Genomic DNA, 105,215 nt, shown 5'->3' with positions numbered 1-105,215 from the left:
GTCCTGCCCAAGATCCTGCGCCTGCCCACCAGCGCCTGGATCAACAAGCCCGCCGAACCCGAACCCGAACCCCGCCTGACACCAGTCGGTTAACACCCGCTGGCCTCAATCCCTTGACACTTACCGCCCGACCTTTCGGTCAGAATTCGAACCCGCTTCGTGGGGGTAACACTGTGTCCGAGGGGACTCGACCCCCTCCACAGTGCACACCTGCATGAACCAGGTGAACATGACCTTGATTGAAGCGAACCACGTCGCGGTCGTCAACCCACTGGTTCGGCAGCCTGTCTCGTTACAGGGAGACGACCTCGACCAGGTCTTCCAGACCGCGGAAGTCGTCTGGATTGAGGGTGTAGAGCTTGGCCTCGTGGGCGTGGGCGGTTGCTGCAATCATGAGATCCAGGACGCGACCGCGCGGCTGCCGACCGATGTCGACCACCCGGGCGGCCAGGCGTCCGTAGCTCTCGGCCACTGCGTCGTCGACCGGCAACGGATCGAACCGTCGCTGCAACACGGTCATCCGAGACAGACGTTGAGCCCGAGCGTCTGAGGTCTTGGCGACCAAGATCCCGAACTGCAGTTCGGCCATGCTGACCACACTGATCGCGAGTCTTCCAGGGATCGGCTCGAGGCCCTCGGCGATCAGGACGCTGGTGTCCAGGATCCCGCGTTCCACTACTTCTCCCAGGGGTCGATCAAGGACTGGTCGACAAGATCGCGATCAGCAGGCCAGTCGGCGTCCACGGGACGATTGAAGACATCCGCCACCTGTTCCCAGGTCACCCAGGACTTGGACCCGCTCAGCGGGCCGAGTACGGCCGCCGGCCGACCGGCCACGGTGACGGTGACCTGCTCGCCGCTCTCGGCGCGTCGTACCAGGTCGCTGGCGTTCTGGCGAAGATCACGCAGCCCAATTTCCTCCATCCGGCCAATGTAGCACTTGTGCTACCCGCATCTTGTTCATCACACTCACGCCACTTGAGGGTGGAGGCTGTCGCGTCCGTCGGTCATGCACAATGCACCATAAATGGCAATTCCCGGGCTTCATCCCATAGGCTCCAGGGATTCGGTGAGGTCTTAACTCCTGGGACGGGTACAACCACCGTGACACACGAGCAGGGCACCTCACGCTGGAGCTCTCACATTTCTCCGCGCTGTCAGCCGATCCCCGAGCACAGTCAGGCGTTCTCGCGATTCCACTGTCAGGATCGCGTTCGAATTCTCCCGAGCGCGCTTCACCAGGTTGATTGCCGTCTCACGCAGTGGTTCGGGCAGTGCCTGGGGTGAGTTCACAATGAGGTGACTCAGGGCCGGCTCGATCTGCTCGGCCGTCCAGACCACCGCCCGATCGGCGTCCCCATTGGCGATCTGCTCCAACGTAATGGGAGCGGCCAGCACCGCCACTGCATGAGCAACAGCACTGTCCCAGGCTCGTGCCCGCGCTGCCTGTTCGCGAGCGGGGCAGGCCTCTGCCATTCGAGCGGCAATGCTGGCTGCGGCCTGATGGGCGTCGCGGGCCGCCGCATGTTTTGCAGGCAGGGACGCCGGCTCGTTCTGCGCAACCGCTTCCCGGACTTCGATCACGGCCTCGAAAATCCTTAGCGCATGACGTAGATCGGCGATTGGCCCTCGATCAGCCAAGTAGGCCGCATAATTTGCGAGGTGGAAGATCTGCGCGCCGTTCAGCGAGTCCAGGTGAGAGCCCGGCATCGGGGGCATGCTTCGAGCGCTGAGTGCCTGTCTCCAGCCGCGGGCCAACGCCCGGTCAAGACCTGGGGGTTTCGATGACGCCGGATCATGGATCTTGGCCAGCGCCACGGTGGCGATCTCCAGCAAGTAGCTGGCTGCACCAGGGTCTATGTTCCCAGCTTCATAAGCGTGCCAAGCACTCTGCTGCGCTTGCAAGACTTCCGTCATCGCCGCCTGCATCTCAGCTGCAGGACGTTCGCGAGATCTGACGTTGTCCCATAGCCTCAGGTAGGCGGAGTAGCAGCTGACGAGAACCACAGCAGGGTCATGCTTATGTGGCCCGGACCAGTATTCCTTGGCGATGAGGGCTACGAAAGAACGGGTCCGTTCACGCAGCTGGGGTGCTTTAGAACCTGAGTCGCTCACGTATCTGAGGTAATTCACGGCCACGTGGACGGCAACCAGATGGGCGCGTGCTCTGTGGTCGGGCAGCCCGGCTGGAGGACTGGGCCATTCGTCCAGCGATTGGGCGTCTTGCAGCTCGACCTGGCCGCTGATGTCTCCTTGGCCTAGCGCCTCGGCCACGAATGGCGCCACCATGGCCCCGACGCGCTGGTAGCTGTGGGCGGTGCGGTGCCCTTTCTCGTCCTCGACCACCCACACCATGCCTGACCCGGGTCTCCCCATCTGCAGCAGTCGTCGGCACCAGGCCGCGGCGATGTCTTCCCCCCGTTCCGGGCCGATGCCAGCGAGCCCGGCCAGATTGAGCTGTTGAAGGGTGTCATCGATCAGGGCCAGACATTGGGGTTGCCAGGCGCTGTCCTGACCGGTGACGCCAGACGCCCCGATCTCGGAACGGGCGGCTGTGGCGCCGAGGTTTCCAAGCCCTACCTGGTTGCCCCACCTAACTGTCAGGGACCGTTGCACAGCACGTGCCTGTAGCGCCGCGATGACCAGGGCTGGTTGACCGCGGAAGACTTCTAGGGTCAGACCGGCCCAGATCGCCAACCTGAGCCGCGGACTGGCCGAGGTCTGGTTGATGCTGGCACAGACCGCGCCAACGGCCTGCGTCGAGTCCCTCAGTAGTCGATTGGCGCCGGCAAGCACCACCGCGGCCTTTGTGTGGGGCCCGAACCGATTCAGTGTCGCGTTGGCCAGGGAACCCAACGGTGCTGCACCACCTGGGACGACCACCCCTCGCCCATTCCACATCCAGCCTTGCGCATCGTCTTCGTGCCCTGAACCTGCCCCGGGCGCCGGGGCTTCACCGTCCTCAGGTGATTCGAGCGACGCCGAGCGTTCCGGGAGGGGGGCTCCTCGCGCGACCTCCGTCAGCGTCAAGGTCGAAAAGTCGCAGACCCAGGTTCGATCGAACGGGTTTTGAGCCCAGACGACTCCAAAGAGAGGGGCTACCTTGCGAGCGATTCTGACAGAGACGATCTCAGAACGCGGATACTCCCCTTCCGGGACGACCGCGGGCAGCGTGTTCACAGCCGGAACCGTAGCCCACTAACTCGTCACGGGAAGGCTACTTTCTCGTAGATTTCCTGTTGATAGAAAAAATTCTGCGAATTTGTCGAGCGGTGCACGCGGCCAGACCTGCGGTTTCCATGCTTCTGATCAGGGCCATCGTGAATTTCACAACGCTGGCAAGAGCTGGCCCTGCACTACCGCTGCCCCCTCTAGGAAAGGTTGGCGCTCCTGGGGACCGTCGGTCGGGGCTAGCATCATTCCCGCAAGCTTGCCCCTCGGGGCCGACCGGCGTCATGTCCGCTGCTGCTGTTTCTCTGGTTCGTGTCTCACTGATTCGCCAGCCTGGGGGTGGCGGTTCCTCAGTCCTGAGAAGTTCAAGTTGTGGGCCTCTGCGCCTGGTCGTCAGGTCCCGGGCGAGCCTCGAACGTGCTGGTTGCTGGACGCCGGGCCGGGCGTCCAGTGCCGCCGAACGAGAGCAATCAACTGTCTGAGCTGGTTCCGGGAAGAAATCGGGACCAGGACGTCGTGGGGCCACCAGCACCTGTCATGACGAATCTTCTTTCACCAGTGATGTTCAGGGAGGACTCTTGTCCGGCATCAGCGCCCAAGAAGCTCGGGTACAGACTCGCAAGCTCATCGACTTCCTGGTCGAGATCACCGAGTCGGCCGAGCGCAATCCCGAACTGGACATCCTTCAGGCGGACAGGCAGGAATGGCGCCTGTGGTGGCTAGAAGACATGCCGCCTGGCGGTCCCAACGTCGATCTGGCCTGCGTGTCAGGCACTCTCCTGAGAATGCTTCCTCCTGCTCGACCGCTCGCCCCGCCACCACCGGCGGCCGTGGCCACATGGCTGGACCCAACCGTCGACCGCGAGGTCCCGGCCCAGGAGCCGCGCCTGTTGGAGCAGGCATCCACTCAAGTCGCGCAGTTGGGAACCGATTCCGGGTCGCAGGCGTCCCCGACATCAATTCCTGGGTCAGTGGTCCGGCAGTTCGAGCGGTGGCTCGTCAGCTGGCAGGAGTGGGCGCAACATCGCCGGCAGGCCGAACAACTGCAACCGTTGTACGACTACTTGGCGGATGTCTGTGCGCAGATCGAGCAGCGCGACAACGACTACGAACTCGTTCTGTGTCGCGGTCTGGTGCGCTGGCAGGCCCCCGACGGAACCGTCGTGCGGCGCCATCTGGTGACCGAGCAGCTTCTGCCGACGGTGAACAGCAAGAGCGCCGAAGTCGTCCTGGACTCGGCGAACGGGTCGCGCCGGTACGAGGACTCGCAGGTATTCGGGACCTTTGAGTCCTACCAGCACGACCGCGGATCACAAGCACGTCAAACAGTCGAGCAGGGCTTCCAGGACACGTTACCCGGCCCCCAGATCATCCGACACCTGGGTGACTGGGTAGGCCAGTGCCTCCTGACCGGGGTACGCGCTGCCACGACGGGTGCCGAGCGGATCGAGCCCGGAACCACGGTAGAGGTCAGCGACTCTCCCGCGCTCATCTTGCGTCCCCGCAGCAAAGCAGCGCTGGCTGAAGCCTATAAGAAGATTTCTCGGCAACTCAGGGATGACGAATGCCCGGTTCCTGTTGCTATGAGCCAGCTGATCACCGACACCGACGCCCACCAGCGTCAGGAATGGGTGCTCGCCCAGGGTGGTACCAGCGGAGATGTTCTGGGTCAGGATCCCCGGTTCCCTTTAGCCGCGAACGAGCAGCAGGAACAGGTGATGGATCTGCTGCGCCGAGAAACTGGCGTCGTGGTTCAGGGCCCGCCCGGCACCGGCAAGACGCATACGATCGCCAACCTGGTCTCGGCGCTGTTGGCCCGTGGCCAGCGTGTCCTGGTCACCAGTGAGAAGGATCAGGCCCTGCGCGTCCTGCGGGACAAGATCCCCCAAGAGCTTCGGCACCTGTGCGTCTTGCTGGCCGGTGGCGGTCGCAGCGCCGCCGAGGAACTCGAGCAGGGTCTGGACGCCCTCTGCGCGGCCATCGCCACCAACGATGCTGCCTCCCTCGAACAACGCGCCCAGGCTCTGGCCGCCGAACGCCTCGCTGCCCGCCAAGCAGCAGCCGACCTGAACGAGAGGATCGGGCGACTCCGCGAATCAGAGCACCACCGGCACCCACCGGTCATCTCCTGGTACAGCTCCACCAGCTACGCAGGAACCCTCTCGGACATCGTCCGCGAAGTACGCCAGCACGAGAGCCAGTACAACTGGCTACCACCCCTCAGTGAGGCTGCCACTACAGCTGAGTCCTTCAGCAGGTCCGCGGTGCGACCACCGTTACCCACCGAGGACATGCTGCACCTGCACCAACTCCTGCTCACCGACTCTCCCCAGCGCCATCAACGGCTCAGCCAGCACCTTCCGCCCGCCTCCCAGATTCCCGACCCTGGCCCCCTCGCGCAATGGATCGACACCGAAACCCGTTCCCGCGAGATGGCTCACAGATCCCAGACAGACCACAGCCGACAGCTGACCGCTCTCTCGGAATCCGATCTGACAAGAGTAAACACCTTGTCACGCGATATCTCGCATACCTTGCAGCAACTCGGCTACGCCCACGACGACGGCGTCACCACCAGCAACGAGACGAGAGGGAGCACCGACGCCAGTGCCGTTCTCGAGCCAGGAACCGCGCCGTCATGGGCCTGCACTGCCGTGGATGAACTACTCGCCGGCCGCGGCAAGGGCCTGTGGGGCACCCTCCTGGGCGTGAGGGAAGAAGCGCCTCGCCTGCAGGAGCAACTGCGCCAGCACGGCGTCGATTATGTAGTAGACGTCGCACCGATCGCGGCGAACGAACTGGGCGTAGCCCGCGGCGCCCTGGACACCGGCCGAGAGTTCGCCGCGTACGTTCGCGGTGGCGGCAAGTTCCGCTCGGCCAAATGGTTGCAATCCCGGCAGCAGAGCCAGGCGAGCGACTTCCTGTCCATGGTCAAGGTCAATGGAAAGACCCCCACCACGCAGGAATTCCTGGACGCGGCCGTGCAGCGGATGGAGGCAGAAGTCGCTGCCCTGCAGCTAACTGAGAAATGGGCCGACTGCGGAGTTGACATTCCCTGCACCCCCAGCGCTCAGCGCCTATCCGATCTCGTGGACAAGTCCGACCAACTGAACCTCATTCACACCATCACGCAGCTTCATGGCCGGCTCACGACTCTCCTTGAGCCCGTCGGGCTCTCGGCCATGGTCCGCAGCGTCACCGGGATGACACAGGTCAGCGCCGCCGCGACCGCCGCCCAGCAACATCTGCAGCACCAACAACTCAAGAACCGCATCGATGCCCTGACCAGCTCCCTGAGGCGCACGGACCCAACCGTCACCTGTCCCGAGGTTGCTGACCTGCTCACCGCCGTACGCGAGCGCGACATGCCCACATACATCGACGCGCTGGCCCGTCTGGAACAGGCCCGTGCTGAACAATCGGCGGCCGTTCACCTGGCCGATCTGAAAGCACGCCTGCAGCGGTCGCACCCGTCTGCCCTGTCCCTGATCGAGGAAACAGCGAGCCACCCGGCGTGGCCCGGGCGGCTAAAACACATCCGAGACGCCTGGGCATGGCGCCAGGCCGAGGCCTTCATCCTGAGCCAGCGCACAGCGCAGGAAGAGCGTGACCTGCAGGACGAATACCTCATCGTCGAGGAGCACATCCAGAACCTCACCGCGCAACTGGCCGCCACCGAGGCCATGTCCCACACCCTTGCCCGGATGAGCGACGAGCACGCCCGTGCCCTGCGGACCTACCAGGAGCACATGATCCATAGCAGCGGCGACGGGCAGCGCGTACGAACCTTCCAGCGGGCCGCCCGCGCTGCAATGGACAAGGCCAAGACCGCAGTCCCGGCCTGGGTCGTCCCCCTGCCCAAACTCCTGGCCAACCTTCCCGTGGAACGCAACTCCTTCGACGTCGTCATCGTCGACGAAGCCAGCCAGGCCGGCATGGAACAGCTTTACCTGCTGTGGCTCGCCCCGCGCGTCATCGTGGTCGGCGACAACAAGCAGTGCACACCTTCCGACACCCGCCTGGGAGGACACAAACGCATCTTCCAGCAGTTGCCCCGATTCCTGGACGGCGTGGATAGCGACATCCAGAACCTCTTTACCCCCAAGACCAATCTCTACGGTCTTCTGTCGGCGCGCTCCGGCAAGGACAATGTCGTACGACTGCGAGAGCACTTCCGCTGCGTTCCGGAGATCATCAACTGGTCCTCCAAGCAGTTCTACGAGCTCAACGGAACGCCCGGCCTGATCCCATTGCGCGAACGCCGAGCAGGGGACCTCCCACCCCTCATCGTCCACAAAGTCGAGGACGCGGTCCTCGAGGGGCGCCGCACCGCCGTGCACAACACCGTCGAGGCCCGGCACATCGCCGAACAGTTGCGTGCCTGCATCGACGACACCGCTTACCACGGAAAGACATTCGGAATCGTCGTCCTACTCGCGAGCCGCGGCCACATGAACTGCATCGACCGTGAACTCCGCAAGATCCTGTCCTCCGAGGAAATGCAACAACGCAAGGTCCGGGTCGGGCAGGCCTCCGACTTCCAGGGCGACGAACGTGACGTAATCTTCCTGTCCATGGTCGTTACTGGCCAGCCCCAGGCCCAGCGAGCCCTCATGTACCGGCAATCCATCAACGTTGCTGCCACGCGCGCCCGCGAGCAACTACGGCTCTTCACCAGCGTGGAACTCGGTGACCTGAAACCCGGTGACCTGCGAGGAAACCTGATGAGCTACATGATGGATCCACCGTCCGTGTACGGCCCCTCTCCTACCCTCGACGCCGTCAGCGCCACCCGCCCCACCACGCCCTTCGAATCGCTCCTGGAGCAGCGTGTCTTCCGCGAGATCAAGACTCGCGGCTTCCATGTCGTCCCGCAGTACAAGGTCGGCACCCGCACCCTTGACCTCGTCGTCACCGGCGACGGAGCCCGGGTCGGCGTTGAATGTGACGGCTACCGGTTCCACACCAGCACCACCCAGATCGCCTCCGACGCCCGCCGCGACCGCGAACTGGCCCGCATGCACTGGGACATCATCCGCGTACGCGAAAGCGAGTTCGAGTTCGACCGCGAACACGAAATGGCCCCCGTCTGGAAAGCACTTGAAGCCCGCGGCATCCAGCCAACCGTCAACGATCCAGAGGTAGCAACCCGCACATGGGCGCCCATCGAACTGCCCGACGAGGACGAGGATGACGACGAATGAACACGACGATCCCAACCGAAATGCAACTCGACCCGAACATTCTCGAGGCAGTCGCCGACGTCATCTGCGGTGACGACACCTCGCCCTACTACCGCAGCGGTCCAAAGATCTCCCGCCTCTTCAGCAGCGCCGGCTGGAAGTGGGCTGGCACGGTCGAAGGCGGCCGTCGAGCCTGGGTCATAGAACAGCTCCACGACCGCAGAGCAAACCCTGAGGACATGCAGCGGCTGATCCTGCGCCTGGCCGATCCACGCGAGTACCTCGATGACACCCCGGCCCTCGACGCGACCATTCATGACCTCAACGAACTGCTCGCCCTCGAGGGGATCGAGATCCACTTCACCGAAGCCGGACCCGCGCTACGTACCAAAAGCCGAACCAAGAACCGCCTTACCGAAACAGCTCCCGCGAGACTAGACGTCGATCTAAGCCTCGTCGTGCACGACCAGAAATTCGGCGAACAACTCAACCTACGCCTGCAGGAAGCACGCACCTGCTGGGACCAAGGCGCAAACCTAGCCGCAATCATCATGCTGGGCAGCCTTCTCGAGGGAGTCCTGTACGACTACGCACGCAGCCACATCCCCAACTGGGACAACGACACCCTTCATCGACTGATCGAGCTCGCGGGCAAGAATGGGTGGATCTCCCGCGACGTAGTCGACTACGCGCACGTACTGCGCGACCACCGGAACCTGATACACCCGCGCAAACAACAGAGCGACGGTCACAAACCCAACGGCGACACGGTCCGAATCGCATGGAACGTCGTCGTAGCCGCGCTCAATGACCTTGCACTTACCAACTCGTCGCAAGCCCCTCTATCGTCACAGCCATCCTCATCGCAAACTGCCTGATCTGATCTATGAGGGCCCGGGGTTGCGATTCCCCCGGGCTACTCGGCACCCTAAGCCGAAGTCCGCGCCGACGACGATGGCCTTCGGCGTCCGGAGACACCGAGCCACTGAGCAGGTGCCACTAGGGGGTGCTGATCTCGATGAGGCTGCCGTTTCGGCCATCTTGACTGAACGGACGCGGTCGAACTCATTCTGTGTAGATGGCTTTCCCCGAACAGCAGGTCCTCTTTGATCTTCCGGCGGCGACCCCGGCCGGTGGATGGCTGATGGGTGGCGCGGAGAACGCCAGACCCGAATCAGATCGAGCTGATCAGGAAACAGGATCCGGCGCAGGGCTGAGGTTCGCTTTGTATGGGCGAGTGTCGACGCGAGAGTTCCAGGACCCACGGACATCGCTGGGATGGCAGCGCGAGAGCGCCCAGGATCTGATCCAGCCTCACGGGCGGATCGTGAGAGAGTTCTTTGACGTCGGGTGCTCCCGTCGTCTGCCCTGGTCGCATCGACCCCAAGCCCGTCAACTCCTGCAGAAGCTCGACCTACCCGACCGTGGAGGCATCGACGCGATCGTGGTCGGGGAGGCCGAGCGAGCCTTCTGTGCTGGGCAGCTGACCGCCATGATCCCGTTGTTCGCACGCCTCGGTATCCGAGTCTGGCTTCCCGAGTTCGACGGCCCCTTCGACCCCGACGACACCACCCACCGCGTCCTCGCCCTCCAACTGGGCGCCCAGGCCCGACGCGAAGTCCTTCGAACACGCTTTCGAACGCTGGCCGCAATGCGGTCCCAAGTTCGCGAACAGGGCCGGTATCTGGGCGGACGCCCGCCCTACGGATACTGCCTGGTCGACGACGGCGAGCACCCCAACAAAGCTCATGCCCGCTGGGGCCGGCGAATCCAACGCCTGGATCCCGATCCCCGCACCGCTGGGCACGTGCGGTGGATCTTCGCCGAGAGACTGAAGTCCCGTAGCGTCGCCGGGATCGCCCGCGAACTCAACGAGACCGGGATCGCCTGCCCATCCGGCGCCGACGTCAACCGCAACCAGCATCGTCACGGTGACGTCTGGACCGAACCGACCGTCGCCTCGATCCTGGCCAATCCCCGCTACACCGGCTACCAGGTCTGGAACCGACAACCCACGGATCACACGAGCGTCCCCGCGCCGGCCCCGTCCTCCGGCGGGCCGTCAGGTCACGAGCATGAGTACGGCCGGTTACCGATTCAGCGATGGGGCTCAGCTAATGACTGGGTCGTCTCGCGCGTCCCCAGCCACCCAGCCCTGGTCAGCACCGAGGAGTTCATCGCCGTCCAGGCCATCCACGCACGCCGCCCAGACCGGCACGGGAACCGGCGAACGTACCTCCTGGCCAGCCTGCTGAAGTGCGGACTGTGCGGGCGCAGACTGGACTCGCACTGGGTCAACAACCGCCCCGGCTACCGCTGCCGACATGGCCGGCGCACCAGCACGCACTCAACCGGGTGGCCGTACCTGTATGTCCGGGAAGACGAAGTCCTCGCACTGCTCCAGCAGGATCCCGACCTCAGCCAAGCGAACCCGACGGAGAAGGCGCTCGTCACCGCCCTCCGAGATCACCACGTGGTGATCGACTGCACCGTCCAGGACGGCCGACTCTCCATCGCCAAAACAGAAAACGGGCCCAGATTCTGACCTTCCAGTCAGAAACCGAACCCGCTTCATGGGGTAGCCATGTGTCCGAGGGGGACTCTACCACACGAGCGTTACATCCCTGTATCAAACGAGGATGCATGTCCATTATTGAAGCGATCCGGACCTGCTCCGTCAAGCCCGCACACGAGGTCCCTAGTGGCAACGGAGGGAGTCCGAAGACGGTGCGCGTGCGTGTGTTGCGCGTCACGTGAAGGCGTCGAAGCGCGGCGAGCGCGAGCAGCGCTGCAGACCAGCTGAGAAAGCGGGATCCATCTATAGGAGAGCGCATGGGCCTCCGCGCTCCGGTACGGCGAGCGTGGTCGTGAGATGAATGGGTTGCGAGGGCGTGGCGCGCTCACATGAGCGCGGTCTGCGGAGTCCTAGACCCCACCGAGATCCACTTCGACGGCGAACGGCGCCGTCACTTTCACGACCCCGGTGAACACCTGGTCATCACGGTACCGACCGCTAGCCGCATCAAGAACGTACGTGAACACCACCGGCGCCCCGGTTGGAACCTGCTCAAGCCGCCAGTAGAACTGGATGCCAGCCCTCGCGTACTGATCGGCTTTGACGATCCGGTCCGTGGTCTCCGATCCCGGTGACACCACCTCAACAACCAACAGCACATGCTCAGGGCGAGTAGGGCTGACATCAAGCACCTCGGTCCGGTAGACCGTGACGTCCGGACGACGGTTGTTCAGCGGGGCATCCTGCAAGCGCACATCAAAGTCGGTGTCGGCATTCCAGGCAGGCCCACCGGCAGCATCCAGAGCGTTGGCCAGCACCCGAGCCAAGCGACTGTGGCGCTTGGTGGCACTCGGGCTCACCAGCGCCATCCCGTCCACGATCTCGATGCCCGCGCATTGCTCCGGCGTCCACATCGCGTACTGATCAGCCGTGATGGGCTCATACATCCAGGCCGGCACAACCCTCTCCCCGCTCATGCCCACCTCCTGAGCTCGACCAGCCACCACCGGCAAGGTACCGCGACCGCCAGCCCATCAAGCAGTCCCCCACTGCCCACCAGCGCCCGAAAAACACCTAACCGCTAACAACCTATTTTTTGCGGACACTCTGGGTGGTTCACACCGGCATCAGCTTCTTGAAGAGGTCGACATTATGGGCAGCGCCTACAAGGCTTGTTGACCTGACCGACCATTTGGGATCGCCATCTGACATGTGTGCTTGATCCCACCGTTGGACCCTGAAACCGTGTGGGCCATGGCACAGAGGATGACGTACCGAGCCGAGCCATTTGAGCACGTTGTGATGGCTGATGGTGTCGTGGTTGTGGCGGTCGACGCTGAGGGGCGCGTGGCTCTGGTCCGGCAAAACCTGCCGCTTCACGGCGAGGCGGTGTCCGTTCCCGGCGGGATGATCGAACCTGGTGAGAGCCCGCTGGAGGCGGCCCGGAGGGAGCTGGGCGAGGAGACAGGAGTTGTCGCTGAGGCACTCAGTCCTCTTGGCGTGTTCGCACCTATGCCGCGTTCGACGCAGCGTCTGCACGTTTTTGAGGCATCCGGTTTGACCGTGGGCGATCCGCAGCTAACCCAAGAGGAGGTCGAGCAGGCCATGGTCGTGGAGTGGTGGCCAGTGGAGAAGGCTGTCGAGGCGGTCTGGGACGGGCTCGTGCAGCTATCTGGTTCAGCGCTGGCATTGCTGGCCTATAGCGCCCGCAGGCCTTCTCTCACGGCGTGAGTAGTTGTGCGAAGGGAACTTTCAGGACGGTCGGATGGGCGATTCCGTGTCCGGTGAATCCGTCCTCGCCGAATGCCTCGCCGTGATCACTGGTGAGAATGACCAGCCAGTCGCCGGTCTCAGGTAGGGCATCCAGGAGCCGGCCCAGGTGCAGGTCGACGTAGGACAGGGCGGCGATCTGGGCTTCGACACTGTCGGGCCCGTGCCCCGCTGGTAGGTAGTGGCCGAGCGGCACGTGCGTGGCCGAGATGTTCAGAAACATGAAGACCGGGCGGTCGTGGTGTTCCTGTGCCAGGGCGAGGACCTTGTCGACTTGGTGGCGTGTCGAGTCTGGCTCGGTACTGCCGTACAGGGGCTGCCAAAATGCCTGGTCGAACATTCTCGGCAGGACGCTGCCGAGCGGTGTTTCGCTGGAGAAGTAGGTGACACCGCCGATGCACAAGGTGAGATAGCCGAGGGCACGAAGCCCGCTGAGCAAGTCAGCGGCAGGCAGGACGAGGGTCGTCGGGTGAACAGGCTTTCCTGCGGGCGGCTGGCACTCCCACAACCGCGGTGGCTGCTCAGGCGTATAGAGCTTGGGCAGGAACCCGGCAAACAGTGCTTGGTGGGCGGGGAAAGTGAAGGTGCCCGGCGTCCGTCGCTCCTCCCATCGCTCAGTGGACAGGAAGCCGACGATCCTGGGGGTCAAGCCACGGCGGGACGCTTCCGCAGCGGCATCAAAGCGCAGAGAGTCCATCGTGACGAGAAGGATGTTTCGCCGTTCGCGGCCGATGATGTCGACGCCGCTGATCATGGGTGCTCCGTTCGGTTCGAGGTTGCGGGGAGCAGGTCGGGTCGCTGTTCGATGCGGCCTTTGAAGGCCGTGTCGACAGGCCGAGGCGTCCGGTCGGCGGCGATCAGGTCCCGGATAGGTCCCAGCCCCGATTCCATGGTGATCGCGGCGCCGGAGGGGTCGATGAGCTGGATGGTGATCTGACGGTCGACCGTGGTCATGAGGACGCCCGGAGCGGCGAGTGCCATTGCAGCGTGGATGAGTTCGGGCATGGCTCCGGGGGCGACGATGGAGACGACAGCGGCGTTGGGGTGGACGTTGATGGCGCCTTGTGCGAACGCGCGGGCGTAGTTGTGGGCCAGCGGTGTTCCGTCGTGGACGAGCGCCACGGCGCGGGTGTTGGCGGTCAGGACGAGGCAGGCCCCGATCCACCAGGCGAGTCCGGTGTGCACCTGGTCGGCATGCGGAGTGTCGACGGGACCGTAGTCGGTGCCGTGTACGCGGTCGTGGGCGAACACGGTGGTCAGGTCAACAGGCCGCAACACGACGGGTTTCCAGCAGTAGGGCAATCTGCTCGGTCAGTTCTTCGGGGGTATGCCCGTCGGTGGTGATGGTGACCGCGGTGGGGTCCTCGGCCGCCAAGCGCCGGTAATAGTCCATCACCGTGGTCAGAAGACCGGGCCGGCGTACGAGGAGTCGATCCTGCGGGGTTCGATCGGGGCGGCTGTGGAAGCGCCGCAGTAGTTCCTCCTCGCTGGTTTCGAGGTAGATGGTCAGGTCGGGGACGGGCAGGTAGCGCAGGAACGGTGCGAACATCTCGCGCACGGTGTTCAGGTCCAGGCTGTTCACGGCGGTGTGGTTGGCGATCACGCTGTTCACCCACCGGTCGGTGACCATGGGGGCGCTGGCCAGTGTGTGCCGGACGGTGTCGCCGGCGTCTAGGGCTCCGGCGAGGTAGAACGCCCATTGGGTCAGGGTTCCGCCGTGGTCGTTGACGTACCCGGACATGGTGCTGAGAGGTTTCGGGAGCATGTGCAGGTAGGAGGCGTCGAGGCGTCCGGTCAGCAGGTTGGTGATGGTGGACTTCCCGGAACCGCTGATTCCCTCGACGGCCAGGAACGGAGCGACCCGGCTCGTGATGGGCGGCTGGTAGCAGCTGGGCAATTCGACCATCACAGCGTCCCTTCCGTGAAGTCGGCGATGTGCTGGGCGACTGCTGCTGCAACCATCGAGCTGGTGTTGGGCTGCCCCAGGACCGGGCGCAGGTCCAGTCGGAGGTCTTCACGCAGCAGACAGGGCATCAGCCCGGCGGCGTGGTCCAGTCGTAGGGCCCAGAACCCCTCGGTGCAGGCCTGCCGCTGTGGGCAGGTACCGCACTGTCCGACGTGATGGCGACCGAGCGATCGGTGAATGACCTCGATCTCGATTCCGTCGATGGTGAAGACGCGGCGGCCCTGGCCGACCCCAGCGACCTCCACCCGTTCATCGCTCGTCATGCCCCGCAGGGCGCTCAGCAGGTCATCGGCTGCGACCGCGTTCCCCTGGCCGGAGGCGTTGAAGTCGGTGCCGACCAGCTCGATGAACTGGACCGGCAGGCGCCTGGTCAGGGCGTACTCCAGCATGGCGGGGACCTCGTGCTGGTTTGCAGCCTGGATGAGGCAGTTGAGCTCGACCTGCTCGAAGTTGTCCCGGGCGGCCTCGATGCCGTCAAGGACCCGGGAGACCGGCAGACGGGTGTAGGCAATCTCCTGGAACGTCTCGTCGCTGAAGTAATGCAAGGAGACCTTGACCTTGTCGATCACGCTCTCGGCCAGCCAGGGAAGGTTGTGCCGCACGTGCAGCCCGTTGGTGATCAGTGAGAAGGTCCGGTCGGGACGGGTGTGGCTGCGCAACCCGGTGAGGACGGGGCGGGACAACGGCGAGATCAAAGGCTCACCCCCGGTGAAGTACACCCGGTTCAGGCCGGCGTCCATCAGGGAGACGATCATCGCCAGGTACTCGTCAGCGCCCAAGGCGCGTTCGCGCTGGTGTGCGTTCGGGTCCTTACGAGCGTCGCCGGGCGGAACATCGCCCTCGTTGTGGCAAAACCAGCAGGCGATCGAACATTTGGGCCCGAAAGACACGCGGAGCTGGCCTCGGAGGGCGGCGAAGTTCGACAGGGCTGTCAGGTCGGGGTCGCCCGCCAGGGGCGTGGGTTCCGGCACGGCGTAGAGCGTGTTCATGATGTCTCCCGGCACAGTTCGTGATGGCAGGGCACACCCCCGGCGAGGATGCTGTGAACGTGACGATCGCCGCACCCCGGCCTCCGGCCAGCGGCGCAAGCCGAACGGGCCACGAAGTGGACACATCAAGTTGACCTCTGCTCCACGGAGCGCGACAGTCTGATCGAGCGGACATTTCACCGGACGTTTCGCATCGACGCTGTTCGGTGACACCGGTTCGTGTTACGCGGCTGCGTGCGGTGATTGGAAGGAGTGGGATGCTCGCCAACCTCAGGAAGGCGGCTGGCTACACCCAGGAAGGGTTCGTTCGCGAGTTCGCCGCGTGTGCCCGCCGACTCGGCGAGGATGCCGGCGTCAGCGTTCGCCAGCTTCGTCGGTGGGAGAAACCAAATCCCCCGCTCCCGCACCCAGGTCAGCAGCGCGTCTTGGAAGCTCTGCTCGGAGTACCCCTGGAAGAGATGGGCTTTACGGTCCCCCCAACTCGGCACGCTGGTCCGAGCAGTACCTCCAGGCCTGGGATTGCACGGCGCGCGTTCCTGGCTGACCTCGGTGGTGTGGCAGCCGCCTCGATCCTGCCGGAGAGTCGTCGGGTCGGTATGAGCGACGTGCACGCTCTGCGCGCTCGTATCGACGGGCTGTACCAAATCGATCACGGCTCCGGAGGTGGCACAGCTCTCACGCAGGGATACACCATCCTCGCCGAAGTCGAGCGCTGTCTGGCAGAGGGGCGGGCTATTGAACCTGTCGCCCTCCGCCTCCAGGCTATGACCGCCGAATTACGCTGTCATATAGGCTGGTTCGCGCATGACGCCCAACGCCCGGGAGAAGCCCGGATTTGTATCCTGGAGGCCATGGCCACCTCTCGCATGATTGGCGACACGAACCTGGAAATACGCGGGCTGGCCACCATGTGCCTGCTTGGGATCGACCAGCACCGCGGCTGGGAAGCGCGATCGGCCGCCGCAGCAGCCCGCGAAATTGCCACCACGCATGCTGGTCCCCGAGTGAAAATGGTTCTGGCCCTGCGCCAGTCCAGCGCCGCCCTGGCTTCGCAAGATCCCGCAGCATCCCGGCGCGCCATGTCCGAAGCCATCTCCCTGCGTGACAAGGCCGCCAGCGAAACTGACCCGCCCCGGTGGGTTCGCTTCGCAGACCCCGTTGAACTCGACTACGCGACGGGGATGCACTATCTGCGCACCGGCCAGCCGTCAGCGGCTGTGCCGTTCCTGCGTGCGGCGGTTGACGGACTCGCCGCCAGCTACGCGCGCAACACCGCCCTGTACCGCGCACGCCTGGCGAACGTCCTTCTCATGGTCGGCGAAGTGGACGAAGCTTGTCGCATGATGACCCAGGTCCTCGACGACGCCCAGAGTCTGACGTCCGAGCGGCTGACTGCCCGGGTTGCAACCTTCGAAGAGAAGGCCCGAAGCATGGATTCCTCGCACACCAAAGAATTCCTTGTCTTGGCCGGCGCGCGGCGGAGGCAATCATGACCGATTTCGAAACAGCTGTCGGACAGGAGGCGGGCAGGCTGCGCAGCGAGCTGACCGCGGTCTACCAAGCAGCTTTCAGGCTCCCTCCCTACGACAAGACCGAAGCCGACGTCGAAGCGAACTTCGCCAGGTTCGACCGGCAGATCACCCGGCCCGGCTTCCGGGCCGTCCTCACCCACGCTGACGACGGGACACCGACGGGCATGGCCTACGGGCACACCCTCTCGGCGAGCACCGGATGGTGGAAGACAATGACCGATCCGGTCGACGAGGAGACAACCCGGGAGGACGGCGCTCGCACCTTCGGCCTGTTCGAGTTGGCCGTGCATCCCGAACACCAGCGCCAAGGCCTCGCCACTGCCATCCACCACGCACTCATCAACGATCTCACTCACGAAAGAGTCATCCTCAACGCCCGACCCGATGCCACAGCCGCGATGTCCGCATACGCCTCGTGGGGATACCGGAAGATCGGACAGAACATTCCCTGGGACGGCGCCGCACCGCATGTCGTGCTGCTACTCGAACTGCCATCGGGCCCTTGACCAGACTGCCGGAGAGCCCGTGAAGCGGTCGCGATCGTATCGGTGCGCCGTTCGTCAGAGTTGCGGCACGATCTCCGGATGGACAGTTCTGGTTCCGCCCGAGACCTCGCACGCGATCCTGACCACGAGACGCGGATGATTAGTCAACTCTCCGAGCTGGTGAGCTGTGAGTCATCTTCCGATGACCTTCTCGGGCTCCAACGATGCGCTGAACTGCTTGGCACCTGGTTCGAAGAGCCGCTCGGGCGTCAGGCGATCCGCCCCACGGATGGCGTGCCGCACCTGCTGTGGCCAGGACGCGACGACGGGGTTCTCTTGCTGGGCCACTTCGACACGGTCTGGCCGGCCGGAACACTGGTTGACTGGCCTTTCGCCGTAGAGGCGGGCGTGGCCCGGGGGCCGGGAGTATTCGATATGAAGGCCGGCATCGTGCAGATGCTCGCTGCCGTGTCGACCCTGGCGGACCCGGGCGCTGTGACAGTCCTCCTGACCGGGGACGAGGAGGTTGGGTCTCCGACGTCACGGGCGGTCATCGAGCGGGAGGCCCTGCGGGCGCAGGCCGTGTTGGTGTGCGAGCCCAGCGCTGATGGTGCGGCGGTCAAGATCGCCCGCAAGGGCATCGCTGATTACGAGCTGAGAGTTCGTGGCCGGGCGGCTCATGCCGGACTGGAGCCGGAGCTGGGCGTGAACGCCACCGTGGAGATCGCTCATCAGATCCTCGCGGCCCAGGCGCTGGCCGACCCGGAGCAGGGAACATCGGTGACTCCGACCATCGTCACGGGTGGGACCACCACGAACAGCGTTCCGGAGAGCGCGTTCGTGCGCCTGGATGTCCGGTCCTGGACCCGCGCCGAGCTCGACCGGGCTGATGCTGGCTTACGTGCCCTGACCGCCCGTCTACCCGGCGCTGAGGTCAGTGTCATGGGAGGTGTCAACCGATATCCGTTCGAACGCGAGGTCGCGATGGAGTTGATGCGGGCGGCCCACGATGTCTCACGTTCGCTGGGCGTAGACCCGGTGGAGGCGGTTCGTTCCGGTGGCGCTTCCGATGGCAACTTCACCGCTGCGCTCGGGGTACCCACGCTGGACGGGCTGGGAGCAGTCGGAGCCCATCCGCACTCCCGCTCGGAGTGGGTCGATACCACCGCGATGCCCCATCAGGCAGCAGTTCTCGCCGGCCTGATCGAACGGATCATCACCAACGGCCTGCCCGAGTCCAGTGCATGAGTGAGCTGAAGGTCGCGGCCAGCGCCTTCCAGCCACATGAGATGAGGGCCGTCAGCCGCAGGGCCCCTCACCGATCAGATTTGCCCCGATAATGTCCTGATGCGTCTTCTTCTGCTCGGCGGGACCTGGTTCCTTGGCCGCACCCTGGCAGAGCTGGCGGTGGAGGCCGGGTGGGAGGTCACCTGCTTCAACCGCGGCAAGACCGGCCGGGACGTGCCCGGCACCCATTCCATCCGGGGTGACCGCACCAGCCAGGCGGACCTGGACCGGCTGGCTGCGGGCGGTCCCTGGGACGCGGTGGTAGACACCAGCGTGTACGAGCCACCCGATGCCCTGGCCATGGCCACAGCGCTGAAGGACACCGTCGGTACCTATGTGCTGACCTCCACGGTCTCGGCCTACCGCGACTGGCCGGCTCAGCCGGTCAGCGAGATCTCAGCGCTGTGGCCCTCTCGGCCCGATGCCCGCGAGAGCGACTCGGACCTCGCGGCGATTCCGGAGCCTCACGCGTACGGGACGTTGAAGGCCGGCTGCGAACAAGCCGTCCGGGAGGTGTTCGCCGACCGATCACTCATCCTGCGCCCCGGAGTGGTCCTCGGGCCCCATGAATATGTGGGACGGCTGTCGGCATTGCTGCGGCGCGCTGAGCGAGGCGGCCCCATGCTGGCCGCAGGAGACCCGACCCAGCCCATTCAGCCCCTCGACGTGCGGGACCTGGCCAACTTCCTGATCAGGCTGCTCAGAGCCGAGAACCTCGGGACGTTCAACGTCACCGCGCCGCCGGGGCACTCGACGTACGGATCTTTGCTGGAAGCCTGCACGCGGGCCACTGGTGGCGGTGCTTCCCTGGTCTGGGCTGACTCGCTCTGGCTGCAGGAGCAGGGGGTGCGGCAGTGGACGGAGATGCCGCTGTGGAGAACACCGGCCGGGACCTGGGCCGTGGACTCAACGCGGGCGGTAGAGGCAGGATTGACCTGCCGACCGCTGCCCGAGACCGTCGAGGACACCTGGCAGTCTCTGCACCAGGAACCTTTGGTGGCTCACACCCGCCAGGGTGAACACGGGATGCAGCCGGAACGGGAGGCACAGCTGTTGAGGCTCTGGTACAACCAGGAACCGTCATCGATCTGAAAGGGCAGCGCGCCGCGGGTATGCGAAGCGCGCGTCGGGTAGGAGCTGGCGGTCAGCTGGTGGGAAGTGCCCGCCAGCGGGCTTCGTCGTTGAAGACCTCGACCCGGTCTCGTAGCTCCGAAGCTGCGGGGTCGGTACGCCAGGACTGCTCGGCCAGGAGCCGACCGACGCCGCCCAGGCGGTCGGTCAAGCTGTGCCGACGCTGCGGTACCGGGATGTCCCACACCTCGGTCAGGGCCTCGGTGGCTGCGTCGAGGTCGTTCAGCCGCAGATTTGCGGCCGCGAGATTGACGCGCACATGATCCACACCCCCGGCTACCGGTTCGCTGGCGTTCTGCGCCAGTGATGCCCGGGCCCGGGCCGCTGCGGCGGCGGAATCTCCCATGGCCAGCAGCGCGGTGCTGATACACCCGTCGTGGCGGGAGGCCTCCCAGCCGAATTCGCCGCCGACCTCGTTGTGAAGGTCATCGTCCTGAGGGCCGGTAAGGGCTTCATCTGCTTGGCTCACCGCCTGCAGCGCCTCGCTGGGGTCTCCGCCCAGCTGTGAGAGGGCGCGCGCCTCGATGGCTTTGAGGCGTGCTAGTGCGGTACCGGCGGGAGCGCCGTCAAGACCGGCCGAGACGTGAATCAGGGCCTGCCGAGGTCGGCCGGTCCAGAACTGCACGAGCGCCTGAGTGCCCCGGGCCCAGGACCGCAGGCCCGGGTGATCGACGAGTTCGGCGTACACGTTGGCGGCCCGGGACTGCTCCTCGGCCGCGTCCCAGGCGGTTAGGTCGAACGATGCGCTGGCCATCAGCCCGCACAATTGGCCGGCGGCCAGGTACAGGTCCGCGGTCTGGACAGGCCGACGCGTGCGGTCCAGGAGCGAGTAGGTGGCATCGCGGGCTCGTCTGGCCTCGGCCAGCAGGAGCAGCGGAGGGATGGTCGTGAAATCTCTGGCCAGTCGCCGGACTTCGGCCTGAACCTGCTCGATGCTGGAGGGACTGACTGCGCCGCCAGCCGCGCTGGCGTGCTCCGTTGATTCGTGCGCCGCCATGAGGGCGATCAACTCCATACTCGGGGACGTACGCGTACTGGTGTTGCCACCTAACCCTCCCTGATACAGGGCGTCATTGGCTGCGATCGCAACGGTGGGACTGCTCACCTCGTCGCGTCCCAGGCCGTCCATGAGATGGGGCGCAGCCACCTCAGCCGTCGGTGAACCCAAGAGCGTGGCCAGGGGCGAACCCCAGACCTGGGCCGCGACTCGTCGCGCAGCAGGGCGTGCGTTGGTTACTTCTCCGGCCATCCATCGCTGGAATTGGCGGGGAGAAAGAGTGACACGTTCTTGTAGCTCTTGCGCGACCTGGTCGAAATGGGCGCACCACTCGTCATTGGTCCGGTCCCCGTCCCGAACCAATCTCTCCAGCAATGTCCTCGGCGCCGGCCGATCAATCACGACTCACTCCCCGACTGCTTCGACGTGATCACCCAAAACTAACCCGCCCTCCTGTCCTTGGCCCAGCAAAGATGCAGGTAGAGCGCCTAATGACGCAGAAATGTCGCCCTAACGTCGTGGTAGCGGCGTTCGCAGGCCGTAGCTGCGACCGTCCCCGGCAGGTCAGGCTGACGTCGGGCAATGCAGGCAATCGCGACGGCCAGCCCACCGAGGACGCCGGCGAATTCCGAAGCGCTTGAAGGGATGTGAATCCAGGTGGCCCATCTCTGTAACGGGACCCTGATCGTTGAAGCCGTCACCACATCCGGGCGGGCCGCAGCCGTCTACTTCCGGCCAGCGCCCAGAACCGTTCAGATCTGGTACGCCGAGCGATGCATGGCCGAGCTGGAAAAAGCCGACCTCTTCCGACTGCTCAGGTCGCCAGGACAGCGGTTGCTCGTCAGCCGCGTCGAGCTGCGCAGCGAGTCACCAGCTCTGGTGTCGATCACCCTGGACGACGTACACGACTGGGAGCTGTCCCCGGCTGAGGCCGCCGCATTGTCGGCGTTCGCCGACCACTTGGTGACGGCATGATCGGTCACGCAGATTCCAGGGTACTTCCGGCCCCTAGCGGCGCAACCAAACGGCCTACGATGCGCGAGATCTCGACTGCCACGGGGGCAGCCGAGCTCAACGCTCACCCGTCGAAAGCCAAAGCGGAACCTGAACCGGAGCCCGGATCCAGGGCGTCCGGACGATCGGGATCACCCCCGGTCCTGACGGCACAAGAGCTGCACCGTGAACTCCGTACGCGGGGCCTGCAGATCGCGGCCGTGACGGGCGGTGCGGATCGTCCCGATCAATTGACCGTGTACCTGCACGGCACCGCCGGACAGTGGCTGCACGGCCGCGCCCACCAAGTCATCGCTCAGGTGCCGGGCGTCGTGGTGCTGCCCGCGACGTCCTGCCCGACGATCCTTGCGGTCTGGACGGGCATCAACCTGCAGTCCTTGATCCGGGCCCTGATGGCGCGGGCACGTGCACAGCAGCTGGAAGAACCCGGCGCCCCAGCAGTCGCTGATCGGCTGGCTCCAGCGCACGCGCCTCCCTAGGCCCCGGCCATCGCCAGGCCGCGAGCAAGGCGCGCGCCCCTAGATCGGCGCCGGGATGGGTGACAGTCACCCGCCGACACCCTCCACCCGTCCCGGCGTCTGAACTCCCGCTGGCGGTCGCACGACGGTCCATCCGTCGGGCCGTCAGCGGGTCACCAACTGCAAGAGGCCGAACCACGGTCACCGTGATCGGCTGAGTCTTCCTGCCGATGAGTGCGCCTGCTCTGGCGGATGCTTCGGCGTGATCCGTTTCGTTCATGAGATCTGCTGACTGGCGCATTCGTTTGCCGTGACCTGGGTTCAAGCGCGCCCCAAGACCGTGACCGCGTGGCAGCACAAGGCTCATGACGCAACACCTGCCGGTCTGGGATCCGCCTGTGGCTCCACAGTATTCGACGGCGGGACCTGTAAGTAGGCCGCAGTTGGCACGTTATGGCGACGAATCGTGAAAGTCGATCAAGGAGGCTCGATGCACGGGAATCTCACGCAGCGCGAAGTAGCAGCGCTGGGAGAAACGCTGAACCTGGCCGATGGCCATGCCTTCCGGGCGTGGACCGACCAGGAAAACGCTCTGGTCGACCGGCTGCCGTCGTTGTTCCGGCAGGACGACCGGCTGCGGCTGAACGACATCACCGAAACCTATTTTGAGACGTTCTTCGGACTCTCGGGCCAGACACTCGATCGGCAGGCCGGTGCGAGGTTCCCCTGTTTCACGGCATCGTCGGGAATTGAGCTGATCGCTAACCACCTGCGTCTGGCGGGTAAGTCGGTCACGCTGATCGAGCCGTGCTTCGACAATCTCAAGGACATCCTGCGCCGCCATCAGGTTCCCTTGACGCCGTTGCCTGATGACGTGCTCCAGGGGGATGCGCAGGCGCTGGAGGAGCGCTTGGACTCGATCGATACGGACGTTCTGTTCCTGGTCAGCCCGAACAACCCGACTGGGACCACGGTCTCGGAGGCCACGCTGATCCAGATCCTGAATTTCTGCTCCCGGCGCGGCGTGATGCTGATCCTGGACACCTGCTTCCGGTTCTACCAGCCCGACGCCGATGTCTATGACCAGTACAAGCTCCTGATCGATGCTGACATCGACTGGATCGTCATCGAGGACACCGGCAAGACGTGGCCCACCCTGGAGATCAAGGCCCCGTTTCTTTCGGTCAGCCGGCGCCTGGCCGCGGATATCGACCACATCAACTCCGACTTCCTGCTGCACGTGTCTCCCTTCGCGTTGCGGCTGCTGACCGGGTTCCTGGAGCTGTCGGGTGCCGATGACCGCGACGCGGTCCGGGGCCTCGTGCGGCACAACCGTGGCCTGCTGCGCGAGGCCTTGGCCTCGACGTTCCTGACACCCGTCGAGCAGCCGTTCATGAGTGTGTCCTGGCTGCGTATCGACCCTGAGCTGCGCGGCGAGCTGACCGGCCAGGACGTCACCCAGGACCTGGCCCAACAGGGCATCCATGTCCTGCCGGGCAACGACTTCTTCTGGTCCGACGAACGCCTGGGCGATCCCTACGTGCGCGTCGCTCTGGTGCGCGACACCTCGACCTTCACGCAAGCTGCCGACGTCATCCGGCACGTATGTGCGCGTGACCAGCGCATCCGGCAGCGGTCTGCGTGAGCGTCAGCAGGGGCCGCAGCCTGACCGCGGACGTGGAACCGTACGCGCACGTGCGTCTGGAGGACGATGTCCGCGAGTCGCTGCAGAACCTGCGCGCTCACCGTCCAACGCTCCAGCAGCGCATCCAGATGATCGAGCACAGCGCCCGGGTCGGGGTAGAAGTCTCGTTCCTCGGGTTCCCCGCGGCCTCCGCGCTAGAGGCAAGCCACTGCCAGCAACTGGTCACGCACCTAGCCAGCGCCGCCTTGCCGGTGCAGCCGGTACTCATGGCCCGCGCCCTGATCGCCGATCTGCGGGCAGTCCTGGAGATCCAGCAACGAACCGGTACCGCGGTCACCGCGGACCTATTCATCAGCACCAGCCCGATCCGGCAAGCCGTCGAAGGCTGGGACCTTCGGGACATGCTCCAGCGCATCCAGGCCGTGGCTGCACAAGCCGAACGGGAGGACCTGGCCTTCCGGATCGCGTTCGAGGACTCCACCCGCACCCCGCCAGCTGATCTGAGCGTCTGCGTCCAGGCGGCCCTGGACTGCGGGGCCCGCACCATCGTCCTGAACGACACCGCCGGCGCTTGCCTGCCCACACTCGCCCGCGAGCACGTCGAGTTCGTGGCCGACACGATCCGCGCCGCCGGGCACACACTGACCTGCGACACCCCCACCGACCACTCCACCATCACATCGAGCGGTACCAGGGCAGTGCCCGCCCGCCGAAGCGAGCCCAGCGGCGAAATCGAGCTGGCCTGGCACGGTCACAATGACATGGGCCTGGCCCTGGCCAACTCCCTGGCCGCCGCCGAAGGAGGCGCCCGGCTGATCAGCGGCACGTTCCTGGGGATCGGGGAAAGGGCCGGCAACCTGGCCCTTGAACAGATCATTGTCCTTCTGGACAACCAGCGCTCGCCTGCCACCGTAAGCACCGAAGGCACCGATCGGGTCGACGAGAACCCGCGATACGACCTGAAGGCGCTGCCAGCGATGTGCGAACTCGTCTCGCAGAGCCTGCAGATTGAGATACCCCGGCACCAGCCAATTGTCGGCCAGGACGTGTTCTCCACCGCTACAGGCACACACGCCGCGGCCGTCGTGAAAGCAGGCCGCCTGGGACCACAGGCGCAGGACGAGATCTACTCAGCGGTGCCCGCACAGGCCCTGGGGCGCCACCAGCAGTTGCTGATCAACGCCAACAGCGGTCGCGCGGGGATCGCTCAGGTCCTGCGGGAACTCGGGCTGCCCTACGACGAGGCGACCATCAGCGCTGTCCTGGCCAGGACTCAGACCCAGTCAGGACTTCTGTCCGCCGACGACCTGAGCCAGGTCACGGCAGCCGTTCCGATCCCCTGAGCGCTCGGTTTGCAAGGAACCAGGAACTGGGCACAGCACCAGCGCCCGGTCGGACCTGAAGGAACCCGCGTCAGCCCTCATGAGAACGAAAGTCAATCCAGGTCAGTGCAGGTCGGTCCCGGATCGTTCGGTGCGTGCCGGCCTGCCTGACACCCAGGAAGGAGTCAGAGATGAAACTGCCCGCAGCCCGGGGCCCGATCAGCCAGGAGCTGTTCGAGGCGCTGCCGGGGACGGTGGGGCGTCTGCCTGCCGGTCTCACCGACCTCGTCAGGAGCGACCCGGAGCCCGATGCTCGCGTGTCGGAGGACATCCAGATCTGCCTGTTCGTCTGCTACGGCCTGCACTACGACGGCTTCGACGACGTGGACGAGCACTGGGAATGGGACCCGGCTCTCCTGGCCGTGCGTGCTGCACTGGAAGTGGCCTTCGAAGACGCCCTGCTGAGCAGCGTGACCGCGCCAACGCCCGCAACCATCCGCAGAGGACCGCCAGCTCCGCCAGTCGGCGAGAGGGGGGCGCTATCCGCGAGTGATCTGCCGGTGCATCTGCTGGAGATGGCTTCCCCGGCTCATGGTTCGGCGATGGATGCGTTCGCTCACAAGACGGCAAGCATCGAACAGTTTCGTGAACTGGTGACCCACCGCTCCATCAAGAACCTGCGCGAGGGTGACCAGCACACCTGGGCGATCCCGCGCATCACCGGCCGCGCCAAGAGCGCACTGATCACCATCCAGGCCGACGAGTACGGCGGAGGGCGGCCCGGGTGGACCCACGCCGAGCTGTACGCGCAGATGATGCGCGGACTGGACCTGGACCCGACCTACGGCGCGTACATCAACCAGATCCCAGCCGTGTCCGTCGCTGCGGTGAACATCATGTCCCTGTACGGCCTGCACCGGCGCTGGCGAGCGGCACTGCTGGGCAACCTGGCGGTCATCGAGATCGGCTCCTCGATCGCCAACCGCCGCTACAGCGAGGGCCTGGCCCGGGTGGGTGCCAGCGCCGCGGCCCGGGCCTTCTACGACGAGCACATCGAGGCCGACGCCGTCCACGAGCAGATCGCCGCCCATGACATGTGCGGCGCCCTGGCCCAGGAACACCCCGAGCAGCTGGAGACGATCCTGTTCGGCGCCACCAGCACGATGAGCCTGCGCAGCCTGTACGGCACCGCCGTCCTCCAAGCATTCACGCAGGGTCGCACCTCCCTGCTCGCCACCACCACCGCAGCATGAGCGAAAACCCCCCACCGGAGCCAGACGTGAGCATCACCGTCTACCCCGGTGGCCCCCTCATCGTCCGCGGAGCATTTACCCTCCAGAATGCTGACCTGGAGCCGATCGATCCACGGCGTCAGGTCGTGGCCCTGTGCCGATGCGGTCTGTCTCGCCGAAAGCCGTTGTGCGACGGCACTCACGCGCTCAGCCCACCTGAGGCGAACCGCACCTGAATCATCGCCAAGGCGTCAGATGCACCCGCCCGCGCCCCGCCGGCACTGGGCGTCAGCACCCTCTCGAACCTCAGTTTGTCCGCACCGAGCGGCACCCACGAACGTCGGAGGCAGCTATGACCCTGATTCACACACCCCCACTCGCGCGGTCTCTCACCCAGGACGACGGCGCCGTCGTCGTGGCCTGGGCCGACGGCCGGCGCAGCGTCTTTCACCACTTCTGGTTGCGCGATAACTGCGCCTGCGCCACGTGCGGACCGCACGACAGCGGCGCCCGACTGCAGCGCCTGCTCGATATCCCGGCTGAGATCGCCCCGGCCAGCGCGAGCCTGGAGGCGGGCACGCTGCGGATCGTCTGGAACGACCCGCACGCCCACGTGTCCATCTACGAGGGGACCTGGCTGCGCGATCACGCGTACAGCCCCGAGTCCCTGCGCCAGGTCCGCCGCCACCCTAAGACCCTGTGGGATGCGACCCTCCCGCAGTGGCCGGGCGTCGAGTGGGACGACGTGCTGAACAGCGAACAGGCCCGCTGCGACCTGCACTCCCACGTCGAGGAGTACGGATTCGTTCTGGTGCGTGGCCTGGGCACCGACCTGGACACCATCGAGACTCTTGCCAATCAGACCGGTTACATCCGTGAGACGCACTATGGGCGTTTCTTCGACCTGATCACCCGCGCCAAGCCCGTCATCGTGGCTGACCTGGCCGGCCCTCTCCTGCCGCACACTGACGAGGCCTACCGGGGCGTGCCGACCGGGATCAACATGTTCCACTGCATCCGCCCCAGCGAAGACGGCGGAGGAGACACCCAACTGGTGGACGCCCACCACGTCGCCGCCCTGCTGGCCGCCCAGGATCCCGAGGCCTACGACCTGCTGACCAGCACGCCCGTGCGCCACGAGCGGCGCATCGAGGGCCAGAGCATCGTCGCGGACGTGCCGCCCATCCTGCTCGACTCGAACGGTGAGGTACTGGAGGTGCGTCTGAACGAGCGCACCATGAGCAGCCTCGACGTGCCCGCCGAGAACATGCTGCCCACCTACGCGGCGCTACGGCAGATCTTGAGCATCGCGTACGCGCCGGAGAACCGGATCGGGTACAACCTCAAGGCCGGCGAGGCGCTGCTGACGGACAACCTGCGGGTTCTGCACGGGCGCACCGGCTACAACGGAGACCGCCACCTGCGACAGACCCAGGTCATGCGCGATGAATTCTTCGCCAAAGGCCGGGCACTGCGCGAACGCCTGCGTCCCCAGCCGGCTGACCAGGCGCAAGCCCCACAGGCGACCTCCATTGATCTCGACAGCCAGGCAGGCACCCAGAGCAGAGACCAGGTGAGCCGCTGATGCGACTGGTCACCTACGTCCGTGGCGCAGGCACGTCCGTCGGCGTCATCCGCGCACCCGGACCCGGCGTATACACACCCGAGACCCGGCTCGGTATCTCTCGTGGCCCGCACCCACGGACCGTGCCACAGCATGTCCTGGACCTGAACGTCCTGGCCGGACGCGACTGGCTCACCGACGTCGGCGACCTCCTGGCCTGCGACGGATGGCGCGCTCAGGTGCAGAGGCTGGTGAACGCGGCGGAAAGCAACATCCGTCTGGGCGGCTTGGACGGGGCATCGGCGTTCCTGCGGTCCCTGCCTGATCTGACCATGTGTGCGCCCGTGCTGCGCCCGACGAAGGTCATCGGGGTGGGCCTGAACCACCGATCCTTCGTGGAGGGCATCGGACAGCAGATACCTCTGCACCCGGAGCTCTTCCACAAGACGTCCTCAGCGCTGATCGGGTCTGGGACATCGATCCAGGTCCCCGCCGCATCTCGTCAGGTCGTCCCCGAAGGGGAGGTCGCGGTGATCATCGGCCGGGCCGGGCACGACATCCCCGAAGAACAGGCCGCCGCTCACATTGCTGGCCTGACCTGCGCCAACGACCTCAGCGCACGGGATCTGGAGTTCCGCACCACGCAGTGGAGCTCAGGAAAGATGTTCCCTACCTCGTGCCCGCTGGGCCCGTACCTGGTCACCACCGACGAGTTCCCCGATCTGGACGATCTGCGCCTGAGCACGCTCCTGAACGGGCAGATCATTCAGTCCGGGTCCACGAGCGACCTCGTGTTCGGCCTGAGCTCCCTCATCAGCCGCATCTCACAACTGACGCAGCTGGAGATCGGAGACGTCATCCTCACCGGCACCCCATCGGATCTGGGAGCGGTGAGCGACCCGGTGTTCCTGCGCGAGGGTGACGTCGTCGAGGTCCACGTCGAGGGCCTGGGAACCCTGCGCAACCCGGTTGAGGATCGCGCCGACCAGGCAACCAGATCTGTCAGACTGCCGGACACCAGCGACCACAGCGCCCAGGATGCGCACGCCATGTGAGGAACAGCGTTGATCGAGGGAAAGACAAAGATCATTGTGCCCGGTCCCGAGACCGGCACCGTGCTGCTGGAGTCGAAAGACTCCCTCACCGGAGGGGATGCCGCCCGCGTGGCCGCGATCCCCTCCATCGGGATCCTGAAAACCACCCAGACCGTCAACGTCTTCGAGCTCCTTACCGAAGCGGGCATCCCGACCGCATTCATCCGCCAGGCCGACGAGCGCACCATGCTGTGCTGGTCCTGCGACATGCTGCCCGTCGAGTTCGTCCTGCGCCGTCGCCCCTGGGGCAGCTACCTCAAACGGCACCCAGATCATTCCCTCGAAACTCATTTCGAGGATTTGGTGGTGGAACGTTTCCACAAGCGGGCCATGGTGCTGCCCCCGGCCAGCGAGCAGCCCCGGGTGATGGACGAAGGCGATGCTCGTGCCGAGTACCTGCGCGAGGGCATCTGGGCCGAAGGCGTCTACACCGACCCACTCATCAAGGTCACCGGCCAGACCTGGACGCTCCTGCCGCCTAAGCAGCCGTTCAACGCTGAGGGCCCCAGCCTGGACATCCCCGCACCGATCACCGAGGAACAGGACACGTTCATCGTCGAGACCCTCCTCAAACCGGCCTTCCTGGCGCTGGAGAAAGCCTGGGCCGGCCTCACGACGCAGGACGGCCCGATCGCCCTGATCGACTGCAAGTTCGAGGTCGGCGTCCGCACATCCGATGGCGCCCTGATCCTGAGCGATGTCATTGACAACGACTCCTGGCGCATCTGGCCCGGGGGTGACCCGGGTAAGCAGCTGGACAAGCAGGCATTCCGCGACGGTGGAACCCCAGAGGTGATCGTAGAGCTCTACCGTCAGGTCACCGACCTGACCAACCGATTTCACGGCATGGCCCGGTAACTCACCCGGGCACCCAGCTGGTTGCTTCTACATCGACGTCGCACCTACGAACGCCCAATCCGCAACGGCCCGTCTGCTCTCGATCCTTAAGAGCAGACGGGCCGGCGAGTTCGGTCTCGCGGCGCCCCCACGTTAGGTCCTGCGACTCGATTGTTTCGCCTCTCCGGGCGGGTCGGCCGCGGGCTGACAACCGCGGTTCAGCTCACCCGGAGATGGCCAGCCGTCCTGTGGAAGCGCCACGAGCCATTTTGGACCCAGCTGGAGCGGGTTAAGCGCCTGAATAACGATTGCAACCCCTACGCATGACGCCAGCTCCCGGGGCCTCTGCGGAGAGGCAGCGTCAAGCTGGGTTCGTCATCATCGTGTTCTGTCCGCCGTGAACCGGGAAGAGCACGGAGGGAACACTGCTGGCGCAACTACGCCGCTGCCAAAGCCTCGTCGACGACTGACCTGCATCCTTCTCCCAGGTGGAGGATCGGGTCCGTCTCGGCGGAAGTAGGTTCTCCCCTTAGCGCCCGGCCTGCGACCGACTGGCTGCATCCACCGGTAGAAGACACGAGGCCTCCCTCATGTGCTCTGGGACGGTGGTTGAGGAGCCGACGACGATGAGGGGCGTCGTCCCCTTGCCCAGGCTGACGAACCGCGCGCGCTCACTGGTGGTGGCCTGTTCCAGGGCGGTGTCGAGGATGGCCTGGCAGGAAACGGTGGGGATGAGCGTGCTTCCCCGGGCTTCCCAGTTGGCGATCGTTCGGGGAGCAACGCCCAGATGGTGGGCGAAGTCCAGGACCGATCGACGCAGGGCGAGACGTAACGCTGCGGCTTCCTGACCGCTCCACCGCGTCACCGTCACCAGATCTTCGGGGCAGTTCATCTGCGGCTCCCGGTGATGACCGCTCTGACCCGTCGTCGGGCCCGGTCCTTCGGCCGACCCGTGCTGGGCCTGACGGCCAGCTCCAGCAGGTCCCGTCGCTCCTGCTCGCTCAGCGTGTGAGGGCCCACCTCCAGCGACTGCGAGTCCTCCGAGCGGAACACGCTGAACCTGACTTCGCCCTTGCCGCTGACAATTTCGAGGTTTCCCCGCCGGTGGGCCTGCTCCTGGTCTTCGGTGTAACCGGTCAGGTACTCGGCCATCCTGTCGCTAGTGATCCAGGCGACCTCGCGGGCATCGTAGACAACCCTCAGCGCCTGCCTGCGGGGCTTGAACCGCACCGTCCCGGGCCTGCCGTCGACCGACCGGACGGCGACTGCTAGTCCTAGGAACATCTGAGTTCTCCCCGTGGCATAGGGCTGGGCTGGCTGAGTGGGGCCTGCTGGGAGGTGTGGGGCATCAGTGAGCGCTCCGCACCGCCACCTCGCTGGCGGGCGCTCGCGGGCTGGGCCTGCTGGACGGGCCGGGCTGCTTGGAGCCGGCCTCGATCGCGGCGGTCAGGGCGTCTAGGAACTTCTGGTCGAACCTGCCAGTGCGGTGTTGGAAGTGATCCGCGGCTATCTTCCAAAATTCCCGGGCGGCTGGTGTTTGCAGCAGGGAGCTGGTGTTGGCGCGGAAGCCCTTCCACGTCTGCGCGCCCGTGCGCAGCATCGTGTAGTGGTACATCACCCACAGATTCAGGTACATGTGCTGCCGGTCCAGGCCAGGGAAAACGGCCTCACTGAGTTCCGGGTCGGCCATCACTTTCTCGATGAGGCGCTCCTGGAAGTTACGGGCGGCCCACAGCGCATCGGAGCGGATCTTGTACGCCGCGAGTACCGTCAGCGCAACCCCCGAACCGGCCATGACGGCGGTGCTGGCGGCGATCGTGGATGGCATCTTCACGCGAAACTCCTGGATAGAGAACATGGATGCGGGCATGGCGGTGTCTGTCTCGGCGGCCGGATAGGCGTCGACGGGTCGGGCGCCGGGACGGGTGGAGGGTGTCGGCGGGTGACTGTCACCCGACCCGGCGCTGATTTCCAGGGGCTCTTGCTCCTGGCCTGTGGGGTGCACGTTGCACCGTGGGGGTCGATGCCCGGCCTGGTTTGAGTGGTGGGCATCGACCCCCGCAGGTCTCGCCGATCCACTCATTCCCCGATGCGAGGATCAGCGAGCTGGGTAAGCCGTCCGCCGCGGCCAGCGGAGGGATTCTGGCCGCGACGGACGGCGCTTCATGGGGATCGTCGGTGGGTGGAGTACATGGGATCGACGCGCCCAGTCCGTGGGCGCGGCCGGAGGTCCTGCCGTTCCCACGACGCGCTGGAGTTGGCTGCCAGCGTCACTATGAGCACGCGGTTGTGCAGTGGGGGTGCCGCCCACGCTACGTGCGAGACACCCTGGATGTGAGTCAGCAGGTCGGGCAGGTCCAGGCCATCGGGCACCTGCGTCGAGGGCAGTTGCACGATGATCTGATGGGCGGGCGTCTGCGTCATCATCAGCGCGTGCAGGCTGTAGTTGTCCAGCTCCCGGGCGATCCGGGCCTTGGCTTCTACGGGGTTCAGCATCGTTGCCTCCCTTGAGGCATCGCGGTGCTCGGGACTGCTGGGGGCGTGTGGTGCTCGGTACCCGCCCGCGCGGCGCAGTGATGGGCGCCGGCGACGGCCGAGTGGGGCCTCGGAGCCGCGCGTAGGAAAGGCGCTGCGCCGAGGCGACTTTGAGTTTGTGCGGGTCGCGTCGCGGAGGCTGAAGTTGCGGCGTTCCCCGGGATTCGATCGTTCGGGCCCGTTTAGGCGGCGCGGCTCCGCTGCTGAGGGATTCGCCGGATCGGGTCTGAGCTGTCTGGGCTGGCACGGCGGGGAGCGCTGAGGCGGGCCTGCGCCCGCATGAACGCCACCATCGTTGCTATGCGTGACAAGGGTGCGTCGCGGTGCTCAAGCGCCCTGCCGATACAGGGCCAGGCAGTGCGGCACTGGGGGCAGATGCCCAGCACGTTACAGTGACTGCTCACCGTCGGTCCCTTCCGTTGACCTCAGGGTGACTGACTATGCGCCAACTGTGCTCTCACTCTGCGTACTTGTTAAGAGTCCACATTGGACCCCCTGAAGTGGACCCCATGATGTGAACCGCCCCGTATGAACCGACCAGAGCGAACCGACAAGTAATGGTCTGGTCCGATCTGAACCCCTACACTCAGCGAGCTATGGGGCACACGACGCAACCCAAGAGGAGCGTTCGCCGCTCACTGGCCCGCCAGGTCCGTGCACTACGCGAGAGTGCGAAGCTCTCGCACAAGGACCTCGCTGATACCGGCGCCGGCTCGGTGTCGAAATGGAAGCGCATCGAGAAGGCCGAGACCCGGCCCAGCCCCGGCGACATCCTGCACCTGTGCCGCATCGTCGGCGCGGATGAGGAGACCACAGCCAACTTGGAGGCGATGGCCAAACAGGACGAGCAAGTCACCTGGTACGTAGAGCTGGCCAAGGGCCTGCCCAACGACCGAGCGTTCTTCACCTTGCTAGAGCTGGAGGCCTTCGCCACCAGCGTCGATGTCTTCGGACCGATACTCGTGCCAGGCCTGGTGCAGTCCCGCCGCTACCAGATCGCCCAGTTCAAGACCGCCCCGGACGGTTTCGCCGAGGAGACCATCGAGCGTCAGGTGGCGGTTCGCACCAGACGCCAGGAAGCCATTGCTGCAGCGGACCTGTGCGTCGTGATCGGTGAGGAAGCCCTGAACCGGCAGGTCGGCGGAGCAGAAGGTCTAAACGAGCAGATCGCCTACCTGCGCGAACTGGCCGCCCGGCCCAATGTCGATATCCGGGTGCTGCCGTTCTCCACCGGCGCGCACCCTGGAGGTAAGGGTGAATTCGCCTTGCTGGGGTTCTCCACTGAGTCGCAGGAACCACCGATCCTCTACACCGATGGATACCTGGCCGCGCAATACTCTGCGGACGCCGAGGCCGTGCACAACGCGCGCCGTAGGTTCGACATCATCAAGGCAATGTCCGTAGCTTTCGAGGAGCACCTGCAATGCGCGAAATGAAGATCGACTTCTTCAAGGCGTCGGCCAGCGCCGACAACAACGCCTGCGTGGAGATGGGCCTGACCACGGAGGGCACCGTGCTGCTGCGTGACTCCAAGCAGCACGGCCAAGGCCCGGTCCTGGAGTTCACCCCCGGCGAGATCGCCGCCCTGATCGACGGCGCCAAGCGCGGCGAGTTCAACAAACTGCTCGGCTAAGCAGCCTGTTCCAGCTGCTACCCCGTAACACAGGCGCGCCCCTGGCTATCTGTAGTAGCCAGGGGCGAGCTGCTGCCCACGTCGGCTCACGGTATCCGGACCGGACTCGGTTTTAGTCCCGATGCCCACATTCATGGTGGCTGGCAGCGGTGCGCGGACGCTGGGCTCACCTGTCACACCTAGCTCAAGGAAACAATGCCGGCCTCCAGCTTCTGGTCCTGGCACGCGCGCTGACCGCGCTGAAACTGTCCGGGTCGCGCTCACCGGGGCGGTACGTTCGTCACTTCGTCGGGCCCCAGCTCGCCGAACACCAGCCGGCCAAGGACGGCGGAAAAGCAGAGAAGAGCAGCCAGGACGGCCACCGCCTCTCATCCGACCCATGAGGAGTCCTTGTGCCCCCCCTCTCTCCCCGCACCCTCCAGCCGCCCGGCCGATGAACTCCGTGAGGACATGGTCACGGTCCTGAGGGAAAAGGGCGTCGTGCGCTCGCCCGAGATCATCGGGGCCCTGCGCGTGGTTCCCAGGCATCTGGTCCAGGGGGTCGACACCGCAGTGATGTACGACCCGTTCAAGGCTGCGGTCACCAAGCGCGACGCGGACGGGGGCAGCCTGAGCTCGGTGTCCGCACCCCACATCCAGGCCTACCAGCTGGAACAGGCGCAGGTCCGCCCGGGACAGCGGGTTCTGGAGATCGGTTCCGGCGGGGTGAACGCGGCCTACCTGGCCGAACTCGTCGGCCCGGACGGGCTGGTGGTCACGATCGACATCGACGAGGACGTGACCGCCCGCGCCCGCCAGTTCCTGACCGCCACCGGATACGACCAGGTCCAGGTCGTCACCGGTGACGCGGCCTTCGGCGTGGCCCAGTTCGCCCCATTCGATTTGATCCTGGCTACCGTGGAGACCACGGACATACCCCAGGCGTGGTGGGAGCAGCTGAGCCAGGCCGGCAGAATCGTGGCCCCGATCCGGTGGCGTGGCCAGCGCCGCACCGTCACCCTCGTGCGGCGCGGCGAGAACATGATGGTCGCTGAAGACATCGCACAGGCCGGGTTCGTAGCGATGCAGGGTGCCGGAGAGCACCGGGAACAGCCGGCAGTCCTGCACGATGTCCCCGGCCAGCGGGTGGCCCTGCGCCTGGACGACGGTATGCAGGTCAACGTCGAGGCCCTCAGGAAGTCTTTCCTCGGGGAGCAGGCCATCCGGTGGGCAGGGGCCATGCTGCGTGGGCAGAAGTCGTACGCGTTGCTGGACCTGTGGCTGGTCACCGTGCTCGACGTCGCAGTGTTGACCGGGGACTCCGGAGCGCACGAGGCGGGACTGATTCCTGCGCCCTCGCCCATCGGCATCGGCTGGCCGGCGCTGGTCGAGGGCTCCACCATGGCCTACCGCACCCAGCGTGCCACCGACGTTGCTGATGAGTGGGAGATCGGGATCATCGCCCACGGGCCCGCCGGGCAGGACCTGAGCGAACGCTACGCCGCCGCGATCGCGGCGTGGGACCCGCAGGCGCGTCCGAGCCTGATCGTCACCCGCCACCAGCAGCCGGACGTTCCCCAATGCACCCACCGCAGCGTGAGGAGGCCCACCAGCACGTTCACGATCTCCTGGCCGTAGCCGTCCAGAAGCGACAGGCAGGTCCTGGAGCAGCACGGGTCCAGCAGTTGTGCCTCTGGCTTTCCAGACGGGCGGGATCCACACGAGCGGGCTGGACTCGTCCTCAGCTCAAAACATGAAGACAGCGAAGATGCCGACGGTTACGACGAATCCACGGTCGGGCCGTATTCGTGCCGGTGGCAGGTTCCGCGCACACTCCCGGTCAGCGCACCGGGACACACGCGACCTACCGGTACGGCGGCGTGACCGCTGCGGATTTCGCTGGTCTGGACCCGTTGCGGAAGCGGCCTTGCCCGGAAGCGGTACGCAGGGCCCAGTAGGTTAAGACCAACAAAAACTGTTTCCTGCCAGGGTTAATCGCTGAGAAGGGCCTACTCATGCTTCCCGTCGAAACCTCCTGCACGGCACCGGGGTCTGACCCGTCAGCAGGAGGTGATCGGGAAAGCGAAGGGCTTCGTGGTGCGCTGGTGTCTCAGCTCATCCAGGAGAGCTGGCTGACATCAGCAACTGTCGAGCGGGCTATGCGGACTGTTCCTCGGCATCTGTTCGTTCCCGGGGCTTCGCTGGAGGCGGCGTATGCGCAGGACACCGTCGCGATCAAGCAGGACTCGCAGGGGCGGGTGATCAGCTGCGCCTCGCACCCGGCCATCGTCGCGCAGATGCTCGAACAACTTGACGTCCAGCCCGCCCATCGCATTCTCGAACTGGGAACTGGCACCGGGTACAACGCCGGCCTCCTGGCCTTCCTGGCCGGCCCGGAAGGGCTGGTGACAACGGTGGACGTGGACGACGATCTCGTGGACCAGGCCCGAACACATCTCACCGCAGCCGGATTCAGCAACGTCAGCGTGGTCATGGGCGATGGCGCCCTCGGTCACCTCGCGGGGGCGCCCTACGACCGGATCGTTGCCACGGTGGGCGCCCATGGCGTACCCCGCGCGTGGTTCGACCAGCTCGCTGAGGGCGGCAGGCTACTCACCCCGCAGCGTTTGCGCGGTAGCGTCTGCCGCTCCCTCGCCTGGGAACGTGATCCCGCACGAGCAGGCTCCTGGGTATCGGTGAGCAGCGAGATGAACACGTTCATGCCTCTGCGCAAGGGCGTCGCGGACGACGCCCAGATTCCCGTCCCCCTGACCGAGGATGGACGCGTGGCCCTGCAGACCCACCCGGAGCATGACCTGGATGCCAACGCGTTCACGGGCGTCCTGACGGGCCCTCGTGCCCAGGTCTGGACCGACGTGCGGGTGGAGGGCATGGAATCGCCAGAGTGGATGGAGCTATACCTGACTCTGACCCTGCCCAACGGCCTGAACCGGCTCATCTACGATCCGTCCGCGGTCAAGGACGGGCTCCTGGCCGAGAGTCCCTACCGCAGCTCGGGTGCCACCTTCACCGACACGAGCATCGCCTACCTGGTACAGCGCCCCTCAACGACCACGAGCCCTGAAGGACGTAAACTCTGGGACTTCGGCGTTGTCGCACACGGACCGGACCGCTCGCAGCTGGCCGAGCAGATGATCACGGCCCTGAACGCATGGAACACCGAATGCCGTCCCCGCACAGCCTCGTTCCGACTGCGACACACCATCCCCAACGACGAAACCCCACATACCGTCCGAACCGACAGCACTTTCAGGATCAGGACCCCACTCAACGAGATCGATGTCGTGTGGGCATAGCGCATGACGTCGGTATCCCAGGCATCTCAGGAGACGCAGCGTCAAGCTGGGCTCGTCGTCATTGTGTCCGGTCCGCCGGGGAGCGGAAAGACCACTCTGGCAACACTGCTCGCGCGGCAGCTGCGGTTACCGTTGTTCTCGCGTGACACGATCAAAGAGTCCCTGTTTGACACCTTGGGCTGGTCGGATCGCCAACGATCCAGGGAACTCGGCGTCGCATCGGTCGCTGTCCTGTTCGCCCTGCTGGCGGACACATTGCGCGCAGGAGCATCATGCGTGACGGAGTCAAACTTCCGTCCTGAGTATGCCAACGCCGACTTCGCCACGCTGCTGACCGACACCGGAGCCCGGGCGATCCAGGTTCAGTGCACCACCCAGGGCGAGGTCTTGCTTCAACGTTTCGTCCAGCGAGCGGCCGGGACCAAACGGCACCCTGGCCACCGCGACGAGGGCAATCTGCAGGAGTTCCGCGCCGAGTTGCTCGCCGGACGCTACGAGCCGCTCGATGTCCCCGGGCCGGTGCTGATCTGGGACACCACTGACTTCGACGCCGTTTCTGCGGACGACCTGGGCGAGCAGATCGCGGCTCTGATCACCTCCCATGCGCCGCCATCGTGATCAGGCGTTGGCGTTGCACTTTCGGGCCTGATCTTGGCCGTCTCGGTCCCGTGGTGCGTGGGTCATAGTCTCGGTTGTGGGCCGCGGTAGCGCTGTGGTTCGGCGGGTAGCACCAGTGGTGCGGGGGCGGTGTTGGGTCGGGGTTGGGGCGTCTGGCTGGGGGTGGCGGGGGTGTCTCGGCGGGGGTTGCGGGTGCGCTCGGTGCGGGGGGCTGAGGTACGCCGGCTGCGTTGGAGGGCACCTGCTCGTGTCGTGGTGTCTGGGGCCTGGGTGGGTGTGGCGAGGTGCCCGCGCTCTTGCAGCACCAGGTGTAGCTGCTCGCCGTGAACGGCGCTGCTCAGCGCGGTGTCCAGGCCGGCTAGGGCGCTCGGGTCGGCTCCTGAGGGGTGGGTGCTGGCTGGGTTCTGGCTGTCGGGGCTGATGTTGGGCCCGAACCACAGGTGACCGAGTTTGGCGGTGACGCCCGCGCCGACGGCGAGGCGTTCGGTCTCGGGCAGGGCGCGGTAGGTGTCGACGGCGATCTGATGATGCAGGTGCGCATCGAGAGTGCGGGCAGGGCTCGGGACGGTGGCAGGGTCGGGCTGGATCGGTGGCATTGGTGAGCCTTCTGCAGAGGTGATGGGGGTGTCTGCCCGCACCTGGTCGCTGGGCCCAGCGGCGACCGGTGCCGAGGTCGCGGACTGTGCCTTGGGCCCGACGGTATCGCTGATGGGGTGGCTGTTCTGGTGGGCGGCGTGGGCGGCGTGCCAGTACGCCTGGTGGCCTGGGTTGGTGGTTTCGAGGTACGGGCCAAGAGGCCGGTGGGGTTCGTCGTCGGTGATCTGGTGCTGGTCGCGGAAGGCCGCCACGACGGCCACGTTCTGGATCCAGGTATCGCGCTGGGCGGGGTCGGCAGGGGTGGTGCCGAGGGTCTGAAGCCAGGCGGGTTGAGTGGCGATGGCGTGGTCGGTGAGCTGAGCGACCCGGGCCCGGAGCTGGTCGGCGGCGGCGCGTGCGTAGGCGTCGTTGGCTGGGATGGCGGGGGTCCAGGGCGGCAGACCGGGCTCGGTGGGGGTGAGCTGGGTGCTGGTGGTGGCGTGCCGGCGGACGTGGGTGGTCAGGTTGGTGAGGGTGGTCGGTGCGGCGGATGGCTGTGTGGTCTGTTCGCGGGTGGGCAGGATCTGGTGGATGTCGATGCCCTGGTTTTCCTGGGCTTTGAGGAGCCATGCGAGCTGGGGCCAGGCCTGCGCGGCCGTGTCGGTCGTGGTTGCTGAGGTTGTGGTTTCGGGGGCGGTAGGGGTCGTGGCGGGGTGGGTGTGGGCGTAGTGGCCCAGGCGCCAGGCCAGGACGCTGCTGATGCTGCGGGAGCCGGTCAGGCCGTTGCGGTTGCTGACCTGACGCAAGACGGCGGCGGGGTCGTGTCCTGCGTCATCGAGGCGGCTCAGGGCGGCCTGGACGGCGGGCCAGGCGGGTTCGCGGGTGGCCTGCTGCGCCAGGCGCGACCCGATCGCCGGGCCGAGGAGCCCGCTGTAGGCGGCGCGGCTGGCGACGGGTTCCGGGCGGCGGATCAGCGCGAACGGACCCAGGTCGGCTGGCCGGTTCAGTGCAGTAGCCGGGTCCAGATCCCTGCCCGATGCAGCGGTGATGCCGGTGATGTCGGCGATGAGGTGCGCGTACCGGGCCACGTCCTGGGGCGTGGGCTGGGCCAGCGGTGCAGGCGAGTAGTGCTCAGCGGTGAGGGTGGTGATCCGGTCGGCCAACACGTGGGCCCGGGTCGGCGCCGTCATCTCCACCGTGCTGTGGGCTGGGGTTGTGGAGGGTGAGGTGGCGCCCAGGGGGCGGCTGGGGACGGTGACCGTGTGGTCCCAGGTGGCGTCGTCGGTCACCACCTTCAGGAGGTGCTCGGCGTTCCATCCGGCCGCGGTGGCGGCGTGTAGGGCGCGGGCGGCGTCGGGCCAGGCCGGGTCGTTCAGCAACGGACCGGCAGCGTCCTGCCCCAGCAGGTCCCGCAGGTGGCGGCGGTGCTCTGCCGCGGTGGCCCGTTCGACCGCGTGCACGTAACGGGGCAGCAGAGTGGCCAGGGATTCGCTGTCGGCCTGGGCCTCGCGGATGGCCTGGGTGGCGGAGCGCTCGGCCCCTTCCATCCCCAGGACGCCGTGCAGGACTTCGATGGCCGCGCGGGCGTTGGGGTCGTGCGCGGCGGCATCGGTGCGGTGGTCCTCATCCACCGGCAGGAGATGGTGGGTGGCCACGTACAGGTGGCTGGCGATCGCGGCGCGGGTCAGCGCCACGTAGAGGTGTTCGCGCAGCATCCCGGCGCTGATCAGGGCGTGAGTGGTGTCGACGGTGGAGCCCTGCGTGCGGTGCACCGTGGACGCGTACAGCAGCTCGACATGCTGGCTCACGTACGCGGACGGAAGGCGGACCTGGCCACCGTGCTCCAGGTGGCCGACCTGAAGGGAGCCGTCGTCGTGGCGGTACAGGACGCGCCAGGCGTCGCCGTTGCGGACGAAATCGCGGCCCTGGCGGGTGGCCAGGCGCCGGGAGTTGTGGCGGGTGACGATCCAGTCCCCGGCCCCGGCGGTGTTGCCGTCGTGCAGGCTGATGCCGTTGGCTTCGACCTGTCCGGCGGTGACGCGGTCGGCGCGGGCCCGGCCGGACAGGGCGGTGACGTCGGCATTCGACGCGGCCGTCATCACGGAGATCTTCCCGGCTTGAACGTCGGTCCACCAGCCGCTGTAGGCGGCATCGGTCATGGCCTGGATCGAACCGCCGTGAATGCGGTCCCGGCTCTCGTAGAACGCCAGTCCGGTGGTGTCACCGGTGCGGATCTGCAGGGTGGCTGCGGCTTCGTCCTGGTCGCGGAAGCGGTGCAGCGTGGACAGTTCGACCGCTCCGGCCTCGGAGGCGATCAGGCGTAGGGCGCCGCCGGATTCGACGGCGGACAGTTGCCGGTAGTCGCCGATTAGGCGGACGGTGGCGCCGTGGTGGGCGGCGATGGCGGTGATCCGGTCCAGGGTGAACGTGCCGGCCATCCCGGCCTCGTCGACCAGGATGACGTCACCGCGCCGCACGCTCAGCTGGCGGACGTTCTCGGGCAGGTGATCGGTGTGGCCGGTCTCCAGGTCGCGGCTGTGGGGCCCGTTCAGGTGCTCGTGCAGGAACTTGTGCACGTTCTCGGCTGGGGTGTTCAGATCCCCGGCCAGCACAGACGCCGACGCTGCAGACGTGGCCAGAGGGATGAGCCTGCGCTGTTGTGCGGTGAGGGTGTGCAGGTAGGCGAGCATGGCGGTGGTCTTGCCGGTTCCGGCGGCGCCGATTCCCACGCTCAGGAGTCGTTCGTCGGTGGCGAAGGCGGTGACCAGGGCGCGTTGCCCGGTGTCCAGGGTGCGGCCGTGGACGGCTTCGAACCCGTCCAGGGTGGCGTTGACCCACGCCGTGGACGGCGTCCCGGCGACACTGGTTCCGCTGGTCGGGACGGCGTCGGGGCGTGTCTGGGGAGGAATGTTGGCGGGGTCGGCTGCGGGGGTGCTTGCTGCGTGCAGGAGGCGCTGTTCGGCGTCCAGGAGGGCCTGGCTGGTGTAGCGGTCGGCGGCGTGCTGCACGAACACCGAGACCCCGTCCGAGCGCTGAAGGGAGTCCGGTTCGGCGAGCAGGGCGGGCGCTTCGATGCTGATGCTCACGGACGGGGAAACGGCCCGCTTGACCACGGCAGTGACTGCGGCCTGGTGTTCGGTCAGGGAACTGATGACGAGGGGGCTTTGTTCGGGTTCAGGGTCTGAGCTGGCGGTGATTCCGGTGATGGGCTGTTGCTGTGCGACAGCGATCTTGACGAGGCGTTCGGCCTCGGCGCGCACGTTCCAGACCGTCCAGGTGGAGCGCTTCTGTGCCACGTTCGCGACAGCCTGGGCCGCTAATTCCTGCACTGACACCGCCTGAACCGGCTGCCGACCGGCCGCGGTAGACCGGCGTTCAGGATCTGGGACAACAGCCATGACCTGACGGATGGTTCCGGGTCCGTGGCGGGTGATGGCTTGCTGCGTCCAGGTGGCGCGCATGGCGGCCACGGAGCGGGGGGGCTGCTTTTCCTGGCGGGTGTCGAGGTTGGCGCGGCGCGCGAGTTTGTGCGCGACGGCGGCTGAGGGGTCGTGTCCGTGCTCGGCGCGGTAGGCGCTGGTGAGTTCGTCGTAGCGGGCTGTGAGGGCGCTGCGGCGGCGGGAGAAGTCCTTGATCAGCGCCGGGGCGATGCCGGCGATCTCGTAGACCGGCTGCTTGCCCCGGCCCATGTCCTTGGCCTCGAACCTCACCCCGGTCTTGGCAGTCAGGGCGACCTGAAAGGCGGTGTTGTAGTGCTCGGACGCGGCGACGGTGAGCCGGTACAGCGCCCTGCCGTCCAGGGTCCGCCAGATCCCGTCCACACCCTGGACCTTGTTCGAAATCGCCACATGGGTGTGAGGGTTTGGGTCCCCGTCGCGCGAGTCCCAGTGGTCGAAGGACACGCCGATCAGGCCCTTGGTCTCGATCTGGGCGACGCCGTTGGTGCCGGTGCGGGTGAACGCGGCGTGCTGTTCCAGCATGGCCAGGGTGGCGTCCTTGGCCTCGTGGTGGGCGGCGATGACGGCGTCCTGCACCCACTGTCGTTCGTCCAGCGCCCACAGTAAGGCGGCCGATTTCACGGGCGCGAACACCAGGTCATACCCGGCCACGGAGCCGTGCTTGCGTCGGGCTTCCTCGGCCCGGATCCGTTTCTCCTCGGCCGGTCTGGGGAGGCGGCCGGTTTCCTCGATGATCTGGCTCAGGCGTTCGTGGACGCGTTCTTTGAAGGGCGGCAGGGCCTTGTAGGCGGCGAACGGGCGTCCCAGGGTGACGCTGCGCAGGGCGTCAGCGTTGACCTTCTCCACTTCGGCGGGGCTCATGCCGGGAGTGATGTGCTGGCGCTGATAGGCGGCAATGCGAGCTTCGGCGTCGGGGTGAAGCCCGGACCCGAACAGGGCCTGCATGTGCTCGGCTTCCACGATGCGAGCGGACTGCCCCGCGCGCGGTTGCAGGTCCAGAAGGTGGCGTCCGCGCCCGATCCAGACGCCGGGCGGATTGCCCTCGGCCGTGTAGTAGGCGCTGACGTCCTGGCCGGGCTGAGGCGTGGCTCTGGGGTCGTTCGCGAGGACGGCGATGTCGCGCATCAGGTACTGGTAGCCGTCCCCGGCGGTCAGTTTCGCAATGGTCATCACCACGTCGACCACCCCCGAACTGGCGCCGGGAGCTGCCGGTGAGGGCATGGGCGTGCGCTACGGCCAACACCACCACTCCAAGCATCTATGAGCCGTCGTGAGGGGCGTTTCTGGTCTGGTCGTGTGGGCTGGTGGTGGGCCGCGCGCACTGCGGTCAGGCCCCCGGCCTGACCGTTACAGGCTGGCCGTGGGAGCCGCCGAGGCTCGCGGGTCAAGAGCGGCCGCAGGCCGTCCCGTAGGGACCCGACAGGGCTCTTGAGGCGTGAGAAGCGGCCCCCACAAGCTGCGCGGCCCGCCACCAGACCACCCACAAGAACCTGCACCACGAAACCTGTTGGGCGAAGCTGTGAACCGTCTCGGACGCTGGCGGACGCGACTGAATCCCGACGGCCCAGCGCACTCCCTAACGTCACGAAACAGCCCCTTTGTCAATGCTTTTGGTGGATTCAGGTTCGCTGATCGGACCTGTTCATGCAAGAGGTGTCTCGCGCTTTTCCTGTTCTGACCTGAAGGTGATGGGCCGGAAGGCGGAGGGACATCGATCGTCGAGTCGGGATGGGGCTGCCGGCCTGGGCGGCGGTTGAGTTATCTGAGGTGCGGCTGCAGATGTGTTGCACGTCGGTCACTCTGGTTTTGTTCGTGCTGGAGGTGTTGCGAACTTGTGTGATGGGGGACGTGATTTCCCGGCAGACGCACTCGGCAAGGATCGTGCTGGGCATGACGACACAGAAGAACGCGCAGACCGGTTCGGCGACGCAGGAGAACACGACGGGTGGGACGGGGCAGGAGCGGACACCGGCGACGGCGTCCGGAGGGAGCGCTCGCAAGCGTGGGGGGCGTGGGGTGGTCCGGTTCGCGGCGGTGCGGCGGGCTCGGGCGGCGAAGATGGCCCGGGATGCCCGCGTGTTCCAGCGTGAGGCGGAGGTGGAGGCAGCGCTGGCGAACTTTTACCAGGCCCAGGGTGAGAGCGAGGTCATCATGCGGGCGGCGACCGAACGCGCACAGCAGATCATGACCCAGGCGCAGGAACGCTGCGAGCAGCCGCGTCACGACATGCACCTGGCGGTTGCACGGCTGCACGAGCTCGGCGAAACGGCCGTGAGCTTGCGGGAGCTCACGGGCCTGGGGGCGGTGGCACTGCGCGAGATCCTGGAGACCCACACGGACGGTCGGCGCTTGAGCGGCCCCCGCCGTCGCGCGACAGCGCCCAGCCAGCCGACGGCCGCACCCACCGCCCCGGAAACGTCGGAGTCCCTGGACTCATCGAGAGGGGCCGGGGTGCGGCCGGAAACGCCCTGACTAATACGAGTGTTGCCCCCGGCGCAACCGTTTTGCCAAGCGCACTGAGCAACAACGACGCGGCCCTGGCGCGGTGAGGAGCGATCAGGCAAAACCGTGAGTGCCCGGACCCGTCAGGGTCCGGGCACTCACTGATGTTCGGGGTGGAGTTCAGGTCCAGTCGGGTTTGGTCTGCAGGCACCAGGGGCAGTCGATGTTCCAGTCGCTGCGCTGTTTCAGGACCAGGGCCCGGGAGGTGGGTGAGGTGAAGATGGGCAACTGGTACTCCATGCAGCGCACGCCGTAGCCCGAAGGGCTGGCGTGGTGGGTCTTGGTCGGATCGACCGGCAGGACGGGCGTGGTGGTGTCGGGGCAGTCCTGGAACACCAGGCCGGCTGCTTCCCGGGCCCACCGATCCCAGGACCGGGACGCGATCGCCTTGTCCGTGGACAGACGCTGGAAGCTGTGCGCCAGATCGGGCCGCTCGGCCATCAGGGACGCGATGGACGGGTATGCCTTGATGTTTCGCAGGGTTTCGGCCGCGAGCTCGGCCGGGCTGACGGTACCGGGGTCCAGGATCAGAGTGGTGCGGGCCTGGGTGAGCCACGCGGTGATGTAGACGTAGCCGTGGGAGGACCGCGAGTCGGCGTGGACCGTGAGCTGCTCGTCGAGGTACAGGATCACGTCACGCGACTCGGCCGGGCTGAGGGTGCCCTCGGTCAGCAGATGGCTGACGCTCTCGCGCATGGCATCGATCGGGTACCGCCAGTTGATCAAGTTGGTGAGGGCGGCGCTGTAGGGGCCGTCGTCGGAGCCGAAGCGGTCCGGTGGCAGGTCGACGTAGCCGGTGCGGTCGACGTTGAGGCGGGCGCCCCAGATGGACAGGGCGTTGTCGGGGGCGACGTTCTTGAGCGCGAACCGCGCGGTGACAGACATGTGGGGGGTGCTCCTGGAAGTGACAGGCCGGGGCCCGGATGGATCAGGGGACGATGCGGGGGCGAGTGGTGCCCGGGTCGGCCCCGTTGGAGGGGCCGACCCGAGCACCTGCGGGTGGTTCAGGCGGGCTGCGGGATGCCGGTGGAGTAGCCGCCGTCGGCGGGGACCTCGCTCAGGTGCGGGCGCTGCTCGCTGGTGGGCCGGGCTTCGCGCAGGCTCGCGGCGGGGTGCCAGCGCATCGAGACCGAGACGTTCTGGGCGGTCGCGCGCAGGGTGGTGTAGTTGTTGCGGGACTCGGCGCGCAGGTCGTCGCCGATCTCGGCGATGATCGTGTCGCCCTTCTTCAGTTCGGCGGCGCGCTCGGCGAGCTGGCGCCAGCAGGTCAGGTCGATGGCGACGGTGCGCCCGTCGACCCACTGGCCGGCGTTGTTGCGGTAGCGGCCGTTGTACATCAGGCGCAGGTTGCAGACCGCGACACCGGAGTCGGTGAAGCGAAGCTCGGGGGCCTGGGCGATGTTTCCCTCGATGACGAAGTTGAACAGCATGATCGGTGTCCTCCGGTGCTTGCGCTGATGCGCTCGGGGTGCGGCCCGCCTGTCCGGGCGCCGGTGGCGCCGGGCGGTGGTGCCGCGGTGGCAAGTGCCGGTCGGGACTGCCCAAGGGCGCGCGCGTCAAGGGAGGAAGAACGAGATCCCGGCTCGATACAAGGCGGAGCGCAGCGGAGCCGTCGGCCGGGATGTCGGGCGGCCCTTGCGCGTGACGTCCGTGGGGTGGTCCATGCCTGGGTGCTGACACCGAGAGCAACACCCACCAGCACGCACCCGACGCCAGATGGGTTGACCGCCACCGGTGTCCATCCGCGCCGACCGGAAACCCGTCCAGCAGTCTTCAAGTGCGTCGCGGGAGTGTCGGCCTCAGTCCACGCAGGCCGTGAACATCGGTCCGCGTTCATGGACCGGGCCGAGAAGGAGCCAGCCCGCAGGGATGCGGTCGGGGACGAGGGAATCCGTCGGCAGGTTCACCTGTGCTGACGATCGACAGCTCGCGGGCCGGGATCGGAAAGGCGATGGGGCCAGGTTCGCGGGCGCGAGCGGATGTGCCGCGATGGCCCCGCACCGTACATCGCCGCGAGGGCCTTGGTCTGCGGTCGAGATCGCATGTGGTGAACGTCCTCCGCCTGACCTGCGTTGGGCTGGCTCGGGCTGGGTGCTGTCCGCTGACACGGGCGGCGCGGTCGGTGGGATGCTGGTCCGCGATGAGCAGCGATCGGTGTGGCGTGCCGGGACCTGTGGGGGCCGAGCTGATCTGCCCGGCCTGGTTCACCGGCCCTTCGGGTGTGCCGTACGTCCCGACGCTGGGGCCGGTTCATCCGGGCGAGGATGCCGCCGGCCTGATCCGGGATGTGTTCTCGGTGGCGGGCACGGGCCAGGTCCTGCCCTACGACAAGGATGCCCGCTGGTCGAGGGTCAAGGACGAGCACATCATCGGCGCCACCCTGGCCACCGGCATCTTCGATCAGGCTTGCCAGCACGGCGAGCACGGCCAGCACGGTGGCGGGGTCGTCATCCCGACCCTGGCCCGCCGGCCACATCCGCGCATCACGCTGTACTGCTACGGCACCGACCACGCCGAGATCCGTCGCCTGGCCGCCGACCTGCGCGCCGAGCACCCTGGCACGCCGGTGCATCGGGTGGTGCTGCGTTCCGGGGCAACCGAGAGCATCGGGGGCGGCGCGCACGCGGTGCGGATCTGGCTGTACGACTTCGCCGCCGCAACTGGTACGGATGCATCGGACGTGCGGGTGCCCGGCGTCCATGTGCTGGGTGAGTGTTTCGGTCCGCTGGTGCACTCGTTCGCTGACTTCGCTGAGCGCATGCACGCTGATGGCTGGGGGTTCGTCCGGGGCCAGCTGCGCGAGCGTGACCTCGGACCGATTCTGATCCGCGTGCACGAGCACCGGGTGGTCGCAGCCACCGGCCCCTTGCAGATCCGCGCCGATGCCCGCGGGCGACCTCGTCTGCTCCCGCAGTACCTGGGCGTCTTGCCGGAGGCACGTGGCCACGGCTTCGGTGAGGACCTGCGTCACGCCGTGACCGCGTGGGCGCGCCAGCACGGCGCTGAGTACGAGCTTCTGCAGACCGTGCTCGGTGGCCCTGCTGACCGGCTCCACGCCCGCTTGGGCGCACGCCGCCTGGGCACCCGGCACCACCAGCCCGCAGAACATCCCGGCACCTGCTGACCGGCGTCCCTCACCGATGCCGTGGCGTGAGCCTGTGCGACGGGTCGCGCCCGTTTTGATCGGACGGCCGGAGGGACGTCTCGCCCCGGGCGTGTGAATGCCCGGGGCGGTGAGCTGTTCAGTCTTCCTGTGCGGGGGGTGCGGTGTCCTTCGTGTCCTGGGCGGCTGGGGCGTTGTCGGTGGGTCGGCGGTGCTGGGTGATCTTGACGAAGGGCAGCTTGTCGAGCCAGTCCCCGCCGACCATCGAGGGGACGCCGACGGTCTTCTTGTTGACCTTGCGGACCACATGCCACAGCCCCGCGCCGAACACGAAGTCCCCCACGTTCACGTTGTGCGGCCCATAGACCACCAGCGAGCCCTCCGCCTCCAGCGCGGCCAGGACCCCCCGGTCCAGATCCACCGCCTCCAGAAGACGCTCCCGCTCGGCAGTGCTGCGCTCCACGTAGGTGTCACTCATCGGCCGCAGGCCCGTGCGCTCGGCCAGGGCCGGGCTCTCGGGTCCAACGGCTTGTTCGTGCTGGGCCAGGCGCCGTTCGATGACGCGGATCTCGGCCTGGTGCCGTTCGATGCGCAGGCCGATGGTCACCGGGCTCTCGCCCTGCTCCTGGATGCGGCGGATCTCAGCGGCCAGCCGTGAGCGCACCCGCGCCTCACGCCGGGCCTCCATGCTGCGCGTGTCCAGACGATCCCGGCGCTCCAGGTCGCGTCGGTGGCGTCCTTCGCTGCGATGACCGATGAGGATCGGCTGACCCATCGGATAGCCGTCACTGATCCGCCGGCTCGCGGCATGATCGGCATCCGCGCTCGCGGTGGCCTTTTCCGCGGCGTGCTCGTGCCGGTCGGCCCTGATGTCCAGGCGCTGGTCACGGCCCTGGCGGCGTTCGGCCTCGCTCAGAACCGCCCCGGTGTCCTCGACCTCGACCATGACGCCGTTGTCCCCGGCAGCACGCAGGAACTCCTGGATGCGGGTCTGACGCGTCCAGGGCTTGAGTGAGCGCGGCAGGACGTAGCCGGCGGCGGAGCGCGACCACACCCACGGGCGCGGGAGCAGGATCGGGATGAGCGGGTCGCCTTTGAGGGTGCCGGTCACGGCGACCCAATCGCCGTCGACGTCCAGGTACCACGGGCGCGCCGCCGGAGCCTCCTGCTCGCTCTGGGCGGGTTGCTCGTGTGGGGCGGTCTGGCCGGTCCCCGGGCAGGACGGCGGGGTGGGCGTCGTGGACGGACTGTGCGGGGTGGGCATGAGCGGACTCCTGGACCTGACGAGAGGGGTCCGGCCATGGGCGCTGCGGGGTGCCGCTGCGCCGGCCGGAGCTGGCCGAGGCGTCACGGCCTCGCCAGGCCACCGGCCGGTCAAGAACACCCGCCCCGGGCGTCTGAAAGGGCCCGGCCGCTTTCAGCCGGGCCCGACGCCCGGCGGGTGGACTTGACCGGCCCAGCCGCGAGGCCAGCCTCAAAGGCCAGCACCGGCCCCAGCGGCACCCAAAGCCCCACCAGCCGCGTGATCCCGGCAGGGACTACAGGAGATACCGCGGACGGAACGCATACGGGTAGCTACGCTTTGCCTAGGTCTGCTCGGGAGTAGTCCAGCTGACCCAAAAGAGGGCTGCGGATGCGGGCGCCTGGAAAGCATGCGCCGACCGGCATGGCGCAGCAGGTTCGATCGTGAGCGGTCACGGCAAACGGCGGGTGCCCGGCCTCGGTAAGAACGCGTTGTCAGCGGTCGGTCATGCCTGGGGAGGAACGCGGTGAGCCCGAAGAAGCGACCGCGCAAGAAGCCCGCTGACTCACGGTCGGGCTCGGCCCGTACCGCGCGAGTGCATGCAGCGCGCAGCCGCATCGGTGCTGGCGGGCCGTTCGATCCGGACTACATGCCGTTCTACGAGGAAAGCCCTCTGCTGAACTGGCTCGGAGACTGCCCTGGCCCGCAGATCCCGATCTACGCGGTCGTGGGGATCTGGCACCAGCTCGCGAGCAGGGCGCCGCTGGGTACCTGCGTGATCGTCGCCCACCAGCTCTGCGGCGCCCTGCGGCACCTGGGCATCGATGCGCAGCCCGTCGCTGCTACGGCCTCGGTGTACGAGCTGGTCCCCGGCACCAGCGGGCGGGCCTGGCAGGTCACCGACACCGGGACCGGTCAGACGCCGCCCACTGTCAGCGATCCGGGAATGACCGACGGGCACATGGTCCTGCTCGTGCCGGTGCCCGGCCTCGTCATCGATGCCAGCATCGTGCAGAACCTGACGATCCTGCGTCGCGCCTACCGCGACACCCTCTACTCCGTGCCCGCAGTGGCTGCTGTCCCACCGGGAGCGATCCCTTCGGCAGACGTGGAGTTCGCCTACGACGAGAGCCTGCGCGTCACCTGGCAGTTGCACCCGCAGTGGACGCACATCCTGGACCAGGTGCTGGCCTACGACGACCTGCGGTTCATCACCGAACACGGAGCCCTGGTGTTCGCGCACCACGCGATGACCCTCATCGCCGCGCTGATGGAAGACGATCCCAGCCTCGACTTTTCCCGAACGCACCCTCGCGTCGATGCCTTGGCGCGCGGGACGGTTTTACTACCGCCGATCGACTGAAGCGGCGCCGGCCATCAGAGCGACGGAGATTCGACGGTGCAGTGCCAGCGGGCACCTGCCGCGCATCGGTGCCGGTCGCTGATGGGCCGGTAGCGGTCTCGTGTCAGCCCTTTCGGTGGGAGGGCGGTGTGTGTCCGCTTCAGCAGTGGGGGCGCTGGCTGGTGCAGCTGTGCTCGTGAATTGATCGCGACCCTTGATCAGTTCGCCGTTCCACTGCCGGGTCCAGCCCTGACCGTGCATGTCGGTGAAGGTGAAACTGATGCCGAAGGGCAGGTTGGCCGCCTGTGCTGCGTCAAATCTTTCGATGTCTCGCTGGTCCAGGGCAACGGTGAATGATGCGTTCTGCCCGCGCACGGCCGGGGCCAGCATGACCCGGTTCAGGTCAAGAGGGCGATCGGGTCGTGCCCACCGCCTGTCTCCCGCGATGAGATAGGCCTCGAAGGCGTACACCGGCTGGGTGCTCTGGTTCACCACACGAATCTCGCCTGCGGCGCGACGGACCAAGGCGCGCTTGACCCTCGTCTTCCTCATCCACGCGGACACCTGGTCGGCTTGCCCACGGTCCTGAGCCTGACGGGCTTGCTCATCTCGATCCTTCTCCAGGCTCAACTGGCCGATGGCCGCCTGCGCCTGCTGGCGTGCGTGTTCGGTCTGCTGCTGCGCCTCGGCCAGTTGCGCTCGGGTGCTCCTCCACGTCTTGGACACGAAGAACACTGCGACCAGGGCGATAGCCCAGCCGACGTTGGTGCCGAACGCTTCCACCCACGATGCCGCGAGCTCCGACTGAAGGGGCCCGCACCAACCTGACGCAGCCGTATGCATTCCTCACCATCACACAAACCGGTTTATTCGGGCAGGTACAAGCTGTGGGTCGATCGCTGGTCGCGGTGCACCCTCTGCTGGCCCCGGTTCATAGGCGGGCAGAGGGCACACCTCCTCACCAGCCGCTACAGCGAACCGTTTTCGGATGCCGGGCTGAGCTTGTCGTGGGCGGGAGCCAGGATGTGCTGGCGGATGTCCTGAGGGCTCATCGCCATCTGCATTGCTTGCTGCAGCAGGCGGGCGAGCGTGTATTCGGGATCGGCGTCCAAGGCGCGCGCGAGGGAGACGCGGGCCAGGATGCTGTGCCCATGCTGGTAGGCCGCGAACGCGGCCAGCGTGGCCACCGGCGCCACCCATGCCGGTGGCGCGAACGGCAGCAGACTGCTCCAGGTCCAGCTGGTGTGGGCTTCATCCGAGCGGATCACCAGTTCATCGCGGACCTGAACATCCATCAGCGCATCCAGGACACCAGCTGCCTCCACCGCACCCCACTGCACCGGGCGTTCCCTGCGCACGGACAGAGCCTCACCGGCAGCGACCCGGCGCACCGAGCGCAGACGACCCTGCGGCAGCGCGGCCAGCGCCTGCCGCACACCGTCCAGGACGGCCGATGGGTGTGGTGCGGTAGCGGCCTCGACCTCTTGATGGGATCCGGCCGGGACACCCCGGGCTAGCTTCAGCGCCAGCGTCACCGGTGGATCCTCACGTCCCGCGCTGCCTGCCCCGAGGGGCGCGGAACCGTTCAGATCGTGCAGCCACCATTGTCCGTGCGCGCTGGTGATCACCCATCCGATGGTCAGCCAGGCTGGAGCGGTCGCGGCCAGGTGCACCAGGTCGCGGTGCAGGGATTCCAGCACCTGATCGGTTACGGGTTCGTGCGGGAACGCGACCAGATGGACTTGCTCGGCTGCGGCCTTGGTCAGGGCGTGCCGGATCGAGGCCCACACCACTTGCTCGGCCACAGCATTCAGATCGATCCGGGCCGTCAGGACGGTCGTGCCTTCCTGGGTGGCCAGCAGCACCAGATCATCGCTCAGGTGCTGAACCCCGAGGATGAGCGGCACAGCATGCACCAACGCCGCAGGATCGCTCAGGCGAATACGTGGCACGGGGCCAGGAGGCCCGGCCGGCGACGGCTTAGGTCGTGAGGCATTCTCGGCGCTCATCGATGAAAGTCCTTTCACTGCAATACGTACAACGGGGTGAGGAGAAAATGCAGGTGGGCCCGCAGCCTGCACGGCTGCGGGCCCACCTGGTTCGGTCAGTCCTGCGAAGCGCCGACCAACTCCTCGAAGACCTGCTCGGCCTCGACCGGTGCCATCGACTCGAGCTCGGCGGCCAGATCGGCAATGTCACCAAGATCGGATGAGGTCATCTCGGGCTCCGAAGCCTCCTGCGTCTGCGGCTCCAGGGCAGCGGCTTCGCCGCCGGCCTCCCCTTCCGCGTCCTCGTCGTCGTCCTCGTCCGTCTCTTCGTCGTCGGCGTCGTCGGCGTCCTCTTCAGCGGTGTCGCTGATGAGCTGGGTAATGTCGGTGTGCAGGCGCTGCTCGGCCTCGGACAGCTCGTAACCGGCGGCGGTGAGCCGGTCCAGGTAGGCCAGGCCGGCGGCGGGGTCGGTGTCCCAGCGCTGCCCGGCGAGGGAGTCCAGGTTGGTTTCGGAGGTGGTCAGCCAGCGGGCTACCACGATCCGCTGCAATCGGTCCGTCCCGGCCCCGGAGGCTGCTTCCTCCAGACCGGCCAGTGTGGCCGGAATGCCGGCCAGGCTCAGCGCCAGGTCCGTGTACTGAGGGGTGTTGATGCGGGCCTTCTCCGGCCGTCCGGCCAGGAACCGCAGGGCCTGGGGGAACAGTCTTTTGGCGGTCTTGGCGGTGGCGTACTTCTCGTGTAGGAACCGTCGGCGCACCGCAGCGGCATCGACCAGGGCCTCCTGGTAGGCGACGCGTTCGCGGTCGGCTGCGGCCCGGGCTTCGCGTTCGGCGTCGGGCACGTACCGGGTGTGCTGGGTGCGGGTGTACCCGGACGCTTCGGGGTCCAGGCAGATGACGACCACCCGGGGCGTGTAATCGGTGTTGATGAATGCCGCGAACCCCGACTTGGCCTTCACCTGCTCGGGGTCCAGGGGGTCGCCGTTGGTGTCCAGGAGGGTGGAGGCTTCGGCCTCGCGGGAGGTGTAGGGCCAGTTCTTCGGGGTGGTGACGATCTTGACGCCGGCCAGGGTGAGTTCGGCCTTGAGCCGGGTGATCGTCTCGCGGCGTTCGCGTCTGCGGGTTTCCTCGGCCAGGGCGTGGGCGAAGCCCCAGGTGGAGTGGTCCTTCTTCAGGAGCCGGGTCATGGCCTTGTCGTCGTCGGCGAAGGAGTTCAGGGCGGCGATCTGGGTCAGGTCCAGCGTGCCGGCTTCCACGGCGGTGGCGGCGTGGGCGCGAGCGACTTCGGGTAGATCGTTCAGGGCCAGGCGGGAGCGGATCCGCTCGGCCGGCAAGGCCAGGACACTTTCGATCTGCTCCGGGCTCACGTCCAACAGGGCGAGCTGGCGGTAGTAGTCGGCCTCTTCCAGGACGCTCAGGCCCTGGCGGTTGAGGTTCTCGCCGAGCATCCGCAGGAGCTCGGTCGCCTCGCCGGTGTCCTGGGCGATCAGGCACGGCACGTCGGGCAGGTCCAGGAGCAGTGCGGCGGCGTGGCGGGTGTGCCCGGCGATGATCCGCCAGAACTGCTCCGCCTCGGGACCAGGAACGCCTTCCGGGGTTTCGGTTTCGTCGGCGCCGGGATTGGCCTGGCTGGCCTCGGTGATGGGCACGACCAGCAGGGTCTGGAGGATGCCGAGGGCGGAGATGGACGCGGCCATCTGCTCGATCGCGGCGTCAGCGATGACGCGGTTGCGGTCGTTGGGGATCAGCTGGTGAGGGCTGATGTCGGCGAACGTGCTCATGACGACGGGTTTCCCTTCGATCGGGTTGGCGCACCGCCGCGGACCTGGGGTCCGTGGGGTGCGTTCTGACCGGAGGCGCCCACGCCCCGTACCGGTGGGAAAGGGCCAAGGGGAAACACGCTGAGCGTCGGGGCGAGCCGCTGTTGCGAGACACGATGCTCAGCGCCCCTTGCCCGGCCACCGTGCACGGGGCGAGCCTTCGCCGGCAGAACGCGCACGACCCCAGCCCCGCCCGGCCCGGAGACCGATGAGGGGCGCTGGCGTTCATGGCGACCGCGCCTGGCATGCCTGCCGACGGCTCTCGGTGTCGCGGTCCTCTTGATGGCGCGGATGCCGTGCCCAGGCCGGCGGCAGAAGGTCGAGCATGCGCGTGGCGTCCCCGGTGAAGACCCTGTCCGTCCCGGACGCCTGCTGCTTGGCCGAAAGACAGAGGTTCGCCCGGGCTATGGACGTGAAAGGAGCTTCCAGGTCGATGCCGATGGCATCCCGCCCCTGATGAACAGCTTCGACCAGCGTCGTGCAGACACCGCACATCGGATCCAGGACCAGATCACCGGGCCGGCTATACGCTGCCACTGCGTGCGTGGCCAAGGCCCGCTGGGTTTGAGAGCCGAACTCTTCGGACGCGGGCGATCGGCACCCTTGGAAGATTTCGGGTTGCTCATGCTCGGTCTGGCCCCCGAAAGGAGCGAGCGTACTGACGCTTCCAGACCTCACTTGTCAGACTCTGCGAACACGCAAGAAGCTGACAGAAGCTCTCAACGCGGGGATTCGCGTCTAAAACCAAGTCTCACTGGGGCGAGATTTCCGTAGCAGGTGAGGGACGGCGGGGGAACAGTGCCGGTCTGGTACGGGTCTACACTGAGGAAGATCGGCTGAGCTTGCGCGTGTCGTGGCTCTGCGGCTCGGGCTGCTTCCTATGCTCTCGATCATGAATCTGAATGAGCTTGTGGAATCGATCCGCGAAATCCTGTTTGGGGCTGAGCTTAATCCTGATAAATCGGGTGGCGGCCATTTTGAGTCCGAGTTGGAGGAACTCACTGGGACGAGCCGCTCCGAGGTCGCCGCTGCCGTTGATGTCCTGGTCAAGGACAACAAAGTGGTAGCTATCAATGACACCGGCGGCGAAGATGGCCGTTGGGTGGTGGCCCAGGTAAAGCCGGGTGTGTCGCTGGCGGACTGAGCCTGCCTCAAGCTTCGGGGTCGAGGCCGCTTTCCTGCCGTGCCGACATGATGCCCCATCTTTCGAGCACATTTGAGGCCGGTTCGTCCTGGGATTCGGCTAATCCAGTGACGAAGGCGGCCGTCTCGAGGGCGAGGACTTTCACGAGTCTCTGCGGATCGATACGGATCTGATCGATACCTGCGGTGATCATGGTGGACAGTGCTTCGTCGCCCATCTGTCCCTCAAGTACTTCCACTGAAGCAGTAATGAGCGCTCTTGCCAGGCGGGCCATATCTTCAATCTCGGTCATGGGGATGATCCGCTCTCTTGCCAGCATGCATGTATAAGTGGACTGAAAGTGTTCCCCCTAGCCGCTTTCGCCGTCAACCCTAGACAGTTGAAGCAGCTCTTGGCCAGTCAGAACGCAGATATCATCCGATGGTTTTAGACAGTCGCAGCACTGGTCACAGCTATCCCACTGGTCTCGGCGACTCCCTGTGTAGACCGTCACGCAACAGCGCATCGGCCAGCGAAAGTTTCCTTGCCGACAGAAGCGCGTGGTCTCATCAGTAGATGGCGATGGCATCTACAATAATTGCTGGTCCCGCAATGTACTCATGCACGTCGCTCGCAGGCAGTTCCAGCTCTAACTGTTCGACCATATCTTTCACGACGTCCCCGACATGGGGCATTAGTTTGCGACGCATGAGATGTTCCCAGTCGTGAAGTAGCCATTCCTCGGCGCTAGCGAAACCTTCGTCTCCGCCTGCGATGATCCGCGAGATTGAACCAAAGATGCGAAATTCGTTCTCAACGCGATTGGCTGACGCGACATCGATGAAATGGTCGGGACGGACGTTGATGTATACCTTCTGCGGAAGTTTTGATCCGGACAGTTCGAGCAATATCGGAATGGGGATCAATTCATTGCGCAGGTAGACTTGTTTCAGTTGCTCAACGACGCGAGGGTCTTGTATTTCCAGATCCAAAACGGTGTCTAGGTCTCCGTCTGCAGTATCCATCAACCTTCGAAAAATGAAAAACATTTTGCCGGCCAGGCTCGCGGCTGTAATGCGGGCCTGGCCTTCAATCTCGAGTAGGGAATCTCTGGCCAGTACTGAGTTTTCGTCAGGATCAACGATAACGGCACCTTCCCGGATTAAAGAATCGATGACCTTGCTGACGGTTGCTTTTTCGCGGGGGGCCAGACTGTACGTGGACTGATATTCGACATCAGTTCCGAGCGCTGCATCAAGATTTCCCACACCGAACACGCCAATCTTGCCGCCACCAGATCGTTTGCTGACTGTCCGAGCGACGATCTCAGCTTGTCGAGGGACCTCGACATCGTTGTATTCGGCTTGGGAGAGGAGAGTCTCAACGTCCAGGAAGATCGGTGACCGCAGCGCCATGCCCAGCATCATCTCAGCACCGGCGGTGGATCCAGGTCTTTGCCGACACCGGTCAGTCAGCCGCTCCATCCGAGCACTCCGGTGGCCCTAGAGGAACGACAAGACACGCGGCGCCTGCAGCCCGGCTGCGCCGCTGTGGACCTGGCCGCGATTGCGCTGGCCGGTCGCCCGGCAGTGCTGCGGTGGCTGTTGCACTCGGGCCTGGCCAGCGGCGAGAACCTGGTCACCCTCGAAATCGGCTCGCGCAGGACGAAGTCGATGCGATCAAAGCCCTGGCGGCCGCCGGCAGGACTATCCGCACGCCACCTCGGGCGCAGGCCGATGCCGTCATCGGCCAGCACTGGGACGACGTGGTCCAGATCGCCCAGCAGCTGGGCGACGCTGGTGGGGAACTGCCTGGTACCGCGGTGTCCCTGCACGAGCTGACGGCCGAGGGTGAGCGCACCCGTGTGCCGGGCCCGGAGCCCTTCGCGGTGTCCTGGCCGGCGAGCGTGCTGTCACCGGCGGGCGCACACGAACGGCATACGACGCTGATCACCGTGATGGCGGCGGCCGTGGCCGTCATCAGCCTGCGGCTGAACTTCACCATCACCCGCCTGCGGGTCGGGGCTGCGCTCGACAGGTCGTACACGCTGTCGATCTCCCGGGGGCCGGACACCGACCGGCAGTACATCGTCTCCCAGATGGCCGCGCAGCCTGCCCCTTCTGCGGTGGCTGGCCGCGATCGGTCAGCCCACCCCCCCAACCAGGCCAGCGCCCAGTTGCTGTACTCCGATCACGAACCCACGGTCCAGCAGGAGCTGGCCCACACCGGGCTGGCCGCGCAGGAGACGCTCTGCGGGCCGAGGCTGCCGCCCTGGTCCACCAGCACTGGCACGAGATCATCGAGATGGCCCAGCGCCTGTGCGATGCCCACGGAGACCCGCCCGAGGCGACGCTGCCCCCTCCTCCTGCTCCTGCTCCGGCCCCGGGCCAACGCCCGTAGCTCGGCCCGCTACGGGCGGCCCAGTCGGCATGATCCTGAAGATTTAGTTCTGGCTCGGGATGATGTCGCGCTCGCCAGAGGCCGGGATATATCCCGATCCGGATGGACCGTTGGTCTCGACGGCGCTGACGCCCGGGTGCAGCGTCATCAGCGTGGCCACTTGCTCCAGGCGCCCGGCCACGTCCACGAAGTAGTCATAGCCATCGTTAGGAACAGTGAGCCGCAGCTGCACATCGATGGCCTTGGTGGGATAGGTGGGCGGCGGCTGCATGAGGTGCATGTCCCAGTCGTGAGGACCGCCCTGGTCGGCCTGTTGGCACGGTGCGGCACCGGCCTGGCTGTCCTGGTACGTGTCGCAGGTGCGGCAGGTCGCCTGCTGGGCTTTGGCCCAGTCGGCTTTGACCTGCGCGTAGGCGTCGTACATCTGCTGCAGATCGGCCCAGTGCTTCTGCTCGGCTTCGTTGGCCTGCAACCAGGCCAGCGAGCGGAGGCACGACTTGCAGGTGGTCAGGCTTGGGACGTTCGCGACCCAAACGTGGTCTTCCTTGCCGCACAGTGAGCGGCGGCCACCCCAACGGGAGAGGTGAATGATGTTGCTGGTCATGGTTTTCCTTCCGGACGCGGGCTGGAATGAGGCTTGCCGTGATCGTGAGGCGTGCGGCGTTCAGTCGGCGAGGATCGGTGAGTACCCGACGCTCACCCGTGCTGCATCGAGGGTGTCGATCAGCCCGGCGACGGCCTCGTGCAGTGCGGCCCAGACCCGATCGGCGCTGCCGTCCGGTTGGGTGATCCGCACAGTGAACTCGTGCATGCTCTGCGGCGTGGGAACCGGCTGCAAAGGCACGTACCACCAGGGGGTGTCGCGCAGGTGCGTGTCGATGTACTCCTCGATGCGGGGGTCGTTCGCCGTGATCGGCCCGATCAAGGTGAAGTCGGTAGCCGGGTCGCTGTGGACCAGCACCAGGGGGATGCTGTCGTGTAGGGGGCGCGGTTCGTCGATGCGGTCGGCCACTTCGATGCTCCGTTCGCCTGTGGCGGTGAAATCCGCCTTGAGGCGGTCCAGTTCAGTTGCGTTCTCGGGGGTGAATGACATGGGTTCTCCTCAGGTGAAGTGCAGGGGTCAGTGAGTGGGGGTGAGCGTGCGGACTTGTTCGTGGATCCAGTGCTGAAGGCCGGCGCCGGTGACCCGGCGGAACTGGGGCCCGGCAGGGGTCCGCTCGGCCGGGACGATGGGCACGCGGTAGTCATCCAGGCCCAGGGCCGTGGTGATACGGATGATGTAGTCGTGGAAATGGCCTTCGGGGACGTAGCCGCGGTCGGTGTCGGCTCGGTCGAGTCCGCGTTTGATCTTGCGCAGGACCTTGAGGATGGATTCGGCCTGGGCCAGTTCGATCTGGTGGGGGCTGAAGGCGTGAGTGAAGCCCCAGGGGCACGGCCGGGTGGGGTCGGCGTAGGCGGTGATGGCGAAGTCGGCGTACTGGCTGCCGGGCTGTGACCACCCGAACGTGGTGCTCTGCCACCATCCGCTGGTGTCCTGGTAGCCGATCTGGGCCACGATCTGGTGGACGTTGTCGTACCGGTGCTGCATCTTCATTAGGACTACCAGGTCCACGTCGGCGGATTTCATGAGGGGAAACCTTTCTGTGGAGAGCGTTTCGGACGAACTGAGACGTGCCAAGACGTGCCAAGACGTGCGGGTGCTGTTGGTAGTTGAGGGGGCTGAGCCGCACCCACTGGCGCGTGGGTGCGGCTTACTGCCTCCAATGGAGGTCATTCAGTGGCTGGGCGGCCGGTCAGATCTGCTTGCGTGTACCAGGCAGCCGGGTGGGCGCCGTCGAAACGCACATGCGCTCGATCGCGGTCCGCGCTGAGCTGGTCGGATTCGTATCCGCAGGTCATGCAGAACCACACGGTCCGGTCTGGGACCGGGGTGTCAGGAAGGACCAGCCGCGCTACCCCGTAGTCATCCTCGTCCGCGACGCCGTCCCAGGCCAGTGGGTTGAGGTAGCGCCACAGGTCGTCGCTGAGCCGGTCCAACAGCTGCGGGTCGAGCGCAGTCAGGGACCGTCCTGAGTGCGTGTCGACATCGGTCAGGAAGAAGCCCTCGCCCAGGGTGTCACTGGTCTGCAGGTAGATCCGGGCCGCCTGCGGAACGAACTGCCGCACCAGAGCGGTCACCGCGTCCAAGAGGCGCTGTTGGAGATCGGTTTCAGGATCGGCGGCAGGTCCAGGAGCTGCTTCCGGCTCGGCGGTCGGGGTGGTGCCCGGCACGGTGCCGGGGGTTTCGTTCTGCGATGGGTGGGGGTGCTCGTGGCCGGGTAGGTCGAGGTGGTGCAGCCAGATGGTGCGGGCCAGCTGGGCGGCCAGGTCGTCCACGGGCAGGCGCCGGAAGGGCAGCGCCTGGCCGTCGAGGGTGATGGCGTAGGTGGTGTCGTCGTAGTGGCGGTTGGCGTAGGAGGTCCAGGCCGTGATGCGGACCTGGTGCCCGGCGATGGTGATGTCGGTGAAGGACGCGGCCGGGCAGAGGCGGCGGTGCCAGGGGTTGAGGCGGTAGCTGATGCCGGTAACGGGCTCACGGATCAGCCGGTGCAGGTGCGCCGCGATATCCCGGGCGAAGGAGTGCGCCCCGCACTCCAGGTCGTCGGCCGGCTCCAGAGGGATCGTCGTGTGTGAGGCGTCCGGCTCGGGAACCGGGACGACGAGATCGCTGACCGTCGAAGGGATCTGGATGCTCATGGGAAGAGGTCCTTGTCTAAGTGCGGGCTTGATCTTGGGTGTAATGCGGCCTGATGTGACCTGTGGATGTGGTGAGGGCCCGGGACGGCGGCTGAGTGGCGTCCCGGGCCCTGAACCGGGTGTGGCGTGGTGGGTCAGTTGGCGGCGGCGGCCAGCTGCATGGCCTGCACGGCGACGGTTTCCATGTCGTACGCGGTGTCGGCGTCCAGGGTCTGGGCGGTAGAGGTGACCGCGTGCATCACGCCCCCGGCGGTCAGGTCCGCGCCGCGGATGAAGTGGTTGAGGATCGAGTCCTGCTGCACCTCGGAGAACTTCAGCTTCGCCGCGACGACCTTGAGGGTGGCGTCGACGTCCTGGACCGGCTTGTCGGAGATGGTTTCGAGCTGGCGGACCATCCGGGCCACGTACTCCGGATCCAGGTAGGAACGCACCGCATCCCGGGCCTGAGACGTGATCAGCTCCAGCGACTTGCTCAGGGTTTCGGCTGACCAGCTGACGATGCCCTCGCCGCCGGCGTACCGGGCGCCCAGGTGCGTTCGGCGCAGAACGTTCTGTTCCATGACCATGCCGTTGCGGCACACCCGCACGGTCAGGCGCGGCTCGATACTGAACGCCCCTCCACCGGTCTCGCTGTTGCGCATGATGAACCCGCCCCACACCACCGGCAGCTCACTGCCGGGGCGGGAGTCGAACGGGCTGCGATAGTTGCGCAGGAGGGTCGGGGCCATGGCCTGCACGCCGGGCGCGGTGACGCGCACGTACATGCGCCGCTCGGTCAGGTCGCATCCCTCCACGACCACCTGCGCCCCGGACTGCTTCACCCCTTCCAGGGCCGCGACCAGGACGTCCAGATGGTCGATGCGGGAGTAGGAGTCCGACAGGAACGCTCGCACCGTCCCATCCACCCCGGAGATCAGAGAATCGGTGAGTCCGGCGGCCCGGCTGTTGAAGGGGGCTTCGGTGGCGGTGTTCTGCTGGGGTCGGGTGCGCAGGGCCCGGACGAGGAAGCGCTTGTCGGTGCGGTTGAGCCAGCCGTTGACGTTGGCGTCGAACAGGTCGGGGTGATCGCCGGCGAGGCGGCGCAGGTAGGCCTGCGGGATGGTGAGTTTCTCGGCGAGCTGACCAGTGGCTATCGAGTTGATCGCGTAGGTCCCGGCAGTCATCGTGACTCCGTCGAAGCCGAGCTGCGGGACGGTGTCCCGGAGGATGAGCTGGCCGCCGGAGGCGTGCAGGGCGCCGGTGCCGGCGATTACGTCCAGGGCTCGGGTGGACTGGTCCTTGAGTAGATCTGCCAGGTTTGCGAGGGCCATGTTGCGGGTGGGGTCGTCGAGTTCGGCCCGGGCGATGGTGTTCGCGCTCATGGTGGGGTGCCTCCCGGCGGGTGCTGTGCTCGGGGCCAGCGGGTGGCTGGCCCTCCCCAGGGGGTGGGGATGAGCAGGCAGGCCGGGTGCGGCGGGACAGCCGAGGGTCAAGCCCTGCCCCTGCCGCAATCAGGATGGCCGGGCGCGAAGATCTATGACTCGGGCCGCTTTTGCTCGATCAAGATGTTCGTGCCCGGCCCCTTGCGGCGGCCGAGGGCTTGACCAGCGGCGCGCCGGGCCCGAAACTGCATCGCTCACCCACCCCGGGGAGACAGCACGGGAGACCACGAGCGATTGCACGACGTCCGGCGCGTGGCACGAACGCGCATACAGGGCACCGGCCAGGGCTGCAATGAGTACGTCAGTGAGCGCTACTGTCCGATGGTCCTGACTATTGCTGGGATCGTCCGAGGCCATAGGCTCTTTTGCGCTAGCCGTGTCCTCTGCGATCCGCTGGCGAAATCGGCCGTCTTCCGATCAAAGCTTAGAAGCCGGGTACCGATCGATGTTCCTGATTAAACTTTTGACTTCACGTGCATCGTCGGGATGGCAGGCTACTTCGGTCAAGGCGTTGCGACAAAGTGCGGCATTTACCATCGACCATCTCTGCTTTGTGCTGAGGGTGGCGTTGAATAGTGCCTTATGGGTGTAGCAAGCAAGGAGCCTGCGATGGATGGGGGCCATTACGAGATCTGCATCACCAACCGCCAGGCCAGCCTTGAAGCCGAACCGGTTTTTGTACCGCTGTGCGTGAACCACTGGCTGGTCGGCCAATACGAATCCTGGTAAGTGTGGCGGCGAAGTGACCAGTTGAACTTTCCACTGGCTAAACAGGTTCGGAAGGCTGCGGCGTCCGTGTCGTATGCTGTTCGCAAGAAGGTCCGGGCTATTTAGCAGCTTTCTTGCTTGTTGGGCGATGAGGGATTCGAGTTCGTCGTCGTTCGGTTGTCTACCGTTACTGGCCAGGAAGCGGTGTTCGATCTCGGGATGACTCATGAACTCAGGGACGCAGTTCTCCAGGTACTCACGTGAGACCTGTTCATGGCGGACTGCGTATGACTCGCTGCGTACTAAATGAATTGCGGCAAGAAGGTCTAAGCTAGCCCGTTGCTGATCGGATATTGTCGGTTTCTCGATTAGTCGGATTTGATTGAGGACCTTTTTCTCGTCTCGCGAGAAACGCCGTTCGAGCGAATCGTTCGCGTTGCCGTCGGTTGGCTGAACGGTGAGGAAGTCGGTCTTCCTCCAGTTGGATTCTATGGAACGTCGCGTTTCGACTATATTTCCCGTAAGCGAGTCAAGAATCGTGAGAAACTTGCCGTCAGCAAAATTTGCCTGGTAGCCCTTTGAGACAAGATGCTGGCGGCGACGTAGCGGTTCAGCAGACACCCGGTCAGCATAGGACGCCGGGCGGCTCGTTGCGATGCCAAGTCGAGGCTGACCACAGTCCTCAAGGCGTCGGCGCCGGTGAGTCCCCAGTGGGCATCTCCGAGTGCCTGAGAAACTCAGATCGTAAGGGCCGGTGGGGCCAGTTCACCCGCTCGTGTATCGGCGCGCAAATCCCAGAAACTCTGCGTGTTCGGTTCGAGCCTCCGCCCAACGCCAAGGGTCGTTCGTCGGGGTGGGACGCTCAAGGCACGAGGTGAGCGTCAGGTGATGACGCGCGCGGGAGATGGCGACGAAGAAGACAGCCCGTTCGTCGTCCGGCTTAGCCCAGAACATTTCTTGCTCAATGGCCGGGACGATCACCCGGTCGAACTCCATCCCCTTGGCTTTGTGAATATTCAGCAGCCGCACCGCATTGGTCCCGCGAAACTCACGCAAAGCTGCCGGCAGATTGCCAACGCTGTCAAGTAGTGTTCGCAGTCTTTCGTAGGTCTCCTCCGTCAGCTCGCGCAGGCGCCTGGGTTGCTGGTACTGCGGTGAGAGGGAGACGAGGGCCGCTTCACCGATGAGTTTGAGGAAATCGTCGGTCAAGGATTCCCAGTCCCTGAAGTTCCTATTGTGGATGGTCTGAGTAGCCGATGCGATCGAAGCGCGGATACGTGTGTAGAGGCTTTCGGATTCAGCGGTCCCGGTAAGCCGGTCGAGAGTCAGGTCCATGAGACGTGAATAGGCTGCGGGTTCACGGCTACCGGTAATCACGGTAAGAAAGTCGATGATTATTTGGGCGATGGGTTCGGTGGCCAGATCCTGCAGATCGGTTTCGACTCGATAGGGAATACCCTGTCGGCGAAGGTGGCTACGAAGGTCCTCGGTGTATTCATTGATTTGTTTGCAGGCCAGCACCGCAATCTGTTCGGCGGGCACCTCCTCGTCCCTAATCCAGGAAGCGATGCGGTCGGTGAGGTCACGCGCTTCCGCAGAAGCGGTCGTGTACGAAAGGATGTCGATGATCCCGTCCTGGCCGGGGATGTCGTCGTCTTCGAGAGCTGCCTGAGGTTCCAGGACGCGGACCATCGCGTTCTGCATCCGACGTAGCCGAGGAAGGCTCCGGTGATTGGCGTAAAGATTGAGCGGGGTGGCCTCGAAATCTTCGGCGAATCGCAGGAAGATTCCTTCGAGGGCGCCCGCAAAGCCCATGATCCGTTGTTTAGTATCGCCGACAGCCGTCAGCTGAGTGCCCTGCCCGGCGAATGCCGCTTGGATCAGGCGGTACTGGTTGAGGGTGCAGTCCTGGAACTCATCAAGGAATACGTGGCTGTACGTCTGTTGCACGGCGGTTCGTGCGATAGGGCTGTTGCGCATGATGCTGGTCGCCAACGGGGCCATGTCGTCGAAGGTGATTTGCCGCCCACGGATACGGTCGTTCTTGTCGATCGTGAAATCGGGGTCGAGGGCGTCGATACCGGTCAGAACCGGCCGGAAGGCATGGATGAGCCGGAGAGCGAAGGCATGGAAGGTGAAACTGTCGAGGCGTGCCGTAATCTCGGGTGGGCAGCGCAGACGAACGCGTTGTCGCAGGTTCGCGGCGGCATCTACCTTGAACGAGATGGCCAGGATACGGCGGGGATACCGACTGCTCCCGGTCCTCAGGAGGAAATCCGCTCGCTGAGCCAGGAGTTCGGTCTTACCCGCTCCCGGTCCAGCGGTGATCGCCAGGTTGCCAGCTGTAGCTGTGACCGCAGTCTGCGCGTTCGGTTCCAGATCGATGCCCTCGCTCGGCTGCCACTGCACGATGGGGATCATTCGGGGATCGCCAGCAGCATGCGCCTCACGGCGTCGATTAGCCTGCTCAGCGAAGGGGGCAAATTGGCAAGCAGAGTGACGTCGTCCATGTCAGCCAGCGCGGCGATGTGATGAGTGGGCTTGCTACCCACGTTGAACCGGCTGTGATACGCGGCGAAATAGGACTTCTCCTCCTCAGTGTAGCTGCCGGCCTGACCGGTCTTGCCCAGGACAGACTTGATGTCACCGTCCTCGGGTGGCGCGAGTTCTTCCGGCCGTACCTCGTACGCGCTCCGGAACTGCCGCATCATGACGAAGTCCAGGTCAAGAGGCGCAGAGTAGAAGACCCCCCGCTGCTCGAACCAGGCGATGAATGGCTCCCTGGTATCACGAATGTCCTCTGTCCGAGCTGCCAGTTGATCGACGTTGGCCTGAGTCAGTGAGCCCTTAGCGGGGTGGTGCTCCAAGAGTTGGGCCGCGGCGTACTTCATCCTGCCCCAGCCGCCCTGGTAACGGCCGATGTCGAGGTCCAGGAGCGTGACGTGCGGGATCTCTAGACCATGCAGCAGCCGCCAGAAGTGGTTGACGTGCCGCCCGCCGAGGGGAACGACCGACACGGCGGTCTCGTCGACGCCCAGTCCTGCCGCGCTGAAGCAGCGCGGCAGGACTACTTCCTCGCTGTCGCCTTCGCCGAGCACGACCAACCGCGAAAAGTAGAGCTCGGGATAGGCATGCAGTGCCTCCCGGACGAACTTGTGAGCGGCGTCAGATTTTTCGGGCATGATGATTGTCTTGACGACGGTGCGGCGATCAGCATCCAGACGCAGGTAGCGGATTTGCTCCGGCTCTACCCTACGGACCAGCGCAGGCGTGTGCGTCGCGACGACGGCCTGGCCATCGCTAGCCGCTGCCATGACTCTCAACGACTTCAGGACTCTGCCCAGATAGTGCGGAGCAAGGCTATTTTCGGGTTCCTCAACGGCGAGCAGAGTGAACACCGGAGGATTAAGACGGTCGACGTCTAGGGAGGCCACTTTCCCGACCATCGCGTCACGGCCAAGCTGATGCCAGGTTAAGACCAACGACAAGTAGAGCAGAGACTGCTGACCATCACTGAGCAGCGAAAAATCAACGGCAGCGTCGCTGTGGGCTGGCGTGAAGCTCAAGGTGACATGCCGCAGGATGTCTTCGAGGTCGCTACTGATGAACGACAGGTTGGGTTGCTGCAAGAACGAGCCGGTGTGCAGACCTTGCCAGTGGCCGGTGAGGGCAGCTCCGATGTCGAAGGCCGCAGGGTTCGAGGCCAGAGCATCGCTGATCTGCTGGCCCAGGTCTTCGACGGTCTGACGCTCGGTATTCCAGTGCGCGGCGCGCAGCAGCTTGCCCAGCATGGTGTGCGCAGCATAGGAGACGTGATCGGCCGGATCGCGCCGGGCCGGTAGGTAATGCACCTGAATCAGAGCCCGGTCGTAGCGGTTGACGATCGCCGTCTCGACCGGCTCATCATCACCGTCCACCCTGAGGACATGCACCAACTCGTCGCTGACGTCACCGTCCTCATGCAGCTTGGCTGTCAGACGGAACCTAACGACCGGAACACCGTCGGCTCGGTCAAGGCGCATATGCGCGAAGTGAGGTGGGACGGCGGGATCGTTGATCTCAGCCCCTTCACCCTGGACCTCGCTCTGGCCGTGGTCCGCAGCGGACTCCGGCGGCGTCTGCTGAATGGTCGTAGCAACGTCGTCTTGGTCCTGCTGGCTCCCATTCTGGGTATTGACTGCCAACTCCGGGAAGGTGAACTCGGCCTCCACCCAGAACGTCCGTTCCTGTGCGGTTGGCGTCTCTCCTGGTTCGATGTGGAAGTCCGCGGCGGTGATGCGCCGCGCGGCGGGGACACTGCCGAACATCCGGGTCAGGGCATGCAGCAGAGATGTTTTGCCCGCACCGTTGGGCCCGAGGAGGAACGTCACCCTGTCGAAACTGGTTTCAACTGGAACGGATCCCACAGAACGAAATCCGCTCAAGCGCAACCGTGTCAGCCGCATTGCTCCTCAGTCCTTCGTGATCAGGGGCTCGCCTGGCGAAGCCTTTGAGCCTGCGGCCGGCGTCCAGGTGCCTCGGTGATGAAAGGTGAGGATCAGGCTATGCCTCGTCCAAGTCAGCCACGCCCGTCCAGGGAGCGATTGCCCGAAGTAGCGACATCCATTGAGTGGCGGTGGCTGGGCTTGGCGTACGCATGACGGCTTGGGCAGTTGTGCGGTGGAGAGTTTACGGGGTGGTGCCGGAGGGGTTGCCCAGTCGGGAACGCACGCGCTCAACGGTGCGACTGATCTGTTCGGGTGTCCCATTGACTGCGTTGTCCAAGTCGTCAAGTAGGTCGGTGACCTGGGTGCGCATGGTGTGGGTGAATGCTTCGATTTGCGCTTCGTACTGGGCGGCTAGGTGCGCGGCTCCTTCGCGGAGGACCGCCCGTGCCTGCGCGGAAAGGGCCTGCTCGGTGACCTGCCCGGGCTTGGCGTGCTCCAGTGCGTAGGCGTAGTACAGATGTTCCTGGGTGCCCGGCAGCGGTTGCTCGCCAATGATCCAGCGCCGGGCCTGTTCGGGGTCCTGGATGCGCATGGTCGCGGTGAGGGCCAGGACCGTGCCCGTGCCGTGTTGGCCGGCCGCCGCGGCCGGTGGGGTCAGGAGCTGGGCCGGTGGAACGTCCAGGGCCAGAGCGAAGGCCAGGAGTTCATCGACGCTGATGCCGCGCCGGTGGGTTTCGATGCTGGCGATCACGTGCGGGGTGATCGATGGGGCCCCCAGCACAGAGCAGCGCTGGGCCAGCGCCGCCGCGCTCAGTCCCCGGTCCTTGCGTAACTGGCGGATCCGGCCAGCCGTGACCTCGGTGGCCCGTGCAGCGGAAGCTGTCCCCGCGGTCCGAGTGGCGCCTTTCGAGGGGTAACGTCCAGATTCACTTTCTGTCATATTCACAGATTATCCGACAACTGTTGACGCGTCCATTTCGGCGAAGCACGATCCATCCATCAGCACATTCACGGCAAACAACTTGTGAATATCGCAGAACAAGTGATGGAGGACGTGACGTGGCGGGTGACGTGGTGACAGCGGAGCGGTTGTGGACGCATGAGGAAACGGCGCAGTTCTTGCACGTGTCGGTGTGGCGGTTGCACCACCTGGTGACGGCGCAGGCGGGTCCGGCCCGCTACTGGGTGGGTAGCCAGCGGCGGTATGACCCGGTGGAGGTGCGGGCCTGGTTGCGCCAGCAGAAGACGGAGGCGCCCACCGCGCCGTCCTCCTCGCCGCGCTCGGTCAAGCCCGCGCAGGCCGAACTGTCCGGGGGGTCCGAGCCGTCGACGCAGACGCGCAAGGCAACGTCGGGGCGCCACGCCCGTAGCCGGCACGTTCAGGACTCGGTGGCCGACCTTCCGGGGCAGGTCAGCCGATGACGCGCAGAGAGTTCAGGACCGGGCAGGGTGCGCGACCGACAAAACGCGCGGCAAGCGGTGCGGGCCGGGCGGAGGTGGTGTGGACGGTGGAGAAGGTGCGGGCGCTGGGGCTGACGACGGATGTGGCGACGGCGGCCAGCATTTTGGGGTTCGGCCGGACGCTGGCGTTCGACCTGTTGCGTACCGACGACTTCCCGGTGCCTGTGCTGCGGGTCGGGCGCAAGCTGCGGGTGCCTGTCCCGGGCCTGCTCGCCCGGCTGGGAGCCGATCAATCCCCTACCGAACGGCCGCACCAGGCACCCGCCAACCGCAAGGCGGGTGTGCGGCGCCGGGCCGGCTCGGCGGGGTTGGCCGGGTCGGGTGGTTCGGGCGCGGCTGGGCGGTGGCGGTGAGCACGTGGCGCTCGAGCCGGCAGGTAGCCCGGCTGATGGTCTTCCAGTTCATGCTGGTGGCTACGCCCGCGGTCATGGCGTTCGCACGGTGGTGGCTGGCCTTGCTTCTGGCGGCCCGCGGCCCTGGGTTCTCCGGCCCTGAATCCGGTCAGAATATCGCTGCGAGTTCCTATCGTGTGTGCGATTTTTCAGGTGACGCGGCGCATGCCGGTGATGCTGCTTTTCCAGCTGGAAAGCTGGCTGATCTTCACCACGTCTCCCGTTTTCGGTGCGTGGACGATGAGGCCCTGGCCCATGTAGAGGCCGACATGGCCGGGCATGAAGATCAGGTCCCCGGCCTGAAGTGCGTTCGTGCTGTACACGGGTGTGCCGGAGTGGATCTGCTCGGATGTGGTGCGGGGCAGGCTGATCCCGGCATGGCGGTAGCTCTGCTGGACCAGGGAGGAGCAGTCACAGCGCTTGGACGCGATGCCGGAGTGGGGGTCGGTGCAGGTGCCGCCCCACTGATAGGGGGTACCCAGCTGCTGCAACGCCCAGGCGATCGCGGTAACGACGCTGGCCGGGGTCCCGGAGGGCAGGGTGTATCCGTCGGGCAGCGCGCCGGCCAGGTCGCCGGGGACGCCGGGGTCGGTGTCCATACCGGTGCACACGATGGTGCCGCTGGATTGCCCGAAGGACTGCACCAGCGTGGTGGCCACGGGCTCCCACTGGGCGTAAGCCTCGGGGTGACCGGAGACCTGGACGGCCTGGGCAGCTTGGGTCAGGGGCATCGATTCCCAGCCGGCGATGTCGAGCAACCCGCGCTGGCCGCCCTGGCCGCCGGTGTAGAACATGCGCGCTGCCGAGGTCGGGTCCGTGCGGACGGGTGCGTCGGCCCAGGGCGCGCGTTGCTGGAAGAGCCCAAGGGAGTCGCGGTCGCCGTAGGTCAGGTTACGCAGGCGCGACTCCTGGATGGCGGTCGCAATCGCGATGACCTGCCCCCGGCCGGACACACCTAAGGACACCCCGACCGCGGAGATGATCTGCGCGTTGGCCAGCTGCTGGGCATCCAAAGGTTGCCCGTCCACGGTGGTCTCGACCGAACCCGGGCTGCCGGTGCTGGTGCAGATTCCGGCACTGGCTGAGGCCGGCTCCAGCGCCCCGGCGCCCACGGCCCCCACCACCACGGCCAAGGTCATCACCACCGGAGCGGCCACCGCCCCCAAGGCAGCCCGCGAAAGGCTCACTGAGACCGGCCCCTCACGAGCGCATCACCGGTTCTTGGCCGGTGCCGCGGTATCCCGGGGGTAGGGACTGCCGGAGGGTGTGAGCCGGTAGCGATGCGGGGCCGGTGGGCGAACGGCGGCGGGATCATGCGCGCGGATTCCTTCGTCAGGGTGTGCGTGCTGCCCGTGGACGTTTCTCAACGGCGGCCATGCCGGGACTCCGTCACGGGAGGGACGGCCCATGCCTGAGACGACAGACGGGCTACAGGACCCGAGGCTCTCAACCGGACGCCCCCACCGACACGAAACGCGCCACGATTCGCCCGCCCAGACCGCAAAAACTACCAAGAGTGATAACAGAAGTTTCCTAGGTGAACCTTCGGTCCACTCCCAGGGTGACGCGGGCTAGGCCATTCGTGGCAATGGTTGCTGGGGCAGCAAAACCATCGGAATCCACTGTGGCGCTGCTTATCCGAGCACAAGAGGCCGGATTTCGTTGAGCGTTACATCAGCCCTACTCCCGCCGGGTGAACCTCCTGTGTGATGGGAGCTCACTTCGGTGAATCCCGTATCCGACACCCGTAGGTGTCACTTACGGTCACATCAGCGGTCGGTGATGACCGCTTGATCTCTCCCGCTCTTGCTGCGCCGGATCCGGTCTCGGGTCACGGGCACGCAGGGCATCTACCCGACCTTCTCGGGCATTTACTTGGACAGGAGTCCTTCATGTCGCACGACCTGTTGTTGGCAGCGGCCCACGCGGCGGCGAACATCCCCAACCCCGCCCCGCTGGACCCCACGTCCGGCTCCAACGGCGTCAGCTTGCTGATGTCGTACCTGAAGTGGGGCGTTCTGATTGCCTGCGGTGTGACGTGCCTGGCCTCGGGCGGGCTGATGGCCACCGGGTCGCTGTCCAACCGCCCCGACCACGTTGACAAGGGCAAGCGGGCCTTCTTGTGGGGCCTGGGCGGCGTCCTGGCTGCGGTCGTGGCGATCCCCATGGTGAACACCGTGTTCAGCGCGGCGAGCTGACCTGATGTCCTGGCCCGCCCTCGGCGCACCCCGCCGCTCGACCGCCGTGCGGGGTAATGACTTCCTGCACCCGTCCCGGCGACAGCGCTCATGGATCGCAGTTCTGGTGGTGCTGGTCACTGCGGTGGCCGGCGTCGCCGCCGGTGCGGCGTTCACTCACCACAGCGCCACGGCCCAACAGGCAGCATTCACGGGAACGGAAGGGTCGGTGGGGCCAGCATCCAAGGCGCTGCCTTCCGGGCCGCTCTCGTCCTCCGACGCCACAGCGCAGAACTCACAGCAGGACGAAAGGGTCTCGGCGCTGACGCTGGTCGCGGGAAAAAGCTTGCGCAACGGCGTTTCCGTCGGCTACCCCCGCACGCTGGAAGGGGCGGTCTCAGCCGGCACCGAATACGCCACCCAGCTGGGGTCACTCGACCCCGACCGCAAGGCCATCGTCGGTGAGATCGTGTCCGATCCTGATTGGTCCGATGCAGCAGAGTTCTTCGCCGAGGGCGGCCAGGCATCGCGTAGGGACCTGGGTCTGCCGCCTACGGGGCCGTTGCCCTCGGGTAGTTCTCTGCAGGTGACTCCGCAGCAGTTCCAGGTCCGCGACGCCAGCGTCCCGGGCGAGGTGACCTTGCTGTACCTGTGCTACTTGGTGATCACCACCCAGCAGCGGGGCACCACCTCGAACGTGATCGTGATGCCTCTGACGCTGGGCTGGCAGCAGGGCGACTGGAAGATCAAACACGTCGTGGAAGAACCTCCTTCATCTCTGCGCCCCCTGCTCGCCACCCCCTACAGCTCTCGGGCTACCAGCCTGGGCTGGCGTGAAATGCGGCAGTGACAGCGCATTTGGCCGTCGCTACCACGCGGTGCAGGGCCGCCGATCTGGGCCAGCGCCCAAGACCCCACGCATTCGGCTCCCACCCATGACTTTCGTACACGACCTCGAACACAAGGATCATCGTGCCCTGCGCTGAGAATGTAATCGGATGTGCTGCTGATGCGGCCGGAGGGCTCGCCGGAGACATCGCCGGCGGCCTCGCCGGTGGTATCGCGACCTCGGCGTGGGAATCGGTCTGCCAATCCTTCGCCGAAGCCGCCACCACGTTGCTGAAGGCGTTCGCGAAAGCGTTCGCGGCGTTCCCGGACGTGAACCCGCTCTCGGACGGCGTCAAGGGTGTGTACGCGATTAGCCTCGGCATCGCGATCGTGGTGGGCGGTGCCCTGTTCCTGTGGCAGGTCGCCCGCACCGTCATCACCCACGAAGGCGCACCGTTCGCCTACGCCCTGGTGGGCCTGGGCAAAGCACTGCTGGCGTTCCTGGCCACGCTGACGGTGACCTCGGCCGCGGTGATGGCCTCCAACGACCTGACCGACTGGATCATCAACGCCAGCTTCGAAGACATCGACGGCCTCCAGGAAAAGATTGCGACCGTCTTCACCTTCGAAGGACCGGGCCAGTCAGCTTCTTTGGTGCTGATCCTGGCGCTGATCGGGATCATCCTGACGCTCGTGCTGTGGTTCGAGTTGCTGCTGTCGAGCGCGGCAGTCGCGGTCCTGATCGGCACCTCACCGATCGCCGCATCGGGGCAGATCAGCGAGGCCACCAAAGCGTGGTGGCCCAAGCTGGTCTCGGCCACCATCCAGCTGATCCTCCTCAAACCCGTCATCGCGCTGGTCTTTGCGGTCGGGTTCGGGGTCACGGGCGAGGCCGATGACCTGGGGACGCTGCTGGCCGGGATGATGATTCTGCTGCTGTCGGTCCTGGCCTGGCCGGCGATCGCCCGGTTCTTCACCTTCGCCCAGGTCAGCGTCGGCGGCGGCGCCGGACTCGCGGCGGCCCTGGGCGTGGCCGCTGGACGTTCGGGAGACCTGGCCGGTGCCACCGCCGGGGTGGCCCCCGATCAGTTCGCCCGGACCAGCGAAGCCCGCACGATGTCCGCCGTCAACGCCCGCTCCGGCGGCCACGGCGGCAGTGGTGGCGGTGGCAAGGCGGCATCCGGTGGTGCTGCCGGCGGCGCGGCGGGTGGTGGGTTGTCTCTGGCCAGTGCAGGACTGGGTCTGGCGCAGCGGGCGGCCAACAGCCTGGTCGGGAGGATGGAGCAGACCGCTTCCCATGCCGGTCTGGACCGGGCCAACCCGCACCCAGCGGTGGCCGGCTACCCAGGCCACGCCGCACGCTGGCCCGGCGCACAGGGCGGCGACAACGAAGACCTGGACTGGATGAACGCTTCTGACAGGGGCCAGGACAACGGCAACCACACCGGCGCCCCTGGTGCACCCGACCCCGCAGGCCCTACAGGCCCTGCCGGCTCGGGAGCGGGTATCAACTCGGCGAACGCACCGGCGCCTCAGGCGCCGATGCTCGACGCATCCGGCAGTACCGGCGGCATCGGCAGTACTGAGGCAAGCCCCGTACTTGGCCCGCTCGATGAGGCCAACGCCAGCAGCCAGGCCACGTCATCAGCGCAGCCGGCGCCAACTGATCTACAGGCCGACGCCAGCCCGATGACATCAAGCCCGGAGATCTCGCCTGATCAGGGTGAGCTGTTCACCTACCCGCTCGCAGCCGCCGACGGAAGCGACGCAGCGACACGCACCTCGCAGACAACACCGGTCAGCAACGAAAGCCCCCACTCGGAAACAGGATCTGCACAACCACCTGCGCCGCACGCAGCTAGCAGTACGGCTACAAGCTCCGCCGCAACCAGCACCACCGCGAGCAACCCCACCAGCAGCTCGCCCGCCATCGGGAGCGAATCGCCGGCCAGCCCTCAGGCAGCGGCTCAGCCGACGATGTCGCAGCGAGGCCCAGCCGCGGTCAACCCGGGGTCGGGGCAGGGCGGCAGCGGTTCGCAGGTTGCGCCGAGCCCTCCGAGCGTCGGGAACGGTCCTGGCTCCCTCGGCAGCAGTAGTGGAAACCCAAGCATCAGTGACAGTTCTGGTCCCGGCTCTTCCGGGGACAGCACGAACGAGAGTGAACAGGGACGATGAGCAGTCAGACCGTGACCGGTGAGCCGGTGAAGTACCGCACCTACCTGGGCTGGCAGCCCGAGAAGGTCGCGTTCATGTTCGGCCTGTCCGGGCAGCGGGTCGCGCTGATCGTGGCCGCGGTCCTGGCCGGGATCTGGCCCCTGGCCGCCTCCCGCATCGCCCTGGCCCCCATCGCCTGGCCCATCGCGCTGATCCTGGCCGGGCTGGCGTTCCTGCGGATCGCCGGGCGCACCGTCGACGAATGGGTTTCCGCGTTCACGTCCTATCACTTGCTGCGCCTGCGCAACCAGCACCGCTTCGTCTCCGCCGCCTTCACCCCCCTCGCCCGCACCGCCGACGAACCCGCCACGAACGATGATGCCCCCGACGTGGAAACCGACGCCACCGACAGCACCAATGACGACGGTGACTCGAACGCCCCGGAGGGGGCAGGCGGAGAATCTGAGAGCGGCTGGCGTCGTTTCGTGACCCGGCGCCCAGCGCCGATGGACCTGCCGGGAATCCTGGCGCCCCTGACGATCCTGGACGCAACCATGGGCGCCACCGCTGCCGGAGCCATGCAGGCCGGCGATGACGCCCTGGCGGTCGCCTACCACCGCATCGACCGCACCTACACCGCCGTAGCCCGGGTGACCTACCCCGGCATCGGGCTGGTGGACTCCGAACGCCGCGAAGCCCGCGTCAACGGCTGGGGCGCCCTGCTGTCGGGGCTGTGCACCGAAGGCCAGCTGATCGTGCGGGTCCAGGCCCTGCAACGGATGAGCCCCGCCTCGGGGGCTGCATTGCGGCGCTGGCACACCGACCACCTCGGCGTCGGCGCCCCGGACCTGGCCCGCGAGATCACCACCGGCCTGCTCGCCACCGCCGGTGTCACCACCAGCCAGCGAGAAGCGTTCCTGGCCTTCACCATGGACTCCCGCCGCGCCGCCTCTGCGATCAAGGCTGCCGGCGGCGGAACCGCCGGAGCGGTGAAGGTCCTGACCCGTCAGCTGCGGGCCCTGTCCTCATCCGTGGCCGGCGCCGACGTACAGATCGAATCCTGGCTCGGTCCGCGTGATCTGGCCGAAGTAATCCGGACTGCCTACGACCCGCACGCTGCCCGGTCCTTGGCCGAACGCCGCGCCATCACCCACACCAGCGGTACCGGTACGGTAAACGGTGGGGTGTTGGCTGCCGGGGTCGCCCCGGCGGTGGCCGGTCCTTCCGCTGCTGAGGCGCTGCCGGGCTCCTACCGCCATGACGGCGGGTATTCGGCCACGTTCTGGGTGCACGACTGGCCCCGCTCCCAGGTGTTCTCCACCGCCTTGGCCCCGCTGCTGGGCGAATCCACGCACCGGCGGGCGTTCTCCCTGCACATTGAACCGCTGGGCCCCCGTTCAGCGGAGCGGGAGGTGATGCGCGAGCGGACCGCGCGCAGTGTCGCGGTGCGGATGCGTCAGCGCACCGGGCAGATCGTTCCCGAACACGAGCAGGCCGCCCTGGACCGGGCCCGCGCCCAGGACATGGACCGCGCCGCCGGCCACGGCCTGGTCCGCTTCACCGGCTACGTCACCGTCACCGTCACCGAGGAACGACTCCTGGAAGATGCCTGCGCCGAGCTCGAAGCCGACGCCGCCGCAGCGCGAATCGAGTTGCGGCGCATGTGGTACGCGCAGGACGTCGGGTTCTCCATGTCCGCTCTGCCGCTGGGATTCGGCCTGCCCCGCAAGCGCTGGTAGAGGCCGAACGTTTCATCACCCCCCGCATTCCATCAGCTCAGCCCTGACTTTCGGCACCAGTAAGGGACCCCATCGTGAGACGTCGCAGCAGGTACAGCTCCACCGAGCACGTTCCCCAGGCAGACTTCGCCAGCGTCCTGGCCCCCGAGACCGGCGCCGCTCACGGCCTCATGGCCGCTACTGCGCCTGAAGCGGCCTCCGGCCGTGCCACGGTGGTGAGGCCGCGGCGGGAGGTGGTGCCGCCACGGCGCGGGTACGCGCGCCCCTACTCCGGGCACGCCCCGCGCACCCCGGAGGTTCCCGTGTTCCGGGCCTCGACCGGGCAGATGCAGGGCCTGTACCCCTGGCTGCACGGCGCCTCCATGCCCCCGATCGGCGCCTACATCGGCGTGGACTGCCTCTCCGGCGGATCGTTCTCGGCGCACCCCATCGAATGGCTCCTCGCAGGGATCGTGTCCAACCCCAACATCCTCATCACCGGCGTACCCGGCGCCGGAAAGTCCGCCACGATCAAGGCTCTGGCGCTGCGGCTGATGGCCTACGGCGTCAAGGCGTTCGTGCTGGGTGATGTCAAGGACGAGTACGCCGCCCTGGCCCGAGCGCTGGGGGTGGAACCGTTGCAGCTGGGGCCCGGTCTTCGGGCCCGGCTGAACCCGCTGGACTCCGGCCCGCTGGGACGCAACCTGCCCGTCGACGCCCAAGAGCGACGCGAACGCCTGGACGAGATCCACCGCCGCCGGATCGCCCTGCTGTCCTCCCTGCTGATGGTCCGCCTGGCCCGGGACCTGACCCCCACCGAGGAAGCCGCCCTGTCCCTGGCGATCCACCACGCCGCGGGCGAGGACACCGGCCGCGACCACCTGGCGGACCCCACGATCCCGCAGGTCTGGGCGCTACTGCGCGACCCGTCAGCAGAGATGGCCCGCGAACTGCGGGTTCCCGGCGATGACCCCGATGAGATGCGCGAGATGATCCGCCCGGCCGCCGATGCCCTGGGCAACATGGTCCAGGGCAGCCTGGCCGGCCTGTTCGACGGCCCCACGACCGTGGCGATGGACTTCGACGCACCCATCCAGACCGTCGACCTGTCCCGCCTGGACGGGCGTGGCGACGAGACGGTGGCCATGACCCTGGCCTGCGTGTCCTCCTGGGGGCAGGCTGCCATCGACGACCCCACCGGCGGCGTGCGCCTGGTCATCCGCGACGAACTCTGGCGCGCCATGCGCATTCCCGCGATGATCCGCAAGGTCGACTCCGACCTGCGCCTGTCCCGGGCCAAGGGAACCATCGAAGTCCTGTCCACCCACCGCCTGGCCGACTTCGAAGCCGTCGGCGCCGCCGGCTCCGCCGAGGTCGCCATTGCCCGGAACCTGATCTCCTCGTGCGACGTGCGGATCTGCCTGCGCCAGGACACCGCCCCCCTGGCCATGACCCGCGATGCCATTGGCCTGACCGACACCGAATGCGCACACATCGCCTCCTGGAACGGCGAACAAGTCGGCCGCGCCCTATGGAAAATCGGCCGCCGCAGCTCGCACGTGGTCCAGACGATCCTGTCGCCGATGGAGCGAAAGTTATTCTACACCAACGAACGTATGGTCTGAGTTCCTCAGGGGTTCACGAATGCTGAAGAAATCGTGAGCAGACCCGCGGGATGAGGGCAGATGCCCGACCAGCAGGAGATATCCAGCCAAGGACCGAAGGGAGTAGAGACCATCATGGTCGGCATCAACGGATCGGCCGGGTCTACCGGCCGGGCCAGCGGGACACGAGCGGCCATCGGGGGTGATCGGGTCACCGTCGGGCGCGCCCTGCTGGACGGGCCTGCGGACTACCTCCTGGCCGGGCTCCTGGGTCTGAGCGTGCTGGTCGGGGTAGGAACGTGGGCGTGCGGGCAGCTGGCCGGCCTCCTGTTCGGCCAGACCTGGCTGAACGTAAGCCTGGGACAGAGCTTCTCCATCGTCGCGGACCTGCCCGGGCACTGGAGCGACCCGCGCCAAGCCTGGCCCGCCGCGACGCGCGCTGACCTGCCGGGCCGGGCGGGCATGCTGCTGTGTGCGCTCATGGTCCTCGTAGCCCTGGCCCTGCTGGTGCTCATGGTCCTGGGCCGGGCCGGGCGTTCGCGTCAAGTACGAGGATTCGCCTCCCGCGCGCAGCTGGCGCAGCTCCTGTCACCGAAAGCAGCTCTGGCCAAGGCCGCCTGGCTGCGACCGAACCTGCCGTCCCAGCTCGTTCAAGCTGCTGATGTGATGGTTGACCTCGGGCGCGCGGGTGGCCGTCAGGTAGCCACAGCGATCGATGTGTCGGTGCTGCTGCTGGCTGCTGCCCGCTCGGGTAAGTCCTCGCAGATCGTTATCCCGTGGCTGCGGTCCTGGCCCGGCCCCGCCCTGGTCACGTCCGTGCGGATCGACGTCGTACGCGCCACCTTGGCCATCCGCCGCCAGCGGGGGCCGGTCGCGGTCATGGACCTGTCCGCCACCCGCTGGCCCGAAGCCCTGCAATGGTCACCGGTCGAGGGCTGCCAGGAATTCGATGTGGCCCGCCGCCGCGCGGACACGATGGTCCAGGTCGGCAAGTCCGGCGACGGCGGCGGCATGTCGGACTCCACCAATGCCGGCTTTTTCGGGGCGACGGCCACGAACTTGCTGGCGGGATGGCTGCACACCGCCGCCTTGACCGGACGCGGCATGGATGACGTCCTGACCTGGGCCCTGGATGAGCACCTGGACGAGCCGGTGCGCCTGCTACGTGATCAGGCCGGTGCGGCGATGGGAGTCGCGGCGATGATGCACGGCATCTACCGGGCCCCGATGGAGACCCGCTCCAACATGTGGGCGACCGTCCTGACCGCGGTGGCCCCGTTGCTATCCGCCAATGCCCGCGCGGTGTTCAGCCCTCGCCCCGGGCAGAGCTTCAACATCGAGGACTTCCTGAAGCGGGAGGGCACGATCTACCTGGTCGTGCCCAAGCACGAGGCCGCCGGCCTGGCACCCCTGATCTCCGGGTTCGTCGACGAGATCACCCAGACCGCACAGGCCCTGGGCTCCCGCACCCCCTCCGGCCGGCTGGACCCGCCGCTGGGGATGTTCCTGGACGAGGTCGCTAACATCTCACCGCTGCCGCACCTGCCCTCGCTGATGTCGTTCTCAGCCGGCTCCGGGATCTTCGTCCTAGCCGTGCTCCAGGAGATCGCCCAAGCCCGCGCCGGGTGGGGACGCAACGGCTCCGACATGCTCTGGGGGTCAGCGACGGTGAAGATCGCCCTGGGCGGTCTGTCCGGGGACGAGCTCGCGGACTTCTCCAAGCTGTGTGGGCAGTACCGCGAAACCCTCACCACCACCCAGCGATCGGCCACCGGCACCACGACGCACACCAGCATCAGTGACCGGCCCGTCTTGTCGGCCGAGGACATTCGCACCCTGTCCACCGAGGACCGCGAAGCCCTGATCGTGCACACCAGCATCCCGCCGGTCCTGACCCGCATGGAACGCCACTACGAAAGCCCTCACGCCCACGAATACGCCGCCTCCGTGACTGATACCGCGCGTCATCTTGCCGCCCTGAATCCCGGCTTCCCGCCACCGGAAGACGACACCACCCCCAACAGTCGCGCCAGTACCAGCGGCGCGCCGCGCAGTGCTTGGGGTCGCATCCTGGTCGCTCTCAGAGGTAGCCGGTGAGCCCTTCCGCTGACGATGAGGGAATGCTGCCGCGGCTGCGGCCCTCGGCGCGCGTCCGGCGCATGCCCCGCATGCTGCGCACCCGAACGCACCCTGATTCTGCCGGATCCACGCAGACGAGCGAACGTCCCCAATCCGAGCAGGGATTGGCTGAATGGCATGCCATGACCGAACCGGAGCGCACGAACGGCTGGGTCGAGCTGGTGAACTGGGTGCGCTGGCTGCACGACGTGTACGAGCTGTCGGTGGAGGAACGCCTGCCCCAGTGCTGGCCCCACCACCCCGGCCTGGTCGAGGAACTACGCGCCCTGAAAACCTGGCGCGAGGAGATCTACCGCACCCACCCGTCACCGTCACCCGAAGCCAGCCCGTCGAGCGCTGGGCAGAAAGCTTCGGCGCAACCGGGCCCTGGCCAGAGCGGTGCTGCTGGGGCGGGGCAGGCAGCCCGGTACTGGCACGCGGAACTGCGCCAGGTCCTGCACGCGGCCGCAACGCAGTACGCGGCGGGCTGTCCCGCCGGGCACCGCGGCGCCACGATCCTGGCGGACGTGAACGCCGGCCTGCACGAGCGATGGCTCGACGGCGACGGCGAAACCCGCCTCCCGGCGCCGCTGCTGTCCCCGCCCACCCCACACACCAGCACCAAGGAGCTGCCGTCCATGACCACCATCGAAGCGCGCGTCCTGCTCGCGGCCATCGAGCAAGGACAGGCGCACCCCATCGGTGAGCTGGTCCAGGACTACATCCACTACGACGGATCCTGGTGGACGCCCCTGGCCCCAGCGGTCCCTGAAACAGGTACTGCACCCTCGGAAGATCGGCTCGCCCAGCCCACAGGACGCGAGCGTGCTGGCCAGGAAGGGGCAGCCGTGCTGTGGCAGCGGATCCCCGAAGGCGACTTCAGCGAACGGCTGGACGCGTCCGCGCAGCGCATCCGCGCAGGCGACCAAGCCGTCCAGGCGCAACGCCCCCGAACCAGCCGCCGACCGTCGGCCCAGCAGGAATGAGACGTGCCCTGGCCAGCCTGCACCGATTCTTCCCGACCTCGATGTCCCTGAACGTGACTGATTCCGCTACGGCGGACCCGCAAGCACCGGAGATGCCATGTCATCCGTGACCTTACGCGCCGAGCAGGCCCTACTCGGCGCGCTGCTCACCCAGCAACAAAACGAGCACACCGCAGCCATGCGCCTACTGCAGAGCCAGGACTTCGGCCAGCGCCTGCACCGCCAGGTCTTCACCGCCATCCACGACCTACACACCGCCGAACCGGACCTCAGCGGCCCCCGCCTCATCGAGGCCGTCGCCGCCCGCACCGGCATCAACCCTCAACCGATCCAGGCCCTGGCCGACAGCGCACCCGACCCCGCCCACGCCAGCGCCTACGCCCAGATGATCCAGGTCGCCGCGTTCCGCCGCGAAGTCGCCGACATCTCCCAAGCCCTCGCCCAAAGCATGGCCACACGACCACCGACCACTGCGGACATCGACCCATCGATCACGGCCACGGGCGCATACCGGACGATGGAGAGAACCACAGCCGCCCTGCCTGGCGACAGTGCCCAGTCCACCGCAAGCGCCGAAGACCTGCACCAGGCGCGCCTTCTGGCAGCCTTACAGCGACAGGTGGAGGTCTACAGCACCCTGGCCAACACCCCCGACACCACCCTCACCGCTACCGGAACCACCGGGCCTGAAACCACACCCAGCGACCCGGCTGCACCACGCGAGATCGCCCCGGCTACGCAACAGGAACAGTTCACTCCCGACATCGGCGCCGACGGGTCGGGCCGCAGCGTTCAGGAGCGGGCGCAGCTGGAAGACCTGCTGCTGGCCGACCTGCTGCGCAACCCTGACCAGAGCGATGCCCTGGCGACGTTTGTGGCCGACAGCACGTTCACTAACGGGCAGCGGCGCGAGATCTACCAGACCATCCTGACCACCGCCCACGCCGGCCAGCCCATTGATGACGTCATCATCGCCTGGCAGGTCGAACTCCTACGCGCCGGAAACAAACTCAGCAACTCCCAGAGCACCCATGCCGCGCCGCCCGAACCACCCGCCATTCCCGGATACACGCCAGGCACGGGCCCCGAACCCGACCTGGTCTACCTCACCCGCCTGGCCGCCACCGACTCACCCCGCACCGCCATCGAGATCGGCCGCAGCCTCGTCACCGACGACATGACCGCGCTCCTGCGCGAGAACGTCACGCGCATGGCCCACCAGGCCACCCCGCAGGCGCAGCCCGGCGCCCGTCAGCGCAACCTCCAGCGCGGACCGCAGCGCACAGCGGCACCCCAACCCGTGACCCGGCCCGTCCCGGCACCATTGAACCCCTCGCTCACGCCTCCCGACCCCGCGCCCACCAATAGCCCGCGCCCGACTCCTCGGACCGACCGATGAACGCCGCCCACCCCCACACCAGTACGCAAGCCGCGAATATCGAGGCCTTGCCGGACCTGATCAGCCATGTCCAGATGCGCCAGGCCCTGGACCGCGACACAGCCCGACATCTGGCCCCGCTCATCACCGACTTCATCAACCACGTAAACCACTGGTGGATAACCTCGCCCGACGGATGGCTCCGCATCGACGACGCCCGCCTCACCGACACCCTCAACCGCCAGCACCAACGCTTCAACCACGGGCTCTACGAAGGCCCCGAATGAAGGCTGTTCGCCAGGCCGGGGCAGAGCAACAGTTCCCGTACGCTGCGTTTGCGTCACTCACCGTGGCGTCAAACGATCAACAACGTGATGCGTCCGCACAAGGCCAAGCGGAATGTTGCTCTGCTCTAGGAGATCCGGAAGGAGAACCCGTGTCGCCCGTCCAAGGCCAAGCGGGTACGTCACCCCGTTTCAGTCCAGGCCGTGGACGATCCGGGCGCGTTCATGGACGATCGCGGCCTGCCGCCAGAGATCACGCCGAAAAGCCAGCGCTTCGGCGCTTCCTCCGGTGATGAGGACGGTGAACCAGCCAATGAGGCGGGCGCTTCCCAGGCAAGCCACATCTATCGCCAGTCCCATCATTTCAGTGCTGAGCTCACCTCCGTGCACGCCGTCTGGGTCGAATCGCATGGAGTGTAGGTGGCCGATCGGCGTACTGTGAGTTACCTGGCTCAGGAGGGAGTATGCGACCTCTAGCCATCCTGGCTCTAGATATCCTCCGGCAACTCCCATTTCGCGGAGCATGTAGGAGATAGATGGAATGGGTTGCCGGTTGGCCGTGATCCTGTCGTTCGGAGTGATCATCTGGACGTTGCTGGGGCGTGCGAACAGTTGTTCGGCGTCCTTTTTCGGTACGCCGCTTCCCCGTAGTTGGCGGACGGTCTTCTTCTCGCGGTAGCGGAACTCGTCGAAATACTGTGTGGCCCGCGCCTTGAACGCTTCGGGATCCGAAGCGACGGAGTATCGCCAGGTCATCCTGGCCGACTCTTCCAGGAGCATCCGAGCCGCGAAGGCCGCCATCACCCGGGAACCAGGCTGGTCGAAGGTGATCGTCACCGCCTGAAGGGTCGAATGCGCCCCATTGAGCCCCAGGATGGCATGCAGCGCAGGTTGCTCGTGGTCAGATGCCTTGACCTGGAAACTGCCAGCGATGTCATCGAACTCCCGCGCCGCCGCCATCACGTGTTCAGCAGAGTTCACATCAGGCAGCAAGTCGTTGGCGGCCAGTACCGCACCCGCCCGAAGGATCTCCTGAGCGGGCCGAGGCGCCGGCCGAGGTAAGGATGCTCGGCGAGTGCTCGTGGCCAGACGATGAAGAGGGGCCGCTGCCATGGCAACATCCTCGGCCAGCGCGACTGCGCGGCGGGTGAAGACCTCTTGCTCGACGTCGGCAGGCCAGAGCTCGGGGACGGCGTTGATGGTGCCAAGGAGCGTGGCAACAGTCCCGACCGCTGCTACATGGAGGTAGAGGGCCTCGTGGTCGGATCGGAGGTCATAGCCCGGCACTCCGTCCTCGGTGAGAGTGCTGTGCAACCCGAGGTAGTTTCCATGCCCAGCATGAGCGAGCACGAGGGAAGCTCCGTGCAAGCCTTGGACGTTCAGCAGCCCTCGAACCTGATCAAGAAGCTGCGGCGCCGCCGGGCGCGAAGTACTAACCGCGTGATCAACGAAGTCATACAGGAGTTCATCGTCGCTGGGTGTCGACGGCGCATCCAGCCACGCCAGAGACGCTCCCGTCAGGTCCGCGACGTCGGGAGCAGGCATGATCCACCGCGGCAGGATCGGGCAACTGGTGTCCGTCGTTTCCAACAGAATGCAGAGCCGGTTCCGTTCGGCGAGAAGATCACCCAGCAGTGCACGGCGGCGCTCGGGTTCCTGGCCGATCCATAGCCAGCGCAGACCGTCCACGAGAAGGCTGCGGCTGATCGCGCCGATCACCGTGCCGCCGAAGCCGGAGCCAATCATCGACTCTGCGCAGGCATACCGGTTACGTGCGAACATGAAGGCCTGCCCCGCCAGGAATCGGTCTCCAGACGTTTGCAGGTTGTAGTCAACCGGCAGACCATCGAGATGTAACCGCAAGGCATGGGTGGCTCTTCGCAGCTTCAACGTCTCGGGCGAGGACACCCGACCATCGGGCCGAGATCCGTTTCCTGCGTCGGCGCTTTCCTCCGCGCTTTGCCCCGGGTCTGACATCGTGCCCCTCGTTCGGCCAGGAAATCGGAAGCGTCCTGAGACGATGCCAGCCGCTAGAGATCGCTGGACGCCTATGCCGGCCCAGCATCGCAGGAAGGCAAACCAGTTCCCATCGGATTGTTGGAGATGCCACCGATCCCGGCGGACGCTGTTTCAGAGTTCCGGAGACGCCGGTGGACCGAGACGACAGATGCTACTTACCCGTCCACACCGACATCGGGTGTGAAGACGCACCCGCACGAGGTGAGGAACAGACGGGACTCGGGTGCTCCCGCTTCCGCCAGTGGTCGCGGAACGTATTCTGTCGGTGGCGCCCGGTAGCTTCCGCGGCATGTCTGCTCTGACGTACGAGATCAAGGATCCCCGCAGCCCGGTGGCCGTGTGGTTGCGTGAGCGCTTCCCGCATCACCGGGAGGTCCAGACCGCGTTCCGTGCCGGCGCCGGGCCGATCCTGGTGCCTCCGCCCGCCGGGGCCGTGCTGGGCACCCAGGGAGGTGCCATCGACTGGTGGCTGCGTTTCCTCATCGACCCCGCACCGCGCCTGGAGCTGGCCCTGGCCGGGCTGACCCGCCACCGTGGTCGTCCCTTCGTCAAACCCGGGCTTCGGCTGCTGGCCCAGGTCGGGGTCATTGAGCCGGGCTCGGCGACGGTGGCGGCGATGGACCCCACCCGGGTCGCTGACCTACCCGATGAGTGGTGGGCGCGGCTGTCCTACGCGCTGGCACTCCTGGTCGAAGGGGCGCGGATGGCCCCGGCCGGGGTGGAGCACTCCCGGCTGATGCTGCTCAGCCCCCCCAGCAGCCCACGCGAGCTCCTGGACCTGTGCACCGACGCTGAGGTCGCCGACCTGATCGCCATGCGCGACCTGGCCCGCGAACGGCTTCTGCCCGCGCTCCCGCCCGGCCCGGTCCACACCGGGATGACGTTCGAGGGCAGCCACGACCTGAACGCTGACGCCGACCTCATCGCCGCCGGCGTGCTGGTGGACTTCAAGGCCAGCCAGGGCGGCAACCCCCGCCAGAACGGCACCCGGGCCGCCAGCCTGCCTCACGCCGATCTGGACCAGCTGTTGGGGTACGCGCTGATGGACTACTCCGACGCCTTCGCCCTGCACAGCCTGGCGATCTACTCCACCCGCTTCGGCTACCTCGCGTCCTGGCCCATCGACCAGCTCACCGCCCAGCTGGCCGGTGGCCCCCTCGACCTGGCCCTGCTGCGTCGCGAATTCGCCAACATTCTGAAGGTCGAGCTACCCGCGTACTGGAGCCAGAAACGGTAAGCCTGACCGCGAGAGCCAGCCGGTCTTACGAACACGGACTACCGAAAGCATGTGCAGACGGCGGGTTGCCGGATGTCTACTTCCACGTGACTTAAGACCAGCGGAACGGGGCGCCATGTCGGGCACGCATCTCAGGGACGACAAGGATTTCCAGGAAACAACTTTCGTCGTCATAGACTTTGAGGGCACTACGCCGAAAGGCTACCGGCCTGAACCCATTGATGTTGCCGTCGTGCAGATCGGTCTCAAGGACGGGCGGCTGCAGCGCGGCGATCAGTTCCAGGCCCTCATGTGCCCTCCGGTCCACGCACCCCTCACCCCTATGGGTACCGACCGGACCGGCATCACTGCCGCCATGCTCGTCGGCCAGCCACCGGCCCGGACCGTCCTGTCCCGCTTGGACGCCACGCTGATGCAACCGCCGTACCTCCTGGTGGCCCACCACGCGCCCACCGAGGCGGGCATCCTTTACGACTACCGCGATGCCTGCCCACGACTGGCCGCGACCATGGTCTTGGACACGGTACGGATGGCGCGCATCGTGTACCCCCAGCTGCCCACGCACCGCTTGGACATGCTCCTGCTGCACCTGAACATTCCCCGGCCCCACGACCGACACCGGGCCATGCCCGACGTCCAGGTCACGGCCACGCTCTTCGTGCAGATGCTGAGAGAGGGCCCGTGGCGCAGCCTCAGCGACCTGTGCAAGGACGCCGGGTATCCGGCGAAAGCTGCCCAGCCTTTCCAGGAAGAACTGTTCCCCTGACGCAAGATTCATGCTCTAGGGCCAGCGGTTCGACCGGTGATACCTTCCGCACGGATGGGTAGCCCTTGAGTAGGTCCCTGGTCCGGCGGGGGCTGGAACTGAGCCGGGTCGCTGAGCTGGGTGTCAGTTCCCGGCTGCTCGGTACTTGTCGATGACCTCGGCCGGGATACGGCCGCGGCTGGAGAGTTCGATGCCGTTGGAGGAGGCCCATGCCCGGACGGCCTTGTTGTCCACGCCGGTGGCGATCGGTCGGGCGTTGCTCCGGGTGAGGCGGCCACTGACTCGTCGACCGGCGCTCGCGTACGACTCAAAAGCGTTCCGCAGAGCCTTGGCGTTCTTCTCGGACAGGTCGATCTCGAACTCTTGACCATCGATGCCGAAGACGAGGGTCTCTGCTGCCTTCTTGCCGTCGATATCGTCAAGAAGCTCAACGGTGACCCTGGATGCCATGGCCGGATCGTCCTGAGAACACCGTGGGAAGTCAACTCTCCACGCCATAGGGCATCTATACCGGTTCTGCTGCTGTTTCCCCGCGGTATTGCATGTGATGCACGATTTCTTGCCCCGCAGGCCGCCCAGTGATCTAACGCAGAGATTACAGGTCGATCCTCTGCGTGCTCGAATAGTCCGCCGGATGCTCTACTGTTGCATCAGATGCAGGATTCGTGCGCCAGGGGGGCGATATTGGTGGGTGGTGGGGGCGCTCCGCATGGCACGTCGACGCTGTACCTGGCGCCCGATGTCACCTTCCTGAACGAGCCGGAGGCCGTCTTCGAGGCCATGGTCGAGGGCTGGCGGATGCAGCAGATCGGCGGCCGGCGTCTGCGGGAGGATTCGGTGAAGTCAGCGGCGTCGGTGGTGCGTCGTTTCCAGGCGTATACCAACGCGATGCCGTGGCAGTGGTCGGCGGCGGACTTCGATGAATGGATGACGCTGCTGGTCTCGGGCCGGACGCTGATGCCCTCGACCATCCGCACGTATCAGGCTGCTGTCCGGGCGTTTTGCGACTACGTCTGTTCACCGCACTACGGCTGGGCCGAACAGTGCATGGAGCGGTTCGCCTCCCACCCCACGCAGGTCTGCCACGAGTGGAACACGCTGGCGCATCTGCAGGACTACGAGGGCCGCCCCGGCCGACGGCCGCTGACCCGCACTGAGCTGCAGCAGCTGTTCGATCACGCCGACGCGGAGGTTTCCCGGCTGCTGGACACCCGCCGCAAGGGAGCCCTTCCGGCTTTCCGGGACGCGACACTGCTGAAAGTGACCTACGCCTGGGGTTTACGCTCCACAGAGGCCGTCAGCCTGGACGTGGGTGATTTCTACCGCAATGTCAAGGCCCCGCAGTTCGGTGAGTACGGCATTCTCCAGGTCCGTCACGGCAAGGCCTCCCGCGGCGGTGCGGCCAAGCGCCGGGCCGTCGCGTCGTTGTTCGGGTGGGCGATCGAGGCGCTGCAGGAGTACGTCGAGCAGGTCCGCCCGCTCATGATCCGCGATCCCACACCGGCGCTGTGGATCACCGAGCGTGGTGGGCGGCTGCGTTCGAGGGAACTATCGGACCGGTTCGCTTCCTACCGAACAACTTGGGGACTGGACAAGGTGCTGAGCCCGCACGCGTTGCGCCATTCCTACGTCACGCACCTGATCGAGGACGGCGTCGACCCGGGCTTCGTGCAGCGGCAGGTCGGGCACCTGCACCAGTCCACGACCGCGATCTACACGGGCGTCAGCACGCGGTACATGAACACGATGATGGCCCAGGCCATCGAGGCCACCAAACCAGCCTCTCAATCGGCCGGTGGATCAGCCTCCAGACCAGATGGCACGAGCAAGGGAGCGCCGAGGTGACACTGATCGGGTTCGAGTGGCGGCTGCGGGAGGTGATGAGCGCGGCCGGGATGTTCTCGACCACGAAACTGATCCCGCTGCTGGCCGAGCGAGGCGTGCATCTGTCGGCCAGCCAGGTATACCGGCTGGTCACCGAGAAGCCTGAGCGGATGAACATGCAGGCGCTGATCGCGTTGCTGGACATCTTCGACTGCACCTTCGAGGACCTGGCTCCCCGCCAGGCGCTGGGCGTGAACGCGGTCACCGGCACGGATGATGCTGAGCCTCTGGCCCGTGAGGACGGTACGCAGCGTCTGCGCGACAGCGGGCTGCGCCCTCGCCGCGCCCAGATCCTCCCCCCGCCCTCATGAGGAGGGTGAGGTGATGGGGCCGCAGGGAGAGGTCCTTGAAGCGATCACCCTGCAGATCGTCGCGGTGGAACGGTCGCTGACCCACGAGCGGATCCGGCAGGTCGTCACGATCGTGTTCGGCCGCCGGCATCCGCTGGCCGTGCGCACACATGATCAGCTGAAGCGGTCCCCAGCGCTGCTGACGGAGCAGAACCCGCACACGCCACCGGCCGTGCAACGACTGATCCTGCAGCTGATCGCAGCCGGCGCCCAGAGCGTGCACCAGCCGCGGTGCGCGACCTGTGGCGAGGTGAAGGTGCTGTTGCGACTGCTGCCGGCCGGGCGCAGCTGCGCCGCCTGCGCCCGCCTACTCCAGCAGCGACGTGGTGAATGCTCCAGATGCCACAAGCAGGTCCAGATCGCATCCGGCCCCGACGGCTGCGACTACTGCAAGAAGTGCTGGCGGACCATGAAACCCGCCGCACCCGAGGCGATCGTGGCTGCCACCAGACGGCACCGGCGCATCGCCGCGGCCAAGATCGGCGCAGCCCTTGCCGCGGTGTCGGCTGATCGTCACGTTCGTCTCATGCTCGAACTGCAGGTCCATGGCGGGCCATGGTTCGAGGATCCGGCAGCAGGCTCGAACCTGTTCGCGGCGTTCTACGACCTGCTGCGTGAGCACGGCGCCCGGCTACCGCAGCGCACCTGCGGACACTGCCCCAGCACGCGCACCCTCACCGAACGCCTTCAGAGGCGGATCTCCTGCCGCCGCTGCTACCGCGCAGCCCACGCCCGCACCTGCGGCATGTGCGGGGACCTGGCCAACATCGAGCGCGTCCTCAGCGACGGAACCCGGCTATGCCAGCGATGCACCAATCAATTGCCCGACCAGAAAGCGCACTGTTCCGGGTGCGGCGCCTGGCGACTCATCGCCTACCACGGTGAACGCGCAGGCCAGGGGCCCTTGTGCTCCACCTGCCGCACGGCCGCGCAGCTGGATCGGTGCACCCGGTGCGCCACCATCGGCGCCTGTCGATTCGCCGGCACCGATCAGGCCATCTGCCTGTCCTGTACCAGCCAGGCCCAGATGGACGTCTGCACGATCTGCGGAAACCGCCGCCACTGCCGGTGGGCCGGCACGACCCGCGCTGTCTGCGACCTGTGCGCCAGCCCTCGCCACCCCTGTCGCAGCTGTGGGGAAATCCGCCTGCGCCACAAACGCGACCCCGGCGGGGAGGGCTACCTGTGCTGGGCCTGCACACCACCGATCATCGAGACCTGCACCAGCTGCGGCGCCGATCGGATCGTGAACGGACGCATCGACCAGCGCCCGTACTGCCCGACCTGCTACCCCAAACAGCCCGAGACCTTCCGCCCCTGCTCCCGCTGCGCCACGGTGACCCGCCTGGTCGGCAAGCTCTGCCCGCGATGCCGCGCCGAGAACATCATTCTCCAGCTGATCCCTGATGACCTCGCCGCCACCGACGAAGCCATCGCACGCCTGCGCCAGGCATGCCTCACCGGCCCAGCCCGCAAGATCATCTACGCATTCGAGCACGGAACCCTGGCCTGCACCCTGCTGGGAGAACTCCTACGCCACCAGCACTTACGCACCCACGCCCACCTCGATGACGCCGGAAGCCGTCGACAGACCAGCCCGGTCCGCTCGCTCCTGGTCGACCACGGCCTGCTGCCCTGGCGCGATGAATCACTGGCCCGGTTCGAGGCATGGACCACCCAGGCCCTGGCCACCCTCACCGACCCTGACCAGCATCGCGTCCTGACCCAGTACGTCCGCTGGCGTCACCTACGCCAACTACGCGCCGCGGCACACCGACCCGACGCGAGCCCGGTACGCGCCGCTCAACTCATCTGGCGCCGTAACGAGATCACCGTTGCCCTGGAACTCCTCACCTGGGCACAGCAGCAAGGGCTGAGCCTGCAAGCCCTCTCCCAGCACCACATCGATCGCCGGCAGGCGCAGGCTCCCGCCCCGTTGCACCATTTCCTGGCCTGGACCAGCCGCCACGACCACACCCAGTCCCTCAGCGCCCCGGTGCGTCCCTCGGCCGGGCGCAACCCGCATCCGATCAGCGATGCAGAACGGTGGCGGCTGATCGCCGGCATCACCGCCGACCCCAGCATCGAGGCCCACCTCAAATTTGCTGCCGGTCTCATGCTGATCTTCGGGCTGCGCGCAGCCCAGATCGTACGACTACGCCCCCAGCAGATCACCACCAGCAACGACGCCGTGGTGATCAACCTGGGATCGGCCCCGCTGGTGCTGCCACTGGAGCTGGCCCCCTTCGCCCAGCAGGCCGCCGACGATCGCACCGCACGGCGCATGTTCACCAGCGGACGCGACGACCGGTGGCTGTTCCCCAGCTACCGCGCCGGTCACCACCTCAACGCAACGACACTCAACCTGCGCCTGAAAAAGGCCGGCGTCCCACCACGACAAGCACGGGCCGGCGCCCTCAACGCCCTCACCCAGCAGCTGCCCCCAGCCGTGCTCGCACGCCTGACCGGCCTGAACGTCGCCACCTGCGTGGCCTGGTCGACCGCCATCGGAGCCAACACCAGCACCTACGCCGCTGCAGTCACCGACATGATCAACATCCGGTTACCAGAGCAACCCCACCCTGCATAGCTACGACCACGTCGCCTGGTCCCGGGCCCGGCACCGCAGTCCCCGATCGCCTCGGGAACCGCAGCCGGCCGTCGCTGACCGCGAGGCGGCACAAGAGCCGGGGTTGCCGTGGTGAATGATCGTCCCCGCGACAATGCCGTCACCATGAGGTGATCGTCAGAGGTTCATGGTGGGGCCGTTTACAGGCCGAAGGCGCCGCCCTCGATGAGGATGGCCAGGCCGATGCCGACCAGGACGACCGGCATCAGGATGTGTCCCCACCGGCTCAAGGCCCGGGCCACGATAGGGCGGGTGGCGAAGTACCGTCCGGCCGCGAGCCAGACGGCCACAAGGACGAGGAAAACGACGGTGTAGACGCTCATTCCACCGATGCCGGCGGTGGCGAAGACCGGGACATAGACACCGATGTTGTCGCCGCCGTTGGCGAACGTCACCCCGGCAACCTCCAGTGCCCGGGGTGGATCCTGCGCGGGCTCGGAGTCGTCATCCTGGATGCCGGTGCGATCAGTCCAAGCTGCCCAGGCTGCCCGCAGCCCCAGCAGCAGCGGCACCAGTCCGAGGTAGGGGATCGCCGACTCGGGCAGGAAGGTGGCCCCGAAGGCCGCCGCGCCCGCAGCGCCCAGGATCGCGGCGAAGCCCAGGTACTGCCCGATCGCGATGGAGCGAGCTGCTCCCGGATGCCCGGCACCTTGGCCGAAGAACAACGCGAGCACCAGGATGTCGTCGATGTTCGTGACCGCGAACAGGCCGATGGCCTGCCCAACGATGCCCAGGTTCACAGCTCAGCTCGTCTCTGAAGATCGGATACGGGCGCAAACCGTAGCGATCGGGCCGTGACGTCGACCAGCACGCACAGGCAGAGCTCTGGGGCTGGATGCGCTCCACCGGACGCACGTCCGGGACAACGTCTGGAACGGCCCTGACCTGGGTGTTGTCGATCGGCGTCGACCCCACCGGACGTCGTCCACTTCCAAGGAAGTGAGACGCCGGAGATTTCAGTCCAGAGGGCTGCCGATGCGGATCCGGTTGCCGTCGGGGTCGGTGATGACGAACTCACGAAGTCCGTAGTCCTGGTCCTGCAAGGGCTCCAGCCCGGCGACGTGCTCGCCCGTGAGGCGCGCGAAGAGGGCTGCGGCGTTGTGGACATGGATGAAGACCTGGGCCGGGCCCCCTTCGGCGGGGGCGTCATGGTTGCGGCTGAAATGGATCTCGACGCCGCCGGCGTGGGTGACGAGATAGCCGTCGTACCGGTCGGCGACGTCGAACCCGAGGTGCTGCCAGAACGCGATGGTGCGGTCGAGGTCAGCGCTGGGCAGGATCGGGATGGTGGAGTTCACCGTGCCAGCGCCCCGCTGACGGCCAGGACGCCAGCGGGCCAGGTGGCCGACCGCATGGGTGAGCCGGTGCAGGTCAGGCAGGCGAGAGGCGCGGCGCGCGGCCCAGAGGGCGCAACCGGCGCAGATGTGAACACCGGGGGTGTCGCCGAGCTCGGCCAACCGGTCGCCGGGCATACTGCGTCCGCAGCAGCCGCACCTTAGGTGCGATGACGACGTGTCGTGCCCGGGACGGTCGGTGGTGCTCATGGCGGGGGTCCTCACACTGCGGTGGGCAGATCGTTCAGCGCCGCGACCAGCACCTCGGGAGAGGGTGATCCGCTCAAACCCTGCGGGCTCCGGTACACGCGGCAGGCCAGTTCCGTGACCGGCGCGGCGTCGGGGAACAGGTCCCGACCGTCGACCAGCACGGTCGGCGAACCCGCGAACCCGGCGGCGGCAGCCGCTTCAGGCGAGCCCACCGCGACCAGGTCGACGGTGACGCCGGCGTGCCCGGTCGCCTCCAGCGCGGTGAGCAACCGGCGATGGGTGATCTGCCAGTTCGGGCAGCCCTCGAAGTACACGACCTGAATCAGCACCACCCGATCGTCTCACCCAGGGCACCGCCCCGGACGTGATAAAGCGAACTACCAACCCTTCCCGGCGATCTCGACCCTGGTGGCTCACGCTGTCGCGGGGTGAGTCCCCGCCTCCTCCTCGCCGGTCATGTTCCTTGAGGACGGCGCGCATCTGCAGTCGCGTACTCCCGGTCGAGTTCAATCACGATGCGCCGGCCCAGGCCACCTCACGTCCCGGACTCGGCCGCACCGAAAGCTGACCGTGCGGCCGTTCCGGGACGACTTTATGGAACACCGTCTGGGGCACCGTCTGGAACGGTCCTGACCTGGGGCGTCTGCGATAGCCGTCAACACCGTCGGGGGTGTGCAAGTTCAAGGATGGCGTGCACCGCGCACGCCGACGGCTTGACGCGCTCATCCGGTAGGCGAGGGTCACATACCTCAGGCCCTGGTACCCCCTGGGGGTATGCGATTAGTGTGGGTGGCATGAGCAGTCACACCGAGGTGCCCGGCAGCATCGGCCTGTCGGCCGTCACCGATCCGGTCTGTGGGATGAGCATCGATCCGTCGGGCCCGTTCGTCGCCCAGCACGACGGGGGCAGCTACCACTTCTGTTCCGCGCATTGCCAGGCCACGTTCGAGGCCGACCCCGATCAGTACACGGGCGCAACGAGCCACGATGTGAGGCATCGCGCACCTGGGCCCGACCTCGCTGCCGTGAACGCGGCGCAGGCGGGGGAATACACCTGCCCGATGCACCCTGAGGTCCGCCGGTCCGGTCCGGGTGCGTGCCCGATCTGCGGGATGGCGCTGGAGCCGGTCACGGTGAGCGCGGACACCGGGCCCAGTCATGAGCTGATCGACATGACCCGCCGGTTCTGGGTCGGTCTGGTGCTGGCCCTGCCAGTGTTCGCGCTGGAAATGGGCCGGCACCTGTTCGACTGGGTCCACGACCTGATCCCGGCGACGGTCTCGGTCTGGGTCCAGCTGGTGCTGGCCACCCCGGTGGTGTTGTGGTGCGGGTGGCCGTTCTTCGTGCGCGGCTGGGCCTCGGTCCGCTCCCGCAACCTCAACATGTTCACGCTGATCGCGATGGGGACCGGCGTCGCCTGGGTCTACAGCGTGATCGCCACCCTTGCGCCGGGTATTTTCCCCGCCTCCTTCCGTACCGCTGAGGACATGAGCGCGGCCGAGGCGATGAGCGAGATGACCTCCGTGGGGACCGTCGATGTCTATTTCGAGGCCGCCGCCGTCATCACCGTCCTGGTCCTGCTCGGGCAGGTCCTGGAGCTACGGGCCCGGGAGCAGACCTCCGGCGCGATCAAGGCGCTGCTGGACCTGACCCCCAAGACCGCACGGCGTCTCACCGCGGACGGCACGGACGAGGAGGTCGCCCTGGCGGACGTCCAGATCGGTGACCAGCTGCGGGTGCGCCCCGGTGAGAAGGTCCCCGTCGACGGCGTCGTGGCCGAGGGCAGGTCGGTGGTCGATGAGGCCCTGGTGACCGGGGAGTCGATGCCGGTCACCAAGACCGCCGGCGACACGGTGATCGGGGGCACCATCAACCAGAGCGGCGCGCTGGTCATGCGCGCCGAGAAGATCGGTGCCGACACGATGCTCGCGCGGATCGTCGCGATGGTCGCGCAGGCCCAGCGGTCGCGGGCCCCGATCCAGCGGATGGCCGACCGCGTCGCCGGAGTCTTTGTTCCCGTGGTGATCGCGGTCGCCGCCGCCGCGTTCCTCGTCTGGGCCCTGGTCGGACCTGACCCGAGGCTGGCCCATGCCCTCATCGTGGCTGTGGCGGTTCTGATCATTGCCTGTCCCTGCGCCCTCGGTCTGGCCACCCCCATGTCGATCATGGTAGGGGTCGGGCGCGGCGCCGGGCTCGGCGTCCTGATCAAGAACGCCGAGGCCCTGGAACGGATGGAGAAGGTCACCACGCTGGTCGTGGACAAGACCGGCACCCTGACCGAGGGACACCCCGTCCTCACCTCCATCGTGCCCGCGGCCGGTTTCGAGGAGAACGAAGTCCTGCGCCTGGCCGCCGGGGTCGAGCGCGCCTCGGAACATCCTCTGGCCCGGGCTGTCCTGGACGCCGCCGGGCACCGCGAACTCGTCATCCCTGAGGTGCGGGACTTCGACTCACCGGTCGGGCGAGGTGTACAGGGCCTGGTCGAGGACCGCGCCGTGGTGCTGGGTAGCGCCGACTTCCTGACCTCGCACCACATCGACACCCGTGGACTGGACGCCCACGCCGATGAGCTGCGCGCCGATGGTGGGACCGTCATCTACGTCGGCGTCGATCAGGCCCTCGCCGGGATCCTCGCGATCGCTGACCCCGTCAAGGCGAGCACCCCTGCGGCGCTGGCCGCCCTGCGTGAGGAGGGCATCGAGGTCGTCATGCTCACCGGCGACAACCGGGTCACCGCCGAGGCGGTGGCCCGGCGCCTGGGGATCGACCGGGTCGAGGCGCAGGTACTGCCCGAGCACAAGAGCGACATCGTGAGGAAGCTGCGCGAGGAAGGCAGGGTCGTGGCGATGGCCGGTGACGGCGTCAACGACGCCCCCGCCCTGGCCGCGGCCGACGTCGGCCTGGCCATGGGCTCGGGCACCGACGTGGCCATCGAAAGCGCCGGAGTGACCCTGCTCGGCGGGGACCTGCTGGGCATCGTCCGCGCCCGGCACCTCTCCCAGAAAACCATGAGCAACATCCGCCAGAACCTGATGTTCGCGTTCGTCTACAACGTCGCCGGCATCCCGATCGCGGCTGGGGTCCTCTACCCCACGTTCGGACTTCTGCTCTCACCGATCATCGCGGCCGCCGCGATGGCCCTGTCCTCGGTCAGCGTCATCAGCAACGCCCTGCGCCTGCGCACCCAGCACATCTAACCGACCGCCTCACGCCCAGGGCCAGGGACGCGACCCGCTCCGCAGCCCAGCCCGCTCAGGAGTCCACCCGGTGGTGGCACCAGCCCGTTCAGAGCCAGCCTGACTGCGCCTACGGCGGGTCGCGCCGACGGGTGAAGAGCTGCGGCATGGGGCCTTTCCCGGGGCGTCTCCCTGAGCATCGCCTCGTGTCTGCCGGCTGTGGGATACCCCTAGGGGGGTATCCCACAGCCGGTGATTTCCTCAGCTGGGCATGCGGAGTGGCGTTTTCGGAGGAGGGCCGAGGGTGAGCAGGCCTGCGCAGCTCAGGCGGTGGATGGCCCAGGCGCAGGCGACGCCCAGGATGCTCAGGGCCAGCCAGGGCAGCGCGGGGGTGTTCCAGGTGTCGGCGGTGTCCAGGGCCGCGCCGGTGGCGAGGTTCCCGGCGGTGATACCGATCCCGGAGACGGTGCTGTAGAGGCCGTAGTGGGTGGCGACCAGCCGGTTACCGGACAGGTTGACGATGGTGTCCATCTCGAAGGGGTAGACGATGAGGGTGGCCAGGGTCAGGATCACCGCTGCTGCCAGCACCGGCATGAAAACCAGTGCCAGGCCCGGCCAGCTCCTGGATCCGGTGGCCGCCCCGGCGGGCCCACTCGTGGGGGCGAGCAGATCGGCCAGGAGCAGGGGCGTGAAGGCCACCCCCATCAGGGCCAGGCCACGGGTGATGGCCTGACCCGGGCTCCAGCGGCGTCGGCACCAGGCGGTGATGCGGACCTGAGTGGCCACGGCCAGGACCCCGGACACGACGAACAGCGCCCCGACCCCGAGAGTGGCGGAGTGCTCGTCGGGAGCCAGGCGCCGGATCTGCAGGGGCAGGACGAGGTAGACCTGGAAGGACAGCACGTAGGAACCGATCATCGCCAGGGAGAACAGGAGGAACCCGCGGTTGGCGCTCACCGCGCGCCAGTCGGTGAGCACCGAGAATCCTGTCGTTCCCGGGTCGCTTCGTTCAGGGCGACGGTCGGGCAGGGCGCGAGCCTGCAACACGGTCAGGCCCGCGAACACGGCCGCGGCCACGGTGCAGGTGAGCTGGAAGGAGATCCCGGTCAGCAGCACACCCAGCAAGGGGCCGATGACGATCCCGGCCTGGTAGAAGACGTTGAACACGGCGAAGGCCTCGGTACGTCGCTGGCCCGCGTCGTGGGCCAGGTAGGCGCGCACGGCCGGATTGAACAACGCCCCCGCGAACCCGGTGAGCGCTGAGGCCACGATCAGCGCCGGTAAGGAGTCGACAAATCCCAGGAGCGCGAACCCGACGGTGCGCAGGGTGCAGCCGGCCACGATCAGCCGCTTGTAGCCCAGGCGATCAGCCAGGGTCCCCCCGATCAGGAACATCCCCTGCTGGGTCAGGTTGCGTACGCCCAGGACCAAGCCCACCAGCCACGCGGCCAGGCCCAGGTCACCGGACAGATGCGCGGCCAGGTACGGCATCAGCATGTAGAAACCGATGTTGATGGTGAACTGGTTCAGGAACAGCAGTTGCACCGGCCGCTCGAAGGAGCGGGCCTGGCTGATCGTGGCCATCATGCCGGGTTCACCGGGACGTTAGAGGACGCGGCAGGGTTGATGATGGTGGTGCACCGGGTCCAGCTGCTCACCTCGCTGGAGTGCGGGTGGGTGATCTGCGCCGGCTCCTGGGGTGGTGCCACGTCCAGGTCCAGGCCGTGGGCGATGCAGTAGTCGTCGTTGTAGATGGTGTCGAAGTAGCGCTGCGGCCCGTCGGGGAAGATCGCCGCGATCCGCGTCTCTGCGGGCAGGGTGCGAGCCAGCCATCCCGCGACCAGGGCGACGGCCCCCACGCTCCACCCTCCGGTGGCGTACTGGGCGCGAGCCAGCGCCCGGGCGGCCCAGACCGCCTCGGTGGGGGCGACCCAGTGGACCTCGGCGAACTGCTCGTAGGCGACGTTGCCCGGATAGATGCTGCTGCCCAGGCCACGCATGACCCGCGGCCGGGCCGGCTGACCGAAGATCGTCGAGCCGATGGTGTCCACACCGACCACCCGCAGCTGCGGGAAGTACCGGCGCAGGACCTGCGCCACCCCGGCCGAGTGCCCGCCGGTTCCCACGCTGGCGACCAGGACGTCGATGCGTCCCAGCTGGGCGATGAGCTCGTGGGCCAGCCCCGCGTAGGCGGACACGTTGTCCGGGTTGTTGTACTGATCCGGGCTGTAGGCCTCCCGGTGGGCGGCCATCAGCTGCGCGACCCGTTCACGGCGGGCCTGCTGCCAGCCCCCGACCGGGTGGGGTCGGGTGACGGTTTCCACCCGGGCGCCGTAGGCGCTCAACAGCCGATGCATGATCGGTTCCATCCCCGGGTCACTGACCAAGGTCACCGGATGCCGGTACACCGTCCCGGCCAGCGCCAGCCCCAGACCCAGGGTGCCGCTGGTCGACTCGATCACCATGGCGCCCTCGCGTAGTTCGCCGCGCCGGCGGGCACGGTCGATCATGTACAGGGCGGTCCGGTCCTTGATCCCACCAGGGTTACAGCCCTCCAGCTTGGCCCAGAAACCGCGATCAGCACCGTTGAACGGGGCATCGATCCACAGCACCGGCGTATTCCCGACCAGTGCTTCCGGGGAGTGACTGGGGACTGCGGCCGAACGGGTCAGCAGCTGGCCCGGGGCCACCTGCAGGTCGTGGGCATCCAGGGGCTGAGCAACAGAGAACGTGTGCATCATCGCTTCCTTGACCGCGCCAAACGCGGCCGTGACATAGGGGAATGGGGTGCACCAACTCCGCTTCAACCCCATAGGCGCCCCGGGCAGCAGCGTGCTGCTCGCAACAGCACCCGACCGGCGCCTCCCTCTCAGGGCAGACGAAGGCCCGGGGTGACAGCCGGCATGACCCGCAGGCATGGCTCGCAGGGCAGGGCCCGCAGCCATCAACCTCGAAGGCGTGCTCAGGTAGGGCCGGGAGTTGGTGAAGACGTGAGGCCTGGTCCGCTCAGATCCGCCAGACACACAAGCGGGCGCTGGTATCAGGACCCCACGTCCCCGTCCCCCATGGGGGGCGTACTGGCAGGGGCCGGTTGCCGTTACCAGCGCCGTCCGCCCACTCGCCTACCTGCTCACCCTCATGCTGGTCCAGGTCAACGCCGTGGACCGTGAGTCCTGGCGGAGATGAAGAGACTTCACAGCCGCCGGGACCGCCCGGCCCCGGCCCGTGGGAGTGCCCCGATCCACCCTCCCCGGCGTGGTTGCCCTGGCTGTCGCCTATCGGAGCGTCGGCCACCACGCGGAGCTCCGCCGCCGAGGGCACGGCCGGCAGTACGCGCGGGTCTGGCTCGCTCGATCCGGACCCGTCATGCACGAGGCAGGCCACCATGCACAACGCGAGCAGCGCGCTCAGCAGCCCAGCCGGCAAACCCCACGTCCAATGACTGGCAGTAGGAATAACATTGCGCACGGTGACGAACCTATCGGCCTGACGGCCCTGCGGCCAAATAAATGCAGCGATATGCGCCCTGTGCCCGTGTCCGGCCGCACCCACATCTGGCTAGTGAGCGCAGCCTGCCTCGCGCCATGCCGGGACGCGCGCCGGGGGAACGAGCAACCCCCACGCGGGCACCACGGCGGCGGTCGTGCATCAATACCCCGAGAGCCCCCGTGCCAGCCGTGCCAGGTGTGCGCACCCTCCCTCTGCCCTTACTGTGTGAGGCGATGTCCGCGACCGGGGAACGACGAGGCGGGGGGCCAGGCGTCTGGCTGCCCGCCTGGGCGTGCCCGCGTGCGGGCGCCCGAGCCCAGCTAGGGCTGCTGGGGTTGCTGGTGGTGTGGACCGTCATGGCCGGAGTCCTGGCCATGCACGCTCTCAGCACAGGCCACAGCTCACACGCCGCCATGCCGACCGGTACCCAGCACGGTGACGCACACGTCCACTCCGGCGACCACCACCAGAACGACAGCGCTCAGACCGCCCAAACCAGCCGGACCAGCCAGCTCGATCGGGTCCAGAGCAGCGAGGGTGGCGATGATGTGGTTGCCTCCGTGGCGGCCGAGCTGAGCGCCAGCCCATCTGTTGCTCAGGCGGGCGTCGCGGTGGTTCGGGGCACAGCTGGGCAACAGGCGGTGCAGGGGCCTGGGATCGCGGGCGCTGTCCTGACCGACACCGGTGGTGAGCACACTGAGCAGGTCTCCGGGCATGAGCTGTGCCTGGACTGGGTGCCCGGTCACTGCCCGGCGGTACCCATGGGCACCCCCATGTGCCAGGCGGTTCTCACTGGTGCAGGTGTGGTGCTGCTGCTGCTGATGCTGAGCATGCTGGCCCTGGGCACCCGCCGAACGGTGTGGGTCCTGGCCCTGCACCCGGTGCCGACCTCCGGCGGCCCTGGCCGGTGGAGAACGTGGCAGTACCGCCTGCCGATCCAAGGCCCCTCGTTGCAGGAGCTCTGCATCAGTCGCACCTGAGCTGACCCGAGGCACGCACACGCCGCCCGCACCCGATCACCGGGCGCGATGGCCGCAGGTGCGTTCCTCATCAGCACAGTGCCAGCAGAGACATTCAACGTGAAGGGTTCCATCAGCATGCGTACAGCACACAATTTCAAGACCCTCAATGCCTGCCTCGCCCTGCCCGTCATCGCCGGCCTGCTCCTGAGCGGATGCGGCAGCGACGACGAGCCGACCTCCAGCAGCCCCACCACCAGCACCAGTAGTGCTGCCAGTAGTGCTGGCAGTAGCGCGGGGAGTGCAGAACCGGGTGTGGGGTTCAACGACGCCGATGTCACCTTTGCCAGCGGGATGATTCCTCACCACGCTCAGGCCGTCGAGATGGCCGATCTGGCCCTGACCAAGGCCAGCAGTGCGAAGGTCAAGGACCTGGCCGAAAAGGTCAAGGCCGCTCAGGCTCCAGAGATCCAGACCCTCTCAGGCCTGTTGTCCAGCTGGAATCAGCCGGCTCCCAGCACCGAGGGCAGCGATTCCATGGAGGGCATGGATCACGGGGACGCCGGCCACGCGGACTCCATGATGACCAGTGAGCAGATGGACGACCTCGAGGCCGCCAGCGGCGCGGACTTCGACCGGATGTGGGTCGACATGATGATCAAGCACCATGAAGGTGCCGTCGCCATGGGCAAGACCGAGGTCGCCGACGGCACCGATGCGCAGGCCACACAACTGGCCCAGACCGTCATCGACGCACAGACCACGGAAATCGCCGAACTCAAGAGCCTGGCCACCGAACTGGCCTGAGGATGCTCCCTTCCGACACTGAGTCTGAACGGGCATCCATCACTGCTCAAACACGTGGTCGCAGACCAGTCCTGGGTTGATGGGCTGAGTGGTGCCTCGCCCCGGCGGCGAGGCACCACTCCCCGATCTGCGGGATCTGGTGGCCCGGCAGCTTTCTGCGCGCACCCTGTGCCGGCGGGCTGCACCACGTCGGCAGTACCTCACACGGATCACGACCACCGGTAGCTGGGTCGTCGGCATCTGCACGCACACACCGACATCGCTGAGCGGTCCCACCTGCCGTCCTTGGCCCTCCGACAAGGAGCGACATGAACGATCGAACCACTATCGGCCGTTCCCCCGGCCGTTCCCCCTGGCCACGACGGTGGCTGCTGCTGATCCTGGCTGTTTTCGCCAGCATGATGGTGGCGTTCCCGGCCGCCGCTCACCTGGATCTGGTCTCCACCACTCCGGCCGACGGCACGGTTCTGAAGAACCCCTCGGCGGCGATCACCGTCACCTTCACTAAGGCGGCCGCCCCCTCCGGCGACGGGTTCACCCTCTACAACGCTGCCGGCCAGGCGGTTCCTGTCGAGGCTGATACCAGCGATGACGGCGTGACCTGGAAGATCCGCCCCACCGCGGCCCTGGAGCCCGGTAGCCGCTACGGCCTCAAATGGAAAGTCAGCGCCGGCGACGCCCACGCCAAGTCCGGCACCATCACCTTCCGCGTCGCCCAGGCACCTGCAGCCAGCCCCAACGACACAGCCAGCCCAGACCCCTCCCCGGCACCCTCTGCGCCAGCATCCTCGGACAGGCCCACCGACGCCAGCGCCACAGAGTCGACCCCGGAATCGGCCCCGAACGCTGATGATCACGCGCAGATGCCCGGGCACACGATGAACGACCAAGACACAGAGATCGGTGCCGACCTGGATGCCGGCCCCGATACCGGCCTGGATGCTGTCCTGGCTTCAGACGACGACGAAGGATCCACCCTCGCGGACACCGCGGCCACGGTGGCACGCTGGATGTCCTACGCCGGGATCCTGGTGAGCGTGGGAGCGCTGGTCATCGTCATCACCACCCTGGTCGGAGCCACCGGCGACGTACGTCTGGCCGAACACGTCGTGCGGATGGCAGCAGGACTGTGCGTGCTCGGCGCCCTCATCGAGGGGGCCTGCCTGCTGTGGACATCGGGCACCCAGGTGCCGTGGTCACCGGCCCTGGCCACCGGCCTGCGCCTAGCCGCCGGCACAGCGATGGTCCTGACACTGGAGCTCATACCGCGCAGCACCGGAGGCCGCCGCTCGTACGACGTCCCCGCGCTACCGGGCGCACCCAGCGCTCCCAGTACGCGGTCCTTCCCAGCCGCCGGAGGCGAGCATCCTCACAGGGAAAGGACCATGACCGGCGGCACTCCAGGGGCCAGCCGCTCGGCCCAGTTGATCCTGACCCCTCCAGTACGCACCGGGCGAGTACGCGGGGTCCCGATGCGCCCTGCCCTGACCGCCGTGATCAGCACCGTGATGCTGGTGTCCTTCGTGTTCGACGGGCACACCGCCTCCGTCGGCCCACGACTAATGATCGCCACAGCCGACCTGGCCCACACCGCCGCAGCCGCCGTCTGGGTCGGCGGCGTTGTCCTGCTAGCTGTCCTGCTCCTGGTGCGCGCCCGAGCCGGAGTGCCGACCGGCGCAGGCGAACTCGCCGTCCGCTTCTCCGTGCCCGCCACCGCAGCCGTCGTCGTCGCAGGCCTGGCCGGAACCGTCCTGACCCTGCTCATCATCGACAGTCCGAGCGACCTCACCAGCACCCCCTGGGGTCGCATCATGCTCATCAAACTGGGCCTGGTCGCCACCGTCGCGATCATGGGCTACGTCAACAACCGCTACGCCCTGCCCGCACTCGATTCATGGCGCCCCGGCACCGCCCGCCTCCTGCGACGCACCGTCGCCGCCGAAGCCACCGTCATGATCGCCGTCCTGCTGATCACCGCGATCCTCGTCGCCTCGCAGTCCTGACCACCACTCCAGTGGAATCGGGGAATACCGCGAGAACGAATAAGGCCGGTTACCAACCGCGGTACGGCGCCACTGCCCACTCGCGACCGAGCCGATCAGCACGGCGTTGACCCGGATCTATTCCGGCCCGAGCTCTTTGGACAGCGACGTGGGCAGTGCCAGACCCGCAGCGCGGGGAAGCCGCCGTGGGCACGGAGTTCCCTACGGCCGCCGTGCCGCTGACCGCCAGCACGGTGACGATCGCCCCGCCACCGACGGCCCGCAGATGCGGCAGCACCAGAGGTACTGCGCGGGCCGCCGCGACGTACGCGTCCATCTGTTCGGGATTGGTGACGTCGGCCTGGACCGCGAGAACAGCTCCGATCCGAGACTCATCCGATGAGGTGGGCGTGCAAAGTCGTGCGGCGGCCATGCCCCGATGCCTATATAGCGTCATCGTTCGGATACTCTCCGAAACCAATCATTCGTGAGAATCGCGACGACGGGGTGAGGGCATCGACGACGTACTGCGCGCGCTGCCGCAAACTCTGAATGACCTTGATCATCGCCTGCGGAACAGCTGCGAACGTGCAGAGATGGTCGCCGAGGACTTTCTCGCCCACGGATGGGATGGCCTTGCCTGGGTCATTGAACAGGTCGGCGAAGGCCTGTACTCGATGCTTGATCCTCTCCAGGAAGCCCATGTCGGCGTCGAAAGCGCCGTGTCCAGCGTCGAGCAGCTATCTGCTGAGCCCGCAGTTGAAGGTGTCCGCAATCGTCTGGCAGCGTGCAGCGCGGACCTGGCCACAGCCGGGGCTCTGCTCGCTGACCTAGCGCAAGCCCTAGAGGAGGCCGCCGCCCTGGCGATGCCCGCACACCAGGGTTTCGCCGACTCCCTCAGCGGGCAGAAGGATGACTTCCTGGCCGCCATCGAACTGGTGGAGCAGGAAGAGGCCAGGGTCGGGGTGGAACAACAGGCGGCCCAAGAGTTCGGGACGAACGTCGAGCAGAGAGGCAGCCGCCCCCCAGACCTTTCCCCTCCCCACCACAGTGACCTTGCGGATGCGGAGAGACCGGGGGCGAGCCTGCCGGACTGGGTCCGGACGGCAGGCGCCCGGCTTCCCATCCGGACAGGGAAAGGGCAGAAGACGGCCGGCCTGGTCTTCGACGCGGCCAACCCTCGCTCAGACACAGCGCCGGTGGTGTCCGGTGAGGATTTGAGCCTGGTCGAGGACCTGAACTTGCAGAACCGCCGACTACGTCGCGCGACAGCGCTGCTGTCTCACGTGGAGTCCCACGTTGCGGCCGGGATGCGCCGGGGACGCTACTCCCACGAAACGGTGCTGGTCATCAACAATCGGCCCTGCCGTAATCAGTTCGGTTGCGACGAGCTGCTGCCGTACATCCTGCCCCGCGATTCCCAGCTCCACGTGTACGTTTCGGACGAGCACGGCACCGCCCACTTCAAAACCTACCGAGGAACCGGAGAACTGACGCAGCCATGACCATGCCTTCCCCCTCCCCGACACCCCAAGCAGGCAATCCCCAGCGAGCGCCGCTGGTCCTGCAATGGGGGCGCGATGAGAACACCGACGAGACCTTCGAGGCCCGGGTGTCCACGCGTGAAGAACTCGCCGACGTCCTGACGAACATCCACACGCAGGCCCTACGTGAAGGCATCGCCTGCATGACGCAGATCTGGTCCGCCCAAACCATGCGTCAACGGGGCCCTGGTCCGGCCGAACCTGAAGTGCTCATCGAGGCCATCGTGGGTGACCCCCGCGGCGCCGGATTGCGATGGCTCGGTGATGACGACGAAGTCCAGGCCGCCAGCCCAAGCCTTGCTGCACCCAACGAAAACATTACCTTCGACAACGCTGGATCTGCCGACTCGCTACCTCCGAGCGTTTTTCGCCTGAGCATCGCCGACGTCCAGAACATTCTGATCGAGTACCTTGAAAAAGGATCACGCACAACGTCCCTGTCCTGGACTCGCTTAACCTTCCTTAACGACCCTGAACCCTGAGCCCGGATCCACCGGCCAGCATGAGTGATGTCACCGCAAAATAGGCCGCGGGTGCCCGCTGACCTGGGATGATGTTCTTGCGACGGAATATCAGCCCGAGGATCAAGGAAGCACCCGCGAGATGCG

Annotated in this window: 89 protein-coding genes; 47 read left to right on the top strand and 42 right to left on the bottom strand. The window is 66.7% G+C overall.

Annotated elements, in window-relative coordinates; all coding sequences use genetic code 11:
* Positions 1-292: 292 nt before the first annotated feature.
* From QSK05_RS33465 to QSK05_RS33455, 3 genes are all read right to left on the bottom strand, one after another.
* Positions 293-676 carry a type II toxin-antitoxin system VapC family toxin gene (locus tag QSK05_RS33465; protein WP_285601420.1) on the bottom strand — a complete coding sequence of 128 codons (384 nt, stop codon included), beginning with the start codon at positions 674-676 and terminating at the stop codon, positions 293-295.
* Complete coding sequence (locus tag QSK05_RS33460) at positions 676-924, bottom strand: type II toxin-antitoxin system Phd/YefM family antitoxin (RefSeq protein ID WP_285601419.1); 249 nt, start codon at positions 922-924, stop codon at positions 676-678. Before QSK05_RS33460 ends, QSK05_RS33465 begins: the two co-directional genes overlap by 1 nt.
* A gap of 201 nt (positions 925-1,125) precedes the next feature.
* Positions 1,126-3,180: a hypothetical protein gene (locus QSK05_RS33455; protein ID WP_285601418.1), complete on the bottom strand. Its 2,055-nt coding sequence runs from the start codon at positions 3,178-3,180 to the stop codon at positions 1,126-1,128.
* A 569-nt stretch (positions 3,181-3,749) separates the two neighbouring features.
* On the opposite strand from QSK05_RS33455, the gene QSK05_RS33450 reads away from it, so the two are divergent.
* From QSK05_RS33450 to QSK05_RS33440, 3 genes are all read left to right on the top strand, one after another.
* Positions 3,750-8,375, top strand: coding sequence for a PDDEXK-like endonuclease domain-containing protein (locus QSK05_RS33450; RefSeq protein ID WP_285601417.1), 4,626 nt, complete (start codon positions 3,750-3,752; stop codon positions 8,373-8,375).
* Complete coding sequence (locus QSK05_RS33445; protein ID WP_285601416.1) at positions 8,372-9,232, top strand: hypothetical protein; 861 nt, start codon at positions 8,372-8,374, stop codon at positions 9,230-9,232. The genes QSK05_RS33450 and QSK05_RS33445 overlap by 4 nt, the downstream gene beginning before the upstream one ends.
* A 200-nt stretch (positions 9,233-9,432) precedes the next feature.
* Positions 9,433-10,899, top strand: a complete 1,467-nt coding sequence (locus QSK05_RS33440) for a recombinase family protein (protein WP_502879863.1) — start codon at positions 9,433-9,435, stop codon at positions 10,897-10,899.
* Between the two features lie 380 nt (positions 10,900-11,279).
* On the opposite strand, the gene QSK05_RS33435 is transcribed toward QSK05_RS33440, so the two are convergent.
* On the bottom strand, positions 11,280-11,846 hold the full coding sequence (locus QSK05_RS33435) for a Uma2 family endonuclease (protein ID WP_285601415.1): 567 nt from the start codon (positions 11,844-11,846) through the stop codon (positions 11,280-11,282).
* A 277-nt stretch (positions 11,847-12,123) separates the two neighbouring features.
* Between QSK05_RS33435 and QSK05_RS33430 the strand changes: the two genes are divergently transcribed.
* Positions 12,124-12,600 carry an NUDIX hydrolase gene (locus tag QSK05_RS33430; protein WP_285601414.1) on the top strand — a complete coding sequence of 159 codons (477 nt, stop codon included), beginning with the start codon at positions 12,124-12,126 and terminating at the stop codon, positions 12,598-12,600.
* Here QSK05_RS33430 and QSK05_RS33425 read toward each other — a convergent pair.
* Genes QSK05_RS33425 through QSK05_RS33410 form a run of 4 tightly spaced genes read right to left on the bottom strand, consistent with a single transcriptional unit; the run spans position 12,590 to position 15,594 of the window.
* Positions 12,590-13,393 (bottom strand): STM4013/SEN3800 family hydrolase, encoded by an 804-nt coding sequence (locus QSK05_RS33425; protein WP_285601413.1) that lies wholly within the window; start codon positions 13,391-13,393, stop codon positions 12,590-12,592. The genes QSK05_RS33430 and QSK05_RS33425 overlap by 11 nt on opposite strands.
* Positions 13,390-13,917, bottom strand: coding sequence for a hypothetical protein (locus QSK05_RS33420; RefSeq protein WP_285601412.1), 528 nt, complete (start codon positions 13,915-13,917; stop codon positions 13,390-13,392). Before QSK05_RS33420 ends, QSK05_RS33425 begins: the two co-directional genes overlap by 4 nt.
* The gene (locus QSK05_RS33415; protein ID WP_285601411.1) at positions 13,901-14,545 is read right to left on the bottom strand and encodes a dTMP kinase; all 645 of its coding nucleotides are present in this window, start codon (positions 14,543-14,545) and stop codon (positions 13,901-13,903) included. Before QSK05_RS33415 ends, QSK05_RS33420 begins: the two co-directional genes overlap by 17 nt.
* Positions 14,545-15,594, bottom strand: a complete 1,050-nt coding sequence (locus tag QSK05_RS33410) for a radical SAM protein (RefSeq protein WP_285601410.1) — start codon at positions 15,592-15,594, stop codon at positions 14,545-14,547. Before QSK05_RS33410 ends, QSK05_RS33415 begins: the two co-directional genes overlap by 1 nt.
* A gap of 257 nt (positions 15,595-15,851) precedes the next feature.
* Here QSK05_RS33410 and QSK05_RS36710 point away from each other — a divergent pair, with 257 nt between their 5' ends.
* The 4 genes from QSK05_RS36710 (at position 15,852) to QSK05_RS33390 (ending at position 19,990) form a co-directional block, all read left to right on the top strand.
* Entirely contained in the window at positions 15,852-17,087 is a 1,236-nt protein-coding gene (locus QSK05_RS36710) for an NsdA family TPR-like regulatory protein (protein WP_502879862.1), read from the top strand.
* On the top strand, positions 17,084-17,632 hold the full coding sequence (locus QSK05_RS33400) for a GNAT family N-acetyltransferase (RefSeq protein ID WP_285601408.1): 549 nt from the start codon (positions 17,084-17,086) through the stop codon (positions 17,630-17,632). Before QSK05_RS36710 ends, QSK05_RS33400 begins: the two co-directional genes overlap by 4 nt.
* 273 nt (positions 17,633-17,905) lie before the next feature.
* The gene (locus tag QSK05_RS33395; RefSeq protein ID WP_285601407.1) at positions 17,906-18,859 is read left to right on the top strand and encodes a M20/M25/M40 family metallo-hydrolase; all 954 of its coding nucleotides are present in this window, start codon (positions 17,906-17,908) and stop codon (positions 18,857-18,859) included.
* A gap of 99 nt (positions 18,860-18,958) precedes the next feature.
* The gene (locus QSK05_RS33390) at positions 18,959-19,990 is read left to right on the top strand and encodes an NAD-dependent epimerase/dehydratase family protein (protein ID WP_285601406.1); all 1,032 of its coding nucleotides are present in this window, start codon (positions 18,959-18,961) and stop codon (positions 19,988-19,990) included.
* Positions 19,991-20,042: 52 nt separating this feature from the next.
* On the opposite strand, the gene QSK05_RS33385 is transcribed toward QSK05_RS33390, so the two are convergent.
* Positions 20,043-21,428 carry an NsdA family TPR-like regulatory protein gene (locus QSK05_RS33385; protein WP_502879861.1) on the bottom strand — a complete coding sequence of 462 codons (1,386 nt, stop codon included), beginning with the start codon at positions 21,426-21,428 and terminating at the stop codon, positions 20,043-20,045.
* Positions 21,429-21,803: 375 nt separating this feature from the next.
* Between QSK05_RS33385 and QSK05_RS33380 the strand changes: the two genes are divergently transcribed.
* Positions 21,804-22,001 (top strand): hypothetical protein, encoded by a 198-nt coding sequence (locus QSK05_RS33380; RefSeq protein ID WP_285601404.1) that lies wholly within the window; start codon positions 21,804-21,806, stop codon positions 21,999-22,001.
* Positions 22,002-22,171: 170 nt separating this feature from the next.
* Here the strand turns inward: QSK05_RS33380 and QSK05_RS33375 are convergent, their stop codons facing one another.
* Positions 22,172-22,507, bottom strand: coding sequence for a hypothetical protein (locus QSK05_RS33375; RefSeq protein WP_285601403.1), 336 nt, complete (start codon positions 22,505-22,507; stop codon positions 22,172-22,174).
* A 481-nt stretch (positions 22,508-22,988) separates the two neighbouring features.
* Here QSK05_RS33375 and QSK05_RS33370 point away from each other — a divergent pair, with 481 nt between their 5' ends.
* From QSK05_RS33370 to QSK05_RS33345, 7 genes are all read left to right on the top strand, one after another.
* Positions 22,989-24,143, top strand: a complete 1,155-nt coding sequence (locus QSK05_RS33370) for a pyridoxal phosphate-dependent aminotransferase (RefSeq protein ID WP_285601402.1) — start codon at positions 22,989-22,991, stop codon at positions 24,141-24,143.
* Complete coding sequence (locus tag QSK05_RS33365; protein ID WP_285601401.1) at positions 24,140-25,486, top strand: hydroxymethylglutaryl-CoA lyase-like TIM-barrel protein; 1,347 nt, start codon at positions 24,140-24,142, stop codon at positions 25,484-25,486. The genes QSK05_RS33370 and QSK05_RS33365 overlap by 4 nt, the downstream gene beginning before the upstream one ends.
* A gap of 170 nt (positions 25,487-25,656) precedes the next feature.
* On the top strand, positions 25,657-26,718 hold the full coding sequence (locus tag QSK05_RS33360) for an iron-containing redox enzyme family protein (protein WP_285601400.1): 1,062 nt from the start codon (positions 25,657-25,659) through the stop codon (positions 26,716-26,718).
* A complete protein-coding gene (locus QSK05_RS36570) occupies positions 26,715-26,933 on the top strand; it encodes a CDGSH iron-sulfur domain-containing protein (RefSeq protein ID WP_352303517.1) in 219 nt (72 codons plus the stop codon). The genes QSK05_RS33360 and QSK05_RS36570 overlap by 4 nt, the downstream gene beginning before the upstream one ends.
* A 116-nt stretch (positions 26,934-27,049) precedes the next feature.
* Positions 27,050-28,282 carry a TauD/TfdA family dioxygenase gene (locus QSK05_RS33355; protein WP_285601399.1) on the top strand — a complete coding sequence of 411 codons (1,233 nt, stop codon included), beginning with the start codon at positions 27,050-27,052 and terminating at the stop codon, positions 28,280-28,282.
* Between the two features lie 122 nt (positions 28,283-28,404).
* A complete protein-coding gene (locus QSK05_RS33350) occupies positions 28,405-29,316 on the top strand; it encodes a fumarylacetoacetate hydrolase family protein (RefSeq protein ID WP_285601398.1) in 912 nt (303 codons plus the stop codon).
* Between the two features lie 9 nt (positions 29,317-29,325).
* The gene (locus tag QSK05_RS33345; protein WP_285601397.1) at positions 29,326-30,213 is read left to right on the top strand and encodes a phosphoribosylaminoimidazolesuccinocarboxamide synthase; all 888 of its coding nucleotides are present in this window, start codon (positions 29,326-29,328) and stop codon (positions 30,211-30,213) included.
* A gap of 508 nt (positions 30,214-30,721) precedes the next feature.
* On the opposite strand, the gene QSK05_RS33340 is transcribed toward QSK05_RS33345, so the two are convergent.
* The 4 genes from QSK05_RS33340 to QSK05_RS33325 form a co-directional block, all read right to left on the bottom strand.
* On the bottom strand, positions 30,722-31,084 hold the full coding sequence (locus tag QSK05_RS33340; RefSeq protein WP_285601396.1) for a hypothetical protein: 363 nt from the start codon (positions 31,082-31,084) through the stop codon (positions 30,722-30,724).
* Positions 31,081-31,476 carry a hypothetical protein gene (locus tag QSK05_RS33335; protein WP_285601395.1) on the bottom strand — a complete coding sequence of 132 codons (396 nt, stop codon included), beginning with the start codon at positions 31,474-31,476 and terminating at the stop codon, positions 31,081-31,083. The genes QSK05_RS33340 and QSK05_RS33335 overlap by 4 nt, the downstream gene beginning before the upstream one ends.
* A 64-nt stretch (positions 31,477-31,540) precedes the next feature.
* Positions 31,541-32,197: a DUF6082 family protein gene (locus tag QSK05_RS33330; protein WP_285601394.1), complete on the bottom strand. Its 657-nt coding sequence runs from the start codon at positions 32,195-32,197 to the stop codon at positions 31,541-31,543.
* 158 nt (positions 32,198-32,355) lie between these two features.
* Positions 32,356-32,688 (bottom strand): hypothetical protein, encoded by a 333-nt coding sequence (locus tag QSK05_RS33325; protein WP_285601393.1) that lies wholly within the window; start codon positions 32,686-32,688, stop codon positions 32,356-32,358.
* A 635-nt stretch (positions 32,689-33,323) separates the two neighbouring features.
* Here QSK05_RS33325 and QSK05_RS33320 point away from each other — a divergent pair.
* The 5 genes from QSK05_RS33320 (at position 33,324) to QSK05_RS33300 (ending at position 38,274) form a co-directional block, all read left to right on the top strand.
* Entirely contained in the window at positions 33,324-34,163 is an 840-nt protein-coding gene (locus tag QSK05_RS33320) for a helix-turn-helix domain-containing protein (RefSeq protein ID WP_285601392.1), read from the top strand.
* Positions 34,151-34,360, top strand: a complete 210-nt coding sequence (locus QSK05_RS33315) for a DUF397 domain-containing protein (RefSeq protein ID WP_285601391.1) — start codon at positions 34,151-34,153, stop codon at positions 34,358-34,360. Before QSK05_RS33320 ends, QSK05_RS33315 begins: the two co-directional genes overlap by 13 nt.
* Before the next feature lie 390 nt (positions 34,361-34,750).
* A complete protein-coding gene (gene fxlM, locus QSK05_RS33310) occupies positions 34,751-35,977 on the top strand; it encodes a methyltransferase, FxLD system (protein ID WP_285601390.1) in 1,227 nt (408 codons plus the stop codon).
* A gap of 377 nt (positions 35,978-36,354) precedes the next feature.
* Positions 36,355-37,656, top strand: a complete 1,302-nt coding sequence (gene fxlM, locus QSK05_RS33305; protein ID WP_285601389.1) for a methyltransferase, FxLD system — start codon at positions 36,355-36,357, stop codon at positions 37,654-37,656.
* 3 nt (positions 37,657-37,659) lie between these two features.
* Positions 37,660-38,274: a P-loop nucleotide/nucleoside kinase family protein gene (locus tag QSK05_RS33300; RefSeq protein WP_285601388.1), complete on the top strand. Its 615-nt coding sequence runs from the start codon at positions 37,660-37,662 to the stop codon at positions 38,272-38,274.
* 62 nt (positions 38,275-38,336) lie between these two features.
* Here the strand turns inward: QSK05_RS33300 and mobF are convergent, their stop codons facing one another.
* Entirely contained in the window at positions 38,337-43,529 is a 5,193-nt protein-coding gene (mobF, locus tag QSK05_RS33295; RefSeq protein WP_285601387.1) for a MobF family relaxase, read from the bottom strand.
* Positions 43,530-44,198: 669 nt separating this feature from the next.
* Between mobF and QSK05_RS33290 the strand changes: the two genes are divergently transcribed.
* Positions 44,199-44,780 (top strand): hypothetical protein, encoded by a 582-nt coding sequence (locus QSK05_RS33290; protein ID WP_285601386.1) that lies wholly within the window; start codon positions 44,199-44,201, stop codon positions 44,778-44,780.
* A gap of 150 nt (positions 44,781-44,930) precedes the next feature.
* Here QSK05_RS33290 and QSK05_RS33285 read toward each other — a convergent pair whose 3' ends face one another.
* Both QSK05_RS33285 and QSK05_RS33280 read right to left on the bottom strand, forming a co-directional pair.
* The gene (locus QSK05_RS33285; RefSeq protein ID WP_285601385.1) at positions 44,931-45,695 is read right to left on the bottom strand and encodes a type IV toxin-antitoxin system YeeU family antitoxin; all 765 of its coding nucleotides are present in this window, start codon (positions 45,693-45,695) and stop codon (positions 44,931-44,933) included.
* A 119-nt stretch (positions 45,696-45,814) separates the two neighbouring features.
* Positions 45,815-46,240 carry a single-stranded DNA-binding protein gene (locus QSK05_RS33280; RefSeq protein WP_285601384.1) on the bottom strand — a complete coding sequence of 142 codons (426 nt, stop codon included), beginning with the start codon at positions 46,238-46,240 and terminating at the stop codon, positions 45,815-45,817.
* Positions 46,241-46,950: 710 nt separating this feature from the next.
* On the opposite strand from QSK05_RS33280, the gene QSK05_RS33275 reads away from it, so the two are divergent.
* Positions 46,951-47,934: a GNAT family N-acetyltransferase gene (locus QSK05_RS33275; RefSeq protein ID WP_285601383.1), complete on the top strand. Its 984-nt coding sequence runs from the start codon at positions 46,951-46,953 to the stop codon at positions 47,932-47,934.
* Positions 47,935-48,052: 118 nt separating this feature from the next.
* Here QSK05_RS33275 and QSK05_RS33270 read toward each other — a convergent pair whose 3' ends face one another.
* Positions 48,053-49,177 (bottom strand): DUF3560 domain-containing protein, encoded by a 1,125-nt coding sequence (locus tag QSK05_RS33270; protein WP_285601382.1) that lies wholly within the window; start codon positions 49,175-49,177, stop codon positions 48,053-48,055.
* Positions 49,178-49,682: 505 nt separating this feature from the next.
* Here QSK05_RS33270 and QSK05_RS33265 point away from each other — a divergent pair.
* A complete protein-coding gene (locus QSK05_RS33265) occupies positions 49,683-50,519 on the top strand; it encodes a hypothetical protein (protein WP_285601381.1) in 837 nt (278 codons plus the stop codon).
* On the opposite strand, the gene QSK05_RS33260 is transcribed toward QSK05_RS33265, so the two are convergent.
* From QSK05_RS33260 to QSK05_RS36565, 4 genes are all read right to left on the bottom strand, one after another.
* Complete coding sequence (locus QSK05_RS33260) at positions 50,502-51,281, bottom strand: hypothetical protein (RefSeq protein WP_285601380.1); 780 nt, start codon at positions 51,279-51,281, stop codon at positions 50,502-50,504. The two genes, QSK05_RS33265 and QSK05_RS33260, sit on opposite strands and share 18 nt — an antisense overlap.
* A gap of 185 nt (positions 51,282-51,466) precedes the next feature.
* A complete protein-coding gene (locus QSK05_RS33255) occupies positions 51,467-52,507 on the bottom strand; it encodes a DUF4192 domain-containing protein (RefSeq protein ID WP_285601379.1) in 1,041 nt (346 codons plus the stop codon).
* 95 nt (positions 52,508-52,602) lie between these two features.
* Complete coding sequence (locus QSK05_RS33250; protein WP_285601378.1) at positions 52,603-54,267, bottom strand: ParB/RepB/Spo0J family partition protein; 1,665 nt, start codon at positions 54,265-54,267, stop codon at positions 52,603-52,605.
* A gap of 264 nt (positions 54,268-54,531) precedes the next feature.
* Complete coding sequence (locus QSK05_RS36565; RefSeq protein ID WP_352303505.1) at positions 54,532-54,984, bottom strand: TRM11 family SAM-dependent methyltransferase; 453 nt, start codon at positions 54,982-54,984, stop codon at positions 54,532-54,534.
* A 214-nt stretch (positions 54,985-55,198) separates the two neighbouring features.
* On the opposite strand from QSK05_RS36565, the gene QSK05_RS33245 reads away from it, so the two are divergent.
* A complete protein-coding gene (locus QSK05_RS33245) occupies positions 55,199-55,450 on the top strand; it encodes a hypothetical protein (RefSeq protein WP_285601377.1) in 252 nt (83 codons plus the stop codon).
* A gap of 7 nt (positions 55,451-55,457) precedes the next feature.
* Here QSK05_RS33245 and QSK05_RS33240 read toward each other — a convergent pair whose 3' ends face one another.
* The 12 genes from QSK05_RS33240 to QSK05_RS33185 form a co-directional block, all read right to left on the bottom strand.
* Positions 55,458-55,742, bottom strand: coding sequence for a hypothetical protein (locus QSK05_RS33240; RefSeq protein WP_285601376.1), 285 nt, complete (start codon positions 55,740-55,742; stop codon positions 55,458-55,460).
* A gap of 256 nt (positions 55,743-55,998) precedes the next feature.
* Positions 55,999-56,913, bottom strand: a complete 915-nt coding sequence (locus QSK05_RS33235) for a DUF6414 family protein (RefSeq protein ID WP_285601375.1) — start codon at positions 56,911-56,913, stop codon at positions 55,999-56,001.
* 706 nt (positions 56,914-57,619) lie between these two features.
* Positions 57,620-57,760: a hypothetical protein gene (locus tag QSK05_RS33230; RefSeq protein ID WP_285601374.1), complete on the bottom strand. Its 141-nt coding sequence runs from the start codon at positions 57,758-57,760 to the stop codon at positions 57,620-57,622.
* A 112-nt stretch (positions 57,761-57,872) separates the two neighbouring features.
* Positions 57,873-58,433 (bottom strand): hypothetical protein, encoded by a 561-nt coding sequence (locus QSK05_RS33225; RefSeq protein WP_285601373.1) that lies wholly within the window; start codon positions 58,431-58,433, stop codon positions 57,873-57,875.
* A 60-nt stretch (positions 58,434-58,493) separates the two neighbouring features.
* Positions 58,494-58,922, bottom strand: a complete 429-nt coding sequence (locus QSK05_RS33220) for a hypothetical protein (protein WP_285601372.1) — start codon at positions 58,920-58,922, stop codon at positions 58,494-58,496.
* Positions 58,923-58,949: 27 nt separating this feature from the next.
* Positions 58,950-59,423: a hypothetical protein gene (locus QSK05_RS33215; RefSeq protein ID WP_285601371.1), complete on the bottom strand. Its 474-nt coding sequence runs from the start codon at positions 59,421-59,423 to the stop codon at positions 58,950-58,952.
* A gap of 176 nt (positions 59,424-59,599) precedes the next feature.
* Positions 59,600-60,565 (bottom strand): hypothetical protein, encoded by a 966-nt coding sequence (locus QSK05_RS33210; RefSeq protein ID WP_285601370.1) that lies wholly within the window; start codon positions 60,563-60,565, stop codon positions 59,600-59,602.
* A gap of 134 nt (positions 60,566-60,699) precedes the next feature.
* Positions 60,700-61,926: a hypothetical protein gene (locus QSK05_RS33205; RefSeq protein WP_285601369.1), complete on the bottom strand. Its 1,227-nt coding sequence runs from the start codon at positions 61,924-61,926 to the stop codon at positions 60,700-60,702.
* A gap of 477 nt (positions 61,927-62,403) precedes the next feature.
* Entirely contained in the window at positions 62,404-63,315 is a 912-nt protein-coding gene (locus QSK05_RS33200; protein ID WP_285601368.1) for a DUF4238 domain-containing protein, read from the bottom strand.
* 144 nt (positions 63,316-63,459) lie between these two features.
* Entirely contained in the window at positions 63,460-65,103 is a 1,644-nt protein-coding gene (locus tag QSK05_RS33195) for a UvrD-helicase domain-containing protein (protein WP_285601367.1), read from the bottom strand.
* Positions 65,104-65,111: 8 nt separating this feature from the next.
* On the bottom strand, positions 65,112-67,139 hold the full coding sequence (locus tag QSK05_RS33190) for an ATP-dependent nuclease (protein ID WP_285601366.1): 2,028 nt from the start codon (positions 67,137-67,139) through the stop codon (positions 65,112-65,114).
* A 223-nt stretch (positions 67,140-67,362) separates the two neighbouring features.
* A complete protein-coding gene (locus QSK05_RS33185; protein WP_285601365.1) occupies positions 67,363-68,061 on the bottom strand; it encodes a helix-turn-helix domain-containing protein in 699 nt (232 codons plus the stop codon).
* A gap of 119 nt (positions 68,062-68,180) precedes the next feature.
* On the opposite strand from QSK05_RS33185, the gene QSK05_RS33180 reads away from it, so the two are divergent.
* Positions 68,181-68,543 carry a helix-turn-helix domain-containing protein gene (locus tag QSK05_RS33180; RefSeq protein WP_285601364.1) on the top strand — a complete coding sequence of 121 codons (363 nt, stop codon included), beginning with the start codon at positions 68,181-68,183 and terminating at the stop codon, positions 68,541-68,543.
* Complete coding sequence (locus QSK05_RS33175; RefSeq protein WP_285601363.1) at positions 68,540-68,935, top strand: hypothetical protein; 396 nt, start codon at positions 68,540-68,542, stop codon at positions 68,933-68,935. The genes QSK05_RS33180 and QSK05_RS33175 overlap by 4 nt, the downstream gene beginning before the upstream one ends.
* 188 nt (positions 68,936-69,123) lie before the next feature.
* Here QSK05_RS33175 and QSK05_RS33170 read toward each other — a convergent pair whose 3' ends face one another.
* Positions 69,124-70,113: a C40 family peptidase gene (locus tag QSK05_RS33170; RefSeq protein WP_502879864.1), complete on the bottom strand. Its 990-nt coding sequence runs from the start codon at positions 70,111-70,113 to the stop codon at positions 69,124-69,126.
* A 753-nt stretch (positions 70,114-70,866) separates the two neighbouring features.
* Between QSK05_RS33170 and QSK05_RS33165 the strand changes: the two genes are divergently transcribed.
* The 9 genes from QSK05_RS33165 to QSK05_RS33125 all read left to right on the top strand — a co-directional run bounded on the left by QSK05_RS33165 (position 70,867) and on the right by QSK05_RS33125 (position 82,224).
* Entirely contained in the window at positions 70,867-71,172 is a 306-nt protein-coding gene (locus QSK05_RS33165) for a hypothetical protein (protein ID WP_285601361.1), read from the top strand.
* A 4-nt stretch (positions 71,173-71,176) separates the two neighbouring features.
* Positions 71,177-72,001, top strand: coding sequence for a DUF8175 domain-containg protein (locus tag QSK05_RS33160; RefSeq protein ID WP_285601360.1), 825 nt, complete (start codon positions 71,177-71,179; stop codon positions 71,999-72,001).
* Positions 72,002-72,123: 122 nt separating this feature from the next.
* Positions 72,124-74,154 (top strand): hypothetical protein, encoded by a 2,031-nt coding sequence (locus QSK05_RS33155; RefSeq protein ID WP_285601359.1) that lies wholly within the window; start codon positions 72,124-72,126, stop codon positions 74,152-74,154.
* Positions 74,151-75,872 (top strand): SCO6880 family protein, encoded by a 1,722-nt coding sequence (locus QSK05_RS33150; protein WP_285601358.1) that lies wholly within the window; start codon positions 74,151-74,153, stop codon positions 75,870-75,872. The genes QSK05_RS33155 and QSK05_RS33150 overlap by 4 nt, the downstream gene beginning before the upstream one ends.
* Before the next feature lie 74 nt (positions 75,873-75,946).
* The gene (locus tag QSK05_RS33145) at positions 75,947-77,476 is read left to right on the top strand and encodes a hypothetical protein (protein ID WP_285601357.1); all 1,530 of its coding nucleotides are present in this window, start codon (positions 75,947-75,949) and stop codon (positions 77,474-77,476) included.
* A 60-nt stretch (positions 77,477-77,536) separates the two neighbouring features.
* Entirely contained in the window at positions 77,537-79,552 is a 2,016-nt protein-coding gene (locus QSK05_RS33140) for a type IV secretory system conjugative DNA transfer family protein (protein WP_285601356.1), read from the top strand.
* A 164-nt stretch (positions 79,553-79,716) separates the two neighbouring features.
* Positions 79,717-80,559, top strand: a complete 843-nt coding sequence (locus tag QSK05_RS33135; RefSeq protein WP_285601355.1) for a hypothetical protein — start codon at positions 79,717-79,719, stop codon at positions 80,557-80,559.
* Positions 80,560-80,656: 97 nt separating this feature from the next.
* Entirely contained in the window at positions 80,657-81,958 is a 1,302-nt protein-coding gene (locus QSK05_RS33130; RefSeq protein WP_285601354.1) for a DnaB-like helicase N-terminal domain-containing protein, read from the top strand.
* Positions 81,955-82,224 (top strand): hypothetical protein, encoded by a 270-nt coding sequence (locus QSK05_RS33125; RefSeq protein ID WP_285601353.1) that lies wholly within the window; start codon positions 81,955-81,957, stop codon positions 82,222-82,224. The genes QSK05_RS33130 and QSK05_RS33125 overlap by 4 nt, the downstream gene beginning before the upstream one ends.
* Before the next feature lie 189 nt (positions 82,225-82,413).
* Here QSK05_RS33125 and QSK05_RS33120 read toward each other — a convergent pair whose 3' ends face one another.
* Complete coding sequence (locus QSK05_RS33120; RefSeq protein ID WP_285601352.1) at positions 82,414-84,129, bottom strand: hypothetical protein; 1,716 nt, start codon at positions 84,127-84,129, stop codon at positions 82,414-82,416.
* Between the two features lie 400 nt (positions 84,130-84,529).
* Here QSK05_RS33120 and QSK05_RS33115 point away from each other — a divergent pair, with 400 nt between their 5' ends.
* Together QSK05_RS33115 and QSK05_RS33110 are read left to right on the top strand one after the other, a co-directional pair.
* Positions 84,530-85,477: a hypothetical protein gene (locus QSK05_RS33115; protein WP_285601351.1), complete on the top strand. Its 948-nt coding sequence runs from the start codon at positions 84,530-84,532 to the stop codon at positions 85,475-85,477.
* A 115-nt stretch (positions 85,478-85,592) separates the two neighbouring features.
* Positions 85,593-86,243 (top strand): 3'-5' exonuclease, encoded by a 651-nt coding sequence (locus QSK05_RS33110; protein ID WP_285601350.1) that lies wholly within the window; start codon positions 85,593-85,595, stop codon positions 86,241-86,243.
* 123 nt (positions 86,244-86,366) lie between these two features.
* On the opposite strand, the gene QSK05_RS33105 is transcribed toward QSK05_RS33110, so the two are convergent.
* Positions 86,367-86,693, bottom strand: coding sequence for a histone-like nucleoid-structuring protein Lsr2 (locus tag QSK05_RS33105; RefSeq protein WP_285601349.1), 327 nt, complete (start codon positions 86,691-86,693; stop codon positions 86,367-86,369).
* A gap of 204 nt (positions 86,694-86,897) precedes the next feature.
* Here QSK05_RS33105 and QSK05_RS33100 point away from each other — a divergent pair, with 204 nt between their 5' ends.
* Genes QSK05_RS33100 through QSK05_RS33090 form a run of 3 tightly spaced genes read left to right on the top strand, consistent with a single transcriptional unit; the run spans position 86,898 to position 91,067 of the window.
* Positions 86,898-88,088 carry a tyrosine-type recombinase/integrase gene (locus QSK05_RS33100; RefSeq protein ID WP_285601348.1) on the top strand — a complete coding sequence of 397 codons (1,191 nt, stop codon included), beginning with the start codon at positions 86,898-86,900 and terminating at the stop codon, positions 88,086-88,088.
* A complete protein-coding gene (locus tag QSK05_RS33095; RefSeq protein ID WP_285601347.1) occupies positions 88,085-88,438 on the top strand; it encodes a helix-turn-helix domain-containing protein in 354 nt (117 codons plus the stop codon). The genes QSK05_RS33100 and QSK05_RS33095 overlap by 4 nt, the downstream gene beginning before the upstream one ends.
* A 13-nt stretch (positions 88,439-88,451) precedes the next feature.
* The gene (locus tag QSK05_RS33090; RefSeq protein WP_285601346.1) at positions 88,452-91,067 is read left to right on the top strand and encodes a site-specific integrase; all 2,616 of its coding nucleotides are present in this window, start codon (positions 88,452-88,454) and stop codon (positions 91,065-91,067) included.
* A gap of 179 nt (positions 91,068-91,246) precedes the next feature.
* Here the strand turns inward: QSK05_RS33090 and QSK05_RS33085 are convergent, their stop codons facing one another.
* The 3 genes from QSK05_RS33085 to QSK05_RS33075 form a co-directional block, all read right to left on the bottom strand.
* Complete coding sequence (locus QSK05_RS33085; RefSeq protein WP_285601345.1) at positions 91,247-91,846, bottom strand: cadmium resistance transporter; 600 nt, start codon at positions 91,844-91,846, stop codon at positions 91,247-91,249.
* A gap of 216 nt (positions 91,847-92,062) precedes the next feature.
* Positions 92,063-92,578, bottom strand: coding sequence for a bleomycin resistance protein (locus QSK05_RS33080; protein ID WP_285601344.1), 516 nt, complete (start codon positions 92,576-92,578; stop codon positions 92,063-92,065).
* An 83-nt stretch (positions 92,579-92,661) separates the two neighbouring features.
* Complete coding sequence (locus QSK05_RS33075; protein ID WP_285601343.1) at positions 92,662-92,979, bottom strand: DF family (seleno)protein; 318 nt, start codon at positions 92,977-92,979, stop codon at positions 92,662-92,664.
* Positions 92,980-93,444: 465 nt separating this feature from the next.
* On the opposite strand from QSK05_RS33075, the gene QSK05_RS33070 reads away from it, so the two are divergent.
* Positions 93,445-95,847 (top strand): heavy metal translocating P-type ATPase, encoded by a 2,403-nt coding sequence (locus QSK05_RS33070; RefSeq protein ID WP_285601342.1) that lies wholly within the window; start codon positions 93,445-93,447, stop codon positions 95,845-95,847.
* A gap of 240 nt (positions 95,848-96,087) precedes the next feature.
* Here the strand turns inward: QSK05_RS33070 and QSK05_RS33065 are convergent, their stop codons facing one another.
* Together QSK05_RS33065 and QSK05_RS33060 are read right to left on the bottom strand one after the other, a co-directional pair.
* The gene (locus tag QSK05_RS33065; RefSeq protein WP_285601341.1) at positions 96,088-97,413 is read right to left on the bottom strand and encodes an MDR family MFS transporter; all 1,326 of its coding nucleotides are present in this window, start codon (positions 97,411-97,413) and stop codon (positions 96,088-96,090) included.
* Positions 97,410-98,564 carry a PLP-dependent cysteine synthase family protein gene (locus tag QSK05_RS33060; RefSeq protein WP_285601340.1) on the bottom strand — a complete coding sequence of 385 codons (1,155 nt, stop codon included), beginning with the start codon at positions 98,562-98,564 and terminating at the stop codon, positions 97,410-97,412. Before QSK05_RS33060 ends, QSK05_RS33065 begins: the two co-directional genes overlap by 4 nt.
* Positions 98,565-99,548: 984 nt before the next feature.
* Between QSK05_RS33060 and QSK05_RS33055 the strand changes: the two genes are divergently transcribed.
* The 5 genes from QSK05_RS33055 to QSK05_RS33035 all read left to right on the top strand — a co-directional run bounded on the left by QSK05_RS33055 (position 99,549) and on the right by QSK05_RS33035 (position 105,089).
* Positions 99,549-100,295 carry a hypothetical protein gene (locus tag QSK05_RS33055; RefSeq protein ID WP_285601339.1) on the top strand — a complete coding sequence of 249 codons (747 nt, stop codon included), beginning with the start codon at positions 99,549-99,551 and terminating at the stop codon, positions 100,293-100,295.
* Positions 100,296-100,343: 48 nt separating this feature from the next.
* Positions 100,344-101,081, top strand: coding sequence for a DUF305 domain-containing protein (locus QSK05_RS33050; RefSeq protein WP_285601338.1), 738 nt, complete (start codon positions 100,344-100,346; stop codon positions 101,079-101,081).
* A gap of 308 nt (positions 101,082-101,389) precedes the next feature.
* Positions 101,390-103,084, top strand: a complete 1,695-nt coding sequence (locus QSK05_RS33045; protein WP_285601337.1) for a copper resistance CopC/CopD family protein — start codon at positions 101,390-101,392, stop codon at positions 103,082-103,084.
* 575 nt (positions 103,085-103,659) lie between these two features.
* Positions 103,660-104,568, top strand: coding sequence for a DddA-like double-stranded DNA deaminase toxin (locus QSK05_RS33040; RefSeq protein WP_285601336.1), 909 nt, complete (start codon positions 103,660-103,662; stop codon positions 104,566-104,568).
* Positions 104,565-105,089 (top strand): Imm1 family immunity protein, encoded by a 525-nt coding sequence (locus QSK05_RS33035; RefSeq protein ID WP_285601335.1) that lies wholly within the window; start codon positions 104,565-104,567, stop codon positions 105,087-105,089. Before QSK05_RS33040 ends, QSK05_RS33035 begins: the two co-directional genes overlap by 4 nt.
* Positions 105,090-105,215 lie beyond the last annotated feature (126 nt).

The organism is Kineosporia sp. NBRC 101731 (genome assembly GCF_030269305.1).
GTDB lineage: Bacteria > Actinomycetota > Actinomycetes > Actinomycetales > Kineosporiaceae > Kineosporia.
This window is presented reverse-complemented; position numbering and strand designations above follow the sequence as displayed.

Coding starts and splice junctions, on each gene's coding strand:
- QSK05_RS33050 (WP_285601338.1), top strand. CDS start 100,344: ATGGCCGCAGGTGCGTTCCTCATCAGCACAGTGCCAGCAGAGACATTC.
- QSK05_RS33190 (WP_285601366.1), bottom strand. CDS start 67,139: ATGCGGCTGACACGGTTGCGCTTGAGCGGATTTCGTTCTGTGGGATCC.
- QSK05_RS33255 (WP_285601379.1), bottom strand. CDS start 52,507: ATGAGCGCCGAGAATGCCTCACGACCTAAGCCGTCGCCGGCCGGGCCT.
- QSK05_RS33320 (WP_285601392.1), top strand. CDS start 33,324: ATGGGGCACACGACGCAACCCAAGAGGAGCGTTCGCCGCTCACTGGCC.
- QSK05_RS33175 (WP_285601363.1), top strand. CDS start 68,540: ATGACGCGCAGAGAGTTCAGGACCGGGCAGGGTGCGCGACCGACAAAA.
- QSK05_RS33225 (WP_285601373.1), bottom strand. CDS start 58,433: ATGACCAGCAACATCATTCACCTCTCCCGTTGGGGTGGCCGCCGCTCA.
- QSK05_RS33280 (WP_285601384.1), bottom strand. CDS start 46,240: ATGCTGTTCAACTTCGTCATCGAGGGAAACATCGCCCAGGCCCCCGAG.
- QSK05_RS33165 (WP_285601361.1), top strand. CDS start 70,867: ATGTCGCACGACCTGTTGTTGGCAGCGGCCCACGCGGCGGCGAACATC.
- QSK05_RS33400 (WP_285601408.1), top strand. CDS start 17,084: ATGACCGATTTCGAAACAGCTGTCGGACAGGAGGCGGGCAGGCTGCGC.
- QSK05_RS33130 (WP_285601354.1), top strand. CDS start 80,657: ATGTCATCCGTGACCTTACGCGCCGAGCAGGCCCTACTCGGCGCGCTG.
- QSK05_RS33185 (WP_285601365.1), bottom strand. CDS start 68,061: ATGACAGAAAGTGAATCTGGACGTTACCCCTCGAAAGGCGCCACTCGG.
- QSK05_RS33205 (WP_285601369.1), bottom strand. CDS start 61,926: ATGAGCGCGAACACCATCGCCCGGGCCGAACTCGACGACCCCACCCGC.
- QSK05_RS33300 (WP_285601388.1), top strand. CDS start 37,660: ATGACGTCGGTATCCCAGGCATCTCAGGAGACGCAGCGTCAAGCTGGG.
- QSK05_RS33220 (WP_285601372.1), bottom strand. CDS start 58,922: ATGTCATTCACCCCCGAGAACGCAACTGAACTGGACCGCCTCAAGGCG.
- QSK05_RS33210 (WP_285601370.1), bottom strand. CDS start 60,565: ATGAGCATCCAGATCCCTTCGACGGTCAGCGATCTCGTCGTCCCGGTT.
- QSK05_RS33150 (WP_285601358.1), top strand. CDS start 74,151: ATGAGCAGTCAGACCGTGACCGGTGAGCCGGTGAAGTACCGCACCTAC.
- QSK05_RS33360 (WP_285601400.1), top strand. CDS start 25,657: ATGAAACTGCCCGCAGCCCGGGGCCCGATCAGCCAGGAGCTGTTCGAG.
- QSK05_RS33435 (WP_285601415.1), bottom strand. CDS start 11,846: ATGAGCGGGGAGAGGGTTGTGCCGGCCTGGATGTATGAGCCCATCACG.
- QSK05_RS33355 (WP_285601399.1), top strand. CDS start 27,050: ATGACCCTGATTCACACACCCCCACTCGCGCGGTCTCTCACCCAGGAC.
- QSK05_RS33340 (WP_285601396.1), bottom strand. CDS start 31,084: ATGAACTGCCCCGAAGATCTGGTGACGGTGACGCGGTGGAGCGGTCAG.
- QSK05_RS33080 (WP_285601344.1), bottom strand. CDS start 92,578: ATGCCCGGCGACCGGTTGGCCGAGCTCGGCGACACCCCCGGTGTTCAC.
- QSK05_RS33070 (WP_285601342.1), top strand. CDS start 93,445: ATGAGCAGTCACACCGAGGTGCCCGGCAGCATCGGCCTGTCGGCCGTC.
- QSK05_RS33040 (WP_285601336.1), top strand. CDS start 103,660: ATGGTCGCCGAGGACTTTCTCGCCCACGGATGGGATGGCCTTGCCTGG.
- QSK05_RS33445 (WP_285601416.1), top strand. CDS start 8,372: ATGAACACGACGATCCCAACCGAAATGCAACTCGACCCGAACATTCTC.
- QSK05_RS33325 (WP_285601393.1), bottom strand. CDS start 32,688: ATGCTGAACCCCGTAGAAGCCAAGGCCCGGATCGCCCGGGAGCTGGAC.
- QSK05_RS33055 (WP_285601339.1), top strand. CDS start 99,549: ATGTCCGCGACCGGGGAACGACGAGGCGGGGGGCCAGGCGTCTGGCTG.
- QSK05_RS33250 (WP_285601378.1), bottom strand. CDS start 54,267: ATGAGCACGTTCGCCGACATCAGCCCTCACCAGCTGATCCCCAACGAC.
- QSK05_RS33170 (WP_502879864.1), bottom strand. CDS start 70,113: ATGACCTTGGCCGTGGTGGTGGGGGCCGTGGGCGCCGGGGCGCTGGAG.
- QSK05_RS33270 (WP_285601382.1), bottom strand. CDS start 49,177: ATGCCCACCCCGCACAGTCCGTCCACGACGCCCACCCCGCCGTCCTGC.
- QSK05_RS33100 (WP_285601348.1), top strand. CDS start 86,898: ATGCAGGATTCGTGCGCCAGGGGGGCGATATTGGTGGGTGGTGGGGGC.
- QSK05_RS33125 (WP_285601353.1), top strand. CDS start 81,955: ATGAACGCCGCCCACCCCCACACCAGTACGCAAGCCGCGAATATCGAG.
- QSK05_RS33105 (WP_285601349.1), bottom strand. CDS start 86,693: ATGGCATCCAGGGTCACCGTTGAGCTTCTTGACGATATCGACGGCAAG.
- QSK05_RS33110 (WP_285601350.1), top strand. CDS start 85,593: ATGTCGGGCACGCATCTCAGGGACGACAAGGATTTCCAGGAAACAACT.
- QSK05_RS33290 (WP_285601386.1), top strand. CDS start 44,199: ATGACGACACAGAAGAACGCGCAGACCGGTTCGGCGACGCAGGAGAAC.
- QSK05_RS33315 (WP_285601391.1), top strand. CDS start 34,151: ATGCGCGAAATGAAGATCGACTTCTTCAAGGCGTCGGCCAGCGCCGAC.
- QSK05_RS33415 (WP_285601411.1), bottom strand. CDS start 14,545: ATGGTCGAATTGCCCAGCTGCTACCAGCCGCCCATCACGAGCCGGGTC.
- QSK05_RS33245 (WP_285601377.1), top strand. CDS start 55,199: ATGAATCTGAATGAGCTTGTGGAATCGATCCGCGAAATCCTGTTTGGG.
- QSK05_RS33430 (WP_285601414.1), top strand. CDS start 12,124: ATGGCACAGAGGATGACGTACCGAGCCGAGCCATTTGAGCACGTTGTG.
- QSK05_RS36710 (WP_502879862.1), top strand. CDS start 15,852: ATGCTCGCCAACCTCAGGAAGGCGGCTGGCTACACCCAGGAAGGGTTC.
- QSK05_RS33335 (WP_285601395.1), bottom strand. CDS start 31,476: ATGTTCCTAGGACTAGCAGTCGCCGTCCGGTCGGTCGACGGCAGGCCC.
- QSK05_RS33285 (WP_285601385.1), bottom strand. CDS start 45,695: ATGTCTGTCACCGCGCGGTTCGCGCTCAAGAACGTCGCCCCCGACAAC.
- QSK05_RS36570 (WP_352303517.1), top strand. CDS start 26,715: ATGAGCGAAAACCCCCCACCGGAGCCAGACGTGAGCATCACCGTCTAC.
- QSK05_RS33275 (WP_285601383.1), top strand. CDS start 46,951: ATGAGCAGCGATCGGTGTGGCGTGCCGGGACCTGTGGGGGCCGAGCTG.
- QSK05_RS33065 (WP_285601341.1), bottom strand. CDS start 97,413: ATGATGGCCACGATCAGCCAGGCCCGCTCCTTCGAGCGGCCGGTGCAA.
- QSK05_RS33215 (WP_285601371.1), bottom strand. CDS start 59,423: ATGAAGATGCAGCACCGGTACGACAACGTCCACCAGATCGTGGCCCAG.
- QSK05_RS33380 (WP_285601404.1), top strand. CDS start 21,804: ATGGCCGAGCTGGAAAAAGCCGACCTCTTCCGACTGCTCAGGTCGCCA.
- QSK05_RS33090 (WP_285601346.1), top strand. CDS start 88,452: ATGGGGCCGCAGGGAGAGGTCCTTGAAGCGATCACCCTGCAGATCGTC.
- QSK05_RS33460 (WP_285601419.1), bottom strand. CDS start 924: ATGGAGGAAATTGGGCTGCGTGATCTTCGCCAGAACGCCAGCGACCTG.
- QSK05_RS33115 (WP_285601351.1), top strand. CDS start 84,530: ATGTCTGCTCTGACGTACGAGATCAAGGATCCCCGCAGCCCGGTGGCC.
- QSK05_RS33035 (WP_285601335.1), top strand. CDS start 104,565: ATGACCATGCCTTCCCCCTCCCCGACACCCCAAGCAGGCAATCCCCAG.
- QSK05_RS33390 (WP_285601406.1), top strand. CDS start 18,959: ATGCGTCTTCTTCTGCTCGGCGGGACCTGGTTCCTTGGCCGCACCCTG.
- QSK05_RS33240 (WP_285601376.1), bottom strand. CDS start 55,742: ATGACCGAGATTGAAGATATGGCCCGCCTGGCAAGAGCGCTCATTACT.
- QSK05_RS33235 (WP_285601375.1), bottom strand. CDS start 56,913: ATGGAGCGGCTGACTGACCGGTGTCGGCAAAGACCTGGATCCACCGCC.
- QSK05_RS33410 (WP_285601410.1), bottom strand. CDS start 15,594: ATGAACACGCTCTACGCCGTGCCGGAACCCACGCCCCTGGCGGGCGAC.
- QSK05_RS33160 (WP_285601360.1), top strand. CDS start 71,177: ATGTCCTGGCCCGCCCTCGGCGCACCCCGCCGCTCGACCGCCGTGCGG.
- QSK05_RS33140 (WP_285601356.1), top strand. CDS start 77,537: ATGCCCGACCAGCAGGAGATATCCAGCCAAGGACCGAAGGGAGTAGAG.
- QSK05_RS33135 (WP_285601355.1), top strand. CDS start 79,717: ATGACCGAACCGGAGCGCACGAACGGCTGGGTCGAGCTGGTGAACTGG.
- fxlM (WP_285601389.1), top strand. CDS start 36,355: ATGCTTCCCGTCGAAACCTCCTGCACGGCACCGGGGTCTGACCCGTCA.
- QSK05_RS33045 (WP_285601337.1), top strand. CDS start 101,390: ATGAACGATCGAACCACTATCGGCCGTTCCCCCGGCCGTTCCCCCTGG.
- QSK05_RS33370 (WP_285601402.1), top strand. CDS start 22,989: ATGCACGGGAATCTCACGCAGCGCGAAGTAGCAGCGCTGGGAGAAACG.
- QSK05_RS33425 (WP_285601413.1), bottom strand. CDS start 13,393: ATGATCAGCGGCGTCGACATCATCGGCCGCGAACGGCGAAACATCCTT.
- QSK05_RS33060 (WP_285601340.1), bottom strand. CDS start 98,564: ATGCACACGTTCTCTGTTGCTCAGCCCCTGGATGCCCACGACCTGCAG.
- mobF (WP_285601387.1), bottom strand. CDS start 43,529: ATGCCCTCACCGGCAGCTCCCGGCGCCAGTTCGGGGGTGGTCGACGTG.
- QSK05_RS33440 (WP_502879863.1), top strand. CDS start 9,433: ATGGCTTTCCCCGAACAGCAGGTCCTCTTTGATCTTCCGGCGGCGACC.